The sequence below is a fragment of the Citricoccus sp. SGAir0253 genome (assembly GCF_005877055.1).
GTDB lineage: Bacteria > Actinomycetota > Actinomycetes > Actinomycetales > Micrococcaceae > Citricoccus.
On record NZ_CP039424.1, the window covers coordinates 2,679,311 to 2,794,179 of the forward strand.

Consider the following 114,869-nt stretch of genomic DNA (forward strand, 5'->3'; position numbering starts at 1 on the left):
GAGAGCCCCACGCCCGGGACCCGGGAGTCGTTCGAGTTGCTGATGCGGGCCCACGCCACCGACCTCAACGACCGGATCATCGACTCCCTGCGTCCGAGCCCGCACGAGCTGTTCACCGCCACGGACATCCAGGTCCCCGCCGGGTGCGGCTACCACCCCAACGACAACCCGACCCCGGACATGGAGCCGTTCGAGGTCTACCGGGACGAGCTCGTCACGGTCACGGCGATCCTCGTGCAGCACCCGCCGATCGCCCCGGCCTTCGGCTTCCGCTTCGAGACGGCGTCCGGTTCCGTCACCTTCTCCGGCGACACCTGCTACACCCCCAACATGGTCCGGCTGGCCCGGGACACCGACCTGCTGCTGCACGAGGCCATCGACTTCGGCTTCGTCGAGCGCCGCTACGCGGACCCGGCGGACGAGGGCGACCGGGCCGCCCGCGACCACCACTACAAGTCCCACACGTCCGTGGCCGACGCCGCCCGCGTGGCCCGCGAGGCCGGGGCGCGCCAGCTCGCCCTGCACCACCTCGTCCCCGGCACCGCCCGACCCGAGGTCTGGGCCGAGGCGGGCCGGCACTTCGACGGTCCCTTCTTCGTCCCCGAGGACCTCGACTCCCTGGCCCTGCGACCGGCCCTGGACCGCGTCGAGGCCTGACCCCTCTCCCCCCTCCCCGTCCCCCGTCCCCCGTCCCCCGTAGAATTCCCCCAGGAGGTCCCCCGTGGCCATCACGAGCGAACACCAGCAGGCGCGCCCCGGCGCGCACGCGCCCACCGAGTCCCTGAACACCCGGGACATGCGGCGCATCCTCGGCTCGAGCTTCGTCGGCAGCGCCATCGAGTACTACGACTTCATCCTCTACGCCACCGCGGCGGCGATCGTGTTCAACCACGTGTTCTTCGCCGGCCTCGGCGAGGGCGTGGCCCTCTTCGCCTCCTTCGGCACCCTGGCCGCCGGCTACGTCGCCCGCCCGCTGGGCGGCATCGTCTTCGGCCACTTCGGGGACCGGGTCGGCCGCAAGAAGATGCTCGTGCTCTCCATGCTCATCATGGGCGCCGGCACCACCCTGATCGGCCTGCTCCCGACGACGGCGCAGATCGGCCTGGCGGCCCCCGTCATCCTCGTGCTGCTGCGCGTCCTGCAGGGCATCGCGGTCGGCGGCGAGTGGGGCGGGGCCGCCCTCATGGCCCTGGAGCACGCGCCGCAGTCCAAGCGCGGCTTCGCCACCGCCTTCGCCAACGCCGGCGGCCCGGCCGGGGCCATCCTGGCCACCCTCGTCGTCTCGGCCACCTCGGCCCTGACCGGGGACGCATTCCTCGAGTGGGGCTGGCGCGTGCCGTTCCTGCTCTCGGCCGCCCTGATCGCCGTGGGCATGGTCATCCGCCTCAAGGTCGCCGAGTCGCCCATGTTCCAGCGGCTGGAGGACGAGGCCGAGACCCGCCGCACCAAGCTGCCCCTGCTGGACGTGCTGCGCCACCACCCCCGGGCGGTCGTGCTGACGCTCCTGGCCGCCATGAGCTTCTACGCCTGCCAGGCCGTCCTCACCATGTGGGGCGTCTCGGTGGCCGTGGGCAACGGCGTGGACCGCGAGGGCGTGCTCAACTGGAAGGCCGCCGGCGCCGTCATCACCCTGGTCGTCACCTTCTGGGCGGCCCGGATGTCCGACCGCCACGGCCGCCGGCGCATGCTGGCCATCGGCGGGATCGCGGGCATCGTGCTGGCCTACCCGCTGCTGATGCTGCTGGACAGCGGGACGATGTGGGGCTTCGCCGTGGCGATCGTCGTCGGCAACGGCCTGGTCCAGGGCCTGCTCTACGGCCCGATCGGCGCCTACATCGCCGAGCAGTTCCCCACCCGGGTCCGCTACACCGGCGCCTCCCTGGCCTACCAGGGCGCCTCCACCCTCGGGGCCGGGTTCACCCCGATGATCGCGGCCGGTCTCATGCTGGCCGGCGGGATGGTCGCCGTCGCCGGCTTCTGGGTGGCCGTGATGGCCGCGGGTCTCGTCGCGGTGCTGCTCACCTCCGAGGGCACCCGCAAGGTCCTCGACTGAGGCCACCGGCGCCCGGCCCCCAGCCAATGGTCATCCGGCACCGGGCTCGCTCCAAGGAAGGACCCGTACCGTCGGAGACATCACGGTGCGAGTGATGATGACAGAAGGCCCCAGCCCTCCCCTCGGCTGGGGCCTTCGTCGCGCCCGGACATGGACATTCTGGCTGCGGCGCCGGTTACCGTATGGATATCGCACCCACGACAGCGGAGGGCAGCATGGCGTCAGGGCATTTCGCCGTTATCGACACCGAGACCACGGGCTTGTTCCCGGGTGGTCACGACCGGATCGTCGAGATCGCCATCGTGACCATGGATCGACAGGGCTCCGTCGTGGAGCGCTGGGAGACGCTGGTGAATCCCGGCCGGGACCTCGGCAAGCAGTCTCTCCATGGGATCCGGGCAGCCGACATCCTGGAGGCGCCAAGGTTCGCCGACATCGCCGACGAACTCTCCTGGCGGCTGTCTGGCAGCGTGGTCGTGGCGCACAACTTGTCCTTCGATGCGCGGTTCCTCCTGGCCGAGTTCGGCAGGACGCAGGTCCGCGTTCCCGAGGATGCACTACATGGTGGCGTCTGTACCATGCGGCTGGCCCATCAGTACCTCCCGGGGGCTGGCCGCACGCTCCAAGACTGCTGCGACGCCTTCGGCATTCCCCTGGAACACGCCCATAGTGCCAGCGCCGATGCTGAGGCGGCCGCCATACTACTCAGCCGGTACATGGAGCTTGACCACGACCTGCCCCTCTGGGACGAGCACATCCGCAAGGCCGCCGCGACGAACTGGCACGCCGGAACCGGTTTGACCCCATGCCGTCCGGTGCTCCGCACCGTGGCGGACTCCCCCCGGGAGCACTTCTTGGAGCGGATGGCCGCGCGGATGCCAGAGTTCGACGGCCCGGTCCACCATGAGGAGTACCTCGCCGTCCTCGACCAGGCCCTCCTGGACCGGCACCTGTCTGCACATGAACAGGCGGCGCTCATCGACGTTGCGGCGATGGTCGGCATCGGACCCGATGAGGCGGCCGCCCTGCACGTCGACTACTTCGGTGCTCTCACGGCCTCGGCGTGGGCGGATGGCATCCTCACAGCCGAGGAGAGCGAGGACCTCGTCGCCGTGGCGCGGCTGCTGGCGATCGATCCTGCGACCGTGACGGACGCGCTGGACGGCCCGCCATCGGCCCCCAGGACGATGGCGGGCGAGCCGGTCGACCGCTCCCTGACGGCCGGCGACCTCGTGGTCCTGACGGGAGACATGTCCAGGTCGCGCACGGAGATCGAGGGCCTACTGAGCCGGGCAGGGTTCACACCGCACAAGGCGGTGACCAAGAAGGTCAGGCTGCTCGTCGCAGCGGATCCGGACAGCCTGTCCGGCAAGGCGCGCAAGGCCCGGGACTATGGCATCCCGGTGGTCGACGAGGACTACCTGTGGAACGTAGTCCTGCGATAGCCCTCAGCGGCGGGCGGCCGTGAGGTAGTCCTCCGGCCGCTTGCCCCCGGCCAGCTCGCCGAGGACGGTGAGCAGCAGCTGGCGCTCCTGGACCTTGATCCGCTCGTGCAGGACCTCCTCCGTGTCCGTGTCCAGCACGGGCACGGCGGCCTGGGCGAGGATCGGGCCGGTGTCCACGCCGGCGTCGGCCACGTGCACGGTGCAGCCGGTGACCTTGACCCCGTAGGCCAGGGCGTCCCGCACGCCGTGGGCGCCCGGGAAGGCCGGCAGCAGGGCCGGGTGCGTGTTGAGGTACCGGCCGCCGAAGGCGTCGAGGAACTCCTCCCCCACGATCCGCATGAAGCCGGAGGAGAGCACGTAGTCCGGGGCATGGGAGGCCGTGGCCTCGGCCAGGGCGTGGTTCCACGCGGCGCGGTCCTCGTACGCGGCGAAGTCCACCACGAAGGTCTCGATCCCGGCGGCCGCCGCGCGGGCCAGCCCGCCGGCGTCGGGCCGGTCCGCGCCCACCGCGGCGATCTCCACGTCCAGCCGTCCGGCGGCGACGGCGTCGATCACCGACTGCAGGTTGGTGCCGGAACCGGAGACGAGGGCCACGATGCGCATGGGCTCCATCCTAGGCGGCGCCCCGCCTCCGCCCGTGACCGGTGCGTCCGCCGCCCCGTAGGGTGAGCCCATGATCTCCTACCGATCGGTGACCAAGCGGTTCCCGGACGGCACCGTGGCCGTGGACGACTTCAGCCTCGAGGTGCCGCGCGGCTCGCTCACCGTGCTGGCCGGGTCCTCCGGCTGCGGCAAGACCACCCTGATGCGCATGGTCAACCGCATGGTGGACCCCTCCTCCGGGCAGGTGCTCGTGGACGGCACGGACATCGCGGGCCGGGACCCGGTGGCCCTGCGCCGCCGCATCGGCTACGTCATGCAGAACTCCGGCCTGCTGCCGCACCGCACGGTCGCCCAGAACATCGCCACCGTCCCGCGGCTGACCGGCATGGACCGCCGGGCCGCCCGCCGCCGCGCCCTGGAGATGATGGAGCTCGTGGGGCTCGACCCGCGGATGGCGGACCGCTACCCCGCCCAGCTCTCCGGCGGCCAGCAGCAGCGCGTGGGGGTGGCCCGCGGACTGGCGGCCGACCCGGAGATCCTGCTGATGGACGAGCCCTTCGGGGCGGTCGATCCGCTCGTGCGCGCGGAACTGCAGCGCCAGCTGGTCCAGCTGCACCGCCAGATCGGCACCACCATCCTGTTCGTCACCCATGACATGGACGAGGCGCTGGCCCTGGGCGACGAGATCGTGCTGCTGCAGTCCGGCGCCCGGATCGCCCAGCGCGGCACCCCGCGGCAGTTCGTCGCCGAGCCGGCCAGCGACTTCGTGCGCACCTTCCTCGGCCTGGACCGCGGCCAGCGGGTCCTGCACCGCGAGCGCACCGGGGACGGCTCGGTCGTGCTGGTGGACGCCCACGGCCGGCCCGCCGGGGTGCTGGCCGAACCGGACCCCCGGCCCGACGGCGGCCCGCACCCGGGTGCCCCGGCCGACGTCGGGACCGGGCCCGGGGCACAGGAGGGGCCCGCCGCATGACCTGGGTGCTGCAGAACCTGCCGCTGATCGCGGACCGGACCTGGGCGCACCTGGCCACGTCCCTGCCGGCCGTGCTGGCCGCGCTGGTGCTCGCCGTGCCGCTGGGCTGGCTGGCGCACCGCTACCGCCCGCTCAACGGGCCGCTGCTCACCGGGGCCGGGCTGCTCTACGCGATCCCCTCGCTGCCGCTGTTCATCGTGCTGCCGGTGCTGATCGGCACGGGGGTCCGGGACGTGGTCAACGTGGTCGTGGCCCTGACGCTCTACGGGGTCGCGCTGCTCGTGCGCAGCGTGGCGGACGGACTGGACGGGATCCCGCCGGAGGCGCGCAACGCCGCCGTGGCCCTGGGCTACCCGCCGCTGCGCCGGTTCCTCGCCGTGGACCTGCCCCTGGCCGGGCCCGTGATCCTGTCCGGGCTGCGCGTGGTGGCCGTCTCCACCGTCTCCCTGTGCACCGTGGGCGCCGTGCTCGGCGTCCCCTCCCTCGGGCTGCTGTTCACGGACGGCTTCCAGCGCGGGATCCTCGCGGAGATCCTCACCGGGATCGTCCTCACGGCGGTGCTGGCCCTCGCCCTGGACCGCCTCATCGTGCTCCTGGGCCGGCTGGCCATGCCGTGGACCCGGACGGCGGGGGCGGGCGCATGAACCAGCTGCTCGAGGCCGTGCGCTGGTGCCTGGACCCGGCCCACTGGGACGGTCCCGCGGGGATCGCGGCGCGCTCCGTGGAGCACGTGGGCTACACGCTGCTGGCGGTGGCGATCGCCGCGGTGATCGCCGTGCCGGTCGGCTGGTGGGTGGGCCACACCGGCCGGGGCCGGGGGCTGGCCGTGGCCGTCTCCGGGGCCGCCCGGGCCCTGCCGACGCTCGGCGTGCTCACGCTGGCCGGGCTGCTGCTGGGCATCGGCCTGGCCGCCCCGATGACCGCGTTCGTCATCCTGGCCGTACCCTCCATCCTGGCGGGGGCCTACGCCGGCTTCGAGGCGGTGGACCGGAGGGTCATCGACGCCGCCCGCGCCCAGGGCTACACGGGCGCGCAGGTGCTGTGGCAGATCGAGGTGCCCCTGGGGCTGCCGGTGCTGCTGGGCGGGCTGCGCTCCGCGGCCCTGCAGGTGGTGGCCACCGCCACGCTGGCCGCGTACGTGGGCGCGGGCGGGCTGGGACGGTTCCTCTTCCTGGGGCTGAAGACCCAGGACTACGCCATGATGCTCGGCGCCTCCCTGCTCGTGGTGGCCCTGGCCGTGGTGCTGGACGGGGCCTTCGCCGCCGCCGGCCGGGCCGCCGTGCCCCGCGGTGTCACGGTGGCGCGGCGGCTGATCACCACGTAGGTTCGGGTCAGCGCCGTCACTCGAGAGGACCACCATGAAGCACCTCGCCCGCCGCCCCGTTCTCGTCCTGTCCGCCGCCGCGGTCCTCGCCCTCACCGGCTGCGGCAGCTCCGACCCCCTCGGCGGCGGCTCCGCCTCCGGGTCCGCCGGCGCGAGCGGCTCCGCCTCCGGGTCTGCCTCCGGCTCCGCCGCGGGGGACGGCGAGGCGATCGTCATCGGCTCGCAGCAGTACTACTCCAACGAGATCATCGCCGAGCTCTACGCCCAGGCCCTCGAGGCGGACGGCCACGCGGTGGAGCGCCAGTACCAGATCGGCCAGCGCGAGGTGTACCTGCCGGAGGTCGAGTCGGGCGGGATCGACCTCATGCCCGAGTACTCCGGCAACCTGCTGCAGTACTACGACAAGGACGCCACCGCCACCAGCCCGGAGGACATCCACGCCGCGCTGGCCGAGGTCCTCCCGGACGGCCTGCGCCCGCTGGAGGCGGCCGAGGCGACGGACCAGGACTCCTACAACGTCACGCAGGAGTTCGCCCGCGAGCACTCCCTGTCCTCGCTGGCGGACCTCAAGGACGTGGACGGACCGCTCAAGGTGGCCGCCAACTCCGAGTTCGAGACGCGGCCGTATGGCCCCGAGGGCCTCAAGGAGGCCTACGGCGTGGACGTCACCCTGGTGCCCGTGGAGGACTCCGGCGGCCCGCTGACCGTCAAGGCCCTGGTGGATGGGGACGTCCAGCTCGCGGACATCTACTCCGCCGACCCCTCGATCGAGACGGAGGGCCTGGTGACCCTGGAGGACCCGGAGAACCTGATCCTGACGCAGAACGTGACCCCGATCGCCTCCGACGCCGTGGACGAGCAGGCCGCCGCCGTCATCGAGGAGGTCAACGCCAAGCTCACCACCGAGGAGCTGATCGGCCTCAACCGCCGATCCGTGCAGGAGCAGGCCTCCAGCGCGGACATCGCCGAGCAGTGGCTCGGCGAGCAGGGCCTCGACTGACCGGTCGGGATCGCGCCCGGGGCCGCCGTCGGGCCCCGCACCGCTCCCACTAGGCTGGAGCGGTGAGCACGAGCCCCCGCCGCACCCCGGCCGACCCCGAGCTGGCGAGGTACCGGTCCCTGCGGGACGCCCTGGTCTGGCTGGCCGGGATGCTCGTGCTGACCTACCTCTCCTCCGTCCTAGTGCTGCCGTGGAAGGTGGTGTCCCTCGGGTTCGCCCTCGCGGGCATCGCCGTGGGCGTGCTCGCCCTGGTCCGCACCGCACGGATCGCCTCGCCCTGGGTGCTGCGCATGGCCGCCGCCGCGGGCCTGGTCGGCTGCGCGCTGTTCGGCTTCGTGGCCGCCGCCCAGGTGGTGTTCTGGGACGCGACCACCTCCTTCGAGCGCTGCACGGACGGGGCCCTGACCGAGCGGGCGGTGCAGCGGTGCGGCAGCGAGTACGCCGAGCACCTGGGCGGGATCCCCGGACCGGCCGTCGGCGGCTGACGCCGCCGGGAGCCCGTGCCGCCGCTCAGTCGCGGCGCCGGCGGCGGAGGCCACCGCGACGCGGGGCGCCGTGGCCGGCCCGCCCGGTGGCCTCCCCGTGGTCCGCCGCGGCGTCGCCGCGCTCGCCGCCGTCCGCCTCGTGATCGGCCGCCTCCGCGCCCTCGTCCTCGTCCTCGTCCTCGTGCCAGTGCTCCGGCAGGACCAGGCGGTCGCGCTCCCACCACGGGGAGACGAGGTAGCCCAGCACCGCCCCGAAGCCCACCAGCAGGCCCAGCAGCCCCGCGGCGGCCCCGGCGTGCGGGCCGATCTCGGCCAGCCGGCCCACCCCGAGCGAGCCGCCGGAGAGGGCGAAGGGCACCACGGACAGCAGGGCCGTGGCCAGGGCCACCAGCAGGCCCAGGGCCAGGGTGGAGACGGTGAGGGAGGCCCAGCGGGCCTCGATCTTCAGGGCGAGCCACTCGTCCAGGTGGTTCTCCCCCTCGCGCAGCAGCCACCAGCCGGCGAAGAACCCGCCGACCACGGGCAGCAGCAGGAACAGCCAGGACCAGGCCGGGTCCAGGCCGACCGGCGCGGCGGCGAGCACCGGGATGGCCGGCTGCGGGCCCACCGCGGTGAGCAGCGGGGACACCGTGGAGCCCGCGCCCAGGGCGAACCCGGCGCCGGACGACCACGCCAGGGTCCACGCCGCGAGGTTCGGCATCACGCCGAGCTGGACCGCGGTCAGGGTGGCCCCGCCCCAGATCCCGGCGTCCAGCTGCTGGTACACCCGGGCGATGTCCGCCCAGTGCAGTCCCACCTGGACGGCGAGCAGCGCCGCGGCGAGGGCGAAGGAGGCCACCAGGCCCACGACGCCGGCCCGCACCACGGACCACGCGTAGGACCCGGCCCAGCGCTTGGACTGGGACAGGGAGGCGATCCGGTCCGCGGCGTCCACGCCGATCAGCCGCTCCCACGAGCCGGCCTCGCGCCGCGCGCCGGCCAGCAGGGCCCCGACCATGAGCAGGGTCGGGACCACGGTCGCCCAGAACGGGTTGATGGCCACCATGCCGTTCGGCACCAGCAGGGCGGTGACCAGGCAGAACAGGGCGTAGGTGCCGGCACCGCCGGCGAGCGGCTGCCAGATCTGGTCCCGGTAGGAGGCGCGGGCCAGGCGCCGCCCGGCCCGCCAGCCCAGGCCCAGCGGCAGCAGCACCAGTCCCCACGGCAGGAACCAGAACGTGCCGGTGAGCGTGTCCGCCGTGCTCGGTCCGGCCTCCAGGGTCAGGTGCAGCGGCACCCCGTGCATGGCCAGCCAGGCCTGGCCTCCGAGCTGGGCCACGAAGTCCACCTGGGTGGAGGCGAAGCCGCCCGTGGACCAGATGCCCACGAGCGGGACCACCACGAGGATGGCCGAGACGATGGCGGCGAGGAAGACCTCGATCGCCCCCTGGATCCACAGGGGCAGCGGCAGCGGTCTCAGGGCGCGGTTGCGAGCAGTCATGGCACCGTCCATGGTGCCATCCGCCCCCGGCGCGGCCGGGCAGCGGCGCGGCCCCCGGGAGTTCACCGGGCCGCCACCTGCCTTCCACCGGGCCGCCCGCCGGGCGTCGGCGGCGGTGCCTACGGTCGGGGAGCGTGAGAGTCGCCATCGTCGCAGAGTCCTTCCTCCCGCACATGAACGGCGTGACCCACTCGATCCTCCAGGTCATCCGCCACCTGCGCGGCCGCGGTGACGAGGTGCTCGTCATCGCCCCCTCCTCGTCCTGGATGGACGACGAGGCCCCGGCCGAGGTGGAGGGCTACCCCGTGCACCGGCTGCCCTCGATCCCCATGACCGGCTACACGAGCGTCCGGGTGGCCGCCGGCACCGTGAACCGGGTGCGCCGCATCCTCGCGGACTTCGCCCCCGACGTGGTGCACATCGCCTCCCCCTTCGTGCTGGGGTGGCGCGCGGTCCAGGCCGCCCACGCGCTCGGCCTGCCCAGCGTGTGCATCTACCAGACGGAGGTGCCCAACTACGCGGCCCGCTACGGCTTCCCCTGGCTCGAGGAGGTGCTCTGGCAGCACGTGGAGCGCATCCACGACCTCGCCACGCTCACCGTGGCGCCCTCCACCTTCTGCGTGGACCAGCTGCACGCCCGCGGTGTCCAGCGGGTGCACCTGTGGCGCCGCGGCGTGGACACCGGCCGGTTCCACCCCTCCCGCCGCGACGAGGCGCTGCGGGCCGAGCTGGCCCCGCACGGCGAGCGCCTCATCGGCTTCGTGGGCCGGCTGGCCTCCGAGAAGCAGGTCGAGGACCTCGCCGTGCTCACGGACCTGCCCGGAACGCGCCTGGTCATCATCGGCTCCGGCCCCCTCGAGGAGTCCCTCGTCCGCCGCCTGCCCGGCGCCCACTTCGCCGGCTTCCAGGGCGGGGAGGACCTGGCCCGCCACGTGGCCAGCCTGGACCTGTTCGTCCACCCCGGGGAGTCGGAGACCTTCTGCCAGACCATCCAGGAGGCCATGGCCTCGGGGGTGCCCGTGGTGGCCGTGGGCCGCGGCGGCCCACTGGACCTCGTGGACCCCTCCCGCACCGGCTGGCTCTACCGCCCCGGGGACCTGGCGGGCCTCCGGGACCGCGTCCGGGACCTCGTCTACGACGACGTCAAGCGCCGCGCCTTCGCCGAGGCCGCCTTCCGGTCCGTCCAGGGCCGCACGTGGCCCGTGCTGTGCGAGCAGCTGGTGGGCTACTACGAGCGCGCCGTCCGGGTCCGCACCCGGCAGAACCAGGTCTTCGTGCGCACCTACCTGGAGCAGGGCACCGGCTGGGACGGCTGGCTGGTCCAGCGCTGACCGGGCCGGGACGCCCGCCCCGGCTCCCGGCGGACCCGGCCGCCACACCCGCCCGGCGCCCCGGCCCGCGTCGCACCCTCCGCTAGGGTCACGACCATGACGCTCACCCAGGACCTGTCCTCCGCCCGCCCGCTGGCCGGCCGCACCGTGCGGCCCGTGGGGCTGGGGTGCATGAACCTCAACCACGGCTACTCGGGCTTCCCGGCCGAGGAGGACGCGGTGGCGCTCGTCCACGCGGCCCTGGACGCCGGCGTGGACCACGTCGACACCGCGACCCTCTACGGCGGAGGGCGCAACGAGGAACTGGTGGGGCGGGCGCTGGGCTCCCGGCGCGCCGAGGTGTTCCTGGCGTCCAAGTGCGGGCTCACGGGCGATCCCGGCCGGCCGGTGGACGGGCGCCCGGAGACGATCCGCCGGCAGGTGGAGGCCTCGCTGCGCCGGCTCGGCACGGACTTCATCGACCTGTACTACCTGCACCGGCTGGACCCGCGGGTCCCCGTGGAGGACAGCGCCGGGGCCCTGGCCGACCTGGTGCGGGCCGGACTGATCGGCGCCTACGGGCTGTCCGAGGTCTCCGGCGCCACCCTGGAGCGGGCGCACGCGGTGCACCCGGTGGCGGCGGTGCAGAACGAGTACTCCCTGTGGACGCGCAACCCGGAGTGGGGCCTGCTGCAGGCCTGCCGCCGCACCGGCACCACGCTCGTGGCCTTCTCCCCGCTCGGCCGCGGCTTCCTCGCCGGCACCCTGGCCGATCCCGCCGCGCTGCCGGAGGGGGACATGCGCCACGCCATGCCGCGCTTCGCCCCGGAGAACTACCCCGCGAACCTGGCCCTGCTCGGCCCCTTCCGCGCCGAGGCCGAGCGCCTGGGCACCACCCCGGCCGCGCTCGCCATCGCCTGGGTGCTCGCGCAGGGGCCGGAGGTGCTCGCCATCCCCGGCACGACGTCGGCCACGCACCTCGCGGAGGACCTCGCCGCCGAGCACGTGGTCCTGTCCGCGGAGGACGTGGCCCGGCTGGACGCGATCATCAACCACGGCACCGTGCGCGGGCACCGCTACTCGGCCCGGCAGCAGGCCTCGATCGACACGGAGGACGCGCCCGCCGGCTGAGCCGCCCGCCACCGTCGGGCCCCCGGCCGGGCCCCGCGGCGGCGGCCGTCATGCTTCCCGGGGGGACCGAACCGGCCGGTACAGTGGTCGCGGCCTCTCCCGTCCGTTGGGGGACGCCCTCCCTACGAGGGGACGCCACCGAGGAAAGCGAGGACGGACATGGAAAAGGGTCTGGAGAACCTGCGGGACGAAGTGTTCCGCCGCAACCCCGGCGAGAGTGAATTCCACCAGGCCGTGACCGAGGTCTTCGAGGCCCTGGGGCCCGTGGTCAACCGCCACCCCGAATACGTCGAGTCCGGCATCCTGCGCCGCATGTGCGAGCCGGAGCGCCAGATCATCTTCCGCGTGCCGTGGGTGGACGACGCCGGCCACGTGCAGATCAACCGCGGGTTCCGCGTCGAGTTCAACTCGGCCCTGGGTCCGTACAAGGGCGGGCTGCGGTTCCACCCCTCCGTGTACCTGGGCATCATCAAGTTCCTGGGCTTCGAGCAGATCTTCAAGAACGCCCTGACCGGCATGCCGATCGGCGGCGGCAAGGGCGGCTCGGACTTCAACCCGGCCGGCCGCTCCGACGCGGAGGTCATGCGCTTCTGCCAGTCCTTCATGACCGAGCTCTACCGCCACATCGGCGAGTACACGGACGTGCCGGCCGGCGACATCGGCGTGGGCACCCGGGAGATCGGCTACCTGTTCGGCCAGTACAAGCGCATCACCAACCGCTTCGAGTCCGGCGTGCTGACCGGCAAGGGCATCTCCTGGGGCGGCTCCCTGGTCCGCCCGGAGGCCACCGGCTACGGCGCCGTGATGTTCGTGGACCAGATGCTGCGCACCCACGGCAAGTCCATGGACGGCCAGACCGTCCTGGTCTCCGGCTCCGGCAACGTGGCGCTCAACGCGATCGCCAAGTCCCAGCAGCTCGGCGCCACCGTCCTGACCGCCTCGGACTCCTCCGGCTACGTGGTGGACGAGGACGGGATCGACCTGGACCTGCTGCGCGAGATCAAGGAGGTCCGGCGCGGCCGGATCGCCGAGTACGCCGAGGCCCGCGGCGGCCGGTCCCGCTTCGTGGCCGGCGGCAGCGTGTGGGACGTGCCGGGCACCGTGGCCATCCCCTCGGCCACCCAGAACGAGCTGGACGACAAGGCCGCCCTGACCCTGATCGACAACGGCCTGGTGGCCCTGGCGGAGGGCGCCAACATGCCCTCCACCCAGAAGGCCACGGAGCACCTGATCAACGCCGGCGTCCTGTTCGGCCCGGGCAAGGCGGCCAACGCCGGCGGCGTGGCCACCTCCGCCCTGGAGATGCAGCAGAACGCCAGCCGGGACACCTGGAGCTTCGAGTACACCCACGACAAGCTCGAGCAGATCATGACCGACCTGCACGACCGCTGCCTGGAGACCGCCGACGCGTACGGCACTCCGGGCAACTACGTGGTCGGTGCCAACATCGCCGGCTTCGTGAAGGTGGCCGACGCGATGCTCGCCCAGGGCGTCATCTGACCCCTCCCCGTCCCCGCCACTCCCCGCATCGAGTGGTCGAACGTGCCCCGTTCCAGCGCCCCACCGGCGCCGGGACGGGGCATTTCCGACCTCCAGTTCCTTGCGGGCCGGGCCGTTGCGCGCCGGCCGGCCCGTCCTCAGCCGATCGCGGCGGCCAGGGCGGCGAGCGCCGACGGGTCCAGCACGGCGGCCGGGTGCGGCCCGGCGGCCAGCAGCCCCGCGCGCAGCGCCTCCGGGTCGCCCGCCCCCAGGTCCTGCCCGACGGCCAGCACCACGTTGCCGGCCTGCCGCCGCTCCACCAGGGTGGCGTCGGCCAGCGCCCACGCCCCCGGCAGCCCCGCCCGGTCGGCCGCGGACTCCAGGGCGCGGGCCTCGCGGGCCAGGAAGCGCAGCCCGGCGTCGTCGCCGATGTTGACCAGGAGCACCCCGCCGGGGCCGAGCCGGTCCAGCAGCTCGGCGTAGAATCCCTCCCCCGTCAGGTGCGCGGCCGCGTCCACCGCCGTGTGGATGTCCAGCACGACGGCGTCGAAGCCCCCCGCGGGCAGCCGGGCGAGCGCCTCGCGGGCGTCGCCGATGACCACGTCCAGCTCCGTGCCCGCCGGCAGCGGCAGCTCGGCGGTGATGAGCGAGGGCAGCTCCCGGTCGAGGTCCACCACCGCCTGGGCGGAGCCGGGCCGGGTGGCCTGGACGTAGCGGGGCAGGGTCAGCGCGCCGGCCCCCAGGTGCAGGACGCGGACGGGCAGCCCGGGCGCCCAGGCCGCGTCGAGGACGTTGGCCATCCGGCGCAGGTACTCGTACCGGATGCGCGTGGGGTCGGCCAGGTCCACGTGGGACTGGACCATGCCGCCGATCTCCAGCACCCAGCCGTCGTCGTGCTCGTCCGGGACGATCCGGGCGCGCTCGCCGGAGGCGGCGAGCTGGACGCTGCGGCCGGTCGGCGCCCCGGGCACCGTCAGTCCCGCCCGAGCCGGGTCAGGGTCTCGCGCTGGTCCTCGCTCAGCCGCACGGGGCGTCCCGTGGCGGCGTCCACGAACACCATGGTGGTGCCGGCGGTGACGCACTCCGCGCCGTCCACGCCGTCCCGCACGGAGTAGGCGACCTCGATCGAGGCGCCCTTGGCGGCGGCCACCCAGACCCACACGGTGGCCGGGACGGTGCGGTACTCCAGGGGCCGGCGGTAGCGGATGCGGTGCTCCGAGATCAGCACCTGCACGGAGTCGGGCACCCCGTCGAGCAGGGACATCGGCGCCGGGGCCCCCGGGCGGCCGGTGCCCGCCGGCACGCCGAACGCCAGGATGCGGGCCTCCTCGAGGATGGAGGCCACCCGGACGTTGTTCACGTGGCCGTAGGCGTCCATGTCCCCCCAGCGCAGGGGGACCTCCACGCGCACGCCGGGGCCGCCGCCGTCGGGACGGTCCTCGATGGTCCCGGTCACCGGCCGCGTGGGGCCGGGCGCCGTCGCCTGCTCAGCGGCCATGGCCCACCGCGTCCCCCGCCGTGCGCGCCTCGGCCAGGCCCTCGGGCGGGCGGCGGCCCGCCGCGCCCACCCCGTCGGCCGTGCCCTCCAGGGCGTCCTCCGGCTCGGGGTCCACGCCGGTGTCCCGGGCGTTGCGGGGCCACGTCAGTGGCACGGCGGCGGCGCGCTCGGCGTCGAGGATGCCGAGCTCCTCGAGCTGGCGGGCCAGCGAGGCGCCGTCCGGCCCGTAGCACCACGGCACCCCGGGGGTCGTGTCCCGGGTGTCCGTGGCCCGGCCACCGGCCAGCAGGGCCTGCGACGGCGTCAGCTGGCGGATGACGATCGCCCGCACTTTCTCCGGGTGCCGGCGGGCGAAGTCGGCGTAGATCTCGGGATCGTGCTGGCCGTCGTCGCCGATCAGCAGCCACCGCACCCCGGGGAACTCGCGGGCGAGCCGGTCCAGCTGGGTGACCTTGTGCTCCATGCCGGAGCGGAACCACCGGTCCTCGGTGGGGCCCCAGCTGGTCAGCAGCAGCGGGCCGAACGGGTAGAGGTTGCGGGAGAGGAACCGGGACAGGGTCTGGGCCACGTTCCACGCGCCGGTGGACAGGTAGACCACCGGGGAGGCGGGGTGCTGCTCCAGCAGCCGGTGCAGCATGACCGACATGCCCGGGGTCGGCGTGCGGGCGTGCTCGTCCAGCACGAAGGAGTTCCACGCGGCGAGCATCGGCCGCGGCAGGTAGGTGACCACCACGGTGTCGTCGATGTCCGAGACGACGCCGGTGCTCACCCCGTCCTCCACGATGTACACGTCCGAGGTGGTCGGCTCGCTGCCGTCGGACTCCAGGGTGACGGTCTGCCAGCCCGGCTCCATCTCCACCTCGACGACGGCGTCCACCACGCCACCGCGGTCGGCGCGCACGGTGAAGGTGCGCCCGCCGGCCATCACCCGCACCCGGGCGTAGGGCACGGGCGGGGAGGTGAAGTTGTGCCAGCCGCGCATCCCGTCCTCGACGACCTTGGACAGCCGGCGGCCGTTCTCGAACGCCTCGTCCGGGGCCATCACCACGCGGGAGAACACGCGGATCCATCCCGTGGTGCCGTAGCCGGTGAAGGACATCAGCGTGGGCTGGTGGCCGGCCCTGATCGCCGCGGAGCGCCGCAGCCGGTGCCAGCGGTCCTGCAGCAGGGTGGCCACGTGCTCGGTGACCAGGGGCTCCCGGTCCTCGAGCAGCGGGGACGGCGGGGCGTCCGGGGCAGGCGGGGAGGCGGGGTTCCGTTCGGCCATGTCCCCCAGTATCCACCACCCCGGGGGTGCACCCCACCCCGCATGACGGCGCGGCCCGCACCGACGGCGCCGGGCGTGGCCCCGCCTCCGCCCCGCCACGGCCCCGCTTCGACCCCGCCCGGCCGCCGCCCGCCCGCCGGGCGCCGCCGGGCGCCGCCGTCACACGGTGCGGCGCAGGGGCACCTCCCGGATGGCGGAGACCGCGAAGACGGCCGGCAGCGCGATGACGGCGGCCAGCGCGAACAGCGCCCCGGAGCCGTTGGCGTAGGTGTCCGCCACCTGCCCCGGTGTCCCGGCCCCCAGCAGCTGGATGGCCATCAGGGAGCCGAGCACCGAGTTGCCGATCGCCCCGCCCACGGTGCGGAAGAAGGTGACGGCCGCCGAGGAGGCCCCGATCTCCATCACGGTCACGGTGTTCTGCACGGCGAGCACGACGTTCTGGATGACCATGCCGAGCCCCAGGCCCACGAGGAGGAGCTTGGTCCCGATGAGCCAGTAGGACGTGGTGGCGTCCACCAAGCCGAGCCAGGCCGTGGCGGCCACGGCCACCACGGAACCGGCCACGAGGTAGGGCTTCCACCGCCCGTACCGGGTGATCAGCTGGCCGGTGGTGACGGAGCCGATGAGGTTGCCGAGGATGAGCGGCAGCGTGAGCAGCCCGGACTGCGTGGGCTCCAGGCCGCGGCCGTTCTGGAAGTACAGGCCGAGGTAGGCCGGCAGCGAGAACATCAGCACGGCCACGCTGACCGAGGCCACGATGGCCAGCACGGTGGTGCGGTTGCGGAAGATCCGCAGGTTCATGACGGGCTCCACGGAGCGGGACTCCAGCCACAGGAACAGGACCGCGAGCGCCACCACGGAGCCCAGGAACGCCGCGGACTGCCAGGACAGCCAGGCGAAGTACACGGGATTGCCCGCGAACGAGACCCAGACGAGCAGCAGGCACGTGGCCAGCGCCAGGACGGTGGCGCCCCACCAGTCGATGTGCACGGGGCGGCCCACGTGCACGATCCTCAGCGTCTTGGCGATCACCACCATGGCCAGCACGGCCAGCGGCACGCCCACCCAGAAGGTCCACCGCCAGCCGATGGTGTCCACGATCAGCCCGCCGAGCAGCGGCCCGGCGGCCGTGGCGGTGGCCATCACGGCGCCCATGTACCCGGCGTAGCGGCCGCGCTCGCGCGGGGCGATGATCGCGCCCATGATGGCCATGGACAGTGCCCCGAGCCCGCCGACGCCGATCCCCTGGATCACGCGGCCGGCGATCAGCCAGTTCATGTCCGGGGCGGCCCCGGCCACCACGGACCCGGCGATGAAGATCAGCAGCGTGAGCTGGATCAGCCGCTTCTTGTCCACCAGGTCCGCGAGCTTGCCCCAGATGGGCGTGGTCGCGGCGTTGGCCAGCAGCGTGCCGGTGAGGACCCAGGAGTACTGGATCTGGTCCCCGCCGAGGTGGTGGACGATGACCGGCAGCGCGGTCACCACGATGTTGATGGAGAGCATGGCCGCGAAGAACCCGGCCAGGATGCCGGTGAGGGCCTCGAGGATCTCGCGGTGGCCCATCGGCGGGGCCGCGGCGGCCACCGGCGCGGACGGTGCGGTCACGGGCGGGCCCCCTTCACGGCGTGCAGCCCCCGGCGGAACTCCTCGACCATGCGCTCCATGGAGCCGGTGAAGTCCCGCACCTCCTCGTCCGCGAGGCCGCCGAGCGCCTGCTGCAGGACGGTCACGCGCCGGGCGCGCAACTCGCGGACGGCCTCCTGCCCGGCGTCCGTCAGGCTGGTCAGCGCGGCCCGCGCGTCGTCCGGGTCGGGGACGCGTCCCACGAGGCCCTGGGCCTCCAGGTCCGCCAGCTGCCGGGACATCGGCGCCGCGCCGACGCCGAGCCAGTCGGCGATGTCCTTGGCGCGGGCCGGCTCATGGCGCAGCAGGTAGAACAACGTGGCCTGGGCGGCGGGACCGGGATCGTCGGGGTGCTGCTGGGTGCGGAAGCCCCAGCGGACCACGCGCTCGAACGCCTGCAGGACGGAGAGCAGGTCGTCGGCCACCTCCCGGCTGAGGGGGGCGTGCTCGGGACGGACGGGTGATGGGCTCGGATCGGCCATTTGGTTACCTCCGGCAACCAATTCTAGGTTTGCTTGCCTCCGGCAACAAGGTCGTGCGGTGTGAGTTCGGCGACGTCGGCCCGGTCCGCATCCGGTGCTGCTCCGGCCCCGTTCCGGACCCGTTCGGGACCCGGCGCCGGCCCCGGGCCCGCCGCCGATAGGCTGGCGGCATGCCGAGCACCGTCCCGTCCCCCGCCGAGCTGCGCCGCGTGGCGGTCGAGGCCGCCACCGCCTGCGCCCCGCGGCTGGTCCGCGCCTTCCGGTCCACCCCCGCCGAGATCGACCTGGGCACCAAGCGCAACACCCATGACCTCGTCACCGTCCACGACCGGGCCACCGAGGACGAGCTCGTCCGGTTGCTGGGCCGGGCGGTGCCGGGCAGCCGGTTCACCGGCGAGGAGGGCGGCGCGCGCGGTGCGGACGCGGCGGTGGAGTGGATCATCGACCCGATCGACGGCACCGCGAACTTCGCCCACGGCTTCGCCATGTTCTCCGTCTCCGTGGCCGCCGCCGTCGAGGGCGAGGTGGTGGCCGGCGTCGTGCTGGACCCGGTGAACGGCCTGGAGTTCTCCGCGGACGACGCGGGCGCGTACCTCAACGGCGAGCGGTTCGGCGCCGGGCCATCGGACGGGTCCGGGACGGACGGCGCCCCGGACGTGGCGGGCGGCGCCGGCAGCGCCCCCGCGCCGGCCCCCGAGCACGCGCTGAACCTCGTGACCTCCTACCCCTCGGCCGAGGCCCTCGCGGTGGACGGGCCGGCGGCCCTGGAGCGCTTCGGCCGGCTCGTGGACGCCTATGCCACCGTCCGGCGCACCGTCTCGGGGGCGCTCGAGCTGGCCTACACGGCGATCGGCTGGGCGGACGTGACCCTCGGGGTGGACACGAACCCCTGGGACGTGGCGGTGGGCCAGCTGCTCGTGCGCCGGGCGGGCGGTCGCTACGTGGCCCGGTCCTACGCCGCCGGGGCGGACGGGGGACGCGGCGCGCACCTGGCGCCGTGCTACGTCGCCGTGGCCCCTGGCCGCGCGGCCCCGACGGCGCTGGGTGTCCTGGAGGAGACGGTCGCCGCCCGCCGTGCGGCCGGCCACCGCCGCGCGGGCCGTGAGACGTCCCCCACACTGGCCGGATGACCGGCCGCACGGGATAATGGAAGTGCCCGCTGACCGGGGCCTCCGCGAGGGAGCGGACGTGACCGGAGCGGGCACCAGGCCGGGCGGTCCGCGCGCCGGCCGCGACGAGGCACGCAGGAGGCCGGGCCCATGATGTTCGAACACCCCGACGACGAGGCCATCCTGGTCCTGGACGAAGACCAGTGCTGGAGGATCCTGGAGGGCACCCGGCACGGCCGCCTGGGCCTGCGGGTCAACGACGAGCTCGACCTGGTCCCGGTGAACTTCATCGCCCGGGACCGCCGGATCTACTTCCGCACGGCGCCGGGGAACAAGCTCGCCGAGCTGACCATCAACCCCAAGGTCATCTTCGAGGCGGACGGCATCCTCTCGGACGAGGCATGGTCCGTGCTCGCCCGCGGCAGCGCCCGCGTGCTGGAGACGGAGGACGAGATCTCGTTCGCGGAGTCCTTGGGTATTGACCCCTGGGTCCCCACGTATAAGGATTTCTTCATAGAGGTCACGGTCAACCGGGTCACCGGTCGGCACTTCATCTTCGGTGAGCAGCCCGAGCGCTTCGACTAGCAGCCGGCGGCACACCACCCCACCGGGCCCCCGGCAGCTGACGCGCTCGCCGGGGGCCCGTTGCGTGCGGGTGGACCGCCGCCCCGACCGGCCTCAGCCGGCCACGTGGCTCGGCGCCCACATCCTCAGCCGCGTCCGCACCACCACCAGGTTCGGTCCCTCCCCCGCCAGCGCGCGCGCCAAGGCCGGCCCCACGTCCTCCACGGCGGCCTCCTCGGCCGGCACCCCGAAGGACGCGGCGAGGGCCGCGAAGTCCGGCCGGCACAGCTCGGTCGCGGTGGCCCGGCCGAACGTGTCCTGCATGTACTCGCGCAGGATGCCGTAGCCGCCGTCGTCCACCACGAGCCACGTCACGGGGACCGCGTGCTGCCGCGCCGCGGCGAGCTCGGCCACCGAGTACATGGCCGAGCCGTCACCCGCCACGGCGAGCACCCGCTCCCCGGTGCCGACGGCCCCTCCCAGCGCGGCGGGGAAGGCGTAGCCGAGCCCGCCCGCCCCCTGCGCCGAGTGGAACTGGCCCCGGCGGGCGTCCCAGCAGTTCCAGGCCCAGTACGCGGCGATCGTCATGTCCCAGTAGGTCTGCATGGCGTCCGGCACCGCCTCCCTGACGTCGGCCAGGAACCGCCGCTCGCGCTCCAGGCCCTGGCCGTCGAGCCGGGACCGCACGGCCGCCAGGGTCCGCTCGACCACCCGCGCGGCCGGCTCGCCGTGCCAGTCCGGGCCGGCCGTCGTCGTGCCCTCCAGGGCGGCCGCGAGCGCGCCGAGCGCGGCGCCGGCGTCCGCCCGCACCCCCAGCGTGGGGAAGTTGGACTCGAGGACCCGGGGTTCGGCGTCGACCTGGATGAGCCGTCCCCGCGGGACGAGCGTGAAGTAGTTGGAGGTGACCTCCCCCAGGGAGGAGCCGACCACGAGCAGCACCTCGGCGTCCTCCAGCACCTCGGTCACGTGCCGGTCCTCGACCCACGAGCCGAGCGAGAGCGGGTGGTCCGCGGGGAAGGCCGAGTTCCCGCCGGGGGTGCAGACCACCGGCGCCTCCAGCAGCTCGGCCACCCGGCGCAGCTGCGCGACCGCCGCGGGCCCGGACCGGCGCACCCCTCCCCCGGCCACGATCGCCGTCCGCCGGGAGGCGGCCAGCCAGCGCACCGACTCCTCGATGAGTTCCGCCCGCGGCGGGTGCTCGGAGGGCACCGCCAGTGCGTCCCGCACCGGCGGGACGAGCACCTCCCCCAGCAGCACGTCCTGCGGCACCTCCACCCACACCGGGCCCTGCGGGACGGTCACCGCCTGGGCCCAGGCGTCCTGCAGGGCCGAGGGGATGCCGGAGGCGTGGTGCACCGTGGCCTGGGCCTTGGTGACGTTGCGCGCCGAGGCCTTCTGGTCGTCGAGCTGGTGCAGCATCCCCTTGCGGCGCGCCCCCAGCCCCGCGACGGGGATCTGGGAGGCGACGACGACCACGGGCACGGCGGTCGCGTACGCCTCCTGGAGCCCGGCCAGGGCGGTCAGCGCGCCGGGACCGGTGGACAGGAACAGCACGCCGACCTCGCCCGTGGCCCGCGAGTAGCCGTCGGCGGCGAACGCCGCGTTGTTCTCCACGCGGGAGGAGACGAAGCGCAGGGAGGACCGGGACAGCGCGTCGAAGAGCCCCAGGGCGTGCTGGCCCGGGATGCCGAACACCGTGCGGGCGCCCAGGGCCTGCAGGGTCTCCACGACGAGGTCGCCGCCCGTGCGCGCGCGGGGTCCGGCCCCGCCGCTCACCGCGCGTCCCCGGGCTCATGGGGCCCGGTGGCCCCGTCCCCGGCGCCGGCCCCGTCCCGGTCCGCGCGGCGCTGCGCCATGAGGGTGATGAGCTCGTACGCCACGTGGGCGGCGGCGATGCCGGTGAGCTCGGCGTGGTCGTAGGCCGGTGCCACCTCCACGACGTCGGCGCCCACCAGGTCCAGTCCGCGCAGCCCCCGCAGGATCTCGAGCAGCTCCCGGCTGGTGAGCCCCCCGGCCTCGGGCGTCCCCGTCCCGGGGGCGTGGGCGGGGTCGAGCACGTCGATGTCCACGGAGACGTACAGGGGCCGGTCCCCGATCCGCGCGGCCAGCCGCGCGGCCACGGCGTCGGCGCCGTGCCGGTAGACGTCCGCGGCGGTGATGATCCCGAAGCCGAACCCGCGGTCGTCCTCGAGGTCGCGGGCCCCGTAGAGCGGGCCGCGGGTGCCGACGTGGCACAGCGCCGCGGCGTCCAGCAGGCCCTCCTCGGCCGCCCGCCGGAACGGGGTGCCGTGCGTGTAGGCGGCCCCGAAGTACGTGTCCCACGTGTCCAGGTGGGCGTCCAAGTGCAGCAGCGCCACGGGTCGGCCGGCGCGCTCGACGGCGGCGCGCAGCAGCGGCAGCGCGACGGTGTGGTCCCCGCCGAGGGCCAGCAGGGAGGCCCCGCCGGCGGTGAGGGCGAGGGCCCCGGCCTGCACGGCCTCGATCGCGGCCCCGAGGTCGAAGGGGTTCACCACGAGGTCCCCGGCGTCGGCCACCTGCGCCTGGGCGAACGGGGCGGTCCCGCTCGCCGGGTTGTAGGGGCGCAGCAGCCGCGAGGACTGGCGCACGTGCCCCGGACCGAACCGGGCCCCGGGCCGGTAGGAGACCCCCGAGTCGAAGGGGACGCCCGCGACGACGATCCCGGGCGGCCGCCCGGCGGCCTCGGCCTCGTCGAGGCGCGGCAGCAGGGCGAACGTCGGCGCTCCCCCGTACCGCGGCACCCGGGACGAGTCGACCGGGCCGAGCCGCCCGTTCTCCGTGACGCGGGGGATGTGCACCATGGGCCTCACGGTATGGCCTGGCACGGCCCACGGCCAGAGGGTCAGATCGACCACATGGCGACCACGCCCAGCAGGGCGAGCACCACCACGAGGCCCCCGAGCCACAGCACGGCCCCCACGTCGGCGTGGACCCGCTCGCGCGCGATCCCCGCGGCCTGGACCCGGTAGCGGGACCGCTGCGTCCAGTGGATGACCAGCGCCGCCACCGCGCACAGGGCGGCCGGCGCGAGGGCGAGCACGCCGACCGTGCCGTACCACCGCAGGAACATGGCCGCGGAGACGACCATGGCCAGCAGGGACCGGTCCCAGCTCATCACGGTGCGCTCGGGCTGCAGGCCCGGGTCCTGGTGCAGGGCGGTCGCCCCCGGCAGTGCCATCGGCGTCCCGGCTCAGGCCGGCCGGAGCACGACGAAGACCAGCAGCGCCACCGCCACGAGCGCACCGCCCGTGGCGAGGATGGGCACCACCAGCGGCAGCGGCATCGGCCGGCCGTTGCGCATGGCCCGCTCCACCCGGATCCAGCGGAACCCCGCCGAGATGGCCAGCAGGGCGGCGATGAGCAGCAGGACGGACCCGGCCAGCTTGCGGGTCAGCGGATCGAACAGCGAGCCCGTGAAGGCCTCGACCGCGATCCCGCCAGCCACCAGCGCCAGGGAGGTGCGGATCCAGGCCAGGAACGTGCGCTCGTTGGCCAGGGTGAACCGCGGGTCGGGCTCCTGGCCGCCATCGAGGAGCCGGGTGGCGAACCGGCTCCGGGTCGGCAGGGTGGAGTCCTCTGCTCCCTGGGGTGACGTCATGTCCCCATCGTAGAATGGACGGGGTCGGCAGACCGACCCCTCGACCAGTCCCGGAGCCCTTCCTCGATGCCTGACGCCTCCACCCCCACCCAGCGCCGCGTGCCGGACGCCGAGCCGACGCGGGACCAGATCCGCCGCTGGCGGCGGTACCTCGCGGACGAGGTCGCCGAGGGGCAGATCTACCGGCAGATCGCCCGGCGCAAGGACGGCGCCGAGCGGGACATCCTGCTGGGCCTGGCGGCGGCGGAGCGCCGGCACGAGGAACACTGGCGGGCGCTGCTGGGGGACCACGCCAAGAACCCGCCGCCCCCCTCGCCGCACCGCACCCTGCTGCGCTGGCTGGCCAAGGTCTTCGGCTCGGTGTTCGTCCTGGCGCTGGCCCAGCGGGCCGAGTCGGACTCCCCCTACGCCAAGGACCAGCACGCCACGCCGGCCATGGTGGCGGACGAGGCCATCCACGAGGAGGTCGTGCGCGGGCTGGCCGCCCGGGGCCGGGAGAAGCTGGCCGGGGGCTTCCGGGCCGCCGTGTTCGGGGCCAACGACGGGCTGGTGTCCAACCTGGCCCTGGTGCTGGGCATCGGCGCCACCGGGGTGGCCAACCAGGTGGTGCTGTTCACCGGGATCGCCGGCCTGCTGGCCGGGGCCCTGTCCATGGCCGCCGGGGAGTTCGTCTCGGTCCGCTCCCAGCGCGAGCTGCTCGAGGCCTCCTCGCCCACCCAGGTCACCCTGGAGGCGGCCGAGCACCTGGACCTGGACCAGAACGAGCTGGTGCTGGTCTACCGGGCCCGGGGCATGTCCGAGGAGGACGCCGTGCACCGCGCCCAGGAGCGCCTGGGCTACTTCGACTGCGACTGCAACCCGTCCTTCTCCGCCCGGCCGGACGGCTCGCAGGGGCCGGTGGACCGGTCCGGGGACTACGAGGAGATCGGCAGCCCGTGGCACGCCGCCGGGTCCAGCTTCCTGTTCTTCGCCTCGGGAGCCATCATCCCGGTCATCCCGTACCTGTTCGGCATGGGCGGGATCGCCGCCATCGCGCTCTCCGCCGCGCTCGTGGGGATCGCCCTGCTGGGCACCGGCGGCGTGGTGGGCCTGCTCTCGGGCGCCTCGCCGCTCAAGCGCGGGGTGCGCCAGCTGGTCATCGGCTACGGCGCCGCCACCGTCACCTACCTGCTCGGGCTGCTCTTCGGCACGTCCCTCGCCTAGCCGCCAGCGGCCCGGGTCCGCCCCTCCCGCCGCGCGGGATCCGGACCCGGCTAGGGCGTTTGCCGTCGCGCTGAACTTGCCCCCGGACCTGCGGTTGTGCACATAATCAGTGACCAACCGCAGAGCGCGGAGAAGGAGGTAGCAACATGCGTGGAAGCAGCCTTGTCTGGACCATCGTCGGCATCCTGATCGCGATCGCCCTGATCATCTGGATCGTCTCGGCCCTCTGAGGACGGCCTCCCCGGCGCAGCCGGCCCACGCGGCCGGCCCTGCCCGGGACCGCCCTGATCACCTCGACGGCCCCCCTCCCCGGTGGAGGGGGGCCGTCGTGGTGTCCGGGCACCGTGGACCTGCCGGCCCCGCCGCCCTGCCGGGGGCGCGGGGACGACGACGGCCCCCTCCCGGGCGGGAGGGGGCCGTCGTCGTGGGGACCGGCGGGCCGGGGCCCGCCGGGCGGCTCAGAGCGCGGAGGGCTCCTCGTGGGCCGGGTAGACCTCGCGCAGCAGGTGCGCGGTCTCGGACGGGGTCTTGCCGACCTTGACGCCCGCGGCCTCGAGGGCCTCCTTCTTGGCCTGCGCGGTGCCGGAGGAGCCGGAGACGATGGCGCCGGCGTGGCCCATGGTCTTGCCCTCCGGGGCGGTGAAGCCGGCCACGTAGCCGACGACCGGCTTGGTGACGTTGTTCTTGATGAACTCCGCGGCCCGCTCCTCGGCGTCGCCGCCGATCTCGCCGATCATGACGATGGCCTTGGTGTCCGGGTCGGCCTCGAACGCCTCGAGGGCGTCGATGTGGGTGGTGCCGATGACCGGGTCGCCGCCGATGCCGATGGCGGTGGAGAAGCCCAGGTCCCGCAGCTCGTACATCATCTGGTAGGTCAGGGTGCCGGACTTGGAGACCAGGCCCACGCCGCCCTTGCCGGTGATGTTGGCCGGGGTGATGCCGGCCAGGGACTCGCCCGGGGTGATGATGCCGGGGCAGTTCGGGCCCAGGATGCGCGTGACGGGCTTGCCGTCGGCGCCGGTCTTCTGCTGGGACAGGGCGAAGAACTCGGCGGAGTCCTGCACCGGGATGCCCTCGGTGATGACCACGAGCAGCGGCATGCCGGCCTCGATGGCCTCGACCGCGGCGTCCTTGGCGAACTTCGGCGGGACGAAGACCACGGAGACGTCCGCACCGGTCTTCTCCATGGCCTCGCCCACGGAGCCGAACACGGGCAGCTCGACGTCGTTGCCGTGCTGGTCCGTGTGCGTCACGGTGGTGCCGGCCTTGCGGGCGTTGACGCCGCCGACGATGTTGGTCCCGGCGTGCAGCATGCGCGCGGTGTGCTTGGAGCCCTCACCGCCGGTGATGCCCTGGACGATGACCTTGGAATCCTTGTTCAGGTAGATCGACATGTGTGCAGTCCGTCCTTACTTCGTGGCCTGGTGGGCCAGCTCGGCGGCCTTGTCGGCGCCTTCGTCCATGGAGGTGGCCTGGGTGACCAGCGGGTGGTTGGCCTCGCGCAGGATGCGGCGGCCCTCGTCCACGTTGTTGCCGTCGAGGCGCACGACGAGCGGCTTGGTGGCCTTGTCGCCGAGGATCTCCAGGGCCTTGACCACGCCGTTCGCCACGGCGTCGCACGCGGTGATGCCGCCGAAGACGTTCACGAACACGCTCTTGACCTGCTCGTCGTTGAGGATGACGTCCAGGCCCGCGGCCATGACCTCGGCCGAGGCGCCGCCGCCGATGTCCAGGAAGTTGGCCGGCTTGACGTTGCCGTGCTTCTCGCCGGCGTAGGCGACCACGTCCAGGGTGGACATGACCAGGCCCGCGCCGTTGCCGATGATGCCCACCTCGCCGTCGAGCTTGACGTAGTTGAGGTCGTTCGCCTTGGCCTTGGCCTCCAGCGGGTCCTCGGTGCGCTTGTCCACGAGCTCGGCGTGGCCGGCCTGGCGGAACTCGGCGTTCTCGTCCAGGGTGACCTTGCCGTCCAGGGCCAGGATGTCACCGGCGCCGGTCTTGACGAGCGGGTTGACCTCCACGAGGGTGGCGTCCTCCTGCTCGAAGACCTCCCACAGCTTCACGAGCACCTCGGCGACCTTGCCGCGCAGCTCCTCCGGGAAGTTGGCCTCGGCCACGATCCGCTCCGCCGTGGCGGCGTCGATGCCGGTCAGCGGGGACACGGGCACCTTCGCCAGGGCCTCGGGGCGCTCGACGGCGAGCTGCTCGATCTCCATGCCGCCCTCGACGGAGCACATGGCCAGGTAGGTGCGGTTGGCCCGGTCCAGCAGCACGGAGAAGTAGTACTCCTCGGCGATGTCCGCGCCCTGGGCGATCATGACCTGGTGGACGGTATGGCCCTTGATGTCCATGCCCAGGATGGCCTTGGCGTGCTCGTAGGCCTCGTCGGCGGTCTTGGCGACCTTCACGCCACCGGCCTTGCCGCGGCCGCCGACCTTCACCTGCGCCTTGACGACGGTCACGCCGCCGATCTTCTCAGCGGCCGCCTTGGCCTCGTCCGGGGTCTGCGCCACGATGCCGGCCAGCACGGGAACGCCGTGTGCCTCGAACAGATCGCGCGCCTGGTATTCATACAGGTCCACGGGTTGGGGTCCTTCTGCGTCGAAAACGGGGACGGCACGGATTCCGCGGGCGGCGTCTGGGCACGGCTCCGCCCCAGGCACCCGGGCGTCTGCACGCCGGGACTCGGGCGAGGCGTGTCCGGCTCGGCGGAAGCCGGCCGGAAGCCCGGGATACCCGGGCATTCCATCCCATACCCTAGTGCACTCCGTGCGGTGCACGTCTCAATCGGCCGTGCTCGCGGCCGTGGCCGCGGCAGGGAGCCTCAGTCCGCCTTCGTCAGCGGCGCGTAGCGCAGCAGCAGGCGCTTCTCCGTCCCGGCGAAGTCCACCGTGGCGACCGTCTTGTCCCCCGTGCCGGCCAGGGACAGCACGGTGCCGCGGCCGAAGGTGCCGTGGTCCACCGCGTCCCCCGGGTTCAGCGCCACGATCTCCTTGTTCGGCTGCACCCGGGTGGGCTTGGCGCCCCGGGCCGGCACCGTGAGCCGGGCGTCGTCCGAGAAGGAGCCCGACGCGCGGGCGGGCCGGTTCGAGGCCGTCCCGGCCCCCCAGTGGGAGCCGGAGAAGCGCTGGGGGTACCGCGAGCCCTGGCCGGGGTGCCCGCCGATGGACCCGCCGTCCCAGCCGCCGGGCCGGGACGAGCCCTCGCGCTCCCACACGAGCAGGGTCTCGGGGATCTCGGCGAGGAACTGGCTGGGCGGGTTGAACTGGTGCTGGCCCCACAGGGACCGGGCCTCCGCGCGCGAGACGAACAGCCGGCGCCGGGCCCGGGTGAGGCCCACGTAGGCCAGCCGCCGCTCCTCGGCGAGCTCCTTCTCGTCCGTCATGGACCGCGAGTGGGGGAACACGCCGTGCTCCATGCCGGTGAGGAACACGACCGGGAACTCCAGGCCCTTGGCGGTGTGCAGGGTCATCAGCGTGACCTGGCCCAGCCGGTCGGCCAGCGCGGCACCCTCGGTGTCCGGGGCGTCCGGGAGCTGGTCGGCGTCCGCCACGAGGGCCACCTGCTCGAGGAAGTCCCCGAGCGTGCCGCCGGGGTTGTTGCGCTCGAACTCGCGCACCACGGCCACGAGCTCGCCGAGGTTGTCCGCGCGGGACTCGTCCTGCAGGTCCTCGGAGGACCGCAGCGCCTCGAGCATCCCGGTCTGCTCCAGGACGGCCTCGAGCACGGTGGCCGGCCCGGAGGAGGCGGCCACCTGTGCGAGGTCGTCCAGCAGCTGGACGAAGCCGGCCACGGCCCTCGCCGAGCGGGTGGCCATGGCGGGGGCCTGGTCGGCCCGGCGCAGGGCCTCGAGGAACGTGGAGCGCTCGCGCGCCTGGAGGGCCGCCACGGCCCCCTCGGCGCGGTCCCCGATCCCCCGCTTGGGCTCGTTGAGGATCCGGCGCAGGTTGACGTCGTCGTCCGGGTTGTCCAGCACGCGCAGGTAGGCCAGCGCGTCCTTGATCTCCTTGCGGTCGTAGAACCGCGTGCCGCCGACCACCCGGTAGGGGATGCCCTTGGTGACGAGGCGCTCCTCGAGGGACCGGGACTGGGCGTTGGTGCGGTAGAACACCGCCACGTCGGCCGGGCGGATGCCCTCCTCGTCCTGGAGCCGGTCGATCGTGGCGGCGATCCACTCGGCCTCGGCGGACTCGTTCTCCGCGGCGTAGCCGACGATCTTCTCCCCCGCCCCCTCGGCGGTCCACAGGTTCTTGGGCCGGCGCTGCGGGTTCTTGGAGATCACCGCGTTGGCGGCGTCCAGGATGGTCTGCGTGGAGCGGTAGTTCTGCTCCAGCTTGATGGTCCGCGCCTGCGGGTAGTCCTGCTCGAACTCCACGATGTTGCGGATGTCCGCGCCGCGGAAGGCGTAGATGGACTGGTCCGAGTCGCCCACCACGGTCAGCTCGCCGCCGTCCGTCTCCACGCCCTCGGGCTCCCCGGCGGGGCCGGTGAGCAGCCGGACCAGGCGGTACTGGGCGTGGTTGGTGTCCTGGTACTCGTCCACGAGCACGTGCCGGAACCGGCGGCGGTAGTTGTCCAGCACCGCCGGGAACGCCTCGAACATGTTGACGGTCATGCCGATCAGGTCGTCGAAGTCCATGGCATTGGCCTGGCGCAGCCGGGCCGTGTACTCGGTGTAGACGGTGGCGACCGCCTGGGCGAACGGCTCGGAGGAGCCCACGGACATCGCGTGGTCCTCGCAGTCCACCAGCTCGTTCTTCAGCGCGCTGATCCGGTTCAGGAGCGCCTTGGGGGCGAACCGCTTGGGGTCCAGGTCGTGGGCCTTGGCGATCGAGGTGACCAGGCGCAGCGAGTCCGCCGAGTCGTAGATGGAGAAGTTGGTCTTCAGCCCCACCGTGGTGGCCTCGCGGCGCAGGATGCGCACGCACGAGGAGTGGAACGTGGAGATCCACATCTGGCGCGCGGCGGGCCCGACGAGGGCGCCGATGCGCTCGCGCATCTCCGCGGCGGCCTTGTTGGTGAAGGTGATGGCCAGGACCTCGTGCGGCCGGGCCCGTCCCGTGGCCAGCGCGTAGGCGATCCGGTGGGTGAGCACGCGGGTCTTGCCCGAGCCGGCGCCGGCGACGATGAGCAGCGGGGAGCCGGCGTGCTCCACGGCCCGCCGCTGCTGGTCGTTGAGTCCCTCGAGCAGCTCCCCGGTGGTCGGGGCGCGGTGCGCGGGCGCCGTGGAGGCGAACCCCGCCTCGGGGTCGGCGGAGAACGGTTCGGCGGCACGGGAGGTGAACAGGCCGGGCAGGGCCGTCTGGAAATGCTGGGACATGGTGGCCTCCAGTCTACCGAGCGACCCGGACGCCCACGGGGCCCGTCCACAGCCGCGTCGGCGGCCTCAGGCCTCGAGGCTGGCGCCGCAGACGCCGCAGGTCTCTACCCGCCGGCGCCCCCAGCGGGCCACGGGCACGAAGAACAGCGTGAGCTGCCGGAACGTGCGCGCGCGGGCCCACTGCGTGGTGTTGTGACACCGCGGGCAGGTCCGCATGGCCCCGGGACCGAGGAGCTGCTGGCGGGAGTCCAGGCCGACGATGAAGAACATGGGCCCAGCGTAGGCGCCACACCGGTGCCCGGTCCGGGGGTCCTCCCCCGGGCTGGGATAATCGTGGCCGGAGGTTCACGTGTCCCAGAAGAAGAAGCGGCGTTCCGGCGCCCAGTCCCCGGCGGCGTCCCGGACCGCACGGCCCGGCGCCGGCCGGTCCCGCACCGCGACCGGCGCACCACGGTCCGGCACCGGCAAGGAGCCCCGGCCCGCCGCCGTCGGGCCCGTCCGCCACCCGCGGCCCTCGGTGGCCCAGGTCCGGCAGGACCTGGAGTCCTCGGGCCGGCAGGAGGGCAGCCCGGGGATGCTCGTGGCCGCCCTGCTGGGCACCACGGTGTTCATGTTCGTGTACCTGCACGTGCTGGTGCTGCAGCAGATGACGCAGCTGACCGGTGGGCTGGCCATGCCGGACTCGCTGTTCGCCTACGACGCCGGCTACCTCGCCCGGCTGGACGCGGCCATGGACGATCCCGCCCACGGGCAGCTGAACTGGGTGCACAAGACCGCCGGGGTCATCTTCCCGGTCGCGGTCGGGCTGTCCGTGGCGGCCGTGGCGGCGTGGAGCCTGCCGCGCGGGATCGGGCGCTGGGCCTCCTACGCGGCCGGGCTGGCCTTCGCCGTGGTGGACATCGTGGAGAACGTGCTCATCGAGTCGGCCCTGCGCGCCGGCGGGCAGGGCGCGGGCCTGGCCTCGGCCTCCACGAGCGCGCGGTGGGTGCTGCTGGTGGCGATCACGCTGTGGGTCGTCCTGCTCGTGGCCGGGCGGATCCGGCGGCTGGTGCGCGAGCGCCGGGAGGCCACGACGGGCGCGGTTCGACGACAGCGGGGCCCGAGCGCGTAGGATGGTCCGGTGGACGGGCACTCCTGCGTGATCGCGGGGATCCCGGTCCCGCCCCCGTAGCTCAGTAGGATAGAGCGACCCTCTCCTAAAGGGTAGGCCATCGGTTCGATTCCGGTCGGGGGCACCAGCGGGCACGCGCACGGCGAGGGAGGCCCCCGGGCATGACCACCGGCATCGTCCTCGCCGCCGTCGCCGCCATCCTCGTCGGCTCGACCCTGCAGCGGCTCTCCGGCACCGGCGTCGGGCTCGTGGTGGCCCCCGTCCTGGCCCTGCTGCTGGGCCCCTCCCTCGGCGTCCTCGTCACCAACTCCACCACCGTGGTCTCCGGTTTCCTCATCATGCTGGCCGTGCGCCGGCACATCCACTGGCGGCGCGCCGCCGCCCTGCTGGCCCCGGCGCTGCTCGGCGCCGTCCCCGCCGCGCTCATGGTGCGGGACCTGGACGCCGGATGGCTCAACGTGGTCATCGGCTCGGTGGTGCTGGTGGCGCTCGGGCTGGTCTTCGGGGTGCCGCGCGTGCCGCACGTGCGCTCGCGGCTGCTGACGGTGGGGACCGGGATCGCCGGGGGCTTCCTGAACACCGGCGCCGGCGTGGCCACCCCGGCCATGGTCATGTACGCCGCGCTCACCCGGTGGGACCAGCGCGCCTTCGCCGCCACGATGCAGCCCACCTTCATGGTCCTGGGCCTGTTCTCCGTCGCCGCGAAGCTCACCCTGGGGGCCACGGCACCCGCCCAGCTGCCGCCGTGGTGGTTCTTCCTCGTGATCGTGGCCACCGTGGTCGTCGGGATTCGGGTGGGCACGCGCCTGTCCCGGAGCGTCTCCCTCGGCGCCGCGCGCCGGGTCGCCATCGCACTCGCCGGCCTCGGCGGGGCCGTGACCGTGGTGCGCGGCGTCCTCATGCTGGCCTGACGCGTGGGCGGCGCGTGATCGTATCCCCCGGGCCCGGCCGGCGCAAGGGACCGGCCCGCAGATGACCCCGCATGTCCCCGCCGGTCCCCCGGAGTCGTCGCGCGACCGCCCGGACGACATCCCGTGTCACCCGCATCACTCCTGATGAAGCCCGCCTTGGCCGCCTCGACGGGCGGTGGATAGACAGGTGCCACCGCACCCCACCGCACAGGAGGACCAGTGGAGAATCGCCAGCCGGCGTACCTCGGGACAGCCGTCCCGGGCCCGCACACCCCCGACCCGCTCCCGCGCCCCGGGACACGTCCCGGTACGCCGAGGGAGGTCCGCGCCCGCCGGGCCCGCACGCGGTTCCCCGGCCGGAGCACGGCCGCCGTCGGGCTCCTCCTCACCGGCCTGCTGGCGCTCACGGCCTGTGGCGATCCGGCGACGGGGGCCGGGGAACCTACCGGCGAACCACGGCGCGGGGGCACCCTCACCTACGCCACCGGCGACGTGGAGCCGGCCTGCCTCGACCCGATCGTCTCCGGCAACGTCCCGCAGGCCCTGGTCTCCACGCAGTACCTCGAGCCGCTGTTCCACCAGGACGAGGACGGGGAGATCGGCCCCTGGCTCGCGGAGTCCTGGGAGTGGTCGGAGGACCGGCTCGCCCTGGACATCACGGTGCGGGACGACGTGACCTTCACGGACGGCCAGCAACTCAACGCCGAGACCATCCGGGAGAACGTCGAGTACATCAAGGACCCCGCCACGTTGTCCTCCACCGCGATCCTCGCCGTGGAGAAGGTCGAGTCCGTGGAGGTCGTGGACGAGTTCACCGCCCGGCTGCACCTCTCCTCACCGGACAACGCCCTGCTGGAGCACTTCGCCCAAGTCTGGGTGCCCATCCAGTCCCAGAAGGCGCTGGCCCGCGGCATGGAGGAGAACTGCCTGTCCCCCGTCGGCACCGGCCCGTTCACCGTGGAGAGCTGGAGCAAGCAGCGCCAGATCGTCCTGGTGCGCAACGAGGACTACCACACGCCCGCCCCGACGGCCGGGCACTCCGGGCCGGCCTACCTGGACCGGATCGTCTGGCGGTTCCTGCCGGACCACGCGAACCGCTTCTCCGCCCTGCAGGCCGGCGAGGTGGACGTCATCGACGTGATCCAGCCCCAGGACGCGATCGCGGCGGACGCGGACCCGGCCCTGGACACGCTGATCGGCTCCCGGCCCGGGCACGTGGTCAACCTGACCTTCAACACCACGCAGGAGCCCTTCGGCGACCGGCGGGTCCGGGAGGCCTTCACCCGGGCCGTGGACGTGGATGCCGCACTCAAGAGCATCTTCCTCGGCACGGTGGAGCGCTCCAACGCGGTGCTCAGCTCGATCACGAAGTACGACCTCCAGCAGCCGGAGGTCTTCGCCACCGATGTCGCGCGTGCCAACGCGCTGCTGGACGAGGCCGGCTGGACCGAACGTGACGCCGAGGGCTACCGGACGAAGGACGGCCGGCGGCTCTCGGCCACCGTGCTGCAGACGGAGTCCGTGCTCGTCCCGGTCGCCGTGCTCGAGCAGTTCCAGGCCAGTGCCAAGGAGGTCGGCTTCGAGCTGCTCATCAGCCAGGAGGAGCAGTCCACCTTCAACGAGCGCCGCTACGCCTGGGACTACGACCTGGCGCCGATGTACTACACGAAGAACTCGCCGGCCGTGCTGAACCTGACCCACCACACGGACAACATCCCCTCCGTGATCGAGGGCGGCTACCACGCCAACAACCACGGCCTCGAGGGGCCCGAGGCCGAACGGATCGACCAGTTCCTGGACACCGGGTCGACGACCGCCGACGAGCAGGAACGCCGGGAGTCCTACACCGCCGCCCAGGACGCCATCCACGCCCAGTACCTGAACCTGCCGATCTTCGACCAGCAGACCCGCCTGGGGATCCGCGCCGACGTCGAGGGCGTCCGGCTCGCCTCGCCCCTCGGCATGCCCATCTTCCACGACACCTGGTTGGACCGCCCATGACCGCCATCCTGCCCACCCCCGCTCCAGCTGCCGCCGACCCCGCGGGACCCGCCGCCACCGGCCGTCCGGGCCGCCGCGCCCGGGCCACCTCAACGGCCCGCTGGGTGCTGACGCGGGTCGCCGGCGCCGCCTTCGTCCTCTGGGCCGTGGCCACCATCTCGTTCTTCGCCCTCCGCCTGGTGCCCGGCGATCCCGTGGACGCGCTCCTGGGTGGGCCCGGCAACAACGCCACCGAGGCGGTCCGCCAGCAGACCCGCGAACTGTACGGCCTGGACCGTCCCGTCCTGGTCCAGTACGGGACGTTCCTGCTCGGACTGCTCCGTGGCGATCTCGGCCAGTCCTACCAGCTGCGCCAGCCGGTGGCCGAGGTCCTCGGTGAGCAGGTCGGCAACACCCTGCTGCTCGCCGCCCTCGCGCTGGCCACGGCGTGGGCGTTCGCCCTCGCGCTGGCCCTGTGGTCCGTCCGCTCGGGGCACACGGCCGCCCTCGTGGCGAACGTGCTGGAGATCGTCTCCGCCGCCGTCCCGCACTTCTGGCTCGGCACCGTGCTCATCCTGGTGTTCAGCGTGAACCTGCAGCTGCTGCCGGCCACCTCCGGGGCTCCCGGCGTGGAGGGCCTCGTCCTGCCCGTGGTCACCCTGGCGGTGCCGCTGGCCGGGTTCCTCGGCCAGTCCATGCGCGAGTCCATGCTCACCGCCATGCACTCCCCCTTCGCCCTGTCCGCCCGCGCCCGCGGCGAGGCCGAGACCGGGGTGAGCCTGCGCCACGCCCTGCGCCACGCCGCCCTGCCCGGTATCAACCTGTCCGGCTGGGCCTTCGGCTCCCTGGTCTCCGGCGCCGTGGTGGTGGAGACCGTGTTCGCCCGTCCCGGACTCGGACGCACCCTGCTGGAGGCCGTCACCATCCGCGACGTCCCGGTGGTCCTCGGGGTCGTGCTGCTGATCGCCGCGGTCTACGTGGTGGTCACGCTCCTGAGCGACCTCGCCGAACGCCTCGCCGACCCCCGCCTCCGCGACGCCTGAGCGTCCCACCCCGCATCCCCGAAGGCAGCCATGACCCAGACCGTTCCGGCCACCACGCCGTCCACCGCCCTCGCGGCCCCGCCCACCCCACCCGCCGGTCCACGACGCCGGCGCCCCGGCCCCGCCGTCCTCCTCCCCGCGGCGGTGGTCGCCCTCCTGGCGGCCGCGGCCCTCGCCCCCGGCCTGCTGACCCCCGGTGACCCGCTGGCCATGGAACCGGCCAATGCGTTCGCCGCCCCCTCCCCCGCCCACTGGTTCGGCACGGACGAGTCCGGCCGCGACGTGTTCACCCGGGTCGTCCACGGCGCCCGCGACTCCCTGTCCATCGGCGTGCTGGCCACCGTGATCGGCGTCGGGCTCGGGCTCGCGCTGGGGGCGCTCGCGGGCTGGGGATCGAGGGCGGTGGACTACGGCGTGAACCGCCTCCTCGAGGTGCTCTTCGCCTTCCCCAACCTGCTGCTGGCCCTGCTCGTCATCACGATCCTGGGCCCCGGCGTGGTCACCACCACCCTGGCCGTGGGCCTGTCCACGGCTCCCGGGTACGCCCGGATGATCCGCTCCCAGGTGCAGTCGATCAAGCGGTCGGGCTACGTGGAGGCCTCCATCGTCCAGGGTCGCTCGCGCTGGTTCATCCTCCGCCGGCACGTGCTGCCGAACGTGGCCGCCCCCCTGTTCATCCTCGCCACGCTGGGCGTGGGCCAGGCCATCGTGTGGGCATCGTCGCTGAGCTTCCTCGGCCTCGGCGCCACCCCGCCGGCCCCCGAGTGGGGGGCCATGCTCTCGGCCGGCCGGGGGTACATGTCCATCGCCTGGTGGATCACCCTGTTCCCCGGCCTGTTCATCGTTCTCAGCGCAGCCGCCACCACCGTCCTCGGACACGGCCTCCAGCAGAAGCTCAAGGAGCAGTCATGACCCAGCCCACCGAATCCACGCCCGAGGACACCAGGCCGGCGCCGCCGGCGCCAACGGTCACGGCGCCGGCCGGCACCGCCGCCGCGGCCCGGGTCCGGAACCTCTCCGTGGCCTTCGGCGACCGTCGCCACGCGGTGCCCACGGTCCACGGCGTGGACCTGGAGATCCAGCCCGGCGAGTGCCTGGCGATCGTGGGCGAGTCCGGATCCGGGAAGTCCGTCACGGCCCGCTCCCTGATCGGGCTCACCGGGGACAACGCCCTCGTCTCGGCCGATGCCCTCGAGGTGGGCGGCGTCGACCAGCTCGCCAACGGTCCGCGCCAGTGGCGCCGGGTCCGCGGCGCCGAGGTGGGCTACGTGCTGCAGGACGCCCTCGTCTCGCTCGACCCCCTGCGCCCCATCGGCCGCGAGATCGACGACGCCCTGCGCCTGCACACGCGCCTCGACCGGTCCCAGCGCCGGGCGAAGGTCCTGCAGCTGCTCGACGACGTCGGCATCCCGGATCCCGGGCAACGGCTCCACCAGCGCTCCGGCGAGCTCTCCGGCGGGCTGCGCCAGCGCGCCCTGATCGCCACGGCCATCGCCCTCGACCCACCGCTGCTCGTCGCCGACGAGCCGACCACGGCCCTGGACGCCACCGTCCAGCGGCAGATCCTGGACCTGCTGGCCCGCCTCAAGGACCAGGGCACCGCGTTGCTGCTCATCAGCCACGACCTGGCCGTCGTCGGGGATCTCGCCGACCGGATCGCGGTCATGCAGGCCGGCCGGATCGTGGAGACCGGCCCGAGCGCCGAGATCCTGGCCGACCCGCAGCACCCCTACACCCGGCGACTGCTGCGCGCCGTCCCCACCGGCCGGCCCCGCGGCACCGCCCTCTCGGAGAGCCCCGTGGCCACCTCCGACCGACAGCACCGGCTGATCGCGTCCCGCCGGGGCCTCGAGCCGGTGGCGACCGACGAGGCCGCCGCGACCGAACCCCTGCTGGTCGGCACCGGACTGCGCAAGGCCTTCCGCAATCCCGACCGCAGCGAGCGGGTGGCCGTGGACGACGTCTCGTTCTCCCTCGCGCGCGGCACCACCCTCGGCATCGTCGGTGAGTCGGGCTCCGGCAAGAGCACGATCGCCCGGATGGCCCTGGGCCTCACCCGTCCCGACGCCGGCACGGTCCGGTTCCGGGGACAGGACTGGAGCGCGATGACGGAGCGCGAGCGCCGGCCCCACCGTCGCCGCATCGCCTCGATCTACCAGGACCCCCTGGGATCCTTCGATCCCCAGTGGAGCGTGGAGCAGGTGCTGGCCGATGCCCTCATCGACGGCGGCGCGCTCTCCGGCGCCGACCGACGGGACGAGGTCGTGCAACTGCTGGAGACCGTGGGGCTCGGTGCGGACCACCTGCGCCGGCGGCCGGCGCGGCTCTCGGGCGGCCAGCGCCAGCGCGTGGCCATAGCCCGCGCCCTGGCCTCCGGCCCGGAGGTGATCGTGTGCGATGAGCCGGTCTCCGCCCTGGACGTCTCCATCCAGGCCCAGGTCCTGGACCTGCTGGACGAACTGCAACGCCAGTTCGGCCTCAGTTACCTCTTCATCTCCCACGACCTAGGCGTCGTCCAGCACGTCAGCGACGAGATCGTGGTGATGCGCCAGGGGCGGGTCGTGGAGGCCGGGCGCGCCCACCAGGTGTTCGCCCGCCCCAGCCACCCCTATACCCAGGCCCTGCTCGACGCCGCTCCGCGGTTGTCGGTGTCCACCGGAGGAGCCGCATGAGCGCCACCATCCAGGACACCACCCCGGACCTCCGGCGGCTGGACCGGCACTGGCGCACTGCGCGCGTCCTGTCCAGCCACCACCCGCTGACCTAGCGGGCCCGGGAGATCGGGCAGCGACGGCTCACCGGTGATACCGGCATCGCTCCCGTCTCCGTGGGTGCAGCGAGCCCCGGCGGCACCGCCTCCGGCACGTCCCCGACCCTCGCCACCACGTCCACCCCCGCCTCCCCGAAGGAGACCACCGCATGAGCGCGCCCCTGTTCTTCAACGCCTTCCTCATGAACACCGGTTCCCACATCCAGCACGGCCAGTGGCGCCACCCCGAGGCCCGCCAGTCCGAGTTCAACGACCTGCGGCTGTGGCTGGACCTGGCCCGCACCCTGGAGGAGGGACTGTTCGACGCGATGTTCTTCGCCGACGTCTCCGGTCTCTACGGGCCCGCCGGCGGGCAGTACACGGACAACGTCCACGAGGGACTGCAGATCCCCTCCAACGACCCGACCGTGCTGCTCGGCGCGCTGGCCGTCGTGACCGAGCACATCGGCCTGGCCACCACGTCCAACGTAATGCAGAACCACCCGTTCAACTTCGCCCGCCAGCTCTCGACCCTGGACCACCTCTCCCGGGGTCGGGTGGCGTGGAACATCGTCACCTCCACCCAGGAGAACGCCGCCCGCAACTTCGGCCTGCCGGCCCTCGTGGACCACGACGCCCGCTACGACTGGGCGGACGAGTACCTCGACGTGGTCTACAAGCTCTGGGAGGGGTCCTGGGACGACGGTGCCCTGCTCCGGGACCGGGCGGGCGGGCGCTTCGCCGACCCGGCGCGCATCCACAAGATCCACCACGAGGGCCCGCGGTACTCGGTGGAGGGACCCCACCTGCCCTCGCCGTCCCCGCAGCGCACGCCCCTGCTGTTCCAGGCCGGCGGCTCCGAGCGCGGCATCCGCTTCGCCGCCCAGCACGCCGAGTGCCAGTTCATCATGACGCCGAATCCGCGCGTGGCACGGGAGCACATCGAGCGGGTGCGGGCCCGGGTGGCCGAGGCCGGACGCGACCCGCAGGACGTGAAGTTCTTCCAGGGCCTGTCCCTCGTCCTCGGGGACACCGAGGCGGACGTGCGGGCCCGGGAACAGGACTATCTCGAGTACGCCTCGGTCACCGGCTTCCTCACGCACGCCTCCCTCGGGATCCTGCCGGACGGGACGCGGCTCCCGGAGGACACCCGCCTCATCGACATCCCGAACAACGGCGGCCAGGCACACGTGGAGTGGCTGCGCCGGGCCACGCCCGAGCGGGAGCCCACCCTGGCCGACCTGGCCAACGGCCGGATCCGGCGCGGCTACGCGGCGGGGACGCCCGAGCAGGTCGCGGACCAGCTCGAGGCCTGGCAGGAGGCCGGGGTGGACGGGATCAACCTCATCAACTGGCGCCTGCCCGGGACCTACGAGGAGTTCAACGAGAAGCTCCTGCCGGTCCTCCAACGCCGGGGCCTGGCCAAGACCGAGTACGCCGAGGGCACCTTGCGGCACAAGGTCTTCGGCCGGGACCGGCTGCCGGACGACCACCCGGGCGCCCGGTACCGCGGAGCCTTCACCCCGGCCGCGGCCGGGGCCTGATCGGACCGGCCGTCACCGGGGCATGGCCGGGCCGGCCCCGTCCCGACCGAGACCCTCTGGACGCCGGCCGGTGCCGTGCCCGACCGCGGTGCCGGCACCCGTCCGGCTCAGCCCCGCGGCGCCGGGGACGGGTCGTCGAACTGGGTCCGGTACAGCTCGGCGTAGCGGCCGCCGGCGGCCAGCAGCTCCTCGTGCGGGCCCTCCTCGACCACCCGGCCGTCCTCGACCACCAGGATCCGGTCGGCCGAGCGGATGGTGGAGAGCCGGTGCGCGATCACGACGGCGGTCCGGCCCGTCAGCGCCTCGGCCAGCGCCGCCTGGACGGCCTTCTCGGACGTGGAGTCCAGCGCGGCGGTCGCCTCGTCCAGCAGCACGACGCGCGGCTCGGCCAGCAACAGGCGGGCGATCGTCATCCGCTGGCGCTCCCCGCCCGAGAGACGGTAACCGCGCTCCCCCACGACCGTGTCGAGCCGGTCCGGCAGCCCTTCGACGACCTCGCGCAGCCGGGCCCGGTCGATCGCGTCCCAGATCTCCTGCTCCCCGGCATCGGGGCGGGCCAGGGTGAGGTTGCCGCGGATCGTGTCGTGGAACAGGTGCCCGTCCTGGGTCACCATGCCGACGGTGGCCTGCAGGGAGGCGAAGGTCGTGTCCCTGACGTCGCGGCCGTTGTAGCGGATGGCGCCCGCGTCGGCGTCGTAGAGCCGGGCCAGCAGGGAGGCGATCGTGGACTTGCCCGCCCCGGAGGTGCCCACGAGCGCGTACGTCTGCCCGGGCTGGACGGTGAAGGACACGCCGTGCAGCACCTCCGCCCCGCCCCGGCGGTCGAGCACCGCCACGTCCTCGAGGGAGGCCAGGGAGACCTGCTCGGCGCTCGGGTAGGAGAACCGCAGGTCCTCGACCTCCAGGGTCACCGGCCCGCCCGGGATGGGCAGTGCATCGGGCTTCTGGCGGATCAGCGGTTCCAGGTCCAGGATCTCGAAGACGCGGTCGAAGGAGACGAGCGCGCTCATGATCTCCACCCGGGCGTTGGCCAGGCCGGTCAGGGGGGCGTACAGACGGGTCAGCAGCAGGGCGAGGGTGACGACCTCGCCCGCGTCGAGGGTCCCGGCGATCGCCTGCAGTCCGCCGATGCCGTACACGGCGGCCAGGGCCAGGGCGGAGACCAGCGTCAGCATGGTGGTGAACACGGACTGCCGCACCGAGATCCCCACCCCGGTGGCCCGCACCCGGTCGGCACGCGAGGCGAACTCGGCCGACTCGCGCCCGGGGTCACCGAAGAGCTTGACCAGGGTGGCGCCCGGCGCGGAGAACCGCTCGGTCATCTGGTCGCCCATCGCCGCGTTGTGGTTCGCGCGGGTCCGGCTCAGCTCCGCCAGGGTGCGGCCCATCCGCCGGGCCGGCAGCAGGAAGACCGGCAGCAGCACGAGGGAGACCAGCGTGACCTGCCAGGAGGTCGAGAGCATGACCCCGAGGGTGAGCACCAGCGAGACGAGGTTCATCACCACGCCGGACAGCGTGCGGGAGATGGCGGACTGCGCCCCGATCACGTCGTTGTTGAGCCTCGAGACGAGGGCCCCGGTGCGGGTGCGCATGAAGAAGGCGATCGGCATGGTCTGGACGTGGTCGAACACCGCGGTGCGCAGGTCGTAGATGATCCGCTCACCGAGGTCCGAGGACAGCCAGCGGGTCACCACGCCCAGCGCGGCGTCCAGCACGGCCACCAGCGCGATGAGCAGCGCCAGGCGGACCACCAGCCCGGCGTCCCGGCCGCCCACGATGGCGTTGACCACCCCTCCCGCGAGGACCGGCGAGGCCACCCCCAGGACCGCCCCGGCCACGGACAGCACCAGGTAGAACGCCAGCTTGCCCCGGTAGCGACCGGCGAAGGCCAGGGTCCGCCTCACGGTGCCCGGGCGGAGCTTCGTCTGGGCGGTGGCCGAGCCGCTGCTCATCCGGTACATGGACATCATCGCGGCCCGTTCCATGCTCATGGCGCGGCGTCGCCTCCCTCCACGCGCGCGGCCAGCAGCCGCTCGATCCCGCGCAGGGACGCGCGGTGGGCCCGGTCGAAGCCGGCCTGCCCCATCCCCTCGGCCAGCCCCGCGGCGTAGCCGGCGAGGAACGCGGTGGCCGCGGCGTCGTCGTCCTCACCGGAGGCCGCCGCGGCGAGGCGTGCGGTGCGCGCGAGGCGGGCGAAATCCGGGCTGGCGCCGTCGAGCTCGAGGGCCGCCATCAGCCGCCGGGGCCAGTCGGTGCCGGCCCCCTCGGCGGGGTCCGGCGGGAGGGGGGTGGGATCGTCCTGGGGCACCGTCCCAGTCTAGGCGGCAGCGCGCGGACCGCCGGGGGGCTCAGGCGGCCGGGGCCAGGAAGTCCGTCCACTGCTCCGCCGGTCGCTCGAGTTCCCGGATGCGCCACTGGGGTCCGCGCGGCCGGGCGGGCGCCACGCGCAGGCTCCAGCCCATCTGGGCGAGCGAGCGGTCCCCCTTGGCGTTGTTGCAGGCCAGGCAGCACGCCACGAGGTTCTCCCACGAGTCCTCGCCGCCGCGCGAGCGGGGGTGGACGTGGTCCACCGTGGTGGCGGCGCGGCCGCAGTACGCGCACTGGTGCCCGTCCCGCCGCAGCACCCCGCGCCGGGAGACGGCCGCGGTCTCGGCGTGCGGGATGCGCACGTAGCGGTTCAGCAGGATCACCGCGGGCCGGCGGAGCGTGCAGGTGGGCCCGACGACGGGGTCCCCGCCATCGGCGAGCACGCTCGCCTTTCCCGTGACCACCAGCAGGATGGCACGCCGGTAGCTGACGACGGACAGCGGCTCGTAGCCGGCATTCAGGACCAGAGTGCGCATGGGGGTACCTCGCGGCTCGTGGGTGCCGCGCGCGCCGGATCGTCGGCCGGGACGACCCCGGCCATCCGGCGTCTGCGGAGTGCATCGGGGGACGATCAGCATCAGGATACGCCCGGGCCGCGCCCGCCCGTCACGGCGTCCCCCGCCATCGGGCGTGTCGGGAGCAGTGTTCACGGTGTCTTCACGGGGCATTCACGCCCGGGCCCGCCGGCGGCCGGGGACGACCGAGGGCCCCTCCGTCTCCCGGAGGGGCCCTCGGCGTGGTCGTCACGCGGCGCGGGGCCGCGAGGGGTCGGTCGTCAGCCGACGTAGGTGTAGTAGCCCAGCAGCGGGTTGCGGGTGACCGGGTGCAGGAAGGTGCCCACGGACGGGTTCTGGGCGCCGATCATCATGCCGTTGCCGACGTAGATGCCGACGTGGCCGCCGCCGTTCTGGTACACGAGGTCGCCCGGCTTCGGGTTGGAGGTCGGCACGAACTTGCCGGAGAAGCGGATGGCCGAGGTCTGGGACGGGATGGTGATCCCGGCCTGGCGGTAGGCCCAGGCCACGAAGCCGGAGCAGTCCCAGCCCGCGGTGGTCTTGCCGCCGTAGACGTAGGGGACGCCCACGCCGGCGTAGGCCGCGGACACGACGCCGCTCAGGCCGGTGCCGGAGGACTCCGGGGCCGGCTTGGGCGCCGCCTGCTCGGTGACCGTGGACTGGGAGGCGCGCTGGACCGGCTCGGCCTCGGCCGGGCGCTCGGTCTCGGCGCGGCGCTCCGGCTGCTCGGCACGGGCGGGGCGCTCGGCCTGCGCGGCGCGGGCCGGGCGCTCGGCGGTCCGCTCCTGGGCGACCGGGGCGGCGACCTCGGCGACCGGCTCGCGCTCGGCCGGGGTCTCGACGACGGGCTCGGGCTCCGGCTCGGGGGCCGGGGTGGAGTCGAGGGAGGCGCGGTCGAGCTCGACCTTCACGTCCTTGGCGGCGGCCACGTTGACGGCGGTGACGGCCGCGGCGCGCTCGATGTCCAGGCCCGGGGCGGGGATGCTGGTGGTCTCGCGCACGGCGGGAGCGCCCTGGGCGGGCATGCCGATGGTCAGGACCAGTCCGGAGGCTGCGGCCACGACGGCCGCCTGGCGGCCCACGGTGCCGGCGTTGGAGGACACGGCCCGGGAGATGGCCCCGAGCGGGTTGGCGGCGGCGGGGGTGGCGCGGTGGCGGGCCTCGGAGTGGCGCTTCGACACGGATGTACCTCTCTCACGTGCCGCCGGGCAGGACCGGCCCCCGCCATGATGACGACTGCTGTTGGGACACCGGGACTGCGGGGGGATGGCAAGCCTGCGGTGGGGCGCAGCCGCCGGGACCCGGCCGGAGCGCCGGGGTCCAAGGTATATCAAACGTTTATAAATGTCACACCGAGGTCACGGCGGCCTGTGCACGACGTGATGATTCTCTGGAAACTGCCACCAAGAACCGCAGAAATCCGCGGGAGTTCACTCCTCCACAACATCACGGAACGATTGCCCGTAGCGTGACGAAGATCACGAAAGCGGCCCTGGCGACCGGGTCAGGCCGTGCGGGCCTCGACCCGGATGTGCACCGCCGCGTCCTCGGACACCTCCAGGGCCACTGCACCCTCGCCCGCGCCGGCGGCGCGCACGGTGATGTAGCCGTCGCGGGTGTCCACGTCGATCTCCTGCCCCGGGCGAACCCCCGCCAGCGCGAGCTCCGCGAGCAGCTCGGGATCGGTCTGGATGGCCTCCGTCAGGCGCACCACCGTGTAGCGGCCCGGCTGCCGGCCGACCACGGACAGCGGCTCCCCGCTCTCGAGGGCCGGCACGCCGCCGGCGGCGGGGTCGCGGAGCTCACCCAGTCCGGGGATGGGGTTTCCGTACGGGGAGTCGACCGGATGGCCGAGCAGGTCCAGCAGGCGCAGCTCGACCTTCTCGCTCATCACGTGCTCCCAGCGGCAGGCCTCCTCGTGCACGTACGCCCAGTCGAGGCCGATGACGTCCGCGAGGAGCCGCTCGGCCAGGCGGTGCTTGCGCATCACGCCGACGGCCTTCTCGCGGCCCACCTCGGTGAGCTCGAGGTGGCGGTCGGTGGTGACGTGGACGAGGCCGTCGCGCTCCATGCGGGCCACGGTCTGGGACACGGTGGGGCCGGAGTGCTCCAGCCGCTCGGCGATGCGCGCACGCAGCGGGACGATCCCCTCCTCCTCCAGCTCGAGGATGGTCCGCAGGTACATCTCCGTGGTGTCAATCAGGTCCGTCACGTCCGGCTGCTTCCTCTCCAGGTCCCCTGCTCCCCCACGACCGGCCCGGGCCCCGGACCGGGGACGGCACGCGCGGAGGAGTCCGGGATCCATCCTAGCCGGGCCGCCGGACGCCGGGACCGGACCGTGGCAGCAGGGGCCGGCGGCCGCGACGACACGGATCCGGCCGCGCCGGGTCGATGCGGGAGAATGGGTGTCGCGGCCGGCGTGGCGGTGACGCACCGCCCGCCCCCGGGCCGCACGCCCCGCACGGCGGGTCGAGGACGTCGAGTCAGGAGATCGCATGAGCACACCCGAGGTGACCATCCCCCAGCAGCTGCTTCCCCGGGACGGACGGTTCGGCGCCGGTCCGTCCAAGGTCCGCCCGGAGCAGGTCCAGGCGCTCGTGGCGGCCGGCCCGCGGCTGCTGGGCACCTCCCACCGCCAGGCCCCGGTGAAGGACCTCGTGGGCAGCGTCCGCTCCGGCCTGAAGGACCTGTTCTCCGCGCCCGAGGGCTACGAGGTGGTCCTCGGCGTCGGCGGCTCCACCGCCTTCTGGGACGCCGCGAGCTTCGGCCTGGTCCGCTCCCGCGCCCAGCACCTGTCCTTCGGCGAGTTCGGGTCCAAGTTCGCCAAGGCCACGGACAAGGCCCCCTTCCTGGAGGCCTCCTCGATCCTCACCGCCGAGCCCGGCACCCGCCCGGAGCCGGTGGCCGAGGCCGGGGTGGACGTCTACGCCTGGCCGCAGAACGAGACCTCCACGGGCGTGGCCGCCCCCGTCCGGCGGGTCGAGGGGGCCGACGACGACGCCCTCGTGCTCATCGACGCCACCTCCGCCGCGGGCGGGCTGCCCGTGGACGTGTCCCAGGCCGACGCCTACTACTTCGCCCCGCAGAAGAACTTCGCCTCCGACGGCGGCCTGTGGCTCGCGCTGTTCTCCCCCGCCGCGCTCGAGCGCGTGGAGCAGGTCAAGGCCTCGGGCCGGTGGATCCCGGACTTCCTCGACCTGAAGACCGCGGTGGACAACTCGCTGAAGGACCAGACGTACAACACCCCGGCCCTGGCCACCCTCGTGATGCTGGACGAGCAGGTCCGGTGGATGAACGCCAACGGCGGGCTGGACTTCGCCACCGCCCGCACCTCCGACTCCTCGAACCGGGTGTACTCGTGGGCCGAGGCGTCCTCCTTCGCCACCCCGTTCGTGGCGCGCCCCGAGGACCGCTCCGCCGTCATCACCACGGTGGATTTCGCCGACGGCGTGGACGCGGCCGTGGTCGCGAAGGTGCTGCGGGCCAACGGCGTCGTGGACGTGGAGCCGTACCGCAAGCTCGGCCGCAACCAGCTGCGCATCGCCACGTTCGCCGCGATCGAGCCGGACGACGTGACGGCCCTGCTGGCCTGCATCGACCACGTGGTCGAGAAGCTCTCCTGACCCCTCGTCCCCCGGGACGGCGACGGCGGGGCACCCTCCAGGGGCGCCCCGCCGTTCGCGTGTCTCAGGCGGGGCGGTCCTCGCCCGCGTCCGGGTCGGCGGCGTCGCTCGCGGCATCCACGCCGTCCGCGTCCTCGCCGTCGTCCGCCGCGTCCCCCGCTTCACCCTCGGACTCGCCGTCCTCCCCGCGGAACCGGGCGAGCGCCTTCTCGGGGTCCTCCCCCGCGGCGATCGCGTCCAGCCGGACCTTCTCCTCCTGGCTGACGCGCTCGGACCACGGCACCCAGTCGGGGGCGAGGATGGCGTCCTGGCCGGGCAGCAGGCCCACCTCGCACACGGTCACGTGCTTGCTGCGCGGCGCGCGGGACAGGGTGGCGAACCACTCCCAGCCGCCGTATCCGGGCAGCGCGGCGGCGAAGCGGTGCGTCACCAGCCGGTCGTCGTCGGCCACGGCACCCACGTGCCGGCCGACCTGGTCCTCCTCGGCCAGGCCGGCCAGTGCGGAGCGGGCCGCCTCGACGGAGGAGGCCAGCAGCTCGTCGAGCTTCGGCGCCCGCCGCCGGGGCGCACGGGCCGGCTTCGGGGGGATGCGCACCGGGCCGATCGCCGTCTCGGCGACCTGGGCCCCCTCGCCGTCGCCCCCGTCCGGGCCGGCCACGGCGGCCCCGACCGGGGCCTGCGCGTCCTCGGCCGCCGGCGGGGCCGTGTCCTCAGGCCTCAAGGTCGTCCGCAACCTTGCGCAGGGCCAGGGCGATCTTCTCGGCCTGGGCGCGCTGCGGGTACTTGCCCTTGCGCAGCCCGTTGGAGGCCATGTCCAGCCAGCGGATCAGGTCCTCCATCACGACCGCCATGTCCTCGGGCTTGCGCCGGTGCGCCCGCACCACGGACGGGCCCTCGTCGAGGATCCGCGCGCTGAGGGCCTGCGGGCCGCGGCGGCCCTCGGCCACGCCGAACTCCATGCGCGTCCCGGCCCGGACCTCGGTCACGCCCGCGGGCAGGGCGGAGGCCGGGAGGTGGACCTCCCGGCCGTCGTCGGTGTGGAGGAAGCCGAACCCCTTCGCGGAGTCGTAGAACTTCACTTTGCCGGTGGGCATCTCTCGTGTCCTTCCCTGTCTTCGGTGCGTCCCCCCGGCCGTGGCCGCGTGCCGTCGCCGTGCTGTCGGCGTCCCGGTGCGGCGGCGGCACCCGGGACCGGGTGCGCGCGGTCCGGCGGCGGTGCCGGCGTGCGGGGCGGGCGGCGTCCGGCCTCGCCGTGGACGTCCCGTGCCGGCCGGCCCTGCCCCGTCGCGTGCCGGTCGGGGGGAAAGTCTGTAGCACCCCAAGGATACCCTCTCGCCCCTGCCGGACGGCCGGAGCCCGCCGGTGTCCCGCGCGCGCGGCGTAGACTGGGGCGCATGTCCGTTCGTCCCGCGACCTCCCCCGAGACCCCGCCCGGCCCGGCCTCCACCGAGGCCTCTCCCTGGCTGCGGCTGCTGCTGATCGCCGGGGGCGCCCTCACCGCGGCGTCCTTCGCCGCCCTGGTGCTGTTGCTGGCGTCCTACTTCCTCCAGGTCACCGCGTGGCCGGTGTTCTACTGGTTCGGCCTCTACGGGCTGCCCCTGGGCTTCGCCCTGATGCTCGCCTACGTGGTCGCCAAGGCGGTCCTGAGGCGCCGCGCCTGAACCGGCCCGCCCGCCCATGACGGCCGCCTCGCTGACGGCGCACCTCGACCGCTGGTCCGACGACCGGCTCCGGCGCCTGCTCGTCCTGCGGCCCGACCTGTGCCATCCGCCCGTGCCGGACCTCGCCGCGTTGGCCGCCCGCGCCGGGACCCAGGTCTCCGTCCTGCGCGCGCTGGAGCAGCAGGACCGGGGCCGGCTCCACGTGCTCGAGGCCCTCGCCGTGCTGCAGGCCCGTCCCGGCGCCGGGGCCGGCACCGGCACGGGCACCGAGCGGCTCGCCGCCTTCCTGTCCGGCCCGGAGCCCGACGAGGAGCTCTCATCCTGGCTGCGGGAGGCGCTCGCGGAGCTCGCCGCCGCGGCCCTCGTGCTGCCGGGCGGTCCCGCCACGGACCCCGCGCGCGGCGACGGGCAGGCGGCCGATGCCTGGCTGCTGCCGCTGGCGGTGGCCGCCGCGCTCGGGCCGCACCCGCTCGGCCTGGGCCGGGCCGCATCCGCGCTGGGGGCGGCCCCGGGCGCCGGAACCGCCCCGGACGCCCCGCCGCGGGACCGGGCGGGCGTGCTGGGACTGCTGCGCCGCGCGGCGGACGAGCCGGGCCTGCTCGAGCGGGCCGCCGCCGCCCTCGACGCGCTGCAGGACTCCCCCGTGGCGCGGCTGCCCGAGCCTCCCGGACCCGTGCACGCGGTGCTGCTGCGCACGGGCCTGCTCCGGCGGGCCGGCACGCTGCCGGACGGCACCGCCCTGGCCGAGCACCCGCTGGAGGCCGGACTGGCCTGGCGGGACGGCACCGCCGGACGGCCCGTCCCCCTCCGGCCGCCCGCGCCCGGCGGGCGCCCGGTCAGCGCCGCCCTGCGCCGCAACGCCGCCCTCGCCGCGATCGGCGACCTGCTGCGCGGCGCCACGGACCTGCTGGACCTGCTCGCGGAGGGGCTGCCGACCCTGCGCTCGGGCGGGGTGGGGGTCCGCGACCTCAGGCGGCTGGCCGACCGCGCGGGCGCGAGCCCCGAGGACACGGCCTGGACGCTCGAGCTGCTGGCCGCCGCGGGGCTGGTCGTCCTCGACCCGGACACCTCGCGCTGGGTCCCCGCCGCCGAGGCGGCCGGCTGGTCCCGGGCCGCCCGCCACCTCCAGTGGCAGTCCCTCGTGCAGGGCTGGCTGCGCGGCGGCCGGGCGCCGATGCTCGGCCCCGTGCCGGGGGTCCCGACGCCGGCCGGCGGGCCCCGCGGCGCCGCCCCGGCCCCGGGCCCGGCAGGCACCCCGACCAGCCCCCCGGCCGGCGGCGGACGGGCCCTCGCCCCCGACCGCAACCGTCCCGACGCGCCGCGCCTGCGCGCCGACGTGCTCGAGGCCGCTCGCGTCCTCGAGGCGGAGTGCCCGGGGGCGCGCCTGGAGGATGCCGTCCCCGCCCGCCAGTCCTGGCACCGCCCCCGCCGGGCCGCCCGCACCGGGGCCTTCACCGGACCGCTATTGGCCGAGGCGGCGCGGCTGGGCCTGACCGGGGCCGGGGCCCTCACCCCGCCCGGCGCCCTCGTGGCCGAGGGCCGGCTCGAGGAGGCGGCCGCCGCCGTCGGGAGCGCCCTGCCGGCGCCCGTGACGCGGGTGCGGCTGCAGGCGGACCTGACCGCCGTGGCCCCCGGCTATCTGGACCCCGCGGTGGCCCGGGGGCTCGGCGCGATGGCGGACCCGGAGGGGGACGGGGCCGCCGGCGTCTACCGCTTCTCGGACGCCTCCGTGCACCGCGCGCTGGACGCCGGGATGGGCGCCGGGGACATCGAGCGGTTTCTGGCCGCGCACTCGGAGGACGACCTGCCCCAGGCCCTGCGCTACCTCGTCCGGGACGCCGCGCGCCGCCACGGCGCCCTGGCCGTGGGCGGCGCCGGTGCCTGGCTGCGCGTGGAGGACGAGGCGGTGCTGGACGCGGTCCTCGCCGACCCCGCGCTGGCCGCGGCCCGCCTGGAACGGCTCGCGCCCACCGTGGCGGTGGCCGGCGTCGGCCCGGCGGACCTGCACCGGATGCTCGCCGCGGCCGGCCACCGGGCCGCCCTGCGGCGCACCGCGGCCGCGGCGCCCCTGGGTCCGGGGGCGGGACCGGACGGCCCGACCGGCGGCGCCGGCCCGGCAGACCGCACCCCCGGTCCGCCCGCCGCCGACCCCGCGCCCGCCGCGTTCCCCGAGCCCGTGCGCGCCGCGCGGTGGACGCCGGGCGAGGAGGAACTGGACGCCCAGCTCGCCCGCCTGCGCGCCGCGCCCCGACCGGCGCCGAGCGGGCCCGGGCCCGAGGAGGCGGTCGCGCTGCTGCGGCACGCGGCCCGCTCGCGCTCGGCCGTCCGGCTGACCACCGTGGACCAGCGCGGTGACCGGCTCTCCCAGCGGGTCGTCCCACTGGCCGTGGCCGGCGGGCGGGTCCGCGCCCTGGTGCCGGAGCGGGAGGCCGAGACGGTCATCCCCCTGCACCGCGTCGTCGCCGCCGAGCACGCCGAATGACCACCCGAGGACCCGCCGCAGACCAGGAGGACCCATGCCCGACGGACCGCTGATCGTGCAGTCGGACAAGACCGTGCTGCTCGAGGTCGACCACCCCGCCGCCACCGAGGCCCGGCATGCGCTGGCCTCCTTCGCGGAGCTCGAGCGCGCCCCCGAGCACGTGCACACCTACCGGATCACCAACCTCGGCCTGTGGAACGCGCGGGCCGCCGGCGTGGACGCCGAGCAGGTGCTGGACGTGCTGCTGACGCACTCGCGCTACCCGGTCCCGCACGCGCTGCTCGTGGACATCGACGACACGATGTCCCGCTACGGCCGGCTGCGCCTGGAGAACGACCCCGTGCACGGGCTGGTCATGCGCACCGACGACCATCCCGTGCTGGAGGAGGTGCTGCACGCGGACCGCACCGCGGACCTGTTCGGCCCGCGGATCGACGGGGACACCGTGGTGGTGCACGCCGCCGGCCGCGGCCAGCTCAAGCAGGCGCTGCTGCGGCTCGGCTGGCCGGCCGAGGACCGCGCCGGGTACGTGGACGGCACGCCCCACCCCATCGCGCTCACCGAGGTGCCGGACACCGGCGAGCTGCCCGGGGGCGGGGCGGCGGGCGCCGAGCCCTGGCGGCTGCGCCCCTACCAGCGCATGGCGGTGGAGAACTTCTGGGCCGGCGGCTCGGGCGTGGTCGTGCTCCCGTGCGGTGCCGGCAAGACCCTCGTGGGGGCCGGCGTCATGGCCACCGCGAGCGCCACCACGCTCATCCTCGTGACCAACACCGTCTCGGCGCGGCAGTGGAAGGCGGAGCTGTTGCGGCGCACCACGCTGACCGAGGCGGAGATCGGGGAGTACTCGGGCGCGGTCAAGGAGGTCCGCCCGGTGACGATCGCCACCTACCAGGTGCTCACCACCCGGCGCGGCGGGACCTACCCCCACCTGGAACTCGTCAACGACCACGACTGGGGGCTGATCGTCTACGACGAGGTGCACCTGCTGCCGGCCCCGATCTTCCGGATGACCGCGGACCTGCAGGCCCGGCGCCGGCTCGGGCTGACGGCCACCCTGGTGCGCGAGGACGGCCGGGAGTCCGAGGTGTTCTCGCTCATCGGGCCCAAGCGGTACGACGCCCCGTGGAAGGACATCGAGGCGCAGGGCCACATCGCCCCGGCGGAGTGCGTGGAGGTGCGCACGGAGCTGCCCCGGGACGAGCGGGTGGCCTACGCGATGGCCGAGGACGCGGACAAGTACCGGCTGTGCTCCACCTCCGAGGTCAAGCTGCCCGTGGTGCGCTCGATCGTGGAGCGCCACCCCGGCGAGCAGGTCCTGGTCATCGGCCAGTACCTGGACCAGCTCGCGGAGATCGGGGAGCTGCTGGACGCCCCCGTGCTGACGGGGACCACGTCCGTGGCGGAGCGGCAGCGGCTGTTCGACGCGTTCCGGGACGGCGCCCTGGACGTGCTCGTGGTGTCCAAGGTGGCCAACTTCTCGATCGACCTGCCGGGGGCCTCCGTGGCGGTCCAGGTCTCCGGGGCCTACGGCTCGCGCCAGGAGGAGGCCCAGCGCCTCGGCCGGCTGCTGCGACCCAAGGACGGCGGGCGCTCGGCGCACTTCTACACGGTCGTCGCGAGGGACACCCTCGACCAGGAGTATGCCCAGCGGCGGCAGCGGTTCCTCGCCGAGCAGGGCTATGCCTACACGATCCTGGACGCGGGCGACCTCACGGGCGGGCGGCCCGGGGCGCCGGGTCCGGCGGACGGATGACCGCCGCGGCGCGGACGCCTCCGGCCCCCGATCCCGCCCCGCTCCGGGAACGCCCATCCAGCCGGTATCCAGCGAACGTCCAGCTACCGGGAGGACGATGGGACCCATGAAGTCCAAAGAGCCTGAAGCCAAGCTCCTGGTCGTCGACGACGAGCCCAACATCCGCGAGCTGCTCTCCACCTCGCTGCGGTTCGCCGGGTTCGAGGTGGTGGCCGCCGCCAACGGCCGGGAGGCCCTCGCCGCCGCGGAGAGGGACCAGCCCGACCTCGCCGTGCTGGACGTCATGCTGCCGGACATGGACGGGTTCACCGTCACCCGCAAGCTGCGCGCCGCCGGCCGGCACTTCCCCGTCGTGTTCCTCACGGCCCGGGACGACACCGAGGACAAGGTCACCGGCCTGACGGTGGGCGGCGACGACTACGTCACCAAGCCGTTCTCGCTCGACGAGGTCGTGGCCCGCATCCGCGCCGTGCTGCGCCGCACCGCCCCGGCCGAGGGCGACGACGCCGTGCTGCGCGTGGACGACCTGGAGCTGGACGACGACGCCCACGAGGTGCGCCGGGCCGGGGAGGTCGTGGAGCTGTCCCCCACCGAGTTCAAGCTGCTGCGCTACCTGATGATGAACCCCAACCGGGTGCTGTCCAAGGCGCAGATCCTGGACCACGTGTGGGAGTACGACTTCAACGGGGACGCCTCGATCGTGGAGTCCTACATCTCCTACCTGCGCCGCAAGATCGACCGCCCGGACCTGCCGGACATGATCCAGACCAAGCGCGGCGTCGGCTACCTGCTGCGCTCCGCGGACAAGCGCTGAGCGGCCGGACCGGCGCCGTGGTGCCCCGGCGCGCCGCCGCGCCCTCCGTATCCTTGGACGCATGGCTGCACCCGTGAACCACCCCGGGGGCTTCCGGCCCCTCCGCGAGCTCGTCCGGGTGTGGAAGACCTCGTCCCTGCGCACCCAGCTGGTGGTGATGACCAGCGGGCTGATGCTCCTGGCCGTCATCATCACGGCCGCCCTGACCGCCTCCCTGTTCCGCCAGGAGCTCGTCCGGCAGATCGACGAGGACCTGTTCAACAACCGCAACAACGTCTCGGTCTACCTGACGAGCCTCGGCACGGACACCGGATACTTCTCCTCCCCGCAGTCCATCCTGCGCTTCTACGGCGAGCTGATGGACAACCAGGGCCGCACCACCACCAATTCCTCCTTCACGGGCGCCTCCGAGGACCGGCCGGTCATCCCCCCGATGACGGCCGCACAGGTCACGGCCCAGGGCGACGACGCCTTCGAGGTGCCCGGGACCACCCCGGACTCGCGCGGCTGGCGCGTGAAGGTCTACCGGCTCGAGTCCGGGGAGGGCTCGCTCGCGATCGCCCTGCCCCTGGAGCCGGTGTACACCTCCGTGGACCGGGTGACCTCCCTCGTGGCCACCATCGGCCTGCTGGCCACCGCGGGCGCCTCGATGATCGCCTACGCGGTGACCACGCGCGCGTTCCGGCCCCTGCTGCGGGTGGAGCGCACCGCCGCCCAGATCGCCGCGGGGGACCTGTCCCAGCGCGTCGAGATGGGCGCCCCGGACACGGAGGTCGGCCGGCTGTCCCGGTCCCTGAACGCGATGCTCGCCCACATCGAGACGGCCTTCCGGTCCAAGGAGCAGTCCGAGGAGCGGATGCGCCGGTTCATCCAGGACGCCTCCCACGAGCTGCGCACCCCCCTCGTGACGATCCGCGGCTTCTCCGAGCTGTACCGCCACGGCGGGATCTCCGCCACGGAGGACGTGGACGCGGCGATGGGCCGGATCGAGGGCGAGGCCAAGCGCATGGGCCAGCTCGTGGAGGACCTGCTGACCCTGGCCCGGCTCGACGAGCAGCGCCCGCTGGACCACGAGCCGGTGGACCTGCTGATGCTCGCCCACGACGCGGTGCTCGACGCCCGCGTGAACGCCCCGGAGCGCGAGGTGCGGCTCACCGGGCTCGACGGCGGCCGGGCCGGCTCCGCCCCGACGTCCGGGGACGAGGGGCGACTGCGGCAGGTGATCGCCAACCTCGTGACCAACGCCCTGCGCTACACCCCCGAGGGGACCCCGCTCGAGATCGCCGTGGGCACGGTGGACGTGCTGCCCGGCTCGGTCGACGCCGACGGCCGCCAGGTGCACGGCTCCCGGGACTCCGTCATCGAGGTGCGCGACCACGGCCCGGGCATCGACGAGGACGACGCCGCGCGCGTCTTCGAGCGCTTCTACCGGGCCGACTCCTCCCGCCAGCGCGAGACCGGGGGCACCGGCCTGGGGCTCGCGATCGTGGCCGCGATCGTGGCCCAGCACGACGGCACCGTGCGCCTGACCCAGACCCCCGGCGGCGGGGCGACGCTCTCCGTGCGGCTGCCGTGGGTGGAGGCCCCCGGCGCGGGCGAGGACCACGGCGAGGCGAGGGACGAGGCGGGCGACAGCGGCGAGGACCATGCCGCCGACACCACGGAGGGCACCCCGGGCACCGGGGACGCGGAGGCCGCCGCGGCCAGCGGAGGACCGGAGCGCGCGGCCGCCGCCCGGCACGCGCGGACCGTCCCGCCCCGTCCTCCACAGGCGCCCGGCACCTCCTCCTCATCCTCGGCGGACTAGGGCCCCACACCGGGGAGACGGTGCGCGTGCCTAGCGTGGGCGGTGAGCCGGTGCCCACCGGCCGGCCGGCCCCGCCGGTCCACCGCACCACCCACAGGAGTGACCATGGCCCTCGTCCAGATCGACACCGAAGACCTCATGGCCAAGAGCCAGGCCGTGGAGGGATCCATCGGCCGGCTCCAGGCGGAGGTGAACGCGATGGAGTCCAACCTCCGCCAGCTCCAGGACACGTGGCGGGGGCAGGCCGCGAACAACTTCCAGGCCGTGCTGACCGAGTGGCGGGCCACCCAGGCACGGGTGGAGGAGTCCCTCGTGTCCATCCGCGGCGCCATGACCCACGCCGCCCAGCAGTACCTCGACGCCGAGACGGCCAACGCCTCGATGTTCCGCGGCTGACCTCCCTCCCCCTCCCGGCCCCTCCCGGCCCCGTGGCGCTCCCGGGTCGCAGACCGCGGGTGACGAGCCCCTCGACCCGTGGTTCGTGACCCGGGAGCCGGGGCCACGGGGCCGGGCGGAGGGCGAAGAGGAGTGACGAACTAGGCTGGGCGCATGGCCGTGCTGATCGATCCGGCGCGGTGGCCGGCCCACGGCACCGTGTTCTCCCACCTGGTCTCGGACCGTTCCCTGGCGGAGCTGCACGAGTTCGCGGCCGCCGCCGGGATCCCGCGCCGCGCCTTCGACGGGGACCACTACGACGTGCCGGTGGAGCGCTATGCCGAGCTCGTGGCCCGCGGGGCCCGGGAGGTCAGCGGCGCCGAGCTGGTCCGCCGGCTCGTGGCCTCCGGGTTGCGCATCCCCGCGGCGCGGCGTCCCGGACGGCTGGACCGCGTCCTGTCCCAGCGCTTCCACCGCCTGCTCCCCGGGCACTCCCCGCTCGAGCGCGACCCCGTGGTGGCCGACCTGCTGGCCCGCTGGTCGGAGCCGCACCGGCACTACCACGACCGCTCGCACCTGCTCGCGGTGCTGACGTCGATCGACCTCCTGCTGCGCCACGGCGAGGACTGCGGCCGGTGGGTGCGCGCGGTGAAACTCGCCGCCTGGTTCCACGACGCCGTCTACCGCGGCGACCCGTCCCGGCCGCCGGGGCAGGACGAGGAGGACTCGGCGGTGCTGGCCGAGACGGTGCTCTCGGACCTGGGCCTGCCGGATCCCGAGGTCGAGGAGACCGCGCGGCTCGTGCGGATGACGGCGCGCCACGATCCGGACCCGGACGACCGGGCGGGGGCCGTGCTCAGCGACGCGGACCTCGAGGTGCTCGGCCGGGGCCGCGGGGACTACGCGCGGTACCTCGCCGCCGTCCGGCGGGACTTCGCGCACGTGCCGGACGAGGACTTCGCGGCCGGGCGAGCCGCCGTCGTGCTCTCGCTGCTGGAGCAGGACCCGCTGTACCGGACGGCGACGGGCCGGCGGCTGTGGACGGCGGCCGCCCGGCGCAACCTGTCCGCGGAGCTGCACCCCACGGCCCCGCACTGGCACCGCCCCCGCGGCGAGCGTCCGGGCCGGGGCGGCTGACCCCCGGCCGGCGTCCTCCCCGTGGCCGTCCCGCGGCCCGTGACGATCCCGCCGACGGACCGCTCGAGGAACCGGCGGGGCGCCGTTGAACGCCGGACGGCCCGGCCCCCAGAGGGGACCGGGCCGTCCGGTGGAGCGGGCGCTCAGTGGATCACATCATGCCGCCCATGCCGCCCATGCCACCCATGTCGTCGCCACCCGGGACGGCGGCGGCCGGCTCGGGCTTGTCGGCCACGACGGCCTCGGTGGTCAGGAACAGCCCGGCGATCGAGGCGGCGTTCTGCAGGGCAGAGCGGGTCACCTTGACCGGGTCGTTGACGCCGGCGGCCAGCAGGTCCTCGTACTCGCCGGTGGCGGCGTTCAGGCCGTGGCCGGCGGGCAGGCCCTTGACCTTGTCCGCCACGACGCCCGGCTCGAGGCCGGCGTTGAGGGCGATCTGCTTCATCGGGGCCTCGATGGCGACCTTGACGATGTTCGCGCCGGTGGCCTCGTCACCCTCGAGGGAGAGGTTGTCGAAGGCCTTGATGCCGGCCTGGATGAGGGCCACGCCACCACCGGCGACAATGCCCTCCTCCACGGCGGCCTTGGCGTTGCGCACGGCGTCCTCGATGCGGTGCTTGCGCTCCTTGAGCTCCACCTCGGTGGCGGCACCGGCCTTGATGACGGCCACGCCGCCGGCCAGCTTGGCCAGGCGCTCCTGCAGCTTCTCGCGGTCGTAGTCGGAGTCGGTGTTCTCCATCTCGGCGCGGATCTGGTTGACGCGGCCGGCGATCTCCTCGGCGTCGCCGGCGCCCTCCACGATGGTGGTCTCGTCCTTGGTGACGACCACCTTGCGGGCGGTGCCCAGCAGGTCCACCGTGGCGTTCTCCAGCTTCAGGCCGACCTCCTCGGAGATGACCTGGCCGCCGGTGAGGATGGCGATGTCGGCGAGCATGGCCTTGCGGCGGTCGCCGAAGCCCGGGGCCTTGACGGCCACGGACTTGAAGGTGCCGCGGATCTTGTTGACCACGAGGGTGGCCAGGGCCTCGCCCTCGACGTCCTCGGCGATGATCAGCAGCGGCTTGCCGGACTGCATGACCTTCTCCAGGAGGGAGACCATGTCCTTCACGTTGGAGATCTTGGAGTTGACGATGAGGATGTAGGGATCCTCCAGCACGGTCTCCTGGCGCTCGGCGTCGGTGACGAAGTAGCCGGAGATGTAGCCCTTGTCGAAGCGCATGCCCTCGGTGAGCTCGAGCTCCAGGCCGAAGGTCTGGGACTCCTCGACGGTGACCACGCCCTCCTTGCCGACCTTGTCCAGGGCCTCGGCGATGAGGGAGCCGATCTGGGTGTCGGCGGCGGAGATCGACGCGGTGGCGGCGATCTGCTCCTTGGTCTCGATCTCCTTGGCGGAGGAGACGAGCTCGGCGGTGACGGCCTCGACGGCCTTCTCGATGCCGCGCTTCAGGGACAGCGGGTCGGCGCCGGCGGCCACGTTGCGCAGGCCCTCGCGGACCAGGGCCTGGGCCAGCACGGTGGCGGTGGTGGTGCCGTCACCGGCGACGTCGTCGGTCTTCTTGGCGACCTCCTTGACGAGCTCCGCGCCGATCTTCTCGTACGGGTCCTCGAGCTCGATCTCCTTGGCGATGGAGACGCCGTCGTTGGTGATGGTGGGGGCGCCCCACTTCTTCTCCAGCACCACGTTGCGGCCGCGCGGGCCGAGGGTGACCTTGACGGCGTCGGCGAGGGTGTTCAGGCCCTTCTCCAGGCCGCGGCGCGCCTCTTCGTCGAATGCGATGGTCTTGGCCATGTGTGCACTGTCCTTTCTGGACCTTGGCGTTGCTTGGCAGTTCTCAGGCGACCTGTGCGGTGCCCGCGACGGACGGCCCTGGAGCGGACCTCACCACGTTCAGGTCAACCCGTCGGTCCCGGACCACCCGCATGCCTGCGGGCTTGGCAGTCCGGACCGCCGAGTGCTAGTCCCATATTTAGCACTCGCACCCACCGAGTGCAAACATGCTCCGGCGGGCGGACGCAGGTTCCGCGGCGAGGGGAACCGGCCCTCAGCCGGGATAGGAGGCGGTGACCACCACGGCGATGCCGGGCACGCGCCCGTCGTACACCGCCGGCAGCCCCAGGCGGGCCGCGATCGCCTGCGCCGTCGCCGGGTTCGAGGAGTAGAAGACGCCGGACCCGGCCACGGGGAAGCCGGACCAGTTGGCCGTCGAGACCACGCGGAACCCGGCCCCGGAGAGGATGCCCCCGGTGCGGCCGGCCAGTCCGTTGACGCGGGAGGCGTTGTACACCTCGACCGGCACCGAGTAGTCGACGACGTCGGGCGTCGGCGTGGGAGTGGGCGTCGGCGTGGGCGTCGGGGTCGGCGTGGGAGTGGGCGTCGGCGTGGGAGTGGGCGTCGGGGTCGGCCTCACCGATGCGCTGGGCGAGGCCGTCGAGCTCGGCCCCGCGGACGCCGTCGCCGGCTCCCGCGGGGCCGGCGTCCCGGAGCCCGACGCCGGCCCGGACGGCCCGGCGCCGGCGTCCCCGCCGACGGGGGCGGCGGAGGCCGGTCCGCCCGCGCCCAGCGCCGACGGTTCGGCGGGGCGCAGCGAGGGGAGGATGAAGTACGAGAAGGCGCCGACGACGAGGGCGAGCACCGCGACCACGGCGATCCAGCCCAGCCCGGACGAGCCGGCGGCGGGAGGGCCCACCACGGCCCGGTGGCCGCCCTTGCGGTCGCGGTACTCGGGCACGTCGTCGAACTGGTCGCGCGGATACTCAGCCATCGACCACCATCACCAGACCCCTCGGCGCAGGGCGGCCCCGCCTGCGGTGCCGCCAATCGTGGACACGGACGGCCCGCGGCACCCGGGTGCCGGTCAGGCCTGGTGCCGCCGGGCGTTGCGGGCCCGGTGGCGTGTCGTCCGTAGTCTACGCAATCTCTTGACGAGCATCGGCTTGTGGGCGAGGGCCTCCTCGCGGTCGAGCAGGCCGTTGAGCACCTGGTAGTAGGTGGTCGCCGAGATCGAGAACCGGTCGCGGATCGCCTGGTCCTTGGCGCCGCCGTACTTCCACCACTGGTCCTCGAAGTCCAGGATGTCCCGTTCCCGCTCGGACAGCCCTGCCGGCGCCTCGTCGGCCGGGTGGCCGGGGAGGGCGGGGTCAGCTGCAGTCATGAGGGGGTCCTTCCGGTGTCCTGTCCGCGCCCGGGGCCGGGTCGAGGGGGTCGAGGGCGGCCGGACGCGGTACTCCACAATCGGTCCCAGTCTACGCGCGCGAACTACACGGGTGTGATTCCCCGGCGCCGCGCCGGCCGCGCGGGAGTGCCCCCCCCCCCCCGGCACCGTCCCGGCACCGTCCCGCCGCGCGGCCGTGTTCGCTAGTGTTCGGACGGTGAGACTGCTCAAGCCCCTGGAGACCGGTTGGGAGCGCGCCCTGGCGCCGCAGGACGAGGCGCTGGCCGCCGTCGGGCAGGCGGTGGAGGCCCGGCGCGCGGCCGGGGAGCACGTCCTGCCCGAGCGCGAGAACATCCTGCGCGCGTTCCGCCAGCCCTTCGACGACGTGCGCGTGCTGATCCTGGGCCAGGACCCCTACCCGACGCCGGGCCACCCGATCGGGCTGAGCTTCGCGGTCGAGCGCCACGTCCGCCCGCTGCCGCGGTCGCTGGCCAACATCTACCGCGAGCTCTCTGACGACCTCGGCATCCCGCCGGCCGAGCACGGGGACCTCAGCGCGTGGGCGGAGCAGGGCGTGCTGCTGCTGAACCGGGTGCTCACGGTCGCCGCGGGCGAGCCGGCCAGCCACCGCGGCCTGGGCTGGGAGGGGATCACGGAAGCCGCCGTGGCCGCCCTGGCCGCCCGGCCGGCGCCCCTCGTGGCCATCCTCTGGGGCGCCGACGCCCGGCGGATGGCCCCGCTGCTGCGGCGGCACCACTCCCCGGAGCGGCCGCTGGGCATCATCGAGTCGCCGCACCCCTCCCCGCTCTCGGCCCACCGCGGCTTCTTCGGCTCGCGCCCCTTCAGCCGGGCGAACGAGATGCTCGTGGAGTGGGGCGCGGAGCCGGTCGACTGGCGCGTGGAGCGCCCGGCCTGACCGCGGACCGGTCGGCGGGGCCGCACGGGACCGGCCCGGCGTCAGCGCCGGCCGATCCGGCGGCGCTCGTTGGCCTGCAGCGCGGTGGTGAACGGCCGGGCGATGGTGTCCCCCAGGACCACGCCGGCGGCGATCGCCATGATGATCGCCGAGGCGTTGAACAGCCCCACGATGCCCGCCTCCATGGCGCCGGCGTCCATGGCGATCACGTACATGGCGCGGAAGATGGTCAGGCCGGGCAGCAGGAACAGGATGGCCGGGACGGCCACCACGAGCTGCGGGGCGCCCAGCCGCAGGGCCACGTACCGCCCCAGCGCGCCGATCACGACGGCGGCGATCGCCGGGGTGAGCCGGGGCCCGGCCCCGAGGGCCTGGGCGCCCGCGTAGGCGAGGAAGCCGGCCAGGGAGACCAGCGCGGTGGGCAGCAGCAGGCGCCATTCGGACTGCTCGAACACCGAGTCCCACAGGGCCGCGGCGAACACGAGCGCCGCCATCACCCACATCGGGTAGCTGGCCACGCTCTCCGCGGCGAGGTCCAGGTCCGGGACGCCCAGCATGGAGGACAGCACGACGGCGGCGACGATCCCGGCGATCATGGCCGCGTAGACGAGGAACGCCGAGACGAACCGGCCGGCGGCCGTCACGGGGAAGCCGTTGATCGCGTCCTGCACCGCCGAGACGAACCGGCCCGAGGGCAGCAGCATCATCAGCCCGCCGGCCACCACGAGGGACGGGGCCAGGGGCACGTCCAGGCCCCACAGCACCAGGGCGATCACGGTGGCCAGGAAGCCGCCGGCCATGGTGGAGAAGAACTCCGGGATCCGCGCGCGGCCCATCAGGTCGACCACGTTGATCACCAGCAGGGTGGACACCAGCGCGAGCGCGGCGCCGACCACGCTGCCGCCGATGAAGAGCACGAAGGTGGAGGCGAACAGGCCGGCCGCGAACGTGGCCATCCAGCGCGGGAAGGGCTTGGGCCGGTGCCGGATGTCCGCGAGCTGCTGCTGGGCCTCGTCCCGGTCGACCTCGCCGGAGGCGATCGCGGACACCAGCCGGTGCAGGTGCGCCAGCCCGGCGTAGTTCTGGGACCAGGACCGGACCACGCGGTGCAGGGTGTAGGGCACCTTGCCCGCGGGGGCGTAGTTCAGCGAGATCGACTGGTTGGTGATGTCCACCTCGGTCTCGTGCACGCCGAAGGCCTGCGTGACCACGATGATCGAGGTCTCCACCTCCAGCGCGCCGGCGCCGAAGCGGAACATGGTCTCCCCCAGCTTCAGGGCGAAGTCCAGGGTGGCCCGCTCGTCCGCGTCCGCCAGGCGCGTGGTGCGCAGGTAGGGATTGGCGTACGGGCTGCCGGCGATCCGGTCGACCATGGAGATCGACTGGGTCGGCAGCGGCTCCGAGTACATGATCCGCCGGAAGGCCGATCCGCCCGCGAAGCGCAGCCGCGGGCGGCGGGAGGCGGGCGCGGCGGACGGCACCACCGGCGTCTCGCCCGTGGCCGGCTCGGAGGGCGCCAGCACGGACTGCGGCACCGGCTCCGAGCTCGGGGGCTCGGTGATCGGCGTGTCCGCCACGGGCCCGACGCCGGCCCCGTCCGCGGGCGCGGCGGCTCCGGCCGGTCCGGCCACCGGCGGGGCGATCGGACCCGTGGGACCGCCGGGCGCGGCGACCGGTGCGGTGGGCGCGGACGCGGCGGTCCCGGGGTGCGGGACCGCCGGGGCCGGCCGGGCCCCGGCGGGGGCGAGGCCGGCGGCCTCGGCGGCCGGGCCCAGCGGGAAGTCGGTGATGGAGCTCGTGGCGGTCGCGGTGTCCTCGGCCGGGCCCAGCGGGTGGTGCTCGCCGCCCCCGGGGTCCGCGGCGCCGGGTCCCGCCCCCGCGCCGGGCGCGGCACCGGGTCCGGCGGCCCGCGCGGCGGGGCGGATGATGGGGATCTGCGACAGCTCCACGGGCGGTTCCTGGGCGGCCCGTCGTCCCGGCCCCGTCCGGCTCTCCTCCTGCACCGCCGCTTCCTCCTGCCCGTCCTGCCCGTGCTTCCGTCCTGTGACCGGCCCGCGCCGTCCGCCCCGCGTCGTCCGGGCCGGTGCCGTCTCGTCCCGGCCAGGCCCGGCCGCCGTCGGGTGGCCGCCGGGCGGCCCCGCGGGCGGGCAGCCGCCGGCCGGCCCCACCGCCCACTGTACTGGCCCGTTAACGACTGAAGGGCCCGGTCCGGGCCCTTCAGGTGTGCGTGGATCTTACTGGACTCGAACCAGCGACCTCTCGCGTGTGAAGCGAACGCTCTAACCAACTGAGCTAAAGATCCAATCGTTGCCCGCGTCCCTGGCGGGTCGCTGACAGCTATGAAAGCCTAGCAGACTCCTCGCCGATCCCGAAAACGAACTCCTCGGCCACGTACCGGGCGATCGCCATCGCCGAGGTGGCGGCCGGGGACGGGGCGTTGCGCAGGACCGTCACGGGCCCCAGCCGGTCCACCGCGAAGTCGTCCACGAGGGCCCCGTCCCGCGCCCACGCCTGCGCCCGCACCCCCGCGGTGGCCCGGGCGGCCAGGTCCGCCGGCCGCAGTTCCGGGATGAACCGCCGGGCCTGGGCGACGTAGGCCCGCTTGGCCACCGAGCCGACGATCTCGTGCACGCCCATGCGCCAGTGCTGCCGGGCCAGCGGCAGCGCGCCGGGCCAGCGCAGGGACCCGAGCGTGTCCCGCACGGAGACGTCCCGCCAGCGGTAGCCCTCCCGCGCGAGGGCGGGCACCGCGTTGGGACCCACGTGGACGTCGTCGTACACCCCGCGGGTGAAGTGCACCCCCAGGAAGGGGAACCGGGGGTCCGGCACGGGGTAGACCATCCCGCGCACCAGGTCGGCCCGCTCCGGGGCGAGGGACCAGTACTCCCCGCGGAAGGGCAGGATCCGGGGCGAGGGGTCGGCCCCCACCATGCGCGCCACCACGTCGGACTGCAGCCCGGCGCACACCACGAGGCGGTCGACCACGTGCTCGGAGACCGGGGTGACGACCCGGGCGCGCCCGCCCTCGAGGCGGATGTCCGTCACCTCGTGGCCCATCAGCACGCTGCCCCCGCCGGCGCGCACGTCCTGCGCCATGGCCTCCGTGATGGCCGCGTAGTCCACCACCGCCGTGTGGGGTGAGTGCAGGGCGGCGACGCCGGCCACGTGCGGCTCGATCTCCCGCAGCCGGGCCGGGTCCTCGATGCGCTCCAGCCCCGGCACCCCGTTCAGCCGCGAGCGCCGCTCGATCTCGGCCAGCGCCCCGCGCTCGGCGTCCGTCACGGCCACCACGAGCTTGCCCACCTCCCGGTAGGGCAGTCCCCTGGCCCGGCAGTAGTCGCGGGTGGCCTCCCGGCCCTCGACGCACAGCCGGGCCTTGAGGGAGCCCTCCGGGTAGTACAGCCCGGCGTGCACCACCCCGGAGTTGTGCCCCGTCTGGTGCGCGGCGAGCCGGCGCTCCTTCTCCAGGACGGTCACCTGCCCCCGCTGCCGCCGCACGAGGTGGCGGGCCAGGGCGATCCCCAGGATGCCCCCGCCGATGATGCCGATGTGCTCGGTCCCGCCGGGCCGGTTCCGGGCGGCCGCGGCCGGTGCCTGCCGTGTCATGGGTCCCGTCCCTTCACGAGCGCGATGGCCCCGAGTGTACGGGAACGCCCGCCCTAGCATGGGGGGATGGACTCCTCGACGCGGCTGGGCGCGCATCCGGCCTTCCGGACCGGTGCCTCCGTGTCCGTGGCCACCGGGCTGTACGGCATCTCCTTCGGCGCCCTGTCGGTGGCCGCGGGCCTCGACCTCTGGCAGACGGTGGCGCTGAGCGCCCTCATGTTCACCGGCGGGTCCCAGTTCGCCTTCATCGGGGTGCTGGCCGGCGGGGGCGGCGGCGCCGCGGCGACGGGGGCCGCGAGCCTGCTGGGCATCCGCAACGCGGTGTACGGGATGCAGGTCAACGCGATGCTGCGCCCCGGCCCGGCCCTCAAGCCGCTGGCCGCCCAGGTGACGATCGACGAGTCCGCCGCCACCTCCATGGCCCAGCCCGATCCGTACGGACGCCGCGTGGGGTTCTGGACCGCCGGCGTCGGGGTGTGGGTCCTGTGGGTGGCCTTCACGGTGCTGGGCGCCGTGGCCGGGGACCTGCTCGGCGACCCGAGGACGTGGGGGCTCGACGGCGCGGCGGCGGCCGCGATGCTCGGCCTGCTCTGGCCCCGGCTGAGCTCCGGGGACGCCTGGGCCCTGGCGGTCGTGGCCGCGCTGGTCACCACCGTCACCCTGCCGGTGCTGCCCTCGGGGATCCCGATCCTCGTGGCGGCCGCCGTCGCCGGGGTGTGGGGCTGGGCCGGCGCCCGCCGCCCCGGGTCCCGGGAGGCCGCGGCATGAGCGCGTGGGGCTGGGTGCTGCTGGCCAGCGCCATCGCCTTCGGCACCAAGCTCGTGGGCTACCTCGTGCCCGGCAGCGTGCTGGACGACCCGCGCATGGTGCGCACCGCCAACGCCGTGACGATCGGCCTGCTGGCCGCGCTCGTGGTGATGAACACGGCCGCCGCCGGCCAGGGCCTCGTCCTGGACGCCCGGCTGGGCGCCCTCGTGGCCGCCGCGGTCGCGCTCGTGCTGCGGGCGCCGTTCCTGGCGGTCGTGGTCACGGGGGCCGTGGCCGCGGCGGGCCTGCGGCTGCTCGGCCTCCCCTAGGCCGGCCGTCCCCGCACCGGTCCGGACGCCGTGATCAGCCGGACCGGAGCGAGCTGATCCAGGCGGACTTCAGCCCCGCCCTGGAGCGGAACTGGTTCCCGGTGATCCGTGACGTCGTACCGTCCGAGGCCGTGGCCGTCACGTACCTCGCCGCCTCGGAGCGGTCCACGGTGAACGTCACGGACCGGACGTTCGGCAGCCCGAAGACCCGCGCCATCGTCGCCTGGCTGAGCGTGGCCGTCCACACCCGGTTCGGGTTGTACGCCGCGTCGGACACGCTGTACGGGTCCGGCCGCCCGGTCAGCCAGGGCACCGGGCTACCCCACACGTCCTCGGCCCAGCGCGTATGGCCGCCACTGGAGGAGTAGTACGTGGCATCGGCCACGGAGCCGTTGTACCAGAGGCCGAGCGTGCTGGCGGGCACCCCGGAGCCGTTGCGGGACAGGGTGGAGTCCACGGCGGCCTTCCAGCGGTCACCCCACCGTCCGTCGCCCTCGCTCTCCTTGGCCCAGCCGGTGAACTTCTGCGAACGCACCTCGTCCCAGACGTGGCATCCGCACTCGGCCTTCAGCGAGCCCATGTTGGCCATCGCATAGGCCCGACCGGCCACGGCCTGGGCCTGCAGTGCCGCTTGGGGCCACGAGGAGGGCACCTCGGCCAGGCCATAGAGGTACTCGTCGGCCATCCGCAGCTCCGTGACCACGTTCAGGCGTCCGCCCACGACCGTGACCACGAGTCGGCCGTGCCGCAGGTCGAGGGGTGCACCCGCACCGTCGGCGCCCGGTACGCGGACCGTGGTGGCCGGCCCGGCCCAGGAACGCGTCCCGGTCCACTCCAGGACCAAGGAGGCCTGGCGTCGCCGGGTCCCGTCGGGCATGGTCACCACCACCGCACCCCGGTCCTCGGCCAGGCGCACGGGACCGGCGGTGGCCAGGAGGTCCGCGCCGGCCCGCACCCGGACCTGCCCCTGGCCCTCGATGCCCGTGGGCGTGATCGTGGTGGCCTCGGCGGACAGCACGTGGACCTTGATCTCGTCCGCCGCCCGCGACGTGGACCACGTCGCCTTCGCCGGGCTGTAGTAGTAGTCCAGGATCTGCGCCGCCGACTTCCCCCCGGCGGCCAGCGCGCGGGCCCCGAACTGGCTCATCCCCACGCCGTGGCCCGAGCCCGAGCCCGTCACCGTGAAGGATGCCGGCACCACGGAGATGTCGAACCCCAGTTCACCGGCGACCGTCCGGAGCAGCTGGGCCGCCTCGCCACGGGCGATCGGCCGCGACGGGCGGAAGGTGCCGTCACGGTAGCCGTACGAGGCGTTGATGGACTTCAGCCAGGAGATCGCCGGGTGGTAGGCCGACTGCGGGGACACGTCGGGGAAGGACTCCTCCGAGGGAGCCTCGTAATCGGGGTCTGCGACGCCGAAGAGGATCTTCGCCAACTCGCCGCGCGTGATGGACCGGGACGGCTTGAACGTCCCGTCGGCGTAGCCCGAGACGATCTGCTCCTCCACCATCCACGCGATGGGCGCGTATGACCAGGATCGCGTGTCCGTGACGTCGGGGAACCCCGTCGAGTCCGGCGGCGTGAAGTCCGGATCGATCAAGCGGTACAGGAACGCGGAGGCCTCGGCGCGGGTCAACTCGTCCGCGACCCCGAAGGTGCCGTCGCCACGACCCGTGGTGATACCCGACCGGACCATCCACGTGACGGGCTCGAAGTAGGTCGATCCCGGAGGCACGTCCGAGAAGGTGTCGCTCGTGGCCGCGGCCGCGGCCGCGGCTGCGCCCGCCCCGGGGTCCTCGAGGACGGCACCCTGCGGGCCGGCTTGCTCCGCGGCCGGGGGAGCCGCCGTCGCCGGCGCCATGACACCGCCGAGGGCGACCGACGACAGGAGGGACAGGACGGCCGGAAGGGTCACCAGCACACGGTTGCGGTGGATGGTGTGGCGCGTGGGGTTCATGCAGTCTCTCCACGGGGTGCGACGACGGGGAGGTGGGCGGCGCCCGCCTCCCATCATGCGCTCCCCCATGCCCTGCCGGCGGCGCAGTGGCCGCCGACACGCCGCGTCGACGGCCTTGTCAGGCCCGCATGGGGCCTCATCCCCCGGCGTCCCCGGGGGCCGGCACGTGCCGGCGTCCGGAGGGGACGGCCGACTGGCCCGCGTCGCCTCTGGACCGGACGGGCCCCGGTGCGCCGTGGACCATGGAGCCCCCTACCGGATTCGAACCGGTGACCTGCTGTTTACAAGGCAGCTGCTCTGGCCAGCTGAGCTAAGGAGGCGAGGAGGGCCGGCCCCACGCGCTCCACGGCGCTCGGGAACCGGCCCTCCAAGGGTAGCGGATCGGCCCGTGGCGGGCCGCCGCCGCAGGCGGGTCAGGCGGTCAGGACGTCTTCTCCATGACGGACGTCGCCCAGTCGGTGAAGGACTGGCCCTGCTCGGCGGCGCTGGCCCAGTTCTCGCCGTTCACCCACACGGTCGGGGTGCCCACCACGCCGGCGGCACGGGCCTGGGCGCCCGTGTACTTCACGTACGGGCGGTAGGTGTTGCCGTCCACGCAGCCGTCGATGTCCGCGCCGAGGCCGGAGGCCATGGACTTGAGCTCATCGTCGTCCATCCCCTCGCCGGTGTAGCCGGCGAAGATCTCGGCCACGAAGGCGTTGTAGTCCTCCGGGGACTCCTCGGCCACGCACAGGGCGGCGTTGGCCGCGCGGGAGGAGTAGTTGCCGGTGGCCGGGTTGTCCAGGAAGTCCAGCAGCCGGTACTCCACCGTGGCCTTGCCGGAGTCCAGCCACTCGTTGATCTGCTCGCCGTTCTCCGCCTCGAACTGGGCGCAGTGCACGCAGTTGGCGTCCGCGTAGATGATGACCTGGGCCGGATCGCCCGCGCCGCGTTCCTCCGCGCCCGGCACGGAGGTGGGCTGCTCGCCCGTGGACTCCGGGACCTCCACGGTGCTGGCGTCCACCTGCTGGCCGCCGAAGTCGCTGGAGGCCAGCTCGGTCGTGGAGGTCATGACCACGCCGCCGTGCTCGTTGCCGACGCTGGGCGCCGGGCCGGCGTCGGGGATGGACCGGGAGGAGTTCATGAAGATGACGCCCACCACCACGGCGACCACCACCACGACGCCGAGGACCACGCCCCAGCGGACCATGAGCGACCGGCGCTTCTCCTGGCGCCGCTGCTCCTCCTGCATCTGCCGGGCCTTCTCGCGAGCTCCCTGCTGTCGTTCTGCCTTGGTCTGCCTGCTGTTGGTCGCCATCGTCCTGCCTGTCGGTGGGCTGCGGTCTGGGTCGTCGCCCACGGCCGGAACGTCCCTGATTCCTCGCCCGGGGCCGAGGGCCAGCCTACCGGCCCCGGCTGGGAGGACGGTGGCCGGGAGACCGGGGTTCACGGTCCCGCCACGGCCCGGCCACCCGACCGCCCCCCGCCGGACGATAGGCTCGTCAGGGGCCTCCGGTCCGTCCGGGGCCCGCCCCGCCCGCGCCGTGCGCGGGCCAGCGGAGGAGGACGAGGAGGTCCGTCGTGAGCAACATCATGGACAGCGGCATTCCCACCGGCACCATGCCGCGCGTGGACAGGGAGTCCGGGGAGTCGCCCGCACCCGGGGAGTACGACTTCGTGGTGGTCTCCAACCGCCTGGCCGTCGACCGGGTGGTGGACGAGCAGGGCCGGGCGCACTGGCGCCGCTCCCCCGGCGGGCTGGTGACCGCCCTGGCGCCCATCATGGCCCGCGAGGAGGGGGCGTGGATCGGCTGGAACGGCGCGCCCACCGCCGCGGCCGCCATCGACGGCGCCGAGGGCGAGGACGAGGACGAGGGCGCGGAGGAGCGCTGGGAGCCCTTCGACCACGAGGGCATGCACCTCGTGCCGGTCCCGTTGTCCGCGCGGGAGATCCGGGAGTACTACGAGGGCTTCTCGAACGCCACCCTGTGGCCGCTATACCACGACGTCATCGCCCCGCCGGAGTTCCACCGGCAGTGGTGGGAGGCCTACCAGGCCGTGAACGCGCGCTTCGCCCGGGCCGCGGCCGCGACGGCCGCGCACGGGGGCACCGTGTGGGTGCAGGACTACCAGCTCCAGCTGGTGCCCCGGATGCTGCGCCGGCTGCGCCCGGACCTGCGCATCGGCTACTTCCACCACATCCCCTTCGCGCCCGTGGAGATCTTCGCCCAGCTGCCGTGGCGCAAGCCGGTGCTCGAGGGCCTGCTCGGGGCGGACCTGGTGGGCTTCCAGCGCGCCTCGGACGCCGCCAACTTCCAGCGCGCCGTGCGACGCATCGTGGGCGGGACGTTCCGTTCCGGGGACCTCGTCGTCCCCGCGCCCGACGGCGGCTCGCGCACCGTGCGCGCCGAGGCCTTCCCCATCTCGATCGAGACCGAGACCATCACCGCCCTGGCCCGGGACCCCGAGATCCAGGCCCGGGCCCGGCAGATCCGCGAGGACCTCGGCAATCCCGAGACGATCCTGCTCGGCGTGGACCGGCTGGACTACACCAAGGGGATCCGCCACCGGATCAAGGCCTACGCGGAGCTGCTCCAGGACGGCCGGCTCACCGTGGACCGCGCCTGTCTCGTCCAGGTGGCCAGCCCCTCCCGCGAGAACGTGGAGTCCTACCGGGAGCTGCGCGACGAAATCGAGCTGTCCGTGGGCCGCGTCAACGGCACGTTCGACACGATGGGCCACACCGCCATCCGCTACCTGCACCACGCCTATCCCGTGGAGGAGATGGTCGCGCTCTACCTGGCCGCGGACGTCATGCTGGTGACCGCCCTGCGGGACGGCATGAACCTCGTGGCCAAGGAGTACGTGGCGGTCCGCGGCGGCTGGGGCGGGGTGCTGGTGCTCTCCGAGTTCGCCGGCGCCGCGGACCAGCTGCGCAAGGCCCTGCTGGTCAACCCGCACGACATCGACGGGCTGAAGGACGCCATCATGGAGGCCATCGAGATGGACCCCCGCGAGGCCGGCAAGCGGATGCGGGCGATGCACCGCCAGGTCCTGGCCAACGACGTGGGCAAGTGGTCCCGCGACTTCCTCGACCGGCTCGGGGGCGGCACGCGGCCCGGGGGCCCGGAGTCGGCCCACACCGCCCACATGGACACCGACGACGACCGCGAGCGCCGCGACCACGAGCACGCCGAGGCGCTCGCCTCCGGGGCTTCCGGGGCCTCCGAGGCCGCGGACGCCGGATCCGCGGCGGGGTCCACCGCCACCGGGGCGGGCCGATGACGGAGGCGCCGCGTCCCCCCGCCGGGCCCCGTCCCGCGCCGGTCCCGGCGGCCGCTCCCGGGCCGGACGCCGGAACCGGCCTGTCACCCGAGCTCGAGCGGGCGCTGCGCGCCCTCGCCGCCCGCGACCCCCTGCTGGTGGCCCTGGACTTCGACGGCGTCGTCTCCGAGCTCGTGGACCGCGCCGAGGACGCCCGCCCCGTGCCGGCCAACGCGGCGGCCCTGGCCGAGCTGGCCGGACGCGAGGGCGTGCACACCGCCCTCGTCTCCGGGCGGGCCCTGGACTCGCTCGTGCGGGTGGCCTCCCCGCCGGAGGCGACCCTGCTGATCGGCTCCCACGGGGCCGAGCGCCGGTTGGGCCCGGACGCCCCGCCACTGGAACTGGACGCGGCCCAGCGCCGGGCGCTGGCCGCCGTCGGAGCCGTCCTGGAGGAGGTCGCGGCGCGGTACCCGGACTCGTGGGTGGAGCACAAGCCCGCCGGGCGGGTGCTCCAGGTGCGCCTCGCCGCCGATGCGGGGGCCAAGCGGCGGGCGGTGGCCGAGGCGGAGGCCGCCCTGGCCGGGATGGAGGGCATCCACGTGGGCCACGGCAAGGACGTGCTCGAGGTGTCCGTGGTGCGCGCGGACAAGGGGCAGGGGCTGGACCTGCTGCGCGAGGCCACGGGCGCCAAGGCCGTGCTGTTCGCCGGGGACGACGTGACCGACGAGCACGCCTTCGCACGGCTGGACCCGGACCGGGACGTGGGCATCAAGGTGGGCGAGGGCCCGACGGCGGCGCGGTTCCGGATCGACGGGCCCGCCGAGCTGGCCGCGGTGCTCGAGGCGGTGGCCCGATGGCGTCCGTGACGCTCGAGGCGGTCACGGTCCGCTACCCGGCCGCCGCGCGGCCCGCGCTGGACGCCGTGGACCTGCACGCGGCGGACGGCCAGCTCGTGGTGGTCGCCGGGCCCGTGCGCAGCGGCAAGTCCACGCTGCTGCGCGTGGTGGCCGGGCAGGAGGAGCCGGCGGAGGGACGCGTGCTGATGGGCGGCGTGGACGTCACCGGCGTGCCCGCCCGGGACCGGGGCGCGGTCATGGTGTTCCAAAACTACGCCCTCTACCCGCACATGAGCGTGGGGGACAACATGAGCTTCGCCCTGCGGGTGGCCGGGGTGCCGGAGCACGAGCGGGCCGAGCGGGTGCGGGAGGCCGCCCAGCTGCTGGACCTCGAGGACCGGCTGGAGCACTCCCCCGAGGACCTCACCGGCCCGCAGCGCCAGCAGGTGGCCCTGGCCCGGGCGGTGGTGCGCCGGCCGGCCGTGCTGCTCATGGACGACCCGCTGGCCACCCTGCCCCCCGGGCTGAAGGACCACACGGCCGGGCTGCTGCGGACGCTCGCCCACGGCCTCGGGGTCACCACGCTGCACGCCACGACGGACCCGGGGCCGCTGGCCGCGGCGGCCGACCGCGTGCTGTGGCTGGACTCCGGGCGCCTGCTGGAGGACACTGCGGTCACGGGACCGCTCGTCCCCTGAGCGCCCGGGGCGCCGGCCCCACGAGACACTGGACCGACCGACACGCAGGACGGAGGCGCCGTGGCCGCCCGCTCGGGACTGGACATCACCACATCGGTGGCCTCGGCCATCGGCACGACCGAGCTGTTGGCCCTGCCGTGGGACCTGCCCCTCGAGGACTGGCCGACGGAGACCCTGGCCGCCCTGCCCCGCGGCATCTCGCGGCACGTGGTGCGCTTCGCCCACCTGGCGGGGGCCGTGGTGGCGGTCAAGGAGACCACGGAGGCCAACGCACGGCGCGAGTACCAGCTGCTGCGCCGGCTGGAGCGCCGGGGGCTGCCGTGCGTGGAGCCGGTGGCCGTGGTCGGCGGCCGCACCACCGCGGACGGCGGGCCGTTGCCCACCGTGCTGGTCACCCGGCACCTGCGGTTCTCCCTGCCCTACCGGGCGGTGTTCTCGCGCAGCCTGCACCGGGACACGGTCACGCGGCTCATCGACGCCCTGGCCCTGCTGCTCGTGGAACTGCACCTGGTCGGCTTCTACTGGGGGGACGTGTCCCTGTCCAACACGCTGTTCCGGCGGGACGCGGGTGCCTTCGCCGCCTACCTCGTGGACGCCGAGACCGGGGAGCTGCACCCCTCGCTCTCGACCGGGCAGCGCGAGCACGACCTCGAGATCGCCCGCGTGAACATCGCCGGGGAGCTGATGGACCTGCTCTCCGGCGGCATGGTGGACCCGGACGTGGACCCCGTGCAGACCTCGGAGCAGATCATCCGGGCCTACCGCGGCCTGTGGGAGGAGCTCACGGGCGACATGTCCTTCCGCCCGGAGGAGCGGTGGCGCGTGGAGGAGCGGATCCGCCGGCTCAACGCCCTGGGCTTCGACGTGGAAGAGTACGCGATCCGGGCCACGGCGGACGGCGACGAGCTGGTCCTGCAGCCCAAGGTCGTGGACCCGGGCCACCACCAGCGCCGCCTGCTGGGCCTGACCGGCCTGGACGTCCAGGAGAACCAGGCGCGGCGCCTGCTGCGGGACATCGACCAGTACCGCGAGGACCGGCACCCGGAGCTGGACGAGGAGGAGGCGGCCCACCTGTGGGTGGAGGAGGTGTTCGACTACGTCGCCCGGTCCATCCCCGCGGGGCTGACCGGCAAGCTCGAGCCGGCCGAGGTGATGCACCAGCTGCTCGAGCACCGGTGGTACCTGTCCGAGCGGCAGTCGCGGTCCGTGCCGCTGACCGAGGCCCTGGACGACTACCTGAGGACGGTGCTGCCCGGGCGCCGCGACGAGGACGCGGTGATGCTGCACCCCACCACCACGATGCTGCGCGCGGTGGACCCGGAGTCCGGCACCACCGAGACGGGCAGCTAGCGGGGCAGGTCCCCGGCGAGGCCCCACCGCCCCGGGAGCGCCCCCTGCCGCCGCCGGCCCGGGCCGGGACGCCGGACGGCTCAGTCCCGGCCGAGCAGCACGAACCCGGGCGCGGGGACCGCCGACGGCGCCGCGCCCTCCCCGCCCACGGGGCCGTCGTCGCCGTGGCCGGCGAGCAGCCGGTAGCCGGACAGCTCGGCCGGCACGGGCATCGGCTCCTCGCCGAGGGCGGCGAGCAGCACCACCGCGCCCGGCCCCCGGTCGCCGGCCGCGCCGGCGTCGGGCCCCGCCGCGCCCGTCGGCGCCAGTCCGCGGTCCAGCCGCAGGTGGCGCCGCTCCGCGTCCACGGCGGCCCGCGTGGTGGACCGGTCCGGGTCGGTCAGGGCCGGCAGCCCGGCGCGCAGCCGCGCCAGCGTGCGGTGCAGCTCGAGCAGCCGGGCGTGCATGCCGGTGCCGGCCTCCTCCCAGCGCAGCCGCGAGGCCTCGAGGGTCGCGGGCGACTGCGGGTCGGGCACCTCGTCCTGGTTCCACGCCATCCGGGCGAACTCCCGGCGGCGGCCCTCGGTGACCGCCGTGGCCAGGTCCGGCTCGCGGTGGGCCGTGAAGAACTGCCACGGGGTGGAGGCGCCCCACTCCTCGCCCATGAACAGCATGGGCGTGTACGGCCCGGCCAGCAGCAGCGCGGCGGCGATCGCCAGCCGGCCCTCGCCGAGCGTGGCGGAGAGCCGGTCGCCGGCGGCCCGGTTGCCCACCTGGTCGTGGTTCTGGGTGCACACCACGAGGGCCTCGGCCGGCGTGTGCCGCCCCAGCGGGCGCCCGTGGTGCCGTTCGCGGAAGGACGAGTAGGTGCCGTCGTGGAAGAAGCCGGCGTTGAGCACCTTGCCCAGGGCGTCGAGGGAGGCGAAGTCGGCGTAGTAGCCGTCCGTCTCCCCCGTCAGCGCCACGTGCACGGCGTGGTGGAAGTCGTCCGACCACTGCCCCGTGAGCCCGTAGCCGCCCGCGCCGCCCTCCCCGCGCGGGGAGATCAGCCGCGGGTCGTTGAGGTCGGACTCGGCCACGAGCGTCAGCGGACGGCCCACCCGGGCCGAGAGCGCGTCCACCTCGGCCGCCATCTCCTCGAGCAGGTGCACCGCGCGGGTGTCCAGCAGGGCGTGCACGGCGTCCAGGCGCAGCCCGTCCACGTGGAAGTCCTCGAGCCACATCCGGACGTTGTCCAGGATGTACCGCCGGACCTCGTCCGAGCCCGGGCCGTCCAGGTTCAGCCCGCTGCCCCAGCCCGTGGAGTGCTCCGTGAGGTAGGGCCCGAACCGCGGCAGGTAGTTCCCGGAGGGGCCCAGGTGGTTGTAGACGACGTCCTGCAGGACCGCGAGCCCGGCGGCGTGGCACGCGTCCACGAACCGCTGGTAGGCGGCCGGGCCGCCGTAGGAGGCGTCCACGGCGTACCAGTCCACGCCGTCGTAGCCCCAGTTGTGGGCGCCGCCGAAGGAGTTCACGGGCAGCAGCTCCACGTGGGTGACGCCGATCGAGACCAGGTGGTCCAGCCGCCGCGCGGCGGCGTCCAGGGTGCCCTCGGGCGTGAACGTGCCCACGTGCAGCTCGTAGACGATCGCCCCGCGCAGCGGCCGGCCGGCCCAGTCGCCGTCCTGCCAGGCGTGGACGCCGGGGTCGAACAGGCGCGACGGCCCGTGGACGGTGTCCGGCTGGCACCGCGAGCGCGGATCCGGGAACGGGCCCTCGCCGTCGATCCGGTAGCCGTGGCCGAACCCGGAGAGGGCGGCCCCGCCGGTCCCGGCACCGGTGCCCGCCGGGGTCCCGGCCAGGTCGGCGAGCCGGGCCTCCGCGGCCGGTCCGGGCACCCACCAGCCGTCCTCGGCGCGCTCGAGCGGGACCGGTTCGGCGCCGGCCCAGCGGTCCGCGGCGTCGTGGACGGCACCCGGCTCCCCGGACGTCAGCACGAGGTCCATGGTCCGGGCGTCCGGTGCCCAGACGGCCAGGGGCCGCTCGCGCGGGTGGGTCGCGGTGGTCTCGGGCTCGGTCTCGGTGCTCATCGCAGCGTGTTCCCCTCCTCCGGCACCAGCAGGGCGACCGGGTGTCGTTCGAAGAGCTCGGCCAGCCGGGTGGTGCCGTCCGTGAAGGCCCCGCCGAAGCGGCGGCCGGTGACCAGGTCCACGACGGCCTGGCGGGGCAGCACCACGGCGGTGTCCCCCCAGCCGCCCTCGTCCGCCAGGCCCAGGGGCCAGCGCGTGGCCAGGGTGATGCAGCCGCCGCGGGAGAAGGCCACCACGTGGTCGGCGGCCTCCCCCACCACGTCCAGCTCCTGGTAGCGGTTGAACCACTCGGGGTGCTGCCGCCGGGCGCGCAGCGCCCGGGAGGTGACCAGCAGCTTGAGCCCGGCGGCGTACTCGGCGAGCGCGGCGCCGTCCACCCGGCCCTGCGCCGCCACCGGCCCGGGGGCCTCGGCCGCCGCGGCCTCGAGGGCGTGCGGGAACTCCGGCTCCCAGCCCGCGTCGATCCGCGCCAGCAGGTCCGCCCGCTCGCGGAAGTCCACGGCCCGCCGGTTGTCCGGGTCCACCAGCGTGGGGAACGGGACCTCGGTGCCCTGGTAGACGTCCGGGATGCCGGGCATGGTCAGCTGGATGAGCTTCATGGCCAGCTGGTTGGACACCCCGGCCACGGCGATCCGGTCCGCGACCCGCTGGACGGCCGCGCGCAGCTCCCCGGCGCCGGTGGCGCGCTCGGCCAGGTCGGCGAGCCGGCGCTCGAACGCCTCGTCCGGGGCCGTCCACGTGGTCCGGGTCGCGGCCTCCCGGGCCGCCTTGAGGGCGTAGTCGGCCAGGCGCCCGGTCTCCAGGGCGGTGCCGTCCAGCGGCCAGGCCCCCACCACGGTCTCCCACAGCAGCTTCTCGAAGGGCCCGTCGCCCAGCGGGGCCAGCTCCATGAGTCCGGCCAGGGCCGCCGACCACTCGCCGGGGATCTCCGAGAGCACGTCGATCCGGGCGCGGACGTCCTCGCTGCGCTTGGTGTCGTGCGTGGACAGCGTGGTCATGGTCCGGGGCATGCGGGCCTGCCGGTCGGCCTGGGCGGCGTGGAAGGCGTCCAGGTCCAGGGCGAACGCCGAGGGGTCCCCGCCCACCTCGTTGAGCGAGGCCAGCCGGGTGTACCGGTAGAACGCCGTGTCCTCCACGCCCTTGGCCATGACCATGCCGGAGGTCTGCTGGAAGCGCTCCGCGACCGGGTGGTCCGGGTCCGCCAGCAGCGGCATGAGGGCCTCGAGCACGTCCGTCAGCTCGGGGCGGCGGCGGCGGACCTCCGCCGCGGCGTCGTCCAGGTGCTCCCGGCCGGTGGGCAGGTAGGAGCGGTAGACGGGGAAGCAGGCCAGCAGCTCGGCCAGGGCGTCCTGGACCCGGTGGTCGCCGTGGTCCTCGCCGTCGGCCCCCGCGCCGTCGGCCCCCTCGCCGGGGACGATCCCCGGCACGAGCCGGGCCAGCCGCTCCACCTCGGAGCGCAGCATCCCGTCCGCCACCGCCCGCTTGGTGCCGTGGATCATCTCCGCCCACACCACCTCGGCGTCCGGGTCCGCCCAGTCCCCGAGCCGGGCGGCCACCGCGTCCAGCTCCGCGGCCCCGGCCGGGTCGACGAGGACGCGGTCCACCTCGCCCAGGGCGTCGTAGCCGGTGGTGCCGTCCACGGCCCACGCCGCGGGCATCCGCTCGCCGGGCTCGAGGATCTTCTCCCCGAGCAGGTAGACCCCGCCCGTGGCCTGGCGCAGGTTCTCGAAGTAGCCGCCCGGGTCGGCCAGCCCGTCCGGGTGGTCCACGCGCAGCCCGTCCACGAGCCCGTCCCTCACCCAGGACAGGATCTCCCGGTGCGTCTCGGAGAACACGCGCGGGATCTCCACCCGGACCCCGGCGAGGGTGTTGACCGCGAAGAACCGGCGGTAGTTCAGCCGCTCGTCGGCCTCCCGCCAGGGCATCAGGCGGTAGTTCTGCAGCGCGTGGGCCGCGCGGGCCACGCGCTCCTCCTCGGGCCGGTCCGCGCCGGCGCCGGAGCCGCCGTCGGGACCGTCCGTGCCGGCCGCCACCGCGGCGCGCGCCGCCTCCTCGGTGCCCGGGGCCAGCGGGTAGACGTTCTCGTAGTAGTGCAGCTCCCCGTCCACCACGCGCAGCCGCGACAGCTCCGCCTCGGGGTCCTCGGGGGTGCCGTCGCCGAGCACCGGCAGCCAGATGCGGCTGTCCCCGGCGGCCCAGTCGATGTCGAAGGCCATCGCGTACTTCGAGGCCCGCCCGTGCTTGAGCACGTCCCACCACCACGCGTTGTCCTTCGGGGTGGCGACGCCCACGTGGTTCGGGACGATGTCCGCCAGGATGCCGCCGCCGGCCTCGTGCACGGCCTCGGCCAGCTCGCGCAGCCCGGCCTCTCCCCCGCGGGCGTCGTCCACGTGGGTGGGGTCCACCACGTCGTAGCCGTGCGTGGAGCCCTCCTCGGCGCCGAGCATCGGGGACAGGTACACCCAGTCCACGCCGAGGTCCCGCAGGTAGGGCAGCACCGACCGGGCGTCCTCCAGCGTGAAGTCGGCGGTGAGCTGCAGGCGGTACGTGGAGGCGGGGACTCTCTGGGGACTGGTCACGCTGTGCACGCTAGCAAAGTGCGGGACCGGCCGCCCGGCACCGGCCTAGCCGGCGGGAGAGGACAGGTCCCGGCTGATGCGGGGCTCGCCCGAGGGCTCGAAGACGATCGTCACGTCCCGGTGCACGGTGCCGTCCGGCATGGTGAGGTCGGCGACCAGCGCGTTGCCCTGCCAGCGCTCCTGCTGCACGGACTGCACGCCGTACTTCTCCTGGACGTTGCGGGTGATGCGCTCGTTGGCCTGGGCCGAGCCGAAGGCGGCGTAGCTCAGGGCCACCGCGCCGATCACGAGCACGCCGGCCCCGGCGACGACCTCGCGCAGGGAGTCGCGCAGGCGGTCCGGGCCGGCGTAGCGCGCGTCCTGGTCGTCGAAGTGCCTCTGGTACCGGCGGCGGCGCCACAGGCCGTGGGCGATGACCGCCGCGCCGGCCACGACCAGCAGGATGCCGGTCCACTGGGCCACGAGCGGTGTCTGCAGGTCGATCGGTGCGTACATGTCCCCATTGTCCCCCGGCCGCCGGGGCCGGCCGTCCCGGCACGGCGCCGGGGACGTCATCGGGGGGGTGCCCGGCGGGCGGCGCTCAGGGAAGGGACTCGCCGCGGGCGGCGGTCCAGATCCGGTACCACTGACCGGCGTCCATCCGTTCCGCGACCCCGTCGGCCCCCGCGCTGGCGGCGATGCGGCCGGGCCGGGTGGACCCGACCACGGGCCGCACGCCCCACGGCAGGCGCAGCAGCCAGGCCAGCACCACCGCCTCGGGCGCCACGCCGAGCTCCCCGGCCACGCGGCCCACCTCGGCGGCCGCGGCGGCGTCGGCCGGCTCGGGGTGCGGGCGGGTGTACCGCCCCTGCCCGAGGGCTCCCCACGCCTGGATGGCGATCCCCCGCTCGGCGCAGAACTCGGCGATGCCCTCGGTGTCCGCGGACGCCGGCGCACCGGGGTGGTTGGCGAGGACGACCGACTCGATCAGCGTCCGGGCGTGCAGGCCCAGTTCGAGCTGCACGCACGCCAGCCCCTGCGCGCCGCCGGTGGCCTCCCGCAGGGCGTCGTCGAAGCGGCGCACCCAGGCCAGGCCCATGTTGGAGACCCCCAGGGACCCGACGGCGCCCGCGGACTGCAGCGCCAGGAAGGCCCCGACCGTCTCGGCCGGGTCCGTGAGCACGTCGGGACGGTGGATCACGAGGGTGTCCACGTGGTCCGTGCCGAGCCGGCGCAGGGAGCCGGCCACCGCCGAGCGCACGTGCGCCGCGGAGGAGTCGTACCGCGTGGACCCGGCGCCGTGGGCTCGGTCGTACAGGGGCGAGCCCCCGAGCAGGATCCCGCACTTGGTCTGGATCCGGATCCGCTCCCGCAGCCCCGGGTCCGCCGCCAGCAGCCGGCCCAGCGTCTCCTCGGACCGGCCGTGGGCGTAGATGTCCGCCGTGTCCAGGACGGTGATGCCCGCACCCAGGGCGGCCTCCAGGGCCTCGCGCGCGGCGTCCTCCGCCGCGCGCCACGCCGCCTCGTCCAGCGGACCGGTGCCCCAGCCGCCGCCCCAGCCCATGCAGCCCAGGATGGTCCGGGGCGCGCCGGGCGCGGGGGTCGTCTCGGTCGCCTGGGTGGTGCTCACGCCGGTGCTCATGCCCCCATGATGCCGGACGGCACGGTCGGCCACCGGACCGGCCGCGCGCCGCGCTCGGGTGCCTCCCGGGCCCGCAACGGCAGCGTGAGCGTCCGGGCTGCTACCGCAGCACGGTGTAGCCGCGCGTGCCGGCCATGTCGGCCAGCCGGTAGGTGTCCACCCAGAACGGCCGGGTCCACGGGTCGTCCACCAGCACGGTGTTGTCGTTGGCGTTGTACCCGACGATCGGCATGTGGTGGCGCAGGGTGAACCGGCCCCCGGTCTTGGCCCGGTGCAGCGGGGCCTGCTCGTCCGGCGTCGCGGCGATGTTGACCACCGCCGGTACGCCCGACCGGATGGAGCGACGGACGTCGTCGCGGAAGGCGATGCGCTGGGCGTAGGTGGCGTCCGCCCCGGGGATGGTCTTGACGGTGTAGCGCACGGCGGTGGGCGCGTTGTAGTCCAGCACGCGGGCCACCTGGTGCAGCCAGGTCCCCTCCCGGTCCGTCTGCGCCTGGTCCGCCATGGCACCCTGGGTGACGTCCACGCCGTACCCGGACATGACGATCTTGATCGAGGCCGGACCGCACCAGTACCCGTTCGGCTGTGCCGCCCAGTCTGTGTCGACGATGACGACGCCGCGCCGTGGCGTGTCCGGGGCGGACACCGTCCCCCGGCGTGCCAGGGACGACTTGGCGGCGCCCGCCTCGAAGTCCCGCATCAGGTAGCCGCCGTGCACCCAGCCCCGGACCGCGCCGACCGTGATCTCCCGCCACGTGACACCGCTGACGGACTGGCTGCGACCGGTGATGACGACCTTGGTGTTGCGGGGCAGGGCGGCGATGCGGCGGTGACCGACGCCGGGACCCGTGCGCACGTTGAGCCCGTCGTCGGAGATCACCACGTACCGGTAGGCGAGCGGCACGGCGGGTGCCGGTGCTGGCTCCGGGGCGGGCGCCGGCTTCGGCCGCGTGGCCGGCGGGGCCGGCGTGCCACGGAGGAGCGACTCCACGCCGTAGAGGAGCTTGGCGGTCTCGCCCCGGGTGATGTTGCGAGCCGGGCGGTAGGTGCCGTCGGCATAGCCGGAGACGATCCGGCGCTCCGCCAGCCAGGAGATGTCCCGGTAGCCGGAGGCGGAGGCCGGGACGTCGGAGAAGATGGGCTTGGCGGGGGCCACATACCCCGCCTCACCCGCGAACCGGAAGAGGTAGGCGGCCAGTTCCCCCCGCGAGATCGGGCGCGTGGGGCGGAACGTGCCGTCCGCGTAGCCATGGACGATCTTCTCCTCGTGCAGCCAGGAGATGGCCGTGAAGGCCTCGTCCCCGCCCTGCGGGTCGACGTCCTCGAAATCGCGGTCCGTGCCCGGGCGGTGCGTCTCCCCCGACAGGCGGTAGAGGAGCAGTGCCGCCTCCCCGCGGGTGATGTCCCGCTTCACCCCGAAGGTGTGGTCACGGTAGCCGGCCGCCAGGCCGGCGCACGCCATCCACGTGACATGGGTGTAGAAGGTGCTGCCCGGGGCGACGTCCAGGAAGTCCTGGAGGCAGGGACCGAGGTGCTCGCCCGTGGCGTCGGTCCCGCCCTCGGCCGCGTCCGTGCCGCCCGTCCCGGGGTCCTTCCCTGCCCCGGCCAGGGCGTCGAGCACGCGCTCGTCCAGGACGGGCAGCCCCGGGTCGAACTCGGTGGACTGGTCCAGGGGGGTCAGCTCGTCGGTGTCGGCGTGGGCCGGCGCGGCCACGGCCGCGGCGGGGGCCAGCAGGCCCAGGGCGAGTGCGGTCGCGAGGATCCGCGGGCGCCGGCGGCGCAGGGCAGGGTGCTGTCGTGACACGGTGGTCGTCCTTCGGAGGCGGAGTGATGGCCGGGCGACCCGTCTTCCCTCGTCCCCCGACGCGCGCAGGATATCCCATCCGGTCTTGACGTGGGAGCATGCGCGGCTCCGCATCGCCGGGCCGCCCCGCGGGCGGCCCCGCCGGGCACCGTCGGCCGCGGCCGCGCGCCGTCCTCGCACCGTGCCCGCGTCACCCCTGCCCCCTCCGGCTGCCTCCCGCGCGCCCGGTGTGGTGGGATAGCCCCATGAAGCTAGCCACCTTCCGACTGCCCGGATCCGACCCGGAGACCCCGGGTGCCACCTTCGCCGCGATCGTCACCGCCGACGACGGCTCCCGCGCCACCAGCGCGGTCGAGCTGGAGGGCGTGATCGACGTCGGGGACTTCCTCTCCCTGCCGGCACAGGACCGCACCGAGCTGGTGGAGTCCACGCTCACCGCGGCCGAGGAGGACCCCACGCGCGTGCTGGACGCGACCCAGCTGGAGCCGGCCACGGTCGTCCCGTTCCCCACCAAGGTGTTCTGCATCGGCCTGAACTACCGCAACCACATCCTCGAGACCGGTCTCGAGCTGCCGGAGTACCCGGCGATCTTCACCAAGTTCGCCCAGACGCTCACCGGGGCCACCGACCCGATCGAGGTGCCCGCCGAGGACCACCGGCTCGACTGGGAGGGCGAGCTGTGCATCGTCATCGGCGAGCCGGGCCGGCGGATCCCCGAGGACGAGGCGGCCGCGCACATCGCCGGGTACGCGGTGTCCAACGACGTGTCCGTGCGCGGGTACCAGGGCCGGACGACCGAGTGGACGCAGGGCAAGATCTGGGAGGAGACCACCCCCGTGGGACCCTGGCTCGTCACCCCGGACGAGTTCGCCGAGGGCGCCCGGATCACCACGCGCGTCAACGGGGAGGTCATGCAGGAGGACTCGACCGCGGACCTCGTGTTCGGCCCCGAGAAGCTGGTGTCCTACATCTCGGACATGGTCACGCTGCTGCCCGGGGACCTGATCCTCACCGGGACCCCGGCCGGGGTGGCCCTGGCCCGCAAGGACGAGAACGGCCGCCGCCCGTGGCTGCGGGCCGGGGACGTGCTGGAGACCTCGATCGAGGGCCTGGGCGCCCAGCGGAACGAGATCCGGTGACGGCGGCCGGCACCGCGGGGCCCGGCGGGTCCGGGTTCACCACGTGCGACCTCTACGACGCCGACGAGTCCCTGCAGTCCTGTTCCGTGCCGTTCCAGGACCTCGGCGGGCGGGTCCGGTTCACGGGGCCGGTCCGGACGATCCGATGCCACCGGGACAACGGCCTGGTCAAGCGGGTGCTGAACTCCCCCGGTGAGGGCGCCGTCCTCGTGGTGGACGGGCGGGGCTCGCTCGAGTCCGCGCTGATGGGGGACCTGATCGCCGCCGCCGCGGTGGAGAACGGCTGGGCCGGCGTGGTGGTCCACGGCGCCATCCGGGACCGGGCCGTGGTCGCCACCCTGGACCTGGGCGTCAAGGCCCTGGGCTCCAATCCGCGCAAGTCCGCGAAGGACGGCGCCGGCGAGGTGGACGTGCCGGTGGAGTTCGGCGGCGCGGTCTTCACGCCCGGGGCCACCCTGTGGGCGGACGAGGACGGCATCCTCGTGACGCCCGCCGGCTGAGCGGGAGCGGGCCGTGCTCAACATCCTCGGCGCGGGGCGGGCCGGCACCGCCCTGGCCCGGGCGGCGCAGGCCGCGGGCGTGCCCACGCGCATCGCGGCCAGCCGGCCTCCCGGCGCGCTGCGCCTGCACCTGGCCCAGTACGCCCCGCGGGCCACGGCGGTCCCCGCGGAGTGCATCGCCGCCGACGACGCCCGGACCGCCCCGGGCTTACCGCCCCTCGTGGTGCTCATGGTCCCGCAGGAGGAGCTGGACGCCGTGGACCCGGCGTGGCTCCGGGGCGCCGTGGTGGTGGACGCGACGAACCGCTGGGACGAGGAGCCGCTCGCGGACTGGTTCCGGGCCTCCCTCGAGGCCGGACTCTCCAGTTCCGAGGCCGTGGCGGCGCGCCTGCCCGGGGCCACGGTCGTCAAGGCACTGAACCACGTCAGCCACTGGGACCTGGACACCGCGGGCCGGAGCGGCGCCGCGGACCGGCGAGCGCTCGGCGTGGCCGGGGACGACGCCGGCGCCGTCCGGCGGGTCGCCGACCTCACCGCCCGTCTCGGCTTCGAGCCGGTCGTGCTGCCGTCCCTCGCCGCCGGCCGGGCCCTGGAGCCCGGCGGCCCCGTGTTCAACCAGCCGCTGTCCGCCCCCGCCCTGCGCCGGGCCCTCGGCCTCGCCGGCTCCTGAGCGACGGGCAGTGGGCGGCGGACCCTGGGCGGGAGCCCCGGGTGGCGGAGTTGCGGTGGCGCGCGCCCCGACCCCCCTCCCCCGCACCCGGCCGCGGGAGTACGGTGAGGCCATGCCCCTGCCCCGCCGGCCGTCCGGGGGTGCCCCGCGGGCCGGCGCCGGACCGGCGCGGGCCGTCCTGCTCCCGGCCGGGAATGTTCCCCCGCACAGATTGGTTCAAATTTTTATGAGCACCACGGAGCGCGCGGAGCGCCAGGACCCGCTGTCCTTCTACCTCGACAAGTCCGGGCCTGCGGCCTGGAAGGCCGTCGGCGGGCTGTCCACGGCCGCCAAGGAGGCCGCGCGCGCCGCCGGGCTGGACGACCAGCTCGTCGAGCTGGTCAACCTCCGCGTCTCCCAGATCAACGGCTGCGCCTACTGCCTGCACGTGCACACGCGCAGGGCGATCGAGGTGGGCCTGGACGACCAGCGCCGCGGGCTCGTGGCCGCCTGGGAGGACGCGGACGTCTACTCGGAGCAGGAGAAGGCGGCCCTGGCCCTGGCCGAGGTGGTCACCACCCTGCCGGGGACCGAGGACCGGGACGCCACCCAGATGCTCTCCCACGCGGTGCTCACCGACGAGCAGTACTCCGCGGTGCAGTGGCTGGCCATCACCATGAACGTCACCAACCGCATCTCCATCCTGTCCCACCACCCGGTGCGCCGAGCCCCGCAGGCGCCGGGACTCTGATCCGGAGGACCGCCATGAGCAACACCGAGACCCACCCCGAGGAACGCGTCTGCGAGGGCGGCCCGGCCGGTGGCGGCCCCCGGTTCACGCAGGGCCTGTCCGACGGCGTCAGCGCGGTCCCCGCGTCCGCCGGCCCGGTCGAGCTGCTCGAGCCGAGGCCGGTCCCCCTCGGCGGGCCGCGGGCCATGACCGTGAAGCGCACCCTGCCCCAGCGCGCCCGCTCGCTCATCGGGGCGTGGTGCTTCCTGGACTTCTACGGCCCGGACGACGTCTCCGCCACCGGCGGCATGCAGGTCCCCCGGCACCCGCACACGGGGCTGGCCACGGTGTCCTGGCTGTTCACCGGACGCGTGGACCACGTGGACTCCGCCGGCAACTGGGCCACCGTGCGACCGGGCGAGGTGAACCTCATGAACGCCGGGGCCGGCATCACGCACTCGGAGTTCTCCACCGCGGACACCACCGTCCTGCACGGCGCCCAGCTCTGGTACGCCCTCCCCGAGCACGCGCGGTTCACCCCGCCCTCGCTGGACTCCCACCGGCCCGAGCCGGTGACCGGGGAGGGGTACACCGCGCGCGTGTTCCTGGGATCGCTGCTGGGGTACACCTCCCCCGTGCACACGCACCTGCCGCTCACCGGCGCGGAGCTGCTGCTGGAGCCGGGCGCCGTCGTGGAGATCGACGTGCCCGCCGGGCACGAGCACGGACTGCTGCGCGTGGCCGGGGACGTGGCCCTGGACGGGGTCGCCCTCCCCGAGGACCATCTCGGCTTCGTCGGCACCGGCCGGGAGCGGATCACCGTGTCCGCGGGCACCGAGCCGGTGACGGCCCTGCTGATCGGCGGCGAGCCCCTGGGCGAGCAGATCATCATGTGGTGGAACTTCGTGGGCCGGTCCCACGAGGAGATCGTCGCCTGGCGCGCCGCCTACCAGGAGGAGATGGGCTTCGAGGCCCCCGGCCAGGGCTCCCCGCTGGCGGGCGAGGCGGCCTCCCCCGCCCAGCCCGACGGCGTCGCCGCCCTGGGTGCCCCGGTGTCCGGCGGTCTCCTGGACCGGTTGCGCGGGGCCCGCTACGACGACGGACGGCCCTTCCCGCAGTTCGGGGACTTCCCGCCGGCCCAGCCCGCGCCCATCCCCGCCCCGGCGCTGCCGACCACGCGCATGAGGCCCCGGGCGAACCCACCGTCGAGGTGACCGGACCCTCCGGCCACCGGCGGGCGGCACACGAGGGTCCACCGAGCACGTAGCACCGACGAGCACCGACGAGAGGACCGACCATGACGCAGCGGGACGCGAGCCAGGCACCCACCCTCGAGGACCCCCGGGTCGTCAAGGGGACGAGGCCGCGCTACGAGATCCACGTGGACGATTCCGGCGAGCCCGCCGGCTACACCGTCATCCACGACGTGGAGATCGGCGGCCAGCGGCAGCGGATCTTCCCCCACACCGAGGTCAAGGAGGAGTTCGGCGGCCACGGGCTGGCCTCCACCCTGGTCCGCCGGGCGCTGGACGACTCGATCGCGGACGGGTTCAGGATCGTCACGGTCTGCCCCTACGTGAAGGGGTGGGTGGCCAAGCACCCCGAGTACGCCGAGCACGTGCTCCCCACGACCCCGGAGCACCTGCAGGCGCTCGACCGCCGCTGAGCCGTGGCACCCCGGGCCACGCGTCCGCGGTGCCGCGCCAGGCGGCCCGCGGGACCCGCGCCGGATCCCTCGAGTGGACCGGCCGGGAACGGCGAAGGGCCCGGGCCATCTGGCCCGGGCCCTTCCGTGGTCGGGGTGACAGGATTTGAACCTGCGGCCTCGTCGTCCCGAACGACGCGCGCTACCAAGCTGCGCCACACCCCGTGGAGGGTGATTCCGCGCCGTGACCGGCTGGGAACCACAGTGAACTATCCTAGACCCCTCATCCCGGTTTCGCCAAAACGAGCGGTTCGGTACCGGGTCCTCGGTCCGTCACCGATCCCGGAGCACGGCGTCCGGCCGACCGGGACGGGTGCCGCGGTGCTCCACCGGGCGCCGGGGGCGCCAAGGGGACCGGGGCACCCGAGGAATCGAGCCTCGTGGCCCCGCCGGGACCTAGACTGGCCCCAGCGAGTGCCTCCCGCCGCTCCCGGGCCCGCCGGGACGACGAGTACCCCCGAGGGGCGCCGCGCAGTGCGGAGGAGGTCCGTGACGACCAGCGGCGACGAGACCGGGGGGCCAGGCGGCCTTCTCCGCTCCCGGCCCCACCTGGTGGGGCTGGTGGCCTTCCTCGTGCTGTTCGTCGCCGTCCTGCTGGCCTCCGGGTCGGTCCTGGCGGCGCTCCTGGCCGGCGCCCTGGGCTACGCCACCGGGTATTTCCTCACCCCGGCCGCCGGCAGCACCTACTCCTCCGGTGTCCCGGTCCGGGGCGCCACGAGGGATGAGATGAGGGACCGCCTCGCCGCGTTCCAGGACACCCTGCGCCAGAACCGGGGCAGGATCCCCCCGGCGGCGGACCGCGAGCTCGGGTCCATCGGCATGCACCTGCGGGAGATGATCGACCGGTGGGACGACGTCGCCCGCGCCCCGGAGCAGCGGATGGCCCTGGAGTCCATCGTCTACCGGTACCTGCCCTCCACGCTCGAGGTCTACCTCCGCCTCCCCGATTCGGCCAAGCCCGCCGCGGCGGGAGAGTGGACGCGGCAGCTGCGCCTGCTCGGGACCGAGGTCACCGCCAACCGCGATGCCGTCCTGCGGCACGACCTCGAGGCGATGCGCGCCAATGGCCGCATCCTCGAGCAGCGGTTCGAGGACGGCGACCTGCGGATGTTCCGGGAGAACGGACTATAGGCGCCCCGGTCACGCCCCCCGCCGGGCCGGACCGGGCAGTGCTGCCCGGACGGAGCTCACGTCCGCCCTGGTCGTCCCCCGGCGAACCGGGCATAGGCGCCCATGAGCACGGCCCATTCCTCGACCGACGACGCCGGACCGGTGATCGCGGCCGTCACGGTCGTGCCGGACGGGACCCCCGGCGTGGGCGCGAAGCCCACCACGGCGTCGCAGGAGGGGCCGGCGCCCGTACGCCCCAGCCAGCCGACCCACCGGAAGTGCAGGCCCTCGGCGTCCACCGCCCCGATCCGGGCCCAGGAATGGCGCCTGCCGTCCTCGCCCTCCTCGACCAGCAGACCGTCCTCGAGGCCCACGTGACTGCCCTCGCCGCAGGCACGCATCTCCGCGGGCCACCACAGGTGCGGATACTCGAGGAACGCCTCCACCGCCTGGTCCTCGGCCAGCGGGACCTCCGCCGTCAACAGCCGCGGTGCGGGCGCATCGCCCCCGGCGGACGTGCCCGGGGCCTCGGCACCCGGCGACACGGGACCGCCCGGCGACGGGTCCTGTCCAGCGGGAGGCCGGGCGAAGGGATCGTGGAAGATGCTCTCGGACATGGGCACCATCCTCTCACCACCCGGCCGGCGCCCTGGGCATGGAGGGGTGGTGTCGGTGGCGCTGGGGTGGGGGGTGTTAAAGGCCAGGAGCCCTGGACCGTGTGGTCCAGGGCTCCTGGTGAATGGTTGTCCGGCGGCGTCCTACTCTCCCACATCCTCCCGGATGCAGTACCATCGGCGCTGTGGGCCTTAGCTTCCGGGTTCGGAATGGGACCGGGCGTTTCCCCCACGCTATGACCGCCGTAACCCTGTGACCGCCCTGTCCGGGCCCGTGCCCCGCACTCCCCGGGTGGGGGGTGGGGTGGGCCGCCGTGTCGGGGGTGGCTTGGTGGTTACAACACTGTGGTTGCACTGTTCAATTGTACCCATACTGGGCCCCGGCCGGGCCCGGCGTGCCGGGGGGCTGGTGGGGTGCCCGGGGTGGTGCCCCGGGCTGGCCGCCCCCCGCGGGGGGTGGTGGTTCGGTCGGGTTGTTGTTCCGCAACCGCATAGTGGACGCTGCGCACCTGGCCCTCCCCGGCCGGTGAAGCCCGGCCCGGGGGTGGTGTTGTGTGTTTAAGTTGTCGGCCTATTAGTACCGGTCGGCTTCACAAGTCGTTGGTCCTTGCTTCCACGTCCGGCCTATCAACCCAGTGGTCTGCTGGGGGCCTCCCACCCACGAGGGGTGTGGAAATCTCATCTCGAAGCTGGCTTCCCGCTTAGATGCTTTCAGCGGTTATCCGTTCCGAACGTAGCCAATCAGCGGTGCACCTGGCGGTACAACTGACATACCAGAGGTTCGTCCGTCCCGGTCCTCTCGTACTAAGGACAGACCTTCTCAAATTTCCTGCGCGCGCAGAGGATAGGGACCGAACTGTCTCACGACGTTCTGAACCCAGCTCGCGTACCGCTTTAATGGGCGAACAGCCCAACCCTTGGGACCTACTCCAGCCCCAGGATGCGACGAGCCGACATCGAGGTGCCAAACCATGCCGTCGATATGGACTCTTGGGCAAGATCAGCCTGTTATCCCCGAGGTACCTTTTATCCGTTGAGCGACGGCCGTTCCACAACGGGCCGCCGGATCACTAGTCCCGACTTTCGTCCCTGCTCGAGATGCCTCTCTCACAGTCAAGCCCCCTTGTGCACTTGCACTCGACACCTGATTGCCAACCAGGCTGAGGGGACCTTTGGGCGCCTCCGTTACATTTTGGGAGGCAACCGCCCCAGTTAAACTACCCATCAGGCACTGTCCCTGACCCGGATCACGGGCCGAAGTTAGATGTCCAATGTGACCAGAGTGGTATTTCAACGATGACTCCACGAGCACTGGCGTGCCCGCTTCACAGTCTCCCACCTATCCTACACAAGCCACACCGAACACCAATACCAAACTATAGTAAAGGTCTCGGGGTCTTTCCGTCCTTCTGCGCGTAACGAGCATCTTTACTCGTAGTGCAATTTCGCCGAGTTCACGGTTGAGACAGCGGGGAAGTCGTTACTCCATTCGTGCAGGTCGGAACTTACCCGACAAGGAATTTCGCTACCTTAGGATGGTTATAGTTACCACCGCCGTTTACTGGGGCTTAAATTCTCCGCTTCGCCTTGCGGCTAACAGGTCCTCTTAACCTTCCAGCACCGGGCAGGAGTCAGTCCGTATACATCGTCTTGCGACTTCGCACGGACCTGTGTTTTTGATAAACAGTCGCTTCCCCCTGGTCTCTGCGGCCCCGATCCCCTCCATCCAGCGCGTGGATGTCAGGGTTGGGGCCCCCCTTCTCCCGAAGTTACGGGGGCATTTTGCCGAGTTCCTTAACCATGATTCTCTCGATCGCCTTGGTATTCTCTACCTGACCACCTGTGTCGGTTTGGGGTACGGGCGGCTGGAACCTCGCGCCGATGCTTTTCTTGGCAGCATAGGATCACCGGATCCCCCACCTGGTGGGGGCCTATCGGGTCTCAGGCTCACGTCCGGCGGATTTGCCAACCGGACACCCTACGCCCTTGGACCAGGTCATTTCCATTGCCTGGCCCGGCTACCTTCCTGCGTCACACCTGTTAATGCGCTTGCCTCCCCGGTTCAGGTCCCGCGCTTGCCCGCCACGCGCCCCCGAAGGGGCGTCCAGGCGGGTTCGGGCGGTTAGTATCACCGGCTCGGCAGGGGCGGTTCTTCGCCGGTACGGGAATATCAACCCGTTGTCCATCGACTACGCCTGTCGGCCTCGCCTTAGGTCCCGACTTACCCAGGGCAGATTAGCTTGACCCTGGAACCCTTGGTCATCCGGCGGACGGGTTTCCCACCCGTCTTTCGCTACTCATGCCTGCATTCTCACTCGTGCACAATCCACCGACGCTTCCGCCCCGGCTTCACCTCGTGCACGACGCTCCCCTACCCATCCAGCAGATGCTGAATGCCACGGTTTCGGCGGTGTGCTTGAGCCCCGCTACATTGTCGGCGCGGAATCACTTGACCAGTGAGCTATTACGCACTCTTTCAAGGGTGGCTGCTTCTAAGCCAACCTCCTGGTTGTCACAGCAACTCCACATCCTTTCCCACTTAGCACACGCTTGGGGGCCTTAACCGGTGGTCTGGGCTGTTTCCCTCTCGACCATGAAGCTTATCCCCCACGGTCTCACTGCCACGCTCTGACTTCCCGGCATTCGGAGTTTGGCTGACGTCAGTAACCTTGTAGGGCCCATCAGCCATCCAGTAGCTCTACCTCCGGGAAGAAACACGTGACGCTGCACCTAAATGCATTTCGGGGAGAACCAGCTATCACGGAGTTTGATTGGCCTTTCACCCCTACCCACAGCTCATCCCCTCCATTTTCAACTGAAGTGGGTTCGGTCCTCCACGCGCTCTTACACGCGCTTCAACCTGGCCATGGGTAGATCACTCCGCTTCGGGTCTAGACCGTGCCACTAAATCGCCCTATTCAGACTCGCTTTCGCTACGGCTTCCCCCCACGGGTTAACCTCGCGACACAGCACTAACTCGCAGGCTCATTCTTCAAAAGGCACGCCGTCACCCCGCAGGGCTCCGACGGATTGTAGGCACATGGTTTCAGGTACTATTTCACTCCCCTCCCGGGGTGCTTTTCACCATTCCCTCACGGTACTGATCCGCTATCGGTCAACAGGTAGTATTCAGGCTTACCAGGTGGTCCTGGCAGATTCACACGGGATTTCTCGGGCCCCGTGCTACTCGGGCACACTCACTAGGCGGCGGAACGCATTACGGCTACGGGACTCTCACCCCCTACGGTCAGGCATCCAAACCTGTTCGCCTATACGCCCGCACCTCACCACCCCAGGCCGGCAGACCTGGGACGCAAAGGCCCACAACCCCGAACACGCAACCCCTGCCGGGTATCACACGTGCACGGTTTAGCCCCATCCGCGTTCGCTCGCCACTACTGACGGAATCACATGTTGTTTTCTCTTCCTGCAGGTACTGAGATGTTTCACTTCCCTGCGTTCCCTCCAACCGGCCTATGTGTTCAACCGGCGGTCACACGCTCGTCGGCGTGCGGGGTTCCCCCATTCGGAGATCCTGGGCTCAACGTCCGGTTATCGACTCCCCCAGGCTTATCGCAGATTCCCACGTCCTTCATCGGCTCCTGTTGCCAAGGCATCCACCATGCGCCCTTGAAAACTTAGCCACACAACGGCCAAGCCTCGATGAGCATAAGACACCCACCACGCCGGCACCCCCGAGGGGACACCACGGGCGGGCATCGAAAGATGACTACATTCTCGGCGCCGCCACACCACGCCAGGGGGCGTGGGCATGACGGCAAAATAAGATGCTCGCGTCCACTATGCAGTTCCCAAACAACAACCCGCGCCACACGCCCCCACCCGCGCCGGCACCCCCCACGAGGAGGAGAACCCACGCACCACGGTGTCTCGGTGCAGCCGGAACCAGACCACAGGCCCGGAACAACCACCCCCCGGCCACCCCACCACGACGGGCAGGGCGCCACCGGGATCGGCGGCCGGTCCTGTTGTCCCAGGACCCAACAGTGTGCCAACACCCCCACGCCCATCCACCCGGGGTCCTCCTTCCACACGCCGGCGCGACACCCCAGGACAACCCCCGGGGCGCCCATTCCAGGCGCAGTACTGCAAGGACCACCGGCCGGTACGGCCAGGGGCACCATTCGTTGATGTTCCACCCATGAGCAACCCGCCGGTCCACACGCGGGACCGACACGGGCACCAAATGGACCACCCCGGTAACCCCCGCACCTGGTGCGGGACGAGATGGCCATGCGCTCCTTAGAAAGGAGGTGATCCAGCCGCACCTTCCGGTACGGCTACCTTGTTACGACTTAGTCCCAATCGCCAGTCCCACCTTCGACGGCTCCCCCCACGAGGGTTGGGCCACCGGCTTCGGGTGTTACCGACTTTCGTGACTTGACGGGCGGTGTGTACAAGGCCCGGGAACGTATTCACCGCAGCGTTGCTGATCTGCGATTACTAGCGACTCCGACTTCATGGGGTCGAGTTGCAGACCCCAATCCGAACTGAGACCGGCTTTTTGGGATTAGCTCCACCTCACAGTATCGCAACCCATTGTACCGGCCATTGTAGCATGCGTGAAGCCCAAGACATAAGGGGCATGATGATTTGACGTCGTCCCCACCTTCCTCCGAGTTGACCCCGGCAGTCTCCCATGAGTCCCCGGCACGACCCGCTGGCAACATGGAACGAGGGTTGCGCTCGTTGCGGGACTTAACCCAACATCTCACGACACGAGCTGACGACAACCATGCACCACCTGTGAACCCGCCCCAGAGGGGAAGGACCATCTCTGGCCCGGTCGGGAACATGTCAAGCCTTGGTAAGGTTCTTCGCGTTGCATCGAATTAATCCGCATGCTCCGCCGCTTGTGCGGGCCCCCGTCAATTCCTTTGAGTTTTAGCCTTGCGGCCGTACTCCCCAGGCGGGGCACTTAATGCGTTAGCTGCGGCGCGGAAACCGTGGAATGGCCCCCACACCTAGTGCCCAACGTTTACGGCATGGACTACCAGGGTATCTAATCCTGTTCGCTCCCCATGCTTTCGCTCCTCAGCGTCAGTAACAGCCCAGAGACCTGCCTTCGCCATCGGTGTTCCTCCTGATATCTGCGCATTTCACCGCTACACCAGGAATTCCAGTCTCCCCTACTGCACTCCAGTCTGCCCGTACCCACCGCAGATCCGGGGTTAAGCCCCGGACTTTCACGGCAGACGCGACAAACCGCCTACGAGCTCTTTACGCCCAATAATTCCGGATAACGCTCGCGCCCTACGTATTACCGCGGCTGCTGGCACGTAGTTAGCCGGCGCTTCTTCTGCAGGTACCGTCACTTGCGCTTCTTCCCTACTGAAAGAGGTTTACAACCCGAAGGCCGTCATCCCTCACGCGGCGTCGCTGCATCAGGCTTGCGCCCATTGTGCAATATTCCCCACTGCTGCCTCCCGTAGGAGTCTGGGCCGTGTCTCAGTCCCAGTGTGGCCGGTCACCCTCTCAGGCCGGCTACCCGTCGTCGCCTTGGTGGGCCATTACCCCACCAACCAGCTGATAGGCCGCGAGTCCATCCAAGACCGATGAATCTTTCCACCCCCACACCATGCGATGGAGGGTCGTATCCGGTATTAGACCCGGTTTCCCAGGCTTATCCCAGAGTCAAGGGAAGGTTACTCACGTGTTACTCACCCGTTCGCCACTCATCCACCCCAGCAAGCTGGGGCTTCAGCGTTCGACTTGCATGTGTTAAGCACGCCGCCAGCGTTCATCCTGAGCCAGGATCAAACTCTCCGTAAAAAACTACAGAAGAAACAACACCACGCCCGGCGGAAAACCCGGCACGGCATCATTCAATCCCTGGCAAGAGGCCCTCCACCACACGGGGGTGCGGCGGTCAGGCCATCCACCAATTTCAAACAATTGGCATCAACAAACTTGGCACACTATTGAGTTCTCAAACAACAGGCACGTGATCAGTACCGGCGAAGGAAACCGGTTTCACCCGGCCGTTTCTTCGCTTTCCTCATCCGCGGCTTTCAAAGCGTAGTCCCTCTTCCCCGGCCCGTCAAACCGGCGTTCCCGCCGCGCTCACCGCACCCGGACCGAAGTCCCACCGCCGCCCCCGGACCACCCGCCGGCCGCCACAGCGACCCGCCAGCTCCCCGGAGCAACTTTCCCATCCTAGACCCTCCCGGGCCCCGGCGTCAAACCCGCCGCACCCGGCCGGCCCCCGGCACCAGGCCGGACACCGCCCCAGTCAAGGACAGCCGCACCACCACCGGAAGGACAACCGCCCCTCCACGCCGTGGCACGAGGAGCAACCCTACACCCCCACCCACCCCCACGCAAACCGGGACCCGCACGGGGCCCGTCCGGCCCCGGCCGCATGCCCGTCATCCACGCCGTCACCGCGCGGACAACCGGCGGCTGACCGGGCCGGAGCGCGGGAGGACCCCGCCCGGCCCGTGGCCGGTCGGGGTCCTCTCGGGGGGGTGCGGCGGGCGGTGGCCCGCCCGGGTCAGCGGACGGGACGGAAGTACACCGTCGCCAGCGGGGGCACCACCACGCGGGCGGTCGCCGGCTGGCCGTGCCAGGACTCCTCCACCGCGGTGATGGTGCCGGCGTTGCCGACCCCCGAACCGCCGTAGGTCTCGGAGTCGGTGTTGAGGACTTCCTCCCACTCCCCCGCCAGGGGCAGTCCCAGCTGCACGTCGTGGTGCGGGGTCCCGGCGAAGTTGGACACGCACACGAGGGGGCGCCGCTCGCCACCGGTCTGCTCGGGGTCGGACCAGCGGATGAAGGAGAACAGGTTCCGGTCGCCGTCGTTCTGGTCGATCCACTGGAACCCGGCCGGGTCGTTGTCCCGGCTCCACAGCTCCGGGGCGTCCCGGTACACCCTGTTGAGGTCCCGGACCGCCTTCATGAGGCCCTTGTGCTGCGGGTTGTCCGTCAGCCACCAGTCGAGCCCGTGGGACTCCTTCCACTCGGACTCCTGGCCGAACTCGGATCCCATGAACAGCAGCTGCTTGCCGGGGTGGGCCCACATGTACCCGTAGTAGGCGCGCAGCGAGGCCAGCTCCTGCCAGCGGTCACCGGGCATCTTGCGCAGCAGCGAGCCCTTGCCGTGCACCACCTCGTCGTGCGAGAGCGGCAGCACGTAGTTCTCGCTCCACGCGTAGACGAGCGAGAACGTCATCTCGTTGTGGTGCCAGCGCCGGTTGACCGGGTCCTCGGACATGTAGGCGAGCGAGTCGTGCATCCAGCCCATGTTCCACTTCAGCCCGAAGCCCAGGCCGTCGTTCTCGGTGCTGGCGGTGACGCCGGAGAAGGCGGTGGACTCCTCGGCGACCATGACGATCCCCGGGTTGCGCTTGTACGCCGTGGCGGTGGCCTCCTTGAGGAAGCTGATCGCCTCGAGGTTGTGGTTGCCCCCGTGCACGTTCGGCACCCACTCCCCGTCCTTGCGGGAGTAGTCCAGGTAGAGCATGGAGGCCACGGCGTCCACGCGCAGGCCGTCCACGTGGAACTCCTCGAGCCAGTACAGGGCGTTGGCCACGAGGAAGTTGCGCACCTCGGTCCGGCCGTAGTCGAAGACCAGGGTGCCCCAGTCGGGGTGCTCGCCCTTGCGCGGGTCGGCGTACTCGTAGAGCGGCGTGCCATCGAACTTCGCCAGCGCCCACTCGTCCTTGGGGAAGTGCGCCGGCACCCAGTCCAGCAGGACGCCGATCCCGGCCTGGTGCAGCCGGTCCACGAGGTACTTGAAGTCGTCCGGGGTGCCGAACCGCGAGGTCGGGGCGTAGTACCCGGTGACCTGGTAGCCCCACGAGCCGCCGAAGGGGTGCTCGGCCAGCGGGAGGAACTCCACGTGGGTGAAGCCCTGCCAGGAGACGTACTCCACGAGCTGGTCCGCCATCTCGCGGTACCCCAGCCCGGGCCGCCACGACCCGGCGTGCACCTCGTAGACGCTCATCGGGCCGTCGTGCGGGTTCGTCCGGGCCCGGCGCTCCATCCACTCCTGGTCGCCGAAGACGTAGCGGGAGTCGTCCACGCGCGAGCCGGTCGCCGGCGGCACCTCGGTCCAGCGCGCCATCGGGTCGGCACGGTCGCGCCAGTGCCCGTCCTGGCCGAGGATCGCGTACTTGTACACCGTCCCGGCGCCGATGCCGGGGACGAAGATCTCCCACAGCCCCGAGTCGCCCAGCGAGCGCATCGCGTGCTGGCGCCCGTCCCAGCCGTTGAAGTCGCCCTTGACCCGCACGGCGCGCGCGTTGGGCGCCCACACCGCGAAGGAGGTGCCGGTGATCTCCCCCTGCGGCGAGGAGTAGCGGCGCACCCGGGAGCCCAGGGCCGTCCACAGGGTCTCGTGCCGGCCCTCGCGGAACAGGTGCTGGTCGAGCTCGCCGAGGGTGGGCAGGTAGCGGTAGGGGTCGTCCTGCTCGGCGGGATCGGCCCCGGGCAAGGACACGAGGATGCGGTAGCCCGGGACGTGGCCCGGCTGGGTGGCGCGCGCGGTGCCGACCCAGACCCCCTCGTGCTCGTGCCGCAGCGGCACCTCGGTGCCGTCGTCGAGCCGGACGGAGACCTCCTCCGCCAGCGGCCGCAGCACCCGGAAGGTCACGGTGTCGTCGCCGTCCAGGTGGGCACCCAGCACCTCGTGGGGCTGGTGGTACCGGCCGTGCGCGACGGCGTCGAGCACCTCGGCGTGCACCTCGAGGGGCGCCGGGGCCGGGTCCCCCGCCGGGCCGGCCTGCAGGGTCGGTTCCATGTTCTCCGCGTCCATCGGATCCTCCTCGGGTTCGCGCTCGGTGACTGCCCCCACCGTATCGGGGGACGGCCCGGTGGCAACGGGGGCACCGGCCTCGGCGGCCGCGCCGTCGGTGCCGGCGGTGCCGCGGCCGAGCGCCCGGCGCACGGCCGAGGCGGGCACCTCGACCCAGTCGGGGCGGTGCCGCAGCTCGTACGCCGTCTCGTACAGGGCCTTGTCCAGGAGCAGGGCGGTGAACACCGTGGAGGCCGTGTCCACCGGCGCGCCGACCGTCCGGCCGTAGCCCTCGAGGAAGGCCTCCTGGGTGCGGGCCGTCCACTCCGGGGCCCCCGCGAGGGCGCCGGCGTAGTCGAAGGAGCGCAGCATCCCCACCACGTCGCGCAGCGGCAGGTCCCAGCCGGAGCGCTCCCCGGCCTCGCGCAGCGGCTCGCCCTCGAAGTCCAGGACGGTCCACCGCGTGGTGCCGTCCTGGGCCGAGGCCAGCACCTGGCCCAGGTGGTAGTCGGCGTGGATGCGCTGCAGCGGGGGCAGCGCCGCGGCCGCCTCCGGCGAGCGCAGCGAGTCCAGCACCTCCCGCACGCGCCCGGCGTGGTCCTCCCCCACCGTGGCGGCGGCCTGGCGCCAGCCCCACTCGATCCGGCCCGCGAGCTCCTCGAGCACCCCGGGCGTCCCGGACGGCCCCGCCGGCGCCTGCCGGGTGCCGAGGGTCTCGGCGAGGGCCAGGTGCAGCCGGCCGGTGGCCGCGCCGATCCCGGCGGCCTCGCCCGTGAAGTCGGTGCCCGCGGCCGCGGACTCCGTGGCGACGCGCCAGGCGTCGCGGGAACCGGTGATGAACTCCCGCAGCACGCAGGCCTGGCCGGACACCCAGCCGTCGGCGGTGTCCTCGGCCGGGGTGCCGCCCGGGGCCCCGGGCGCCCGCCAGCCGGCGGTGACCGAGCCGTACGTCACCGGGACCTCGCTGGAACCGGCGCCGGACAGCGCCAGGCCGATCTCGACGTCGGGGTTCGCGCCCGCGGCCAGGACGCGGAAGAACTTCAGGATCAGCGTGCCGGGACCGGCCTCGATGACCACGGAGGTGTTGGACTGCTCGCCCTCGAGCATCCGCGCCCGCAGGGTGCCGGCCTCGAAGGCGGGCCAGTCGCCGAAGCCGGCGTAGGCGTGGCCGCCGGAGCGGCCGTCCGCCGTCGGCAGCTCCCGGCGCATCATCTCCAGCCAGGCGGCCACGAACTCGGGGTCGCGCGCGCCGTCGTAGACCCAGCGGGGCCCGTCCGGGGAATCCCAGCGGCCGACCAGGGCCGAGGCACCCTCCTCGAGCTCGTCCTCCCGCACGGCCAGGGGCACGGACAGGGTCACGGTCTCCCCGTCACGGGCCGCGGTGATCACGTGCAGCTGCGGCCGCACCCCCGCGGTGGTCCCCGACAGGCGGATCCCGCCGACCCGGTCCAGGGTGAAGTCCCCGGTCAGGGGGAACCAGCGCTGGGAGGGCAGCCAGCCCTCCAGCAGCGCCGGCAGGGTCGTGGCGGTGTTCGGCTCGGTGGTCATCGGATGCTCCCCGCAGACATGTCCGGAGTGATGACCGGCAGGGCGGTCGTGTAGGGGTTCGGCCTGCCGGCCAGGGCGGTCCGCTCGCCGCCGGCCATCAGGTCCGGGCCGGTGCGCAGCCGCAGCCAGTAGAAGCCGTGGCCCGGCAGGGTGACCGGCAGCCGGCCGTCCGCACCGATGTCCAGGAAGGGCCGGCCGCCGAACACGTCGCGCAGCCCGCGGCCCTCGTAGCCGGGCACGGACAGCCACGTGGCCACCGGGTCCGGGGACAGGTTGAACACGCACAGCACGGTCTCCGGGTACAGGTCCTCGTCGTCGCTGACCGGCAGGTCCCGCACGAAGGCCAGGACCTGCTCGGCCTCCGCGTGGACCATGGAGAAGTCCCCCAGGCCGAAGACGGGGTGCTTCTTGCGCACCGCGAGCGTCTCCCGGACCCAGTGCAGCAGCGAGCCGTTCGAGGCGAGCTGGGCCTCCACGTTGACGTGGTTGTAGTGGTAGACGAGGGACTGGATCACCGGCAGGTAGAGCTTGCCGGGGTCCGCGTCCGAGAACCCGGCGTTGCGGTCCGGGTTCCACTGCATCGGCGTGCGGGAGGCGTCGCGGTCGGGGAGCCAGATGTTGTCCCCCATGCCGAGCTCGTCGCCGTAGTACAGGAACGGCGAGCCGGGAAGGGACAGCAGCAGCGCGTGGATCAGCTCCAGCTCGGACCGGCTGTTGTCCAGCAGGGAGGCCAGCCGGCGGCGGATGCCCACGTTGGCGCGCATGCGGGAGTCCGGCGCGTACCAGCCGAGCATGGCCTGGCGCTCCTCGGGGGTCACCATCTCGAGCGTCAGCTCGTCGTGGTTGCGCAGGAAGGTGCCCCACTGGGAGCCCGCCGGGATCTGCGGGGTCTCGGCCACCGCCTCGAGGATCGCGGTGGCCTTGTGGTCCCGCAGCGCGTAGAAGATCTTCGGCATGATCGGGAAGTGGAAGCACATGTGGCACTCCGGCTGCTCCTCGGTGCCGAAGTAGTCCACCACGTCCGCCGGGGGCTGGTTCGCCTCGGCGATGATGACGCGCCCCGGGTACTCCGCGTCCACCATGGCCCGCAGGTCGCGCAGGAAGACGTGCGTGCGCGGGTCGTTCTCGCAGTCGGTGCCGTCCTCCTCGTACAGGTACGGGATGGCGTCCGCGCGGAAGCCGTCCACGCCCATGTCCAGCCAGTACCGGACCACCTCGTAGAGGGCCTCGATCACCGCGGGGTTCTCGAAGTTCAGGTCCGGCTGGTGGGAGAAGAACCGGTGCCAGAAGAACTGGCGGCGCACCGGGTCGAAGGTCCAGTTGGACTCCTCCGTGTCCACGAAGATGATGCGCGCGTCCTGGTACTTCTCGTCCGTGTCCGACCAGACGTAGAAGTCCCCGTACGGCCCGTCCGGGTCCGAGCGGGACTCCTGGAACCACGGGTGCTGGTCCGAGGTGTGGTTGAGCGGCAGGTCGATGATCACCCGCAGCCCGCGCGCGTGGGCCTCGGCCACGAGGCGCTTGAAGTCGGAGACCGTGCCGAAGTCGTCCAGGACCTCGTAGAAGTCCGAGACGTCGTAGCCGCCGTCGCGCAGCGGCGAGCGGTAGAACGGCGGCACCCACAGGCAGTCCACGCCCAGCCACTGCAGGTAGTCCAGCTTGTTGATCAGCCCGTCGAAGTCCCCGGACCCGTCCCCGTTGCCGTCGTGGAAGGCCCGCACGAGCACCTCGTAGAACACGGCGGTGCGGAACCAGTTCGGGTCGTGGGAGATGCCGTGGGTGTGCAGCTGAAACGAGTTGGCCATCGTCGGGGGTTCTCTTCCGTAGTCTCCTGCGTCGGTCGGGGGCGGGGCGCCGGTCAGTCCCGGCGCACGACGCGCAGCACGTGCGCCGGCTCGACGTGCGGGTCCAGCCGGACGTAGTTGTGCTCGCCCCACTGCCAGCGGGAGCCGGTGATGAGGTCCTCGACCTCGAAGCGGCCCTCCGCGTCCAGGTCCTGCGGCCGCAGGTCGAGGGCGGACAGGTCCAGGGTGGCGGTCGCCTCGCGCGTGTTGTGCGGGTCCGTGGTCACCACCACGATGATCGTGTCCGCGTGGCCCGGCAGGGACTCCACGAGGCCCGCGGCGTCCGGAACGCCCGGGAAGACCGTGCCCGTCCCGTCCCCCGCGCCCGTCCCGACGGCGGCGTGCCAGCCCTCCGGCCGGTGGCGCCGGGTCTTGGAGAAGGCGAGGATCGCGTCGTTGTCCACGCGGTGCAGGGTGAGGTTCTGCAGGTCCTGCAGGGCGGGGTGGGCCCGGCGGATGTGGTTCAGCCGGGTCAGGAAGGGCGCCAGGGAGCGCCCCTCCGCCTCCGCGGCGGCGTAGTCCCGGGGCCGGAACTCGTACTTCTCGTTGTCGATGTACTCCTCCGCCCCGGGCCGGGCCACGTGCTCGAAGAGCTCGTAGCCGGAGTACATGCCCCACAGCGGATTGGACATGGTGGCGAGCACGGCGCGGATCTTGAACGCCGCCGGGCCGCCGAACTGCAGGTACTCGGTGAGGATGTCCGGGGTGTTGACGAAGAAGTTCGGCCGGTAGAACGCCGCGGTCTCGGCCGTCACCTCGTGCAGGTACTCCGCGATCTCGTCCCGGGTGTTCCGCCACGTGAAGTAGGAGTAGGACTGCTGGTAGCCCACGCGGCCGAGGGCGTGCATCATGGCCGGCCGGGTGAACGCCTCGGCCAGGAAGACGACCTCCGGGTGGCGGCGGTGCACCTTGGCGATCAGCCACTCCCAGAACCACAGCGGCTTGGTGTGCGGGTTGTCCACGCGGAAGATCTTCACGCCCCGGGCGATCCACAGCTCCACCACGTCCAGCACGGCCCGGCGCAGCCCGCGCGGGTCGTTGTCGAAGTTCAGCGGGTAGATGTCCTGGTACTTCTTCGGCGGGTTCTCCGCGTAGGCGATCGAGCCGTCCACGCGCGTGGTGAACCACTCGGGGTGCTCGCGCACCCAGGGGTGGTCCGGGGAGCACTGCAGCGCCAGGTCCAGCGCCACCTCCATGCCCAGCTCCGCCGCGCGGTCCACGAAGCGGGCGAAGTCCTCCTCGGTGCCGAGCTCGGGGTGGATCGCGTCGTGGCCGCCGTCCTCGGAGCCGATGGCCCACGGCGAGCCGGGGTCCTGCGGGCCGGCGGTGAGCGTGTTGTTCGGGCCCTTGCGGTGGGCGTGCCCGATGGGGTGGATCGGCGGGAGGTAGACGACGTCGAAGCCCATCCGGGCGATCGCCGGGAGGCGCTCGGCCGCCGTCGTGAAGGTCCCCGAGGTCCAGGTGCCGGACTCGGGGTGGTAGGCCGCGCCCTCGGAGCGCGGGAAGAACTCGTACCACGCGCCGCGGCCGGCGAGCGCCCGCTGGACGTCCAGCGGGTACCGCGGCGAGGGCGAGACGAACTCGCGGATCGGCCGGGCGGCCAGCACCTCGGCCAGCTCGGGGTCCTCCGCGGCGGTGAGCCGCTCGGCGGTGTCCCGCGAGCCGTCCTCGAGCCCGCGCGCGGCCCGCTCGAGGATGACGCGGTCGGCCTCGGAGCGCTCGGGCTCGGCGGCGGCGCGGCGGAACAGGGCGCCGCCCTCGGCGAGCATCAGCTCGACGTCGATGCCCGCCTGGATCTTCACCGTGGCGGCGTGGTGCCACGTGGCGTAGGGGTCCGACCAGCCCTCGACCACGAGGGCGTGGGGGCCGACCTGCGCCGGGCGCAGGACGGCCCGGTACTCGTCGAGGCCCGGGGCCCCCTCGTGCATGCGCACGCGCTGGACCTCCTCGCCGGAGGGGCCGTAGAGCACGGCGGTGGCCCCCAGCCGGTCGTGTCCCTCGCGGAACACGGTGGCGCGCACGGGGATGTCCTCCCCCACGACGGCCTTGGCCGGGTGCGCGCCGCAGTCGACCACCGGCTGCACGCCGGTGACGGGGATGCGGCCCGCCGTGACCTCGGTACGGGACATCGGGACGGTGTTCGGATTCCTGGAAGCCTCCACGCGGTCGACGTTACCGGTGCCGTCAACCGCTGGCCAACGCCATCGGCCCTTCTCGGACGGACGCGCCCCGTGCGGCGGGGCGCGCGGCCGGGTGCGCGCCCCGGTGCGCGGCGGGGCGTACGGCGGGGTATTCAGCCCGCGGCCACGCGGGCGTCGCACGGGGTTCACCCGCGCCGCCGGGGCCGATCCCGGCGGCGTGGATAATGGGCCCTGTGAAGGCCATTCGTCGGTTCACCGTCCGCACCCACCTGCCCGCCTCGATCGCCGGCCTGGGCCGCCTGGCCACCAACCTGCGGTGGTCGTGGCACCCGGAGACCAAGAGGCTGTTCCACGACCTCGACCCCGCGGCGTGGCGGCGGCTGGACCAGGACCCGGTGGCCCTGCTGGGCTCCTTCGACCGGGCCCGGCTCGCCGAGCTCGCCGCGGACGAGTCGATCGTGCGCCGGGTGGCCGCGGCCACCGAGGACCTCGACCGCTACCTCACCGAGGACCGCTGGTTCCAGCACGAGTCCGCCGGCTGGGAGGTCCCCCCGCGCTCGATCGCGTACTTCTCCCCCGAGTTCGGCATCACCGCCGTGCTCCCCCAGTACTCCGGCGGCCTGGGCATCCTCGCCGGCGACCACCTGAAGTCCGCCTCGGACCTCGGGGTGCCGGTGATCGGCGTGGGCCTGCTGTACCAGTCGGGCTACTTCAAGCAGTCGCTCTCGCGGGACGCCTGGCAGCAGGAGACCTACCCGGTCCTGGACCCGGACAACCTGCCGCTGTCCCTGCTCAAGCACCGCGACGGCACGCCCGCCCTGGTCTCCCTGCCGTTGCCGGGCCACCGCACCCTGCACGCGCAGGTCTGGCGGGCCGACGTCGGGCGCGTCCCCCTGCTGCTGCTGGACTCCAACGTCCCGGCCAACGACGACACGGCGCGCTCCGTCACCGACCGGCTGTACGGCGGCGGCGGCGAGCAGCGCCTGCAGCAGGAGCTGCTGCTGGGCATGGGCGGCGTCCGGGCGCTGCGCCTGTTCGCGGAGCTGACCGGCACGGAGGCCCCGAGCGTCTACCACACCAACGAGGGCCACGCGGGGTTCCAGGGGATCGAGCGGATCGAGGAGCTCATGGCCGCGGGGCTCGACTGGGAGAGCGCCCTGTGCTCCGTGCGCGCCTCCACCGTGTTCACCACGCACACCCCCGTGCCCGCCGGGATCGACCGCTTCGACCGCTCGCTCGTGGAGCAGTTCTTCCGGGCCGGCCTGGCCCCGAGCGTCCCCGTGGAGGAAGTCCTGGCCCTGGGGGCCGAGGACTACGACGGCGGCCACCGCGGGCTGCACAACATGGCCGTGATGGGCCTGCGGCTGGGCCAGCGGGCCAACGGGGTGGCGCGGCTGCACGGCCAGGTCTCCCGGGAGATGTTCCGGGGCCTGTGGCCGGGCTTCGACGCCGACGAGGTCCCGATCACCTCCATCACCAACGGCGTGCACGCCCCCACGTGGGTCTCCAGCACCGTCTCCGACCGCGCGATCGAGCTGTTCGGCACCTCCGCGGTGGCCGGCCCCGACTGGGGGCGGGTGTGGGACGTGCCGGACGAGGAGCTGTGGGAGGTCCGCCGGACGCTGCGCCGAGCGCTCATCGCGGACGTCCGCGCCCGGCTGCGGTCCTCGTGGCTCAAGCGGGGCGCCTCCGAGGCGGAGGTGGCCTGGACGGCCTCCGTGCTGGACGAGGACGTGCTGACCATCGGCTTCGCCCGGCGCGTGCCCACCTACAAGCGGCTGACCCTCATGCTGCGCGACCCCGCGCGGCTCAAGCGGCTGCTGCTGGACCCCGAGCACCCGGTCCAGCTGGTGGTGGCGGGCAAGTCCCACCCCGCGGACGAGCAGGGCAAGCTGATGATCCAGGAGATGGTCCGGTTCGCCGACGACCCCGAGGTCCGCCACCGGATTGCCTTCCTGCCGAACTACGACATCCAGATGGCCTCCACCCTGATGCCCGGCTGCGACGTGTGGCTCAACAACCCGCTGCGCCCGCTCGAGGCGTGCGGGACCTCGGGGATGAAGGTGGCCATGAACGGCGGCCTGAACCTGTCCGTGCTGGACGGCTGGTGGGACGAGATGTTCGACGGCGAGAACGGCTGGGCCATCCCCACCGCCTCCTCCGCGGCGAGCACCGGGGAGCGGGACGACATCGAGGCCGCGGCCCTGTACGACCTGCTGGAGAGCCAGGTGGTGCCCCGGTTCTACGGGGCCGAGCGCTCCGACCAGGCCGGCGCGGCGGGGCCCTCCGCGGCCTCCCGGGACGGGCTGCCGCACCAGTGGATCGCCATGGTCAAGCACACCATGGCCACCCTCGGCCCGGCGATGTCCGCCGACCGCATGGTCCAGGACTACGTGACGCGGCTCTACCGGCCCGCCGCCGCCGCGGGGCGGGTGATGGACGGCGACGACTTCGCCCGGGCCCGCGAGCTGGCCGGGTGGAAGACGCGCGTGCGCTCGGCGTTCGGGCGCGTGGCCGTGGAGCACGTGGACTCGCTCGGCGTCTCGGAGGAGCCGCAGGTCGGGGACGAGCTGCAGGTCTCGGCCTACGTGGACCTCGGCGACCTGGAGCCGGCGGACGTGTGCGTCCAGGCCGTGTACGGCCGGGTCGCCACCGAGCCCTCCGGCAGCCTCGACGAGGACCGCCTCGTGGACACCTCCGCCCTCGAGCTGTCCCCGGCCGAGGACCTCGGCGAGGGCCGCTGGCGGTTCGCCGGCTCCCTGCTCATCGACCGGTCCGGGGCGTTCGGCTACTCCGTGCGGGTGCTGCCGCGGCACGAGCTGCTGGCCTCCCCGGCGGAGATGGCGCTCGTGGTCAACGCCGGCTGACCCCCTTCCGGCGCAACTGGAGGTCGATTCCGCCCCGTCTCGCGCCCGGAATGGCCCGGATCCGGGGCGGAATCGACCGCCAGATGAGGGGTCAGGCGGGGGTCAGGCGGGCGAGCCGGGGGTCCAGCCGCGGGCGAGCAGCGCGGCGCGGGTCTTCCGCACCGCGGGGGCCCAGTCGTCGCGGGCGTGGCGCGCGCTGAACCGCAGCTCCATCCAGTCCACGGACTGCAGCCGTTCCGCCCGCTCGATGTCGCGCTGCACCTGGAGCGGCCCGGAGTGGTGTTCCCCGTCGTACTCCAGGTCGATCCGCAGGTCCTGGTAGGTCAGGTCCCCGCGGTGCAGCCGTTCCCCCGTGAGCGGGTGGACGATCCACTGGTTGACGGCCGGCTCCGGCAGGCCCGCGTCCACGAGCGCCAGCCGGAGGGAGGTCTCCTGGGGAGAGTCCGAGCCGACGCGGGCCCGGTCCAGGGCCAGCCTCGCCCTGCGGATGCCCGGCTTGCCCCGGTGGGCGGCCAGCAGGTCCCGCAACCGCTCGGGCGTGCTCAGCGGGAGCCGGTCCCACTGGCCGCCCCACACCGGGTTGAACAGCCAGTCGGCCCACAGCACGAGCCGCCGCTCGCCCGCCGCCCGGGCCAGGTCCAGCCACGTGCGGCCCGGCGTGGTCACGGCGATCCCGCCGACCCGCACCACCTCCGAGGGCAGGACGAGCCCCCGGCGTCCCGTCGTCCCCCGGACGCGGGACCGGCGGTCGCCGGCGACCGACAGCAGGTGCAGCTCCTCCGGCACCCGCGCCCCGGGGAACCCCCACACGAGCGCGGCCGACCCGTGGGAGGCCACGTCCGCCCCCGCCGCCGTGGTGGCCCGCAGCAGCGAGAGGTGCAGCTCGGCCTCGTCCCGGGCGCGCCGTTCCGGGCTGTAGAGACCGTGCAGGTGGCGTTCCGCCCGGGCTCCCTGCAGTCTCCGGCGGCCGATGCCCAGCTCCCGGGCCTCGGCGACGGTCACGATGTCGGGCACGCTGGCCGGCAGGTCCATGCGCCCAGCGTGGCCGGGGACCGCCGCCCGGGGTGACCGGGCCGCCGTCGGGGTGGACGGCGGGGGCGCTCCCGGGGGCTGTGGAGGTCCCGCTCCCCGGCCCCTCCCCACCGCCCTCGGCATCTGGCGGTCGATTCCGCACCGTTCCGGGCCGCCACGGCGCCGAGACCGGGGCAGATTCGACCGCCAGTCGCGCAGGGGTGCGCAGGGGTAGGCAGGGACGCGGAGGGGTGGGGTCAGACGGAGTAGAGGGTGATCGAGTTGCCCTCGATCGTGTCCCGGTCCCCCGGGGAGAACTGGGCGCCGCGGCGCCGGTCCCCGTGGCGGCAGGTCGCCAGCTGCAGCTCGAAGGACTGCAGGGCCGAGCCGGCGTCATCCATCACCCCGCGCACGGACTCCGGGGTGGGCAGGCGGAACGAGGTCCTGTCCAGGGCGCCGTTGAACACGATCAGCCCCGTGCTCCGCCCCCCGGGGACGCCGATCAGCAGCTGGAGCAGGCGGCGGGACGGGTCCGACCAGTCGTCCGGCGTCATCGGCAGGCCCCGGTCGCTGAACCACATCAGGTACCCGGGCTCCCGGGACGGGTAGGAGTACGGCTGCCCGGCGAGGAACTCCTTGCGGATCGCGATCAGCCGGCGCGTGGTGGCCAGCATCCGCTGCTGGCGCTCCTCGAGGTCCCAGTCCGTCCAGGAGATCTCGTTGTCCTGGCAGTACGCGTTGTTGTTGCCCCGCTGGGTGCGGCCGATCTCGTCCCCGGCGGTGATCATCGGCACGCCGAGGGAGACCAGCAGCGTGGCCATGAGGTTGCGGGCGGTCTGGGCGCGCGCGTCCCGGATCGCCTCGTCCTCCGTGGGCCCCTCCACCCCGTGGTTGTAGGAGCGGTTGTGGGAGTTGCCGTCCCGGTTGTCCTCGCCGTTGGCCTCGTTGTGCTTCTCGTTGTAGGACACGAGGTCGCGCAGCGTGAACCCGTCGTGGGCCGTGACGAGGTTGACCGAGGCCAGCGCCGAGCGCCCCGAGCCGGCGAACAGCCCCGCCGAGCCGGCCAGGCAGTCGGCCAGCCGCGCCGTGGACCCGCCCGAGCCGCCGTGCTCCATGGCCCCGCGGTCGGCGACCCAGAAGTCCCGCACGACGTCCCGGAACCGGTCGTTCCAGTCCGACCAGCCGGGCGGGAAGTGCCCCGTCTGCCAGCCGCCGACCGCCACGTCCCACGGCTCGGCGATCAGCTTGGTGCCCGCCAGCACGGGGTCCGCCTGGGCGGCCACGAGGAAGGGGTGCCGGCTGGTGAAGTGGTGCGCTTCGTCCCGGCACATGGTCACGGCCAGGTCGAAGCGGAACCCGTCCACCTGGAAGTCGGTCACCCAGCGGCGCAGCGAGTCCAGGGTCATCCGCACCACCTGCGGGTCGGTGAAGTCCAGGGCGTTGCCGCAACCCGTGGTGTCCAGGTAGCCCCCGGACGCGTCGTGCCGGTAGTACTGCCGCTCGCCCAGGCCGCGCCAGCAGAAGGTGGGGCCGCCGGGTCCCTCCTCCGCCGTGTGGTTGTAGACCACGTCCAGGATGACCTCGAGGCCGGCCTCGTGCAGGAGCTTGACCATGCCCTTGAACTCGTCCTGGATCGCCTTCGGGCCGCCGGCCCGGGCGGCCGCGGTGGCGTAGCCGGGGTGCGGGGCGAAGAAGCTCACGGAGTTGTAGCCCCAGTAGTTGACCAGGCCCTTGTCCTGCAGGTGGTCCTCGTCCCGGTGGTGGTGGACCGGCAGCAGCTCGACGGCGGTGATCCCCAGCTCCTGCAGGTACCGCACCATGACGGGATGGGCCAGCCCGGCGTAGGTGCCGCGCAGTTCCTCGGGGATCCCCGGGTGCAGCCTGGTCTGGCCGATGACGTGGGCCTCGTAGACGATCGTGTCCCGCAGCGGCACGTGCGGGCGCTGCACCCCGCTCCAGTCGAAGTCCCGCGGCACCCGCACGGACCAGTACCGCCCGCCGCGCTCCACCACCGCGTCCCCGTAGGGGTCGAGCAGCAGCTGGGGCAGGGCCCGCTCCTTGCCGGACGTCGGCCGGCCCGTCCGGGACAGCCCGGGGATGCGGCGGTCTCGGGGCACGAACGCGTAGAGGCTGCCGTGGCCGATCCCGGGCACGGTGCCGTGGTGCACGCGGTCCGTGACGTCGAAGAGCGGGGCCCGCTGCAGGTCGGCCGCCGTGGGCACGGCGTCCACGGGGAAGCCGGGCCCGGTGTACACCACGTCGAGCGCCTCCTGGCCAGGGGCGTACACCGCCACGTTGACGGCGCCGGGGACGTCCACCACGCCCGGGACGCAGTCCGCGATCCCCAGCGGGAACGGCCGGGACCGGTGCCCGGTGACGTGGTGCAGCGGCGCGGGCACGGACGCGGTCGGCAGGGAGGCCATGGCCGTCAGGAACCCCCGGCCCGGTCCCCGGAGCGCTGGACGGCGATCTCGTACAGGGAGATGCCCACCGCCATGGAGGCGTTGAGGGACTCCATGTCCGAGGCGATCGGGATCGAGACGACCTGGTCGCAGTGCTCCCGGACGAGCCGGGACAGGCCCTTGCCCTCCGAGCCGACCACGAGGCACACCGGCTCGGTGGCCAGCGGGAGCCCGGGCAGGGACCGGTCCCCGCCGCCGTCGAGGCCCAGGACGAAGATGCCCAGCTTCTTGAACTCCTGCAGGGCGGTGTTGAGGTTGCCCGCCTGCGCCACGGGGACCCGCACCGCGGCGCCGGCCGAGGTCTTCCACGCGGTGGCGGTGACGCCCACGGACCGGCGGGCGGGGACCACCACGCCGTGCGCGGAGAAGGCGGAGGCCGAGCGGATGATGGCGCCGAGGTTGCGCGGGTCGGTGATGCCGTCGAGCGCGATGAACAGCGGCGGGGCGGACTGGTAGCCGCGCTCCCACTTCTGCACGGTCTCCCGGGCCAGGTCCAGGGCGTCGGCGTACTCGTAGGGCGGGACCTGGAGCACGAGCCCCTGGTGGACGGCGTCGTCCGTCATCCGGTCCAGCTCGGCCCGGCTGTCCTCCATGACGGCGATGCCGCGCTCGGCGGCCAGCTTCAGCGCCTCGCGCACCCGCTCGTCCATCTCCACGCGGGTGGCCACGTGCAGGGCCTTGGCCGGGATGCCGGCGCGCAGGGCCTCCACCACGGAGTTGCGGCCGGCCACGGTCTCGTCCGCGTGGCGGGAGCGGGTGTTGCGGCCACCGCGCTTGGCGGTGGAGCGCTCGGCGAGCTGCTTGGCGCGGTGGGCCTTGTGGTAGACGCGGTCCTCGGCCTTGGGCGTGGGGCCCTTGCCCTCGAGGGCCTTGCGGCCGTGCCCGCCGGTGCCCTTGAGGGGACCCTTCTTCCCGCTGTTGCCCCGCGAGGAGGATCCGGAACGGGGTGCTGCGGCCATGTCGGTGGTGCCTTTCTGGCGACGGACGGTCGGACGGGTCGGCGGGCGGGACGCGCTCGGCCGCACCGCCCGGCGCCGGTCGGTCCGCGGCGCTCCCCGGCGCCCGAGGGGGCGCCTGGCCCCATTCTACGGCCCGGGGACCACCCCGGGCCGGTCGGCGGTCCGGACCCTACTGGAGGGACCAGCGCGCGCCGTCGGCGGAGTCCTCCACCACGACGCCGGCCGCGGCCAGGGTGTCCCGGATCGCGTCCGCGGTGGCCCAGTCCTTGGCCGCGCGCGCCGCGGCCCGCGCGTCCAGCTGGGCGCGGACCAGCGTGTCCAGGGCGTGCCGGGCGGCGGGGTCCTGGCCGCCCTCCGGCTCGGGGACGTCGTCCAGGCCCAGCACCGAGACCATGGCCTCGACGTCGGCGTAGTGCTGTTCCACCGCCTCCACGTCCCCCGCGGCGAGCGCGCTGTTGCCGGCGCGCACGGACTCATGCAGCACGGCCAGGGCCTGGGGCACGTTCAGGTCGTCCTCCATGGCGGCCCGGAACGCCGGCGGCACCGAGCTGAAGGCGGCCACGTAGACCGCCTGCCCGGCGTCCTCCCCGCCCGCGGCCTCCTCGCGGCGCAGCTGCGCCTCGGCCACCACGTCCGCCCCGCGCTCCAGGAACGCCTCGATCCGCTCCACGGCGGCCTCGGCCTCCTGCAGCGAGGTGGGCCGGTAGTCCAGCGGGGACCGGTAGTGGGCCTGGCCCAGGAAGTACCGCACCGCCTTGGGGCGGGCGAGGGCGAGCATCTCCTCCGGGGAGATGGTGTTGCCCACCGACTTGGACATCTTCTCGCCCTCGTAGGTGACCATGCCGTTGTGCAGCCAGAAGTTGGCGAAGCCGTCCCCGGCCGCCGCGGACTGGGCGAGTTCGTTCTCGTGGTGCGGGAAGCGCAGGTCCAGGCCCCCACCGTGGATGTCGAAGCGCCGGCCGAGGTACTTGGTGGCCATCGCGGAGCACTCCAGGTGCCAGCCGGGTCGGCCGCGGCCCCACGGGGAGGCCCACGTCGCCGTCTCGGGGTCGGTGTCCTTGGCGCCCTTCCACAGGGCGAAGTCGCGCGGGTCGCGCTTGCCGCGCGGGTCGGCGTCGGGGGCGTCCTGCATGTCCTCCACCCGCTGGCGGGTGAGCTCTCCGTAGGCGGGCCAGGACCGGACGTCGAAGTACACGTCCCCCGAGCCGTCCGCGGCCGGGTAGGCGTGGCCGGCGTCGATGAGACGCTGGATGAGCGCGAACATCTCCGGGACGTGGCCGGTGGCGCGCGGCTCGTAGGTGGGCCGGCGGACGCCGAGGGCCGCGTAGGCGCGGGCGAACTCCTGCTCGAAGCGGTAGGCCAGGGCGAACCACGGCTCCTCGGCCGGGTAGAGGTCGTCCTCCTCGAAGTCCGGCGCGTAGGAGGCGGCGGACTTCTCCAGGATCTTGTCGTCGATGTCCGTCACGTTGCGCACGGACGTGACCCGCAGCCCGGTGTGCCCGAGCCAGCGGATGAGGATGTCGAACACGATCGCGGAGCGCACGTGGCCCACGTGGGGCATGCCCTGCACGGTGGCGCCGCAGTAGTAGAGGGAGACCTCCCCCCCGGTCAGGGGGACGAAGTCCCGTACCGTCGCGGTCCTGGTGTCATAGAAGCGTTGTGCCACGGTAGGCCATCCTAGGTCAGCCGGTACACGAGCGCCGTGGCGACCGCGGCCAGGCCCTCGCCCCGGCCGGTGAAGCCGAGGCCGTCCGTGGTGGTGCCGGAGACGGACACCGGGGCCCCGACCGCCGCGCCCAGCACCTCCTCCGCCTCGGCACGGCGCGTGCCCACCTTGGGCCGGTTGCCGACCAGCTGCACCGCGGCGTTGCCGATCCCGAACCCGGCCTCGCGCACCAGCCGGGACGCCTCGGCGAGCAGGACGGCCCCGGCCGCGCCGGCCCACTCCGGGCGGGAGGTGCCGAAGTGCCGGCCCAGGTCGCCGAGGCCGGCGGCGGAGAACAGGGCGTCGCACAGCGCGTGCGCCACCACGTCCCCGTCCGAGTGCCCCGTCAGGCCCTGTTCGCCCGGCCAGTGCAGTCCGGCCACCCAGCACTCGCGGTCCTCGTCCTCGGGGGCGAAGCCGTGGACGTCCGTGCCGATGCCGGTGCGGGGCAGGAAGGGGGGCGGGGTGGGGGTCATGGGCTCTCCTCGTCGGCGTCGGGTCGCCGGTCCGGCAGCAGCGCGTTGGCCAGCACCAGGTCCAGCGGGGTGGTGATCTTGAAGCCGAGCGGGTCCCCCGGCACCACGAGCACGGCGTGGCCGGCGGCCTCCATGACCATGGCGTCGTCGGTGAGCGCGGCGGCGTCCCGGTCGGCGGGCGCGGTGGCGCCGGGACCGTCGACGGCGCGGTGGGCGGCCTGCAGGGCGGCGAGGTCGAAGCCCTGGGGCGTCTGGACCGCGCGCAGCGCGGTGCGGGAGGGCGTGCCGGTCACCCACTCGGGCGCGGCCGGTGACGACGCGAGGTCCGGGGCGGCGTCGCCGGCGGGGGCGGCCGCGGCAACGGTCTTGATCGTGTCCACCACCGGCAGCCCGGGCACGACGGCGGCCGCCCCGGCCTCGAGGGCGGACAGCACCGCGCGGAACACGGCGGGCGGGACGAAGGGCCGGGCGGCGTCGTGGACGAGCACCGCGTGGCGCTCACCGGCGCCGTCGGCGTCCGCGCCGGCGAGGCCCCGGACCGCGTCCAGCCCCGCCCGCACGGAGTCGGCGCGCTCGGCGCCGCCGGGCACGGTGAGGATCATGGTGCCGGTGCGCCGCGCGACGTCCCGGCACACGCGCTCGAGGGGCTCGGCCGCGGCGGGGTCCGCGGGGACCACCACCACGATGCCCGCGAGGTCGAGGGCGCCGTCACCGCGGGCGGCGAGCACGGAGTCGAGGCAGTGCTCGAGCATGGTGCGGCCGTCGGCGAGGGCGACGAGGGCCTTGTGCAGGCCCGCGCGCAGGCGGGAGCCGCTGCCGGCGGCGACGATCAGCAGGGTCGAGCGCATGGCGCCAGTCTAGGTTCCGCGCACTCCCCGGACGGCCGCGACGTGCACGGACACCGTCCGTCACCGCGGCGCCGGGTGCCCGGCCACGGGGCCCGGACGACCGGGCTCAGGCGGCGAGGGTCTCGTCGAGCAGCTCGGCCGCCTCGTCCTCCGAGGTCTTCTTGGCCAGCGCCAGCTCCGAGACGAGCACCTGCCGGGCCTTGGCCAGCATGCGCTTCTCCCCCGCGGACAGGCCGCGGTCCTGGTCGCGGCGCCACAGGTCGCGGACGACCTCGGCCACCTTGATGACGTCCCCGGACGCCAGCTTCTCCAGGTTCGCCTTGTAGCGGCGGGACCAGTTGGTGGGCTCCTCGGTGAACTCGGCCTGGAGCACCCGGAACACCCTCTCCAGCTCCTCGCCGTCCACGACGTCCCGGACCCCGACCAGGTCCACGTTCTCCGCAGGCACCTCGATGGTCAGGTCTCCCTGGGCCACCTTGAGCTTGAGGTACATCTTCTCCTCGCCCTTGACGGTGCGCATCTTGATCTCCTCGATCTTCGCGGCACCGTGGTGGGGGTAGACGACTGTCTCTCCGACCTCAAAAACCATGTGAGTGGTCCCCTTTCCCTCCACCGGAGTCTATCACGTCACATTTTCAGGACCTGTGTCGCTGCTCACGGAGCCGGGCGGATGGGTCATAATCCTCCCCCGGCCACGAGCCGGCCCGCGGGCCCGTCCGCGATCGCCTCCGCACCCCTGTCCGCACCCCCTTCTGCACCCCCGTCCACGCCGCCGTCACGCTGCCGTCGCCCGGGCCGTCGGCGTGGGCCGATGCGGTAGTCTCGAGGCAGCACCGCGCCGTGTGGTCAGCCGTGTCCGAAGCACACCGGATGGCCCGGGCGCCCCTGACCGCACCGAGGAGAACGCATCGTGAAGTTCGCCGTCCGCAAGGCCACCGCCCGCACCGCCGCCGTGGCCGGCCTGGCTGCCGTCGCCCTGCTGGGCGCCACCGGCTGCAGCGCCATCAACCAGCAGGCCACCACCCTGCAGTACTCGGCCTCGGATGGCATCGTGGCCAACGTCGGGGACGCCGAGCTGCGCAACGTGCTGCTCGTCTCCAGCGGCCCGGACGCGGAGGCCCGCTACCTCGGCGCGGTGAACAACCCCTCGGAGCAGCCGCTCGAGGTGACCATCACCGTGGACGGGACGGACACGAGGCTCTCCGTCCCCGCCGGTGAGATGCTGCAGCTGGGCGACCCGGAGAACGAGCACGTGATCCCCTCGCACGGTTCCTTCCCCGGCGGCATGGCCGATGCCACGGTCGAGGTGGACGGCCAGAGCCAGCAGGTGGAGATCCCCGTGCTGGACGGGACCCTGCCCGAGTACCGCCAGTACGTGCCGGGCGGCGCCGACGAGTCGGCCACCGAGCACCTCTACGAGACGCATGCCGCCGAGGAGGGCGGCCACTGACCGGGGGCCGCTGACGGCTCCGGTCATCCGGACGACGGCGAAGGGCCGGCACCGCACGGTGCCGGCCCTTCGCCGTTCCCGGTGCCGCCGGTCCCGGCCCCCGGCGGCCGCGTCGGACCGGCCTACGGCTCGAACTTGTAGCCCAGCCCGCGCACCGTCACGAGGTAGCGCGGGTGCGAGGGGTCCGGCTCGATCTTGCCGCGCAGGCGCTTGACGTGCACGTCCAGGGTCTTGGTGTCCCCCACGTAGTCCGAGCCCCACACGCGGTCGATGAGCTGGCCGCGGGTCAGGACGCGGCCGGAGTTGCGCAGCAGCATCTCCAGCAGCTCGAACTCCTTCAGCGGCAGGGAGACCTGCTCGCCGTTGACGGAGACCACGTGCCGCTCGATGTCCATCCGGACGGGGCCGGCCTGCACCGTGGAGCTGATGAGCTCCTCCGGCTCGCCCTGGCGGCGCAGCACGGCCCGGATGCGGGCCACGAGCTCCCGGGAGGAGTAGGGCTTGGTGACGTAGTCGTCCGCCCCGAGCTCGAGCCCGACGACCTTGTCGATCTCCGAGTCCTTGGCGGTGAGCATGATGACCGGGACGTTGGAGCGCTGGCGCAGCTGCCGGCACACCTCCGTGCCGGACTGCCCGGGCAGCATGAGGTCCAGCAGCACCAGGTCGGCGCCGGCCCGGTCGAACTCGACGACGGCCTCGTTGCCGTCGCCGACCACCTCGACCTCGAACCCCTCCTTGCCCAGGAGGTAGGACAGCGGGTCGCTGAACGACTCCTCGTCCTCGACGATCAGGATACGGCTCACGGTTGGGCTCCTTCCCCTGTGGCGGACGCGATGGCGCCCCGCGCGTTCTGTGCTCCGCCGACGTGCCGGCCGGCGTCGGGATCCATCTCCGGCAGCCGGACCGTGAAGGTCGACCCGCGCCCCGGCTGGGACCAGACGGTCACCTCTCCGCCGTGGTTGGAGATGACGTGCTTGACGATGCTCAGCCCGAGGCCGGTGCCGCCGGTCTGGCGCGAGCGCGCGGCGTCGATCCGGTAGAACCGCTCGAAGATCCGGTCCTGCTCGTCCTCGGGGATGCCCACGCCCTGGTCCGTCACGGAGACCTGCGCGAGCCCGCGCACGGACTTCAGGCCCACGCCCACGGTGGTGTCGTCCGGTGAGTAGCGCACCGCGTTGTCGATGAGGTTGCGCAGGGCGGTCATCAGCTGGTCGGGGTCCCCGTACACGGGGCCGTCCACCTGCCCGGCCACCTTGATGTCGATGTTGCGCGCCTCGGCCTGCAGCCGGGAGCGGTCCACGGCCTCGGTCACGGTCCGGTTGAGGTCCACGGGCTGGCCGGCCCGGACGGTGTCCTTGGCCTGGAGCCGGGACAGCTCGATGATGTCCTGCACGAGGGCGGCCAGCCGCGCGGACTCCACGCCCAGCCGGCCGGCGAAGCGGCGCACGGCCTCCTCGTCGTCCGCGGCGTCGTCGATGGCCTCCGCGAGCAGGGAGATGGCCCCCACCGGGGTCTTCAGCTCGTGCGAGACGTTGGCCACGAAGTCGTGGCGCATGGCCTCGGTGCGGGAGATCTCGGAGCGGTCGTCCGCCAGCAGCAGGATGTACTCGTCGGTCACCGGGGCCACGCGCAG

General features: G+C 73.5%; 92 protein-coding genes, 4 tRNA genes and 3 rRNA genes (2 of these 99 running past the window's edge). 46 read left to right on the top strand and 53 right to left on the bottom strand.

Features of this window, described 5'->3' with window-relative positions; translation table 11 throughout:
* From E7744_RS11720 to E7744_RS11730, 3 genes are all read left to right on the top strand, one after another.
* Positions 1-657, top strand: the 3' portion of a protein-coding gene (locus tag E7744_RS11720) for an MBL fold metallo-hydrolase (protein WP_246858431.1). The gene continues 426 nt to the left of window position 1, outside the view; 657 of the gene's 1,083 nt are visible here — the last part of the coding sequence; its start codon lies off the left edge, out of view; its stop codon occupies positions 655-657.
* Between the two features lie 64 nt (positions 658-721).
* Positions 722-2,053, top strand: a complete 1,332-nt coding sequence (locus E7744_RS11725; protein ID WP_246858432.1) for an MFS transporter — start codon at positions 722-724, stop codon at positions 2,051-2,053.
* A 182-nt stretch (positions 2,054-2,235) separates the two neighbouring features.
* Entirely contained in the window at positions 2,236-3,498 is a 1,263-nt protein-coding gene (locus E7744_RS11730; protein ID WP_246858433.1) for an exonuclease domain-containing protein, read from the top strand.
* A gap of 3 nt (positions 3,499-3,501) precedes the next feature.
* Here the strand turns inward: E7744_RS11730 and purN are convergent, their stop codons facing one another.
* On the bottom strand, positions 3,502-4,101 hold the full coding sequence (purN, locus tag E7744_RS11735) for a phosphoribosylglycinamide formyltransferase (protein ID WP_137774271.1): 600 nt from the start codon (positions 4,099-4,101) through the stop codon (positions 3,502-3,504).
* Positions 4,102-4,171: 70 nt separating this feature from the next.
* Between purN and E7744_RS11740 the strand changes: the two genes are divergently transcribed.
* The 5 genes from E7744_RS11740 (at position 4,172) to E7744_RS11760 (ending at position 7,883) form a co-directional block, all read left to right on the top strand.
* Entirely contained in the window at positions 4,172-5,074 is a 903-nt protein-coding gene (locus tag E7744_RS11740) for an ABC transporter ATP-binding protein (protein WP_137774272.1), read from the top strand.
* On the top strand, positions 5,071-5,718 hold the full coding sequence (locus tag E7744_RS11745; protein ID WP_137774273.1) for an ABC transporter permease: 648 nt from the start codon (positions 5,071-5,073) through the stop codon (positions 5,716-5,718). Before E7744_RS11740 ends, E7744_RS11745 begins: the two co-directional genes overlap by 4 nt.
* Entirely contained in the window at positions 5,715-6,398 is a 684-nt protein-coding gene (locus E7744_RS11750; protein WP_137774274.1) for an ABC transporter permease, read from the top strand. The genes E7744_RS11745 and E7744_RS11750 overlap by 4 nt, the downstream gene beginning before the upstream one ends.
* A gap of 34 nt (positions 6,399-6,432) precedes the next feature.
* A complete protein-coding gene (locus E7744_RS11755; protein WP_137774275.1) occupies positions 6,433-7,398 on the top strand; it encodes an ABC transporter substrate-binding protein in 966 nt (321 codons plus the stop codon).
* Between the two features lie 62 nt (positions 7,399-7,460).
* Positions 7,461-7,883 carry a hypothetical protein gene (locus E7744_RS11760; RefSeq protein ID WP_137774276.1) on the top strand — a complete coding sequence of 141 codons (423 nt, stop codon included), beginning with the start codon at positions 7,461-7,463 and terminating at the stop codon, positions 7,881-7,883.
* A gap of 25 nt (positions 7,884-7,908) precedes the next feature.
* Here E7744_RS11760 and E7744_RS11765 read toward each other — a convergent pair whose 3' ends face one another.
* Entirely contained in the window at positions 7,909-9,363 is a 1,455-nt protein-coding gene (locus E7744_RS11765; protein ID WP_246858434.1) for a DUF6350 family protein, read from the bottom strand.
* A gap of 134 nt (positions 9,364-9,497) precedes the next feature.
* On the opposite strand from E7744_RS11765, the gene E7744_RS11770 reads away from it, so the two are divergent.
* The 3 genes from E7744_RS11770 (at position 9,498) to gdhA (ending at position 13,304) form a co-directional block, all read left to right on the top strand.
* Entirely contained in the window at positions 9,498-10,694 is a 1,197-nt protein-coding gene (locus tag E7744_RS11770) for a glycosyltransferase family 1 protein (protein ID WP_137774277.1), read from the top strand.
* A gap of 96 nt (positions 10,695-10,790) precedes the next feature.
* Complete coding sequence (locus E7744_RS11775; RefSeq protein ID WP_137774278.1) at positions 10,791-11,804, top strand: aldo/keto reductase; 1,014 nt, start codon at positions 10,791-10,793, stop codon at positions 11,802-11,804.
* A 159-nt stretch (positions 11,805-11,963) separates the two neighbouring features.
* The gene (gdhA, locus tag E7744_RS11780; RefSeq protein ID WP_137774279.1) at positions 11,964-13,304 is read left to right on the top strand and encodes an NADP-specific glutamate dehydrogenase; all 1,341 of its coding nucleotides are present in this window, start codon (positions 11,964-11,966) and stop codon (positions 13,302-13,304) included.
* Positions 13,305-13,441: 137 nt separating this feature from the next.
* Here the strand turns inward: gdhA and E7744_RS11785 are convergent, their stop codons facing one another.
* The 5 genes from E7744_RS11785 to E7744_RS11805 form a co-directional block, all read right to left on the bottom strand.
* Complete coding sequence (locus tag E7744_RS11785) at positions 13,442-14,260, bottom strand: spermidine synthase (protein WP_137775027.1); 819 nt, start codon at positions 14,258-14,260, stop codon at positions 13,442-13,444.
* Complete coding sequence (locus E7744_RS11790) at positions 14,257-14,781, bottom strand: thioesterase family protein (RefSeq protein ID WP_137774280.1); 525 nt, start codon at positions 14,779-14,781, stop codon at positions 14,257-14,259. Before E7744_RS11790 ends, E7744_RS11785 begins: the two co-directional genes overlap by 4 nt.
* Positions 14,771-16,048 carry an App1 family protein gene (locus tag E7744_RS11795; RefSeq protein WP_137774281.1) on the bottom strand — a complete coding sequence of 426 codons (1,278 nt, stop codon included), beginning with the start codon at positions 16,046-16,048 and terminating at the stop codon, positions 14,771-14,773. Before E7744_RS11795 ends, E7744_RS11790 begins: the two co-directional genes overlap by 11 nt.
* A gap of 159 nt (positions 16,049-16,207) precedes the next feature.
* Positions 16,208-17,653 (bottom strand): MFS transporter, encoded by a 1,446-nt coding sequence (locus E7744_RS11800; protein WP_210417107.1) that lies wholly within the window; start codon positions 17,651-17,653, stop codon positions 16,208-16,210.
* Positions 17,650-18,153 (bottom strand): MarR family winged helix-turn-helix transcriptional regulator, encoded by a 504-nt coding sequence (locus tag E7744_RS11805; RefSeq protein ID WP_137774282.1) that lies wholly within the window; start codon positions 18,151-18,153, stop codon positions 17,650-17,652. Before E7744_RS11805 ends, E7744_RS11800 begins: the two co-directional genes overlap by 4 nt.
* Positions 18,154-18,323: 170 nt before the next feature.
* Between E7744_RS11805 and E7744_RS11810 the strand changes: the two genes are divergently transcribed.
* Positions 18,324-19,283 (top strand): inositol monophosphatase family protein, encoded by a 960-nt coding sequence (locus E7744_RS11810; RefSeq protein ID WP_137774283.1) that lies wholly within the window; start codon positions 18,324-18,326, stop codon positions 19,281-19,283.
* 129 nt (positions 19,284-19,412) lie between these two features.
* A complete protein-coding gene (locus E7744_RS11815; protein WP_137774284.1) occupies positions 19,413-19,847 on the top strand; it encodes a pyridoxamine 5'-phosphate oxidase family protein in 435 nt (144 codons plus the stop codon).
* Between the two features lie 93 nt (positions 19,848-19,940).
* Here the strand turns inward: E7744_RS11815 and E7744_RS11820 are convergent, their stop codons facing one another.
* The 4 genes from E7744_RS11820 to E7744_RS11835 are packed head-to-tail and all read right to left on the bottom strand — an operon-like array spanning position 19,941 to position 23,442.
* The gene (locus E7744_RS11820; RefSeq protein WP_137774285.1) at positions 19,941-21,602 is read right to left on the bottom strand and encodes a thiamine pyrophosphate-binding protein; all 1,662 of its coding nucleotides are present in this window, start codon (positions 21,600-21,602) and stop codon (positions 19,941-19,943) included.
* The gene (gene speB, locus E7744_RS11825; RefSeq protein WP_137774286.1) at positions 21,599-22,645 is read right to left on the bottom strand and encodes an agmatinase; all 1,047 of its coding nucleotides are present in this window, start codon (positions 22,643-22,645) and stop codon (positions 21,599-21,601) included. The genes E7744_RS11820 and speB overlap by 4 nt, the downstream gene beginning before the upstream one ends.
* Positions 22,646-22,686: 41 nt before the next feature.
* Entirely contained in the window at positions 22,687-23,022 is a 336-nt protein-coding gene (locus tag E7744_RS11830) for a DUF202 domain-containing protein (protein WP_137774287.1), read from the bottom strand.
* A 12-nt stretch (positions 23,023-23,034) separates the two neighbouring features.
* A complete protein-coding gene (locus E7744_RS11835) occupies positions 23,035-23,442 on the bottom strand; it encodes a YidH family protein (RefSeq protein WP_137774288.1) in 408 nt (135 codons plus the stop codon).
* Between the two features lie 66 nt (positions 23,443-23,508).
* On the opposite strand from E7744_RS11835, the gene E7744_RS11840 reads away from it, so the two are divergent.
* A complete protein-coding gene (locus E7744_RS11840) occupies positions 23,509-24,645 on the top strand; it encodes a VIT1/CCC1 transporter family protein (protein ID WP_137774289.1) in 1,137 nt (378 codons plus the stop codon).
* Between the two features lie 458 nt (positions 24,646-25,103).
* On the opposite strand, the gene sucD is transcribed toward E7744_RS11840, so the two are convergent.
* The 4 genes from sucD to E7744_RS11860 all read right to left on the bottom strand — a co-directional run bounded on the left by sucD (position 25,104) and on the right by E7744_RS11860 (position 30,235).
* Positions 25,104-26,039 carry a succinate--CoA ligase subunit alpha gene (gene sucD, locus E7744_RS11845; protein ID WP_137774290.1) on the bottom strand — a complete coding sequence of 312 codons (936 nt, stop codon included), beginning with the start codon at positions 26,037-26,039 and terminating at the stop codon, positions 25,104-25,106.
* A 15-nt stretch (positions 26,040-26,054) separates the two neighbouring features.
* A complete protein-coding gene (gene sucC, locus E7744_RS11850; protein WP_137774291.1) occupies positions 26,055-27,227 on the bottom strand; it encodes an ADP-forming succinate--CoA ligase subunit beta in 1,173 nt (390 codons plus the stop codon).
* A gap of 242 nt (positions 27,228-27,469) precedes the next feature.
* Positions 27,470-29,965, bottom strand: a complete 2,496-nt coding sequence (pcrA, locus tag E7744_RS11855) for a DNA helicase PcrA (protein WP_137774292.1) — start codon at positions 29,963-29,965, stop codon at positions 27,470-27,472.
* A gap of 66 nt (positions 29,966-30,031) precedes the next feature.
* Complete coding sequence (locus E7744_RS11860; protein WP_137774293.1) at positions 30,032-30,235, bottom strand: zinc-ribbon domain-containing protein; 204 nt, start codon at positions 30,233-30,235, stop codon at positions 30,032-30,034.
* Between the two features lie 79 nt (positions 30,236-30,314).
* Here E7744_RS11860 and E7744_RS11865 point away from each other — a divergent pair, with 79 nt between their 5' ends.
* The 8 genes from E7744_RS11865 (at position 30,315) to E7744_RS11900 (ending at position 39,303) form a co-directional block, all read left to right on the top strand.
* Positions 30,315-31,076 carry a hypothetical protein gene (locus E7744_RS11865; protein ID WP_168199813.1) on the top strand — a complete coding sequence of 254 codons (762 nt, stop codon included), beginning with the start codon at positions 30,315-30,317 and terminating at the stop codon, positions 31,074-31,076.
* Positions 31,077-31,126: 50 nt separating this feature from the next.
* A tRNA-Arg gene (locus E7744_RS11870) sits at positions 31,127-31,203 on the top strand.
* A gap of 34 nt (positions 31,204-31,237) precedes the next feature.
* Complete coding sequence (locus E7744_RS11875; RefSeq protein ID WP_137774294.1) at positions 31,238-31,987, top strand: sulfite exporter TauE/SafE family protein; 750 nt, start codon at positions 31,238-31,240, stop codon at positions 31,985-31,987.
* Between the two features lie 492 nt (positions 31,988-32,479).
* Positions 32,480-33,988: an ABC transporter substrate-binding protein gene (locus E7744_RS11880; RefSeq protein WP_246858436.1), complete on the top strand. Its 1,509-nt coding sequence runs from the start codon at positions 32,480-32,482 to the stop codon at positions 33,986-33,988.
* The gene (locus E7744_RS11885) at positions 33,985-35,010 is read left to right on the top strand and encodes an ABC transporter permease (RefSeq protein WP_137774296.1); all 1,026 of its coding nucleotides are present in this window, start codon (positions 33,985-33,987) and stop codon (positions 35,008-35,010) included. The genes E7744_RS11880 and E7744_RS11885 overlap by 4 nt, the downstream gene beginning before the upstream one ends.
* Positions 35,011-35,040: 30 nt before the next feature.
* Entirely contained in the window at positions 35,041-35,922 is an 882-nt protein-coding gene (locus E7744_RS11890; protein WP_137774297.1) for an ABC transporter permease, read from the top strand.
* A complete protein-coding gene (locus E7744_RS11895; RefSeq protein ID WP_137774298.1) occupies positions 35,919-37,682 on the top strand; it encodes an ABC transporter ATP-binding protein in 1,764 nt (587 codons plus the stop codon). The genes E7744_RS11890 and E7744_RS11895 overlap by 4 nt, the downstream gene beginning before the upstream one ends.
* 247 nt (positions 37,683-37,929) lie before the next feature.
* The gene (locus E7744_RS11900; protein WP_137774299.1) at positions 37,930-39,303 is read left to right on the top strand and encodes an LLM class flavin-dependent oxidoreductase; all 1,374 of its coding nucleotides are present in this window, start codon (positions 37,930-37,932) and stop codon (positions 39,301-39,303) included.
* 107 nt (positions 39,304-39,410) lie between these two features.
* Here the strand turns inward: E7744_RS11900 and E7744_RS11905 are convergent, their stop codons facing one another.
* From E7744_RS11905 to E7744_RS11925, 5 genes are all read right to left on the bottom strand, one after another.
* A complete protein-coding gene (locus E7744_RS11905; RefSeq protein ID WP_210417108.1) occupies positions 39,411-41,294 on the bottom strand; it encodes an ABC transporter ATP-binding protein in 1,884 nt (627 codons plus the stop codon).
* Entirely contained in the window at positions 41,291-41,611 is a 321-nt protein-coding gene (locus tag E7744_RS11910) for a hypothetical protein (RefSeq protein WP_137774300.1), read from the bottom strand. The genes E7744_RS11905 and E7744_RS11910 overlap by 4 nt, the downstream gene beginning before the upstream one ends.
* A 40-nt stretch (positions 41,612-41,651) precedes the next feature.
* Positions 41,652-42,146: an HNH endonuclease gene (locus E7744_RS11915; protein ID WP_137774301.1), complete on the bottom strand. Its 495-nt coding sequence runs from the start codon at positions 42,144-42,146 to the stop codon at positions 41,652-41,654.
* Positions 42,147-42,445: 299 nt separating this feature from the next.
* Entirely contained in the window at positions 42,446-43,366 is a 921-nt protein-coding gene (locus tag E7744_RS11920; RefSeq protein ID WP_246858437.1) for a C40 family peptidase, read from the bottom strand.
* Positions 43,367-43,689: 323 nt separating this feature from the next.
* Entirely contained in the window at positions 43,690-44,397 is a 708-nt protein-coding gene (locus E7744_RS11925) for a metal-dependent transcriptional regulator (protein ID WP_137774302.1), read from the bottom strand.
* 283 nt (positions 44,398-44,680) lie between these two features.
* On the opposite strand from E7744_RS11925, the gene serC reads away from it, so the two are divergent.
* A complete protein-coding gene (gene serC / locus E7744_RS11930; RefSeq protein WP_137774303.1) occupies positions 44,681-45,808 on the top strand; it encodes a phosphoserine transaminase in 1,128 nt (375 codons plus the stop codon).
* Between the two features lie 64 nt (positions 45,809-45,872).
* Here the strand turns inward: serC and E7744_RS11935 are convergent, their stop codons facing one another.
* Positions 45,873-46,529: a DUF3027 domain-containing protein gene (locus tag E7744_RS11935; RefSeq protein ID WP_246858438.1), complete on the bottom strand. Its 657-nt coding sequence runs from the start codon at positions 46,527-46,529 to the stop codon at positions 45,873-45,875.
* Positions 46,519-46,902 carry a cold-shock protein gene (locus tag E7744_RS11940; RefSeq protein ID WP_137774304.1) on the bottom strand — a complete coding sequence of 128 codons (384 nt, stop codon included), beginning with the start codon at positions 46,900-46,902 and terminating at the stop codon, positions 46,519-46,521. Before E7744_RS11940 ends, E7744_RS11935 begins: the two co-directional genes overlap by 11 nt.
* 300 nt (positions 46,903-47,202) lie before the next feature.
* Between E7744_RS11940 and E7744_RS11945 the strand changes: the two genes are divergently transcribed.
* The 7 genes from E7744_RS11945 (at position 47,203) to E7744_RS11975 (ending at position 55,837) form a co-directional block, all read left to right on the top strand.
* Positions 47,203-47,469 carry a hypothetical protein gene (locus tag E7744_RS11945; protein WP_137774305.1) on the top strand — a complete coding sequence of 89 codons (267 nt, stop codon included), beginning with the start codon at positions 47,203-47,205 and terminating at the stop codon, positions 47,467-47,469.
* Between the two features lie 16 nt (positions 47,470-47,485).
* A complete protein-coding gene (locus E7744_RS16520) occupies positions 47,486-49,951 on the top strand; it encodes a helicase-associated domain-containing protein (RefSeq protein WP_137774306.1) in 2,466 nt (821 codons plus the stop codon).
* A gap of 34 nt (positions 49,952-49,985) precedes the next feature.
* Positions 49,986-51,704 (top strand): DNA repair helicase XPB, encoded by a 1,719-nt coding sequence (locus E7744_RS11955; protein ID WP_137774307.1) that lies wholly within the window; start codon positions 49,986-49,988, stop codon positions 51,702-51,704.
* Positions 51,705-51,810: 106 nt separating this feature from the next.
* The gene (locus E7744_RS11960; protein ID WP_137774308.1) at positions 51,811-52,518 is read left to right on the top strand and encodes a response regulator transcription factor; all 708 of its coding nucleotides are present in this window, start codon (positions 51,811-51,813) and stop codon (positions 52,516-52,518) included.
* A 61-nt stretch (positions 52,519-52,579) separates the two neighbouring features.
* On the top strand, positions 52,580-54,325 hold the full coding sequence (locus tag E7744_RS11965) for a HAMP domain-containing sensor histidine kinase (protein ID WP_168199814.1): 1,746 nt from the start codon (positions 52,580-52,582) through the stop codon (positions 54,323-54,325).
* Positions 54,326-54,430: 105 nt separating this feature from the next.
* A complete protein-coding gene (locus E7744_RS11970; protein ID WP_137774309.1) occupies positions 54,431-54,721 on the top strand; it encodes a WXG100 family type VII secretion target in 291 nt (96 codons plus the stop codon).
* 153 nt (positions 54,722-54,874) lie between these two features.
* Positions 54,875-55,837, top strand: coding sequence for a DUF4031 domain-containing protein (locus tag E7744_RS11975; RefSeq protein WP_137774310.1), 963 nt, complete (start codon positions 54,875-54,877; stop codon positions 55,835-55,837).
* Positions 55,838-55,988: 151 nt separating this feature from the next.
* Here the strand turns inward: E7744_RS11975 and groL are convergent, their stop codons facing one another.
* The 3 genes from groL to E7744_RS11995 form a co-directional block, all read right to left on the bottom strand.
* Positions 55,989-57,626: a chaperonin GroEL gene (gene groL, locus E7744_RS11980; protein ID WP_137774311.1), complete on the bottom strand. Its 1,638-nt coding sequence runs from the start codon at positions 57,624-57,626 to the stop codon at positions 55,989-55,991.
* Between the two features lie 253 nt (positions 57,627-57,879).
* The gene (locus E7744_RS15855; RefSeq protein ID WP_168199815.1) at positions 57,880-58,599 is read right to left on the bottom strand and encodes a LytR C-terminal domain-containing protein; all 720 of its coding nucleotides are present in this window, start codon (positions 58,597-58,599) and stop codon (positions 57,880-57,882) included.
* Positions 58,600-58,692: 93 nt separating this feature from the next.
* Positions 58,693-58,989 (bottom strand): DUF3263 domain-containing protein, encoded by a 297-nt coding sequence (locus E7744_RS11995; RefSeq protein ID WP_137774314.1) that lies wholly within the window; start codon positions 58,987-58,989, stop codon positions 58,693-58,695.
* Positions 58,990-59,206: 217 nt separating this feature from the next.
* On the opposite strand from E7744_RS11995, the gene E7744_RS12000 reads away from it, so the two are divergent.
* Positions 59,207-59,905, top strand: coding sequence for a uracil-DNA glycosylase (locus tag E7744_RS12000; RefSeq protein WP_137774315.1), 699 nt, complete (start codon positions 59,207-59,209; stop codon positions 59,903-59,905).
* Positions 59,906-59,946: 41 nt separating this feature from the next.
* On the opposite strand, the gene E7744_RS12005 is transcribed toward E7744_RS12000, so the two are convergent.
* The 3 genes from E7744_RS12005 to lhgO all read right to left on the bottom strand — a co-directional run bounded on the left by E7744_RS12005 (position 59,947) and on the right by lhgO (position 63,511).
* Positions 59,947-61,854 carry a threonine/serine exporter ThrE family protein gene (locus E7744_RS12005; RefSeq protein ID WP_137774316.1) on the bottom strand — a complete coding sequence of 636 codons (1,908 nt, stop codon included), beginning with the start codon at positions 61,852-61,854 and terminating at the stop codon, positions 59,947-59,949.
* A 279-nt stretch (positions 61,855-62,133) separates the two neighbouring features.
* Positions 62,134-62,207, bottom strand: a tRNA-Val gene (locus E7744_RS12010).
* 35 nt (positions 62,208-62,242) lie between these two features.
* Positions 62,243-63,511 (bottom strand): L-2-hydroxyglutarate oxidase, encoded by a 1,269-nt coding sequence (lhgO, locus tag E7744_RS12015; RefSeq protein ID WP_137774317.1) that lies wholly within the window; start codon positions 63,509-63,511, stop codon positions 62,243-62,245.
* A gap of 66 nt (positions 63,512-63,577) precedes the next feature.
* Here lhgO and E7744_RS12020 point away from each other — a divergent pair, with 66 nt between their 5' ends.
* Positions 63,578-64,279 (top strand): AzlC family ABC transporter permease, encoded by a 702-nt coding sequence (locus tag E7744_RS12020; RefSeq protein ID WP_137774318.1) that lies wholly within the window; start codon positions 63,578-63,580, stop codon positions 64,277-64,279.
* Complete coding sequence (locus E7744_RS12025) at positions 64,276-64,587, top strand: AzlD domain-containing protein (protein ID WP_137774319.1); 312 nt, start codon at positions 64,276-64,278, stop codon at positions 64,585-64,587. The genes E7744_RS12020 and E7744_RS12025 overlap by 4 nt, the downstream gene beginning before the upstream one ends.
* 34 nt (positions 64,588-64,621) lie before the next feature.
* Here E7744_RS12025 and E7744_RS12030 read toward each other — a convergent pair whose 3' ends face one another.
* From E7744_RS12030 to E7744_RS12040, 3 genes are all read right to left on the bottom strand, one after another.
* Positions 64,622-66,544, bottom strand: coding sequence for an S-layer homology domain-containing protein (locus tag E7744_RS12030; protein ID WP_168199816.1), 1,923 nt, complete (start codon positions 66,542-66,544; stop codon positions 64,622-64,624).
* A gap of 243 nt (positions 66,545-66,787) precedes the next feature.
* A tRNA-Thr gene (locus E7744_RS12035) sits at positions 66,788-66,864 on the bottom strand.
* A gap of 101 nt (positions 66,865-66,965) precedes the next feature.
* On the bottom strand, positions 66,966-67,841 hold the full coding sequence (locus E7744_RS12040; protein WP_137774321.1) for a thioredoxin domain-containing protein: 876 nt from the start codon (positions 67,839-67,841) through the stop codon (positions 66,966-66,968).
* 302 nt (positions 67,842-68,143) lie between these two features.
* On the opposite strand from E7744_RS12040, the gene E7744_RS12045 reads away from it, so the two are divergent.
* The 4 genes from E7744_RS12045 to E7744_RS12060 are packed head-to-tail and all read left to right on the top strand — an operon-like array spanning position 68,144 to position 72,671.
* Positions 68,144-69,808: a trehalose-6-phosphate synthase gene (locus tag E7744_RS12045; protein ID WP_210417225.1), complete on the top strand. Its 1,665-nt coding sequence runs from the start codon at positions 68,144-68,146 to the stop codon at positions 69,806-69,808.
* On the top strand, positions 69,805-70,653 hold the full coding sequence (gene otsB / locus E7744_RS12050; RefSeq protein WP_137774322.1) for a trehalose-phosphatase: 849 nt from the start codon (positions 69,805-69,807) through the stop codon (positions 70,651-70,653). Before E7744_RS12045 ends, otsB begins: the two co-directional genes overlap by 4 nt.
* Complete coding sequence (locus E7744_RS12055; protein WP_137774323.1) at positions 70,641-71,321, top strand: ABC transporter ATP-binding protein; 681 nt, start codon at positions 70,641-70,643, stop codon at positions 71,319-71,321. The genes otsB and E7744_RS12055 overlap by 13 nt, the downstream gene beginning before the upstream one ends.
* A gap of 60 nt (positions 71,322-71,381) precedes the next feature.
* A complete protein-coding gene (locus E7744_RS12060; RefSeq protein ID WP_137774324.1) occupies positions 71,382-72,671 on the top strand; it encodes a DUF4032 domain-containing protein in 1,290 nt (429 codons plus the stop codon).
* An 80-nt stretch (positions 72,672-72,751) separates the two neighbouring features.
* Here the strand turns inward: E7744_RS12060 and treZ are convergent, their stop codons facing one another.
* The 5 genes from treZ to E7744_RS12085 all read right to left on the bottom strand — a co-directional run bounded on the left by treZ (position 72,752) and on the right by E7744_RS12085 (position 80,723).
* Entirely contained in the window at positions 72,752-74,719 is a 1,968-nt protein-coding gene (gene treZ, locus E7744_RS12065) for a malto-oligosyltrehalose trehalohydrolase (protein ID WP_137774325.1), read from the bottom strand.
* On the bottom strand, positions 74,716-77,307 hold the full coding sequence (treY, locus tag E7744_RS12070; protein WP_137774326.1) for a malto-oligosyltrehalose synthase: 2,592 nt from the start codon (positions 77,305-77,307) through the stop codon (positions 74,716-74,718). Before treY ends, treZ begins: the two co-directional genes overlap by 4 nt.
* Positions 77,308-77,343: 36 nt before the next feature.
* Positions 77,344-77,793: a hypothetical protein gene (locus E7744_RS12075; RefSeq protein ID WP_137774327.1), complete on the bottom strand. Its 450-nt coding sequence runs from the start codon at positions 77,791-77,793 to the stop codon at positions 77,344-77,346.
* An 85-nt stretch (positions 77,794-77,878) separates the two neighbouring features.
* Positions 77,879-78,919, bottom strand: a complete 1,041-nt coding sequence (locus E7744_RS12080) for an aldo/keto reductase (protein WP_137774328.1) — start codon at positions 78,917-78,919, stop codon at positions 77,879-77,881.
* A 100-nt stretch (positions 78,920-79,019) separates the two neighbouring features.
* On the bottom strand, positions 79,020-80,723 hold the full coding sequence (locus E7744_RS12085) for an S-layer homology domain-containing protein (RefSeq protein ID WP_168199817.1): 1,704 nt from the start codon (positions 80,721-80,723) through the stop codon (positions 79,020-79,022).
* Positions 80,724-80,968: 245 nt separating this feature from the next.
* Here E7744_RS12085 and E7744_RS12090 point away from each other — a divergent pair, with 245 nt between their 5' ends.
* The 6 genes from E7744_RS12090 to E7744_RS12115 all read left to right on the top strand — a co-directional run bounded on the left by E7744_RS12090 (position 80,969) and on the right by E7744_RS12115 (position 85,407).
* Positions 80,969-81,862, top strand: coding sequence for a fumarylacetoacetate hydrolase family protein (locus E7744_RS12090; protein WP_137774330.1), 894 nt, complete (start codon positions 80,969-80,971; stop codon positions 81,860-81,862).
* Positions 81,859-82,362, top strand: coding sequence for a ribonuclease E activity regulator RraA (gene rraA / locus E7744_RS12095; protein WP_137774331.1), 504 nt, complete (start codon positions 81,859-81,861; stop codon positions 82,360-82,362). The genes E7744_RS12090 and rraA overlap by 4 nt, the downstream gene beginning before the upstream one ends.
* 13 nt (positions 82,363-82,375) lie before the next feature.
* Positions 82,376-83,032: an NADPH-dependent F420 reductase gene (locus E7744_RS12100; protein ID WP_137774332.1), complete on the top strand. Its 657-nt coding sequence runs from the start codon at positions 82,376-82,378 to the stop codon at positions 83,030-83,032.
* 226 nt (positions 83,033-83,258) lie between these two features.
* On the top strand, positions 83,259-83,762 hold the full coding sequence (locus E7744_RS12105) for a carboxymuconolactone decarboxylase family protein (RefSeq protein WP_137774333.1): 504 nt from the start codon (positions 83,259-83,261) through the stop codon (positions 83,760-83,762).
* 14 nt (positions 83,763-83,776) lie between these two features.
* On the top strand, positions 83,777-84,955 hold the full coding sequence (locus tag E7744_RS12110) for a pirin family protein (RefSeq protein ID WP_137774334.1): 1,179 nt from the start codon (positions 83,777-83,779) through the stop codon (positions 84,953-84,955).
* 83 nt (positions 84,956-85,038) lie between these two features.
* Entirely contained in the window at positions 85,039-85,407 is a 369-nt protein-coding gene (locus E7744_RS12115) for a GNAT family N-acetyltransferase (protein ID WP_137774335.1), read from the top strand.
* Positions 85,408-85,534: 127 nt separating this feature from the next.
* On the opposite strand, the gene E7744_RS12120 is transcribed toward E7744_RS12115, so the two are convergent.
* Positions 85,535-85,611 (bottom strand) — tRNA-Pro (locus E7744_RS12120).
* A 324-nt stretch (positions 85,612-85,935) separates the two neighbouring features.
* Here E7744_RS12120 and E7744_RS12125 point away from each other — a divergent pair.
* Positions 85,936-86,577, top strand: coding sequence for a hypothetical protein (locus E7744_RS12125; protein ID WP_137774336.1), 642 nt, complete (start codon positions 85,936-85,938; stop codon positions 86,575-86,577).
* A gap of 56 nt (positions 86,578-86,633) precedes the next feature.
* On the opposite strand, the gene E7744_RS12130 is transcribed toward E7744_RS12125, so the two are convergent.
* The 7 genes from E7744_RS12130 to E7744_RS12160 all read right to left on the bottom strand — a co-directional run bounded on the left by E7744_RS12130 (position 86,634) and on the right by E7744_RS12160 (position 101,446).
* Positions 86,634-87,173 (bottom strand): hypothetical protein, encoded by a 540-nt coding sequence (locus E7744_RS12130; protein ID WP_137774337.1) that lies wholly within the window; start codon positions 87,171-87,173, stop codon positions 86,634-86,636.
* Positions 87,174-87,301: 128 nt separating this feature from the next.
* Positions 87,302-87,418, bottom strand: a 5S ribosomal RNA gene (rrf, locus tag E7744_RS12135).
* Between the two features lie 306 nt (positions 87,419-87,724).
* Positions 87,725-90,814 (bottom strand): 23S ribosomal RNA (locus E7744_RS12140).
* 623 nt (positions 90,815-91,437) lie between these two features.
* Positions 91,438-92,963: ribosomal RNA gene (locus E7744_RS12145) — 16S ribosomal RNA — on the bottom strand.
* The 16S, 23S and 5S rRNA genes sit together here, the layout of an rRNA operon.
* A 721-nt stretch (positions 92,964-93,684) precedes the next feature.
* Complete coding sequence (gene glgB / locus E7744_RS12150) at positions 93,685-97,473, bottom strand: 1,4-alpha-glucan branching protein GlgB (RefSeq protein WP_137774338.1); 3,789 nt, start codon at positions 97,471-97,473, stop codon at positions 93,685-93,687.
* The gene (gene treS, locus E7744_RS12155; RefSeq protein ID WP_137774339.1) at positions 97,470-99,278 is read right to left on the bottom strand and encodes a maltose alpha-D-glucosyltransferase; all 1,809 of its coding nucleotides are present in this window, start codon (positions 99,276-99,278) and stop codon (positions 97,470-97,472) included. The genes glgB and treS overlap by 4 nt, the downstream gene beginning before the upstream one ends.
* A 53-nt stretch (positions 99,279-99,331) precedes the next feature.
* Positions 99,332-101,446, bottom strand: coding sequence for an alpha-1,4-glucan--maltose-1-phosphate maltosyltransferase (locus E7744_RS12160; RefSeq protein WP_137774340.1), 2,115 nt, complete (start codon positions 101,444-101,446; stop codon positions 99,332-99,334).
* A gap of 245 nt (positions 101,447-101,691) precedes the next feature.
* Between E7744_RS12160 and glgP the strand changes: the two genes are divergently transcribed.
* Positions 101,692-104,325: an alpha-glucan family phosphorylase gene (glgP, locus tag E7744_RS12165; RefSeq protein ID WP_210417109.1), complete on the top strand. Its 2,634-nt coding sequence runs from the start codon at positions 101,692-101,694 to the stop codon at positions 104,323-104,325.
* Positions 104,326-104,427: 102 nt separating this feature from the next.
* Here glgP and E7744_RS12170 read toward each other — a convergent pair whose 3' ends face one another.
* The 7 genes from E7744_RS12170 to E7744_RS12200 form a co-directional block, all read right to left on the bottom strand.
* On the bottom strand, positions 104,428-105,357 hold the full coding sequence (locus tag E7744_RS12170; protein ID WP_137774342.1) for a hypothetical protein: 930 nt from the start codon (positions 105,355-105,357) through the stop codon (positions 104,428-104,430).
* A 236-nt stretch (positions 105,358-105,593) separates the two neighbouring features.
* Complete coding sequence (gene glgX, locus E7744_RS12175) at positions 105,594-107,759, bottom strand: glycogen debranching protein GlgX (RefSeq protein ID WP_137774343.1); 2,166 nt, start codon at positions 107,757-107,759, stop codon at positions 105,594-105,596.
* Between the two features lie 5 nt (positions 107,760-107,764).
* The gene (gene rlmB, locus E7744_RS12180; protein ID WP_137774344.1) at positions 107,765-108,757 is read right to left on the bottom strand and encodes a 23S rRNA (guanosine(2251)-2'-O)-methyltransferase RlmB; all 993 of its coding nucleotides are present in this window, start codon (positions 108,755-108,757) and stop codon (positions 107,765-107,767) included.
* Positions 108,758-108,926: 169 nt separating this feature from the next.
* Entirely contained in the window at positions 108,927-110,423 is a 1,497-nt protein-coding gene (gene cysS, locus E7744_RS12185) for a cysteine--tRNA ligase (protein WP_137774345.1), read from the bottom strand.
* Positions 110,424-110,434: 11 nt separating this feature from the next.
* On the bottom strand, positions 110,435-110,938 hold the full coding sequence (gene ispF, locus E7744_RS12190; RefSeq protein ID WP_137774346.1) for a 2-C-methyl-D-erythritol 2,4-cyclodiphosphate synthase: 504 nt from the start codon (positions 110,936-110,938) through the stop codon (positions 110,435-110,437).
* The gene (locus E7744_RS12195) at positions 110,935-111,786 is read right to left on the bottom strand and encodes a 2-C-methyl-D-erythritol 4-phosphate cytidylyltransferase (RefSeq protein WP_137774347.1); all 852 of its coding nucleotides are present in this window, start codon (positions 111,784-111,786) and stop codon (positions 110,935-110,937) included. The genes ispF and E7744_RS12195 overlap by 4 nt, the downstream gene beginning before the upstream one ends.
* 106 nt (positions 111,787-111,892) lie before the next feature.
* Positions 111,893-112,375, bottom strand: coding sequence for a CarD family transcriptional regulator (locus tag E7744_RS12200; protein ID WP_137774348.1), 483 nt, complete (start codon positions 112,373-112,375; stop codon positions 111,893-111,895).
* 321 nt (positions 112,376-112,696) lie between these two features.
* Between E7744_RS12200 and E7744_RS12205 the strand changes: the two genes are divergently transcribed.
* Positions 112,697-113,236 (top strand): hypothetical protein, encoded by a 540-nt coding sequence (locus E7744_RS12205; RefSeq protein WP_137774349.1) that lies wholly within the window; start codon positions 112,697-112,699, stop codon positions 113,234-113,236.
* A 122-nt stretch (positions 113,237-113,358) separates the two neighbouring features.
* Here E7744_RS12205 and E7744_RS12210 read toward each other — a convergent pair whose 3' ends face one another.
* Positions 113,359-114,039, bottom strand: coding sequence for a response regulator transcription factor (locus E7744_RS12210; RefSeq protein ID WP_137774350.1), 681 nt, complete (start codon positions 114,037-114,039; stop codon positions 113,359-113,361).
* On the bottom strand, positions 114,036-114,869 hold the 3' portion of the coding sequence (locus tag E7744_RS12215) for a cell wall metabolism sensor histidine kinase WalK (RefSeq protein ID WP_246858668.1). 306 nt of this gene lie beyond the right edge of the window; 834 of the gene's 1,140 nt are visible here — the last part of the coding sequence; its start codon lies off the right edge, out of view — the gene reads right to left on this strand; its stop codon occupies positions 114,036-114,038. The genes E7744_RS12210 and E7744_RS12215 overlap by 4 nt, the downstream gene beginning before the upstream one ends.

What these genes read in the sequence shown, in the direction of transcription:
- E7744_RS12200 (WP_137774348.1), bottom strand. Translation starts at nt 112,375, where the DNA reads ATGGTTTTTGAGGTCGGAGAGACAGTCGTCTACCCCCACCACGGTGCC.
- groL (WP_137774311.1), bottom strand. Translation starts at nt 57,626, where the DNA reads ATGGCCAAGACCATCGCATTCGACGAAGAGGCGCGCCGCGGCCTGGAG.
- E7744_RS11860 (WP_137774293.1), bottom strand. Translation starts at nt 30,235, where the DNA reads ATGTTCTTCATCGTCGGCCTGGACTCCCGCCAGCAGCTCCTCGGTCCC.
- E7744_RS11740 (WP_137774272.1), top strand. Translation starts at nt 4,172, where the DNA reads ATGATCTCCTACCGATCGGTGACCAAGCGGTTCCCGGACGGCACCGTG.
- E7744_RS12045 (WP_210417225.1), top strand. Translation starts at nt 68,144, where the DNA reads ATGCCGCGCGTGGACAGGGAGTCCGGGGAGTCGCCCGCACCCGGGGAG.
- E7744_RS11885 (WP_137774296.1), top strand. Translation starts at nt 33,985, where the DNA reads ATGACCGCCATCCTGCCCACCCCCGCTCCAGCTGCCGCCGACCCCGCG.
- lhgO (WP_137774317.1), bottom strand. Translation starts at nt 63,511, where the DNA reads ATGACACGGCAGGCACCGGCCGCGGCCGCCCGGAACCGGCCCGGCGGG.
- glgX (WP_137774343.1), bottom strand. Translation starts at nt 107,759, where the DNA reads ATGGCCTCCCTGCCGACCGCGTCCGTGCCCGCGCCGCTGCACCACGTC.
- E7744_RS11940 (WP_137774304.1), bottom strand. Translation starts at nt 46,902, where the DNA reads ATGCCCACCGGCAAAGTGAAGTTCTACGACTCCGCGAAGGGGTTCGGC.
- E7744_RS11965 (WP_168199814.1), top strand. Translation starts at nt 52,580, where the DNA reads ATGGCTGCACCCGTGAACCACCCCGGGGGCTTCCGGCCCCTCCGCGAG.
- E7744_RS11745 (WP_137774273.1), top strand. Translation starts at nt 5,071, where the DNA reads ATGACCTGGGTGCTGCAGAACCTGCCGCTGATCGCGGACCGGACCTGG.
- E7744_RS11815 (WP_137774284.1), top strand. Translation starts at nt 19,413, where the DNA reads ATGATGTTCGAACACCCCGACGACGAGGCCATCCTGGTCCTGGACGAA.
- E7744_RS11765 (WP_246858434.1), bottom strand. Translation starts at nt 9,363, where the DNA reads ATGACTGCTCGCAACCGCGCCCTGAGACCGCTGCCGCTGCCCCTGTGG.
- treS (WP_137774339.1), bottom strand. Translation starts at nt 99,278, where the DNA reads ATGGCCAACTCGTTTCAGCTGCACACCCACGGCATCTCCCACGACCCG.
- E7744_RS11795 (WP_137774281.1), bottom strand. Translation starts at nt 16,048, where the DNA reads ATGGCCGAACGGAACCCCGCCTCCCCGCCTGCCCCGGACGCCCCGCCG.
- E7744_RS16520 (WP_137774306.1), top strand. Translation starts at nt 47,486, where the DNA reads ATGACGGCCGCCTCGCTGACGGCGCACCTCGACCGCTGGTCCGACGAC.
- E7744_RS11810 (WP_137774283.1), top strand. Translation starts at nt 18,324, where the DNA reads ATGCCGAGCACCGTCCCGTCCCCCGCCGAGCTGCGCCGCGTGGCGGTC.
- glgB (WP_137774338.1), bottom strand. Translation starts at nt 97,473, where the DNA reads ATGACCACCGAGCCGAACACCGCCACGACCCTGCCGGCGCTGCTGGAG.
- E7744_RS11960 (WP_137774308.1), top strand. Translation starts at nt 51,811, where the DNA reads ATGAAGTCCAAAGAGCCTGAAGCCAAGCTCCTGGTCGTCGACGACGAG.
- E7744_RS12170 (WP_137774342.1), bottom strand. Translation starts at nt 105,357, where the DNA reads ATGGACCTGCCGGCCAGCGTGCCCGACATCGTGACCGTCGCCGAGGCC.
- gdhA (WP_137774279.1), top strand. Translation starts at nt 11,964, where the DNA reads ATGGAAAAGGGTCTGGAGAACCTGCGGGACGAAGTGTTCCGCCGCAAC.
- E7744_RS11970 (WP_137774309.1), top strand. Translation starts at nt 54,431, where the DNA reads ATGGCCCTCGTCCAGATCGACACCGAAGACCTCATGGCCAAGAGCCAG.
- E7744_RS11775 (WP_137774278.1), top strand. Translation starts at nt 10,791, where the DNA reads ATGACGCTCACCCAGGACCTGTCCTCCGCCCGCCCGCTGGCCGGCCGC.
- E7744_RS12130 (WP_137774337.1), bottom strand. Translation starts at nt 87,173, where the DNA reads ATGTCCGAGAGCATCTTCCACGATCCCTTCGCCCGGCCTCCCGCTGGA.
- rlmB (WP_137774344.1), bottom strand. Translation starts at nt 108,757, where the DNA reads ATGGCCGCAGCACCCCGTTCCGGATCCTCCTCGCGGGGCAACAGCGGG.
- pcrA (WP_137774292.1), bottom strand. Translation starts at nt 29,965, where the DNA reads ATGTCCCAGCATTTCCAGACGGCCCTGCCCGGCCTGTTCACCTCCCGT.
- E7744_RS12090 (WP_137774330.1), top strand. Translation starts at nt 80,969, where the DNA reads ATGAAGCTAGCCACCTTCCGACTGCCCGGATCCGACCCGGAGACCCCG.
- E7744_RS12080 (WP_137774328.1), bottom strand. Translation starts at nt 78,919, where the DNA reads ATGAGCACCGGCGTGAGCACCACCCAGGCGACCGAGACGACCCCCGCG.
- sucD (WP_137774290.1), bottom strand. Translation starts at nt 26,039, where the DNA reads ATGTCGATCTACCTGAACAAGGATTCCAAGGTCATCGTCCAGGGCATC.
- E7744_RS11955 (WP_137774307.1), top strand. Translation starts at nt 49,986, where the DNA reads ATGCCCGACGGACCGCTGATCGTGCAGTCGGACAAGACCGTGCTGCTC.
- E7744_RS12055 (WP_137774323.1), top strand. Translation starts at nt 70,641, where the DNA reads ATGGCGTCCGTGACGCTCGAGGCGGTCACGGTCCGCTACCCGGCCGCC.
- E7744_RS11975 (WP_137774310.1), top strand. Translation starts at nt 54,875, where the DNA reads ATGGCCGTGCTGATCGATCCGGCGCGGTGGCCGGCCCACGGCACCGTG.
- E7744_RS11895 (WP_137774298.1), top strand. Translation starts at nt 35,919, where the DNA reads ATGACCCAGCCCACCGAATCCACGCCCGAGGACACCAGGCCGGCGCCG.
- E7744_RS11915 (WP_137774301.1), bottom strand. Translation starts at nt 42,146, where the DNA reads ATGCGCACTCTGGTCCTGAATGCCGGCTACGAGCCGCTGTCCGTCGTC.
- E7744_RS12105 (WP_137774333.1), top strand. Translation starts at nt 83,259, where the DNA reads ATGAGCACCACGGAGCGCGCGGAGCGCCAGGACCCGCTGTCCTTCTAC.
- E7744_RS12030 (WP_168199816.1), bottom strand. Translation starts at nt 66,544, where the DNA reads ATGAACCCCACGCGCCACACCATCCACCGCAACCGTGTGCTGGTGACC.
- E7744_RS11790 (WP_137774280.1), bottom strand. Translation starts at nt 14,781, where the DNA reads ATGGCCGCTGAGCAGGCGACGGCGCCCGGCCCCACGCGGCCGGTGACC.
- E7744_RS11995 (WP_137774314.1), bottom strand. Translation starts at nt 58,989, where the DNA reads ATGACTGCAGCTGACCCCGCCCTCCCCGGCCACCCGGCCGACGAGGCG.
- E7744_RS15855 (WP_168199815.1), bottom strand. Translation starts at nt 58,599, where the DNA reads ATGGCTGAGTATCCGCGCGACCAGTTCGACGACGTGCCCGAGTACCGC.
- E7744_RS11750 (WP_137774274.1), top strand. Translation starts at nt 5,715, where the DNA reads ATGAACCAGCTGCTCGAGGCCGTGCGCTGGTGCCTGGACCCGGCCCAC.
- E7744_RS11905 (WP_210417108.1), bottom strand. Translation starts at nt 41,294, where the DNA reads ATGAGCATGGAACGGGCCGCGATGATGTCCATGTACCGGATGAGCAGC.
- E7744_RS12160 (WP_137774340.1), bottom strand. Translation starts at nt 101,446, where the DNA reads ATGTCCCGTACCGAGGTCACGGCGGGCCGCATCCCCGTCACCGGCGTG.
- E7744_RS11830 (WP_137774287.1), bottom strand. Translation starts at nt 23,022, where the DNA reads ATGGCACTGCCGGGGGCGACCGCCCTGCACCAGGACCCGGGCCTGCAG.
- E7744_RS11945 (WP_137774305.1), top strand. Translation starts at nt 47,203, where the DNA reads ATGTCCGTTCGTCCCGCGACCTCCCCCGAGACCCCGCCCGGCCCGGCC.
- E7744_RS11900 (WP_137774299.1), top strand. Translation starts at nt 37,930, where the DNA reads ATGAGCGCGCCCCTGTTCTTCAACGCCTTCCTCATGAACACCGGTTCC.
- E7744_RS12025 (WP_137774319.1), top strand. Translation starts at nt 64,276, where the DNA reads ATGAGCGCGTGGGGCTGGGTGCTGCTGGCCAGCGCCATCGCCTTCGGC.
- E7744_RS12115 (WP_137774335.1), top strand. Translation starts at nt 85,039, where the DNA reads ATGACGCAGCGGGACGCGAGCCAGGCACCCACCCTCGAGGACCCCCGG.
- E7744_RS12075 (WP_137774327.1), bottom strand. Translation starts at nt 77,793, where the DNA reads ATGTACGCACCGATCGACCTGCAGACACCGCTCGTGGCCCAGTGGACC.
- E7744_RS11835 (WP_137774288.1), bottom strand. Translation starts at nt 23,442, where the DNA reads ATGACGTCACCCCAGGGAGCAGAGGACTCCACCCTGCCGACCCGGAGC.
- E7744_RS11730 (WP_246858433.1), top strand. Translation starts at nt 2,236, where the DNA reads ATGGATATCGCACCCACGACAGCGGAGGGCAGCATGGCGTCAGGGCAT.
- purN (WP_137774271.1), bottom strand. Translation starts at nt 4,101, where the DNA reads ATGCGCATCGTGGCCCTCGTCTCCGGTTCCGGCACCAACCTGCAGTCG.
- ispF (WP_137774346.1), bottom strand. Translation starts at nt 110,938, where the DNA reads ATGACCCCCACCCCGCCCCCCTTCCTGCCCCGCACCGGCATCGGCACG.
- E7744_RS11840 (WP_137774289.1), top strand. Translation starts at nt 23,509, where the DNA reads ATGCCTGACGCCTCCACCCCCACCCAGCGCCGCGTGCCGGACGCCGAG.
- serC (WP_137774303.1), top strand. Translation starts at nt 44,681, where the DNA reads ATGAGCACACCCGAGGTGACCATCCCCCAGCAGCTGCTTCCCCGGGAC.
- E7744_RS12195 (WP_137774347.1), bottom strand. Translation starts at nt 111,786, where the DNA reads ATGCGCTCGACCCTGCTGATCGTCGCCGCCGGCAGCGGCTCCCGCCTG.
- E7744_RS12110 (WP_137774334.1), top strand. Translation starts at nt 83,777, where the DNA reads ATGAGCAACACCGAGACCCACCCCGAGGAACGCGTCTGCGAGGGCGGC.
- E7744_RS11755 (WP_137774275.1), top strand. Translation starts at nt 6,433, where the DNA reads ATGAAGCACCTCGCCCGCCGCCCCGTTCTCGTCCTGTCCGCCGCCGCG.
- E7744_RS12020 (WP_137774318.1), top strand. Translation starts at nt 63,578, where the DNA reads ATGGACTCCTCGACGCGGCTGGGCGCGCATCCGGCCTTCCGGACCGGT.
- speB (WP_137774286.1), bottom strand. Translation starts at nt 22,645, where the DNA reads ATGGTGCACATCCCCCGCGTCACGGAGAACGGGCGGCTCGGCCCGGTC.
- treZ (WP_137774325.1), bottom strand. Translation starts at nt 74,719, where the DNA reads ATGAGCACCGAGACCGAGCCCGAGACCACCGCGACCCACCCGCGCGAG.
- E7744_RS11875 (WP_137774294.1), top strand. Translation starts at nt 31,238, where the DNA reads ATGACCACCGGCATCGTCCTCGCCGCCGTCGCCGCCATCCTCGTCGGC.
- E7744_RS12040 (WP_137774321.1), bottom strand. Translation starts at nt 67,841, where the DNA reads ATGGCGACCAACAGCAGGCAGACCAAGGCAGAACGACAGCAGGGAGCT.
- E7744_RS11805 (WP_137774282.1), bottom strand. Translation starts at nt 18,153, where the DNA reads ATGGCCGATCCGAGCCCATCACCCGTCCGTCCCGAGCACGCCCCCCTC.
- E7744_RS11890 (WP_137774297.1), top strand. Translation starts at nt 35,041, where the DNA reads ATGACCCAGACCGTTCCGGCCACCACGCCGTCCACCGCCCTCGCGGCC.
- otsB (WP_137774322.1), top strand. Translation starts at nt 69,805, where the DNA reads ATGACGGAGGCGCCGCGTCCCCCCGCCGGGCCCCGTCCCGCGCCGGTC.